The sequence below is a fragment of the Leptothoe sp. ISB3NOV94-8A genome (assembly GCF_043421595.1).
In the GTDB taxonomy this organism is placed as follows: Bacteria; Cyanobacteriota; Cyanobacteriia; order Phormidesmidales; family Phormidesmidaceae; genus Leptothoe; species Leptothoe turfae.
This window is the reverse complement of record NZ_JAXSQW010000001.1, coordinates 6,515,055-6,630,397: the sequence shown is the minus strand read 5'-3', so window position 1 is coordinate 6,630,397 and position 115,343 is coordinate 6,515,055. Positions and strand designations below refer to the sequence as shown.

Here is a 115,343-nt window from a genome sequence, read left to right as displayed (position 1 = left end):
ATTGGTTAATTATAGGAGCACAAAAGGGAGGAACCTCATCTCTTTTCTTTTATCTCCAGCAACATCCTGAGATTGGCTTTGCCCCAGAAATCACAAAAGAAGTTCACTATTTCGATTGGCATCACCAACATTACTTAGATTGGTATCGGGCTCATTTCCCACTAAAAATCTCCTATAAGCTCTCTAATATACGTTCGACAGGCGAAGCTACACCTGAGTATCTTTTTCACCCTTTAGCCCCCAATAGGATATCGAAGTCCCTGCCAGATGCAAAATTTCTCATTATTTTGAGAAATCCAATTAATCGGGCCTACTCCCATTGGAAAATGAGTATTCGCCATGGTCATGAAACGCTAAACTTCCTTGATGCTATCGAGGCTGAGGAAGATAGACTGGGGCAAGAGAGAGAACATCTTAAAACCCAAGGAGATGAATACTCTTGGCATAGCCCATTAGCTTGGTTCTCATATTTAAGTCGAGGTAGATATACAGAACAGATAGAGCATTGGTTAAAGTTTTTTTCTAGGGAAAAACTTCTGATTCTTCGCAGTGAAGATATGTTTTCCAATCCCCATGAGGTGTTATCAAAAACAACCCATTTTCTAGAACTGAAGGAATTTAAAAGGATTGACTTAGAGCCAATGAATACTGGAGGTTATCAAAAGAAGATGCCACCTGAAACATATAAAAAACTAGCCGCTTATTTTGCCCCTCACAACCAGAATCTTCTTAAATATGTTGATTGGGATCCTAAATGGTAAATAGCATGATCTAACAACAACACAAGTAAAATAATCCGGAAATTTGCACACGCATTTTTTCTTCAACCGCTCGCGATTTAATGATGGCAAGCGGTTTTTTGCTATCTCAAACCAGAGCTAGCCCTGATCACGACTGCTAATAGCAGAAGCTCATAAACTATTAAGTCGATTTTCTTATATTTATAATCGAGGCTTGTATTACCAATTGCTACAGAGTTGGCTTGATGGCAACGATGCTAATCAGCAGTGGATACATTTATGCTTCTATAACCCCAAACAATGGAGCCAGTCTTAGTCATCTTAAGATCAAGAGACAGCAATGGAATACGGTGAATCTGAAAATTCTCTTGAGTATGTAGATATTTTCCAGATGCACTACGGTTAAACCCTAATATAGAAATAGAGGAAGATACAAAACTTACTCTGTGAGTTTGCTATTTGTTGTTTGGGTGTGTCTAAGTTTGCTGTATCAAATTGTGATTGACATATCCAAATATTTGGTGAGTGTGGGGCGGCATGACTGCAAAAGACTTATTGAATCAAGGAGTTGACTTGGCAAGGCGACAAGACTGTTTGGGCGCGATCACAATTTTTAATACTGTGATTGAGTCTCTGCCCAACTATGCTAAGGCCTATTTCAACCGGGGATGTGCCCATTATGCTATGGGTGACTATGCCGTAGCCATCGAAGACTTTAGTTGGGCAATCCATCTGGCACCTGACTACGCGTCAGCTTATCTCAATCGGGGCAATGCCCAGCGCAAACTGGGACATACAGACGCCGCGTTAGAAGACTTTGAGCATGGGATTCAGCTAACACCTCTATCTACACGAGGATATTGCAATCGCGGTTTGCTCAGGCTGGATGTGGGCAATTATACAGGCGCTGTGCGGGATTTTGATTATGCCCTCAGGCTACAGCCTCATTTCCCCCGTGGGTATCTATGGCGGGGAGTGGCCTGGCTACGCTGCGGTGACTTTAAACGGGCTATTAATGATTTGAATCGAGCTCTAGCCCTAAATCCACACTGTGCGAAAACCTACAACCAACGTGGTTTAGCCTACTTTTACCAGGTTGATTATAGGCAGGCTCTAGCCGATTTTAATCAAGCCGTTGACCTCGATAAAGACTTGGCTGATGCCTATAACAATCGAGCAACCCTGCGTACAGAAATGGGGGATTATGCAGGCGCAATGGCAGACTATTGTGAAGCTCTACACCTCAACCCTGCCTTACCTGAAGCCTATCCTCAAACATTAAAGCAGTTACACAATGCGCTCCACGATAGTCCGGCTCCAGGGAAGTTATCGCTATTGAACAATCGTGGCAACACCCGCGCTACCCTGGGTGACAGTGGTGGAGCATTAAATGACTATGCCGAGGCACTGCGTCTTGACCCTAACCATGCCTATGTTTATAACAATCGGGGATTAGTCAGGCTTTATCTCCACAATTATGAGATGGCCGCTACCGATTTTAGTGAGGCCATTAAACTTAACCCCCAATTTGCAGAGGCGTTTAGTAATCGAGGCGGAATTCGACAACACCTTGGAAACTTGGAAGGTGCACTCCAGGATATCAATCAGGCGCTTGACCTGAACCCATCTTTAGCCAATGCCTATGTCCATCGAGGCAGGATCCATGTGGACCTCAAAAACTACATGAAAGCCATGGCAGATTTTAATAAAGCTCTGGCTCTCCAGCCTGACGCTGCCCATACGCTGAATGAACGAAGCGTACTGCGGTTTCGTCTTAATGATACGGAAGGTGCACTAGCTGATGTCAACCGAGCCTTAGAGCTACAGCCTCAGTTTTCAGATGCCTACATTAACCGGAGCTTGATCCGATTTGATCGAGGGGATCGCTCCGGCGCATTTAGTGACCTTGACTCAGTTATGAGTCTTCATCATCAGCGAACGCCCAGACCAGATGACCGCGCCATTGCTTAATTAATCATCGTCTTCCCACACTTCAAATGTGTCTAGATCGATAGCAGGACGATCTGCTTGAGTATTCGAATCACTGAGTTTATCGAGGGCGTTCTCAACCGTGTTTTCCAGCGCTCTGTTCAAAGGGGCAATTCGTTTTTTAGCTTTGGAAACCTGCTGATTAAACTGCGATCGCAACCCCTGAGTCCTATCTTGCAGTTGTTGACCCGTGGAGCGTAATTGTTCATTTACATCGTCAGATAACCAACGCTCCTGGGCATAGTCTGACCATCCCTGGGCTCGCTGTTGCACTTGGTCTGCCAGGGATTGAGCCGTCGTTTGAGCCGTTGTTTGCCACCCCTGTTCAGCCATGGGCACAGTTTCATCAGCCAAGTACTCAGCCTGCTCTGCCGCCTGAGCCGACACCATTATTCGCTTACGACCAGCACTGATAATCGCTTCAGGTGCTAACCCATATAGCCCCGACTGCCCTGGCTGGGCAAATAGATACTGCAATACCTCACCACTACGCTCAAACCGATGGTCCACAATCTGGCCAATACAGTTACCCATATCCGTCCAAACCTCCAGACCGACCATGGCTTGAGCCGCCGATTGAGCCATGTCAGCCCCACGGCCATGAATCACAATACTATCGGCACCGATATTGACAATCTGTTCCCAGCTATAGGTTGGACGCTGGCGCTGCCACACGGGTCCTTGACACACCAGAGCAACCACCTTGCCCTGGTTCAAATCCACGAGTAAGCTATCCACAATTCCTAGCTCGTCCGTAGTGTCATAATCCAATATTAAGCGGCCAAGCAACGACCCCTGTCTTAGGCAAGCCCCATCAGCCATGGCAGTAACTATATAAAACGCCTGTACTTGAGTTATAGCACTCTAGCCGAATAGAAAAACAACGCAGGGTCAAGCATGGTGGTAGAACCCACACCGCTGATTGGCTGTTCTTTAAGGCTTATGTTAATTCTGTGGGGTTTTCCACCTGGTGAACCCCCACTCTCTTTATAAAATGTAGTAGAAGCAACGGATGGGTATAGGGACTTATGGATATCGCAATCAAGCGTCCTATTCTGATTGGTGGTTTAGGTCTCAGCGCCAGTTTATGGTTATTGGATGTCGTGCATCACATGCCCATGGACGGGTCATTAGTACTGGGTGCGATCGCACTTGGTTCAGGAGTATGGTGGTTCAGCCAGCAACGTCAGCGTAGTGTGGTTCCAGCTATTCCCAAACAGGTCACCGTTCAGCGGGATGCTATCGACCAGGCACTAGACCGCACCGATCAACTCATTGAGCTACTGTTAACTGAAAATAGCCAAGCCGCTGCCCAAGCAGAACTCTATCGCACCGACTATGATCTGCTGCTGGATAGTCTAGAGCGTATTGATTTAAAGGTTGCGATTACTGGCAATAAAGCCACAGGCAAGACCACTCTACTCACCTGTCTACAGACCGCTGAAACAGCAGCATTAACCTTTACTGAACCGTCCGATGACAGCAGCGATGCTGATCTAGTGCTTTTGGTGATTGCAGGCGATATGACTGCTTCAGAGCTAAATCGCCTAGAAACGCTGGTTTCTGGAGGGTATCAAGTGCTAGTGGTGCTGAATAAGCAAGACCAGTATACCCCCATGGATCAGGCAGTGGTGCTGGATCGGATTAAGGGGCGGGTGGCAGAACGCAATGTGGAAGCGGTTGCGATCGCAGCTAATCCCAATCCAATCAAAGTTCGCCGCCATGCCGAGTCAGGCAAAATTCTTGAATTTTTTGAGCAGTCTGCTGCCGATCTAGAGGCCCTTACCCAAAAACTCGATAGCTTTGCCGCTGAACCATCCTCTTTAGTGATGGCCACCACCCTGCGTCAGACAAAAGCACTGCAACAGCGCATTACCGCATCCCTAAACGAGTATCGTCGCCAAAAAGCAATGCCCGTCATTGAGAAAATGCAGTGGATTGCAGCCGGTACTGCCTTTGCCAACCCAATAGTCACCGTGGACCTGCTGGCGACAGCTGCCATCAATGGCCAGCTCGTATTAGACATCGGCACTATCTATGGTCAAAAATTCTCCATGGATCAGGCTAAGGCCGCTGCAGGTACCATCGCTGAATTAACCGTCAAGTTGGGGCTGGTCGAACTAGCCTCTCAAGCCCTTGGAACAGTCCTCAAAAGTCATGTAACTACCTACCTGGCTGGTGGAGCAGTGCAGGGTATCAGTGCCGCGTATCTCACCCGTCTAGCTGGCCTGACTCTGATTGACTACTTCGAAGAACAAAGCTTGTTAGACACTACCGAGCTTAACTGTGAAGGACTGGGTAGCCGTCTACAAACATTATTCCAGCAAGCTCGCCAGAGTTTAGCCCTTAAGGATTTTGTGACCCAGGCCCTACCTCACCTACCAAAAGCAAGCACAGTCGCTAGCTAGAAAGTTTGAACAAGACGGGTAGTGGGCAATGGGATAAAGCTAAAAATCCTGTTGCCCAAATATCACTTTTCGCCTGAGCAATCAGCTCTAAGCACACCTAAACCATGACCGATCCCGCCTTGATTCAGGAAACATTTACTAATGTCAGCACTGCGTCCCAGAGGATTGCAGAGACTACAGTCCAGCCCCTTGTCGAGAGGGCCCGCGACAGTTTGCGACAAACAATTGATCGCTATATTCCACAGCTAGAGCTAACTCGCTCCGATGCCGACGAACTCAAACGTCAGGCTGCCGTTAAGGCCGGTATTGCTCAGCTGACAACCCTATTAAACAAGCTAGATAGCACCCTACTTCGGGTCGCCGTATTTGGTCTAGTCAGTCGCGGTAAGTCAGCTGTACTCAATGCTTTGATCGGCGAAAAAATCCTTGAAACAGGGCCTCTAAATGGTGTTACCCAATGGCCTCGGTCTCTCTATTGGACACCGTCCACATCTGAGGGAGAAACAACTCTCAAAATCGAACTTATTGATACGCCCGGCCTAGATGAAATAGAAGGAGCTGAACGGGGACAAGTCGCGCAAGATGTGGCCCAACAAGCTGATTTAATCTTATTTGTAGTGGCAGGTGATATTACACGCACTGAGTACACAGCTCTACAAACGCTGCACGAAACCCGTAAACCATTGCTGTTAGTTTTTAATAAAACGGATCTCTATCCAGACATAGACCGTCAGGCTGTTTACGACAATCTCCAGCACCTTAAATGTCAACTAGCGTCTGATGAAGACACTAGAGACGAGACCAATGACACAACAACCATTAAATCATCGGACGTTCCCATCGTAGACGACGTTATCCTGGTGGCTGCAGACCCTGCCCCTCTGAAGGTGCGTGTAGAGTGGCCAGATGGTCATGTCACTGAAGAATGGGAAACCTCTGCACCAGAAATTGAGCCTCTCACAACAGCGCTGATCGATCTTCTTCAAGCGGAAGGTCAGACATTAGTCGCCCTCAATACTTTGCATCAAGCAAATCAAGTCAACACCAACTTAGCCAAAGCAACCGCAGAGTTAAACCAGACTGCAGCCGATAACATCATCTTGCAATTTGCAAAATACAAGTCTGCTGCGGTGGCTTTGAACCCTGTCGCCGTGCTGGATCTCCTAGGCGGTGTGGCCTCTGACCTGGTTATGATCCGTAACTTGGCCAAACTTTACGGCTTTCCCATGACTAGTTTTGAAGCTAGCAAACTATGGCAAGCAATTGTCCGCAGTTCTGGCACACTACTTTTAAGTGAACTAGGCAGCGGATTGCTCCTAGGTCTTGGCAAAAGTGGAGCTGCCCTATGGAGCATGATCGATGGCTCTGCTGGATTAACCGCCTATGCTGGCGCAATGGGAGCCCAAGCGGCAGCGGCAGGCTATGGCACTTACGCTGTTGGCCAGGCTGCCCGTGTTTATCTAGAACAAGGTTGTTCTTGGGGACCTCAAGGCATTAAGACCCTGATGCACATTATTGTAGAAAATGCCAATACAGATTCTGTCCTTGAGCGGCTGCAACAAGAAGTCCGACTATCAATAGAAGAAGACATTAAGCAACGGGCTCAATAGTCACATTTTAAGTTTAATGTCTAGCTTTCTAACAAAGTCTGTATCAATCACATGACAAGGGATAAGAATGCCTCCTATTAAAGGCTAGACCAAAGTAGATAAACGAGCAAAACCATGGCTTCTCAAGGACACAATCACGATAATGATTAAAGTTGAGAGATTTGTCGGGCAAGCTGAAAGTCCAAGTCTGTTAAACCCTGAGCATCATGGGTCGTTAGCTCCAGTGAAACTCGGTTGTAGCTGATACTAATATCAGGATGGTGATTAAGTTGTTCAGCAGGCTCAACTAAATTGTTGACAAACGTGATTGCCGCAACAAAATCTTCAAATGTTCGAGTATAGAATAATGTGTTGCCATCTGTTGTCCAGTTTGGTAAATTTCCTATGCGGAGTTTGACCTCCAATGGACTTAGACGGGTCAGGTTATTTTTAGTGCTCACAACAGAATGCTCACTGCCCTCAACTAGCTTGGGAAAGATCGCAAGTATCTCTTGGGCACCAACATTCGCAATTATCAAAGCATTAAGAATACAATTCATTGAACTCAACCGCATTAGCATTGGTATAGTGATTGACTCAACAGCAGGGGACGATGCTCCCCCTGCAAAGGGTACAAAGACCTTCCACAAAATGCGACAATGGAAATTGTCAATTCTTTTTACATTAATTAACTGGTATTCCCAATGCTAAAGCGACTAGCTGCTCTGATGATTGTGTTTGCCACGATGTTTGGCCTCCAGGCCTGTAGCGGTTCGGCTCCTGTGAGTTTGCTGAACTACGTTAATAGCTATCAGGGCTATCAGTTCAGCTATCCAACTGGCTGGGTAGAAGTTAAGGTATCCGGTGGACCAGATGTTGTATTTCACGACATCATTAACGTAACTGAGAACGTTAGCGTCGTTGTGAGCCCAGTGGCAGAGGGCAAAACCCTGGAAGAATTGGGTGGCCCCACTGAAGTTGGCTACAAGTTATCTAAAAGCATCACAGAGATGGCTGGTGATAGTCGCAATGTGGAACTTATTAATGCTCAAAATATAGAGACTGACGAGGGTAAAATCTATTACATTCTGGAGTATTTAGCGACCACATCCGAAGGGCAACGCCATAATCTAGCTAGTGCCATCGTACGTCGTGGTCAGCTATTTACATTTAATGCATCTGTTCCCGAAGCTCGCTGGAAGCGCCTTAAGAATTCAATCACTCAGTCGGTAGCGTCATTCTCGGTTTACTAGACAATGTCTGCTCCTCAGTTTGTCCTAGCGTCAGCCTCCTCAGCACGACGTCAGCTTCTTTTAAATGCCGGGGTTCAGCCTTTTGTATCCCCCAGCAAGTTTGATGAGGATCAAATTACCCTAAGTGAGCCAGGTGCATTGGTAAAGGCTCTATCCTTGGGCAAGGCAGAAGCTGTCGCGCCTTTGTTTCCAAATGCAGTGGTGTTAGGATGCGATTCAGTCCTAGCATTTGATGGGGCCATTTACGGTAAGCCTGAAACACCAGAAGATGCTGTCAAACGCTGGTGGAAGATGCGCGGTAAAGTGGGCGAGTTATTTACTGGCCACACACTAATATCTCCGCAGGCAGCGAAAACGTTAACTCGATGTCAGGTGACTCGGGTTTATTTTGCCTGGGTTAGCGATCGCGAAATTGAGGACTATGTGGCCACAGGCGAACCAATGCATTGTGCCGGTGCTTTTACCATCGATGGCAAAGGTGGCTTTTTTGTGGAAAAGCTAGAGGGTTGCCATACCAATGTCATCGGTCTGAGTATGCCGATGCTACGTGACATGCTGGGATCCTTAGGGTATCGGGTGACGGATTTTTGGTAAGGCCAAAAAATTGCGGTTTGAGTTCGATATTAAACACTCTCCCTTAACTGCCAGCGCAACAGCAGAGAATTAAGCACTACGCTAATCGAACTAAACGCCATGAAACCACCTGCATAGCCAGGGCTCAAGGCAATTTCAAAGTTCGGCAACAAAATGCCCGCCGCCAGGGGAATACAAATCAGGTTATAGCCAAAGGCCCAGGCTAAGTTCTGACGAATTTTATTAAAGGTGCTGCGACTGAGTTCCAGGGCAGCTGACACATCGTTTAGGTCATCACGCATCAGCACAACATCAGCGGTTTCCATAGCAATGTCAGTGCCTGAGTGCATGGCGATACCGACGTCAGCCTGGGCCAGGGCAGGCGCATCATTGATGCCATCACCCACAAAGCCAACACAGTGCCCCGCTTGCTGTAGCTTTTCAATGGCATTGACTTTGTCGGCTGGTGTCATGCTGCCTTCTGACACAGCAATCCCTACATCCATGGCTAATCGATGGGCAACGGCTGGTCGATCACCACTCAGGAGCTGGAGCTGAAGGTTTTTGCGGTGGAGTTGTTCAATCACTGATTTGGCTTCCTCACGGGAGCGATCAGCCGCGGCCAGTAGGCCCACCAATTGATGATCAACAGCGATATAAACCAAAGTTTTACCCTCAACACTCAAGGTATTGGCAACATCACTAGCCATATCAGTGGCGATATTAGCTTGAGCTAACCAGGCGGCATTGCCGAGGTGGAGCGTTTGATTGCCTAACTGTGCAACAACTCCACGTCCCGGAGTTGTTGCGCTATCTGTCACGTTAGTTAAAGGAAGCTGTCGCTGAGCAGCCTCGTTGAGAATGGCTTCGGCTAAAGGATGGCGGGTTCCTTGCTCAACACTAGCTGCTAGACGAATCACATCATCCTCAGTCAAGCTGGCGTCATAGCTAATGCAGTCAGTCACCCAGGGCTGCCCTGTTGTCAGGGTGCCGGTCTTGTCAAAAATGATGGTATCTAAATGATGGGCCGTTTCTAGAACATCACCACCACGCACCAATAACCCCCTCTGGGCTCCAATGCCAGACCCCACTAGAATCGCCATGGGAGTAGCCAATCCTAATGCACAGGGACAGGCGATCACGACAACGGCAATGGCTAATTTCAGACTTACCAACAGCCTTGAAGTTTCTATCACAAGGTGACTGTGATGGACATGGTGCGGATTGAGAGCCGCTTGGATCGCATCAGGCCAGATGGTAAATCCAACGCCGTACCAAAAGCAAAATGTCAGTAGAGCGAGGATTAAAATCCCATAGGTGAAGTAACCGGATAAGGTATCTGCTAAGCCCTGTATGGGGGCTTTACGCGTTTGAGCAGATTCAACCAGACTGACCATCTGGGCCAGGGTACTATCTGAGCCAGTGCGGCTGACTCTAATAGAAATCGCACTCGACTGGTTTAAGGTACCGCCGATTACGGGATCACCAATCTGCTTCATGACAGGCAATGCTTCTCCAGTGACCATTGCCTCATTAATGGTGGTTTGCCCCGCCTCAATCTCCCCATCTACTGGGATTTTATCGCCAGGCAAAACTTGGATGATGTCATCGACCTGCACTTGATTAATGGGAATCTCGACATTGTCGCCTGGTGAATCACCTATCACCAGGCGAGCGCCCTGGGGTTGCAGTGCAATCAAACTACGAAGAGCCTCAGTGGCTCGAAAGCGAGCACGTTCTTCTAACGTACGCCCTAACAAAATAAAGCTGAGCAACATGACGGGCTCATCAAAAAAGCACTCCCAGCCTAATTTTGGAAAGACTAAGGCCACAACGCTAGCGGTATAGGCACTCAGAGCACCAATACTCACTAGAGTATTCATGTTAGGACGGGCACGACGTGCTCCCTGCCAGCCATCTTGTAGAATTGCTCGCGCAGGCCCCACTAAGGTGAGGGTGGCTAATGCAAAGTGAAAGCTCAGGCTGCTGAGAATAGGTCCTGAAAAACTGCTATCTGGATCGCCCACATGTTCTATGTGACCAAGGATTGAAAGGGCTAAGAGAGTAAGTGCGATCGCAACCCGCCATACCTGTCCTTGCTGCTCGGCCTCTTGCTGCTCAGCCCAATTGCCAGGGTCTTCGCCTTGCCGTACCTGGCTGGGGAAACCGGCATCTGTGAGTACAGTTGCCAGCCGTTCAGGTTTAACAATCTCTGCCTGATATTGGATGGCTGCTGCCTTGGTGACCAAATTCACGGTCGCTGTCGCCACACCGTCACATTGACGCAGGTGGGTTTCCACTGCCCGCACACACCCAGCACACATCATGCCGTCTACATTTAGGACAGTAACCGCTGGGGGCAGTAGTTCAGACGCCGATGTTGCAAGAGAAGGCGGTGAAACCGTTGAAGACATAACTAGATAGAAAGCAGACCATTTGAGCCTAACGTCGATCACCGAGATTTGGCGTAGGACTCATAAACTCTCAAGAAAAATTTTCAACCACCGCAATCATGTAGGGATATCCCATGGCACACCCCTACATGATTTCTCTAATGAGCTTGACCTAAATTCTATGGAGTCTGAACCTGTTCTAATTGGGAGGGAACCAGACGATCCAGCCAGTTCAGTAGAAACTCCCGATTGGCAGCAATATCTTCAGGTGCCGTTGCATCAGCTCCTTTGGGTAATAGCCCAATCAAAGCTGCATTGGTCACACAGAACATAGAACGCTGAAAACTAGCGCAAATTTTGACCCGCACGTCTCCCAAACCGCGTTCGGTCTTGAGGTAATGCTCTTCCAAATAGTCCGGCAGATGACGGAACATATCTTGCATCAATAATGTGGGAGGAATACCGCTACCCCCAACGGGTACCGGATCAGCATACAGTGCACCATAGGCAAAGCGGCTCTTATCCGGAGAAATTTGCTGAGCTTGGGCGTTATAGGAAACCGTCCCCAAGAAAGGCAGTCCCCGGAAGAAAATAGATTCTACATAGGGAATGGCCGTGTCAGGCAAGAAAGTTAGACCAGCAGAGGCAGGCAAAATATCATAGGTTTTGCCACCAATTTCAACACTGTAGGTAATGGGTCGGCCCGCATCAGCCACCAGGCCATCCTTGATATAGTCGACGATCTGGGGAATATGCTTAATTTCTCCCCGACGATAACGAGCTGCTAACGACGTGAAAATATCGCTCATCACTCGCCAGAATTGTCCCAACCCACTGTAGTAGGAAAGCTGACGAATTTGTTCAATCAGAAACTCAGGAAATACTTTATGGAAAAGCTGTAGCACCGGGTTGTATTTGATTTTGGCTGCGATCGCAGTCTGACAATTTTCCCGAAACTCATCCGTATCCAAATAGGCATCTAACCCGCCACCACCGTGCCACATCATGGCTCTCATGATGTATTCGGCATACTCATAGTTAATGCGATCATGGCAAAAATGTCGCCACATTCTTGCAGGGTTAATCTCTCCATCAAAGTATTTGAACACTGGAAATAGGTTCAAAAACTGATGATCGGCAATGTGAATCAGGTTAATGGAATAGTAATCCAACACAATGCCATAACTATCGAGGGCACCCATCACATGAACTACATTATCCGGAGTATCCGGCAACAAGGTACCACCTGACAGCAGGCGGTCAGCATAGTGGGCAAATGGATGAATATCTTTCAATTGAGAAGGCATAGTTTGGATCATAAGGCACAGTCCTCATCCGAACAGCTAGCTAAATCTGTAGAAGGATTTTCAAGCGGCATTATCGCCAGATGAGCCGACGACAGCTCTAACTTAATTGGCATCGCCTCATACATGGACGTTGTTGTCGGCTCAATCCAACGAGTCATCCAGCTGGGGCTCAAACCAAACATAAACAACAAACCCACTAAAACCAAAGCAGGCATTCGGTCTTGCCAAGTGACCACAGGTAAAACAGGATCTTGTTCTAAAGCTTGGTTTTTAGTTGTCGCTAAACGCCCAAAGAACGCACGATTTACCAACAGCAAAAAATACACTGCCGTGAGACCAGACCCCAGTAAACATAAAAGAGTTTGAGGGGCAAAACTCGCAAAGCTGCCACGATAGACAATAAATTCAGAGATAAAGCCCACCATACCAGGGATACCAGCACTAGCCATCACTGCCAGCACCATAACGCTACCAATTATGGGCAAACCTCGTTCTGGATTTAACAGACCTCGCAGTACAGTCAAATCACGCGTTCCCGTTTTCTTGTAAACCACGCCAACTGCTAAAAAAAGCAATGCTGAAATAAAGCCATGGCTCACCATCTGAAAAACAGTACCGACAAAGCTGAGAGGATTAGACGCCGAAGCCGCTAACAACACATAGCCCATATGACCTACTGAACTATAGGCCACCATTTTCTTCATGTCAGTTTGGGCAATAGCTGCCAGTGAGCCATAGAGAACACTCACAACAGCCCACCAGGCAAGGTAGGGAGCTAGATCCACCCAAACCTCGGAAAAGGTAACCACACCAAATCGAAAAAGACCGTAGGTACCTAACTTAAGCAACACACCAGCCAACAGCACAGAGATGGGTGTGGACGCCTGCACGTGGGCATCGGGTAACCACGTGTGAAGTGGAAAGAGAGGAATTTTAATACCAAAACCAATGAGCAGCGCCGCTAACAAAACTGCCTGTTGAATCCAGGGCAACCCATGGCCCATGGTCGCACTGTAATCAAAGCTAGAAGACCCACTGAGCCAAACTAGACCCAGAAATGAAGCCAAAATCAAAATTCCAGAGATAGCCGTATAAATCAGAAATTTTGTAGCAGCATAGCCCCGTTGAGGTCCTCCCCAAATCGCAATCAAGAGATAGAGGGGAATCAGCTCTAGCTCATAAAAGATAAAGAAGAGCAAGAGATTTTGAGCAACAAACGCACCGGCTACGGCAAAGGTAATCATCAGCAAAAGGCAATAGTAAAGCCTGGGCCGTCGAGTGTCATCGTCGCTGGCATAGACCGAAACTAGCGACAGAAGACTATTAATAATCACTAGCGGCAACGATAAGCCATCCAGACCTAACTCATATCCCAGCCCCAACGTCTCGAGCCAAGGAAGCGACTCTTGAAACTGTAGTCCGGTAATTGTCAAATCAAACTGCGTTAGCAGATACAAGCTGACCGCAAGATTAACTAACAAGCAGCCAACGCTGACATTTTTAGCTAACTTGCTGGTTAACTTACCTGGCCAGCAGCCAACAAGAATGGCTCCCAGTAATGGAATCAATAACAGTGCACTTAGCATCAGTTTCCCCTCACCACATCGCCCATGTCATCAACAATCCCAACAGACTCACCCCCAACACGATGGTGAAAATATAACCCTGGGATTGGCCAGATATGCTGTATTTCAGACCCTCTCCACTCATCAAGGAAACCATGCCTACCAAATTAACGGCTCCATCGACCACATAGCGATCAAACCAGCTAACAACTCGGGAGAACTGACTCACTAGAAACACTACAGTGACTCGATACAGTTGTTCGGTGTAAAAATCGTTAGCCAGAAGGTCTTGCATCAGCCGCATCGGTAGCTGAGTAGAACGAGCTAAAGAACGACTTAATTGCACCGTGCAACCAAGGGCTAAACCCATGAGTCCAGATACAATCAACGAGCCGAAGACTAAAGGATGCCAATACTGCAAAGGTGGCAGCAATGACATTCGCATCAAAGCCAAGGGCAACAAAATAATAAAAATACTTAGACCGATCATGGGAGTCCCCATCAACCAGTTAACCGATGGAGAACGACGGGTTTTAGGCGTGATGTCCCCTAAGAACACCAGTCGAAATATTCGCACCAGATTAAAGACTGTTAGGGCGTTAACCAACAAGAAGACAGCGGCTAAGACAGGATGCTCGCGACGCAAAAAGTCGACACCAAGCTGTAGCGCCCAAAAACCACCAAGCGGTAACACACCAACCATGCCAGCACTACCGACAACAAACGCAATCGTGGTGGCTGGCATCCGAGACCACACTCCGCCTAGCTCTGTAATGTTCTGGCAGCTGGTGTTATTAATAATTGCCCCCGTGCTCATAAACAGCAAGGCTTTTGCCACAGCATGGGTAAATAACAAACCAATGGCAACACCAGGCCACTCAGCCCCCACGGCGATGAAAACCAAACCAATATAAGCACTGGTGGAGTAAGAAAGGGCACGCTTGAGATCGACTTGTGCGATCGCAACTAGCGAAGCTCCAATGGCCGTTGTCGTGCCAATCACGATCAAAGCCGTCAGCGCCACAGGCGACAAAATCACAATGGGCTGTAGCTTAATCAGTACATAGGCTCCGCAGGTTACCACCACCGAATTTCGAAGAATTGATGCCGGACTGGGTCCCTCCATCGCCTCATCCAACCAAAGATGAAGCGGAAACTGGGCACATTTTCCTGTAGGCCCCGCAATCAAGGCTAAGCCCAGCAATGTCGCCGCCAACGGAGTCAAATCCGCAACCTTAACCCATTCGTACAGCTCATTGTAATGGAGATCCCCAGCCCAACTAGCCAGCCCCAGAACTGCCATCAACAACAGAATGTCTCCGACCCGCTTGGTGAGGAATGCATCTCTAGCTGCCTTGACCACCAGAGGCTGAGCATACCAAAAACCTACGATCAGATACGTAGATAGCGTCAGCATCTCCAGCAGGAAATAGGCCAGGAAGAAAGAACCGCTGAGTAAAACACCATTGACAGCCCCTTCGAAAAATCCCAAGAGAGAAAAGAAACGAGCTAGGGCCCAATCCTTTTCCATATATCCCAAACCATAGATTTGAGCCAACAACGCCAACCCCGTCGACAGCTCCATCGCCCCCAGGTTGAGCACCGACAGATCTAGATCAAAACTCAGCGAGAGATCAGCAACCTGCAACCACGGAAAATGCAGCTCAACTGAGCCCACATTCCAAATGCCCATAAAAATACAAGTGCCATGGGCAAATGCGAGGGCGGTCATAAACATATTGATGTAAACCGCTGGCCTGGGCCCCGTCCGCTGCACTAGGCCCATAGACCAAGGCAACGCCAAAATCACCCCCAAAAACCCATAAATCGGGATCAGCCAACCTAATTCAATCAGAGACTGCATCATTGCCATCAAAGAGCCCACCGGCAAACCATAAAACACCCTAAGCATCGAGCCAATCTACCAACACTCTCAGCGTCAGCTCCTCGGACTTTAACAACCCAAGAATTTTCGACACAGCTTTGCCCGGAATCATCCTCACTTACTAATGTGTGGATAGTCACAATACCAGGCATGTGAAAGACTCAAAAATTGGATTCAATTGCAACCCTTAGCCCAGATAAAAATCTATGACTAGTTTTAAGATTACTTATATTTCTTAATGGTACCTGATGAGTTACCCCAATAAGAGCCTTTCTGGATTCATGAATAATCTTCAATGATTGGCTAAGAACCATTGAAATATGTCAGCGTTAATTCATCCAAGAAACCCTACAGCCGATACCATAAGCACAAATACCCAGCACGCTGCATCACTTATATTTCAACAGGAAGCAACTATTTAGTTACGTTCCGTAGCAAATGGTTATCAGTTTTTATAATGCTTAACATTAGAAACAATCATTGAGACTTATATTGTCAAACTGCTAGCCCCCTCGTATTCTGAATTGTAGTCATGGAGTTATTGCAGACTAACGGTTTGCAAGGTACATCTCGCTGTGTGAAGTAATTCGAAAAGAATTCTTAATTTCATCTGGCCGAGATATAAATGCTTGAACTAAAGCTGTTTTTCTAGGAGATTTACGACAATGCCGATTGCCGTAGGAATGATTGAGACTCGCGGTTTTCCCGCTGTTGTAGAAGCTGCTGACGCGATGGTTAAGGCCGCGCGTGTAACCCTAGTTGGCTACGAAAAAATTGGTAGCGGTCGCGTGACCGTTATCGTTCGTGGCGACGTATCTGAGGTTCAGGCGTCAGTTGCTGCCGGTATCGAGTCTGCTAAGCGTGTAAATGGTGGTGAGGTTCTATCAACTCACATCATCGCTCGCCCCCACGAGAACCTGGAGTTTGTACTGCCCATTCGCTACACCGAAGCAGTCGAACAGTTTAGAACCTAGGCTTCTTGATTTCGATTACCCAAGTCCAGATAGATAGCATACCAAGGTAAAAATCGATGGCAATCGCAGTAGGAATGGTTGAGACCCTGGGTTTCCCAGCGGTAGTTGAGGCAGCCGACGCCATGGTGAAGGCAGCCCGTGTAACCCTAGTTGGCTACGAAAAAATTGGTAGTGGTCGTGTGACTGTTATCGTTCGAGGCGATGTTTCTGAAGTCCAGGCTTCTGTTGCTGCTGGCGTTGAGAACGTCAAGCGGGTTAATGGTGGCCAGACTTTGTCAACTCACATTATTGCCCGTCCTCACGAGAACCTAGAGTTCGTACTACCTATCCGCTATACCGAAGCTGTTGAGCAGTTTCGCGAGAGCGTAAGTGGTATTCGCCCCTATGGTAGATAAGGCATGCGCCTAGGGAAGGTTCGCGGCACAGTTGTTAGTACTTGCAAAGAGCCGAGCTTAACGGGCGTAAAGTTTTTACTAATTCAGTTTATTAGTGAAGACGGTGCGTTACTTCCTGACTACGAAGTTGCAGCCGATGTTGTGGGTGCCGGGCCTGGAGAATGGGTCTTGGTTACCCGCGGCAGTGCTGCTCGCCAACATGTTGGCTATAACGAGAGGCCTGTGGATGCAACTGTCGTTGCCATTGTTGACACCGTTAGTTTGGATTCTGGCTCGCTTTACAACAAACGTGAGGATTTTAGTTAATATTTTTTCTGGGAGGATATGGGCCAATGGTTAAGTCAGCCATGGCAGCATCCCCAGCCCAATATCAATCATCGGCTAAGCCGGTCATTGAACCTACTGCTTTCGTTCATTCTTTTTCTCAGGTCGTAGGTGGTGTTTATATTGGGGCCGAAGTGTCGATTGCCCCTGGCACCTCAATCCGGGCAGATGAGGGGTTGCCCTTTTACATCAGTAGTCACTGTGATATCCAAGACGGTGTTGTTATTCACGGTCTTAGTAAGGGTTGCGTACTAGGAGATAATGGCGATTCATATGCTGTTTGGCTATCGCCAAATGTCACACTCACTCATAAAGCGTTGATCCATGGTCCTGCCTATTTAGGTGAAGCCAGCTTTGTTGGTTTTAGATCAACAATTTTTAACGCTCGATTGGGTGATGGTGTCATTGTCATGATGCACGCCCTTGTTCAGGATGTTGAGGTGCCCCCAGGACGATGCGTTCCATCTGGTTCGGTAATTACAACCCAGGCTCAGGCAGATGCATTGCCCCGGGTGACTGAGGCGGATTTGGCACTCGTTCGAGACATTGTTGAGCCCCACATTGGTGAGCGTGCCCAAGAGCAAACAGCTCAATCAGGTAGCGCTTCAAAAGCGTTTAGGTATCCCGATGGTGCAGCAAATGCTGTTTCCATTCACTCTGCACGCCATTCGGCGAGTAGCTCACACACCCCATACACCATCGATAACGTTGGTATAGATACTATGCAAGCACTAGCACCCGAAATTGTTCAACAGGTTCGTCAGTTTTTAGCGCAGGGCTACAAAGTTGGCTCAGAGTATGCCGACAAGCGCCGCTACCGCAGTGGTGTTTGGCAGAGCTGCCCAATCGTGCAATCTAGCCGTGAAGGTGAAATTCTTTCATCTCTAGAGCGCTGCATGGCTGAGCATCAGGGCAGCTATGTGCGTATCTTTGGTATCGACCCGGTCGGGAAGCGCCGTGTGGGCATGATCACTGTGCAACGTCCTGACGGCCAGCCTGTCGCTGCTAGTAAGCGTTCTATGGGGACTGCCCCTACTGCTACCCCAGCCAGTAACGGTGCGCCTGTGGGTGGAGATATTGCTAGTCAAGTGAGCGCCTGGCTGCGTCAGGGCTACAAGATTGGTACTGAGCATGCCGATCGACGCCGTTACCGCAGTGGTGTTTGGCAGACTTGCAGTCCTATCCAAACTACTCATGCATCTGAAGCCATTGCGGCTTTAGAAGCTTGTATGACCGAACATGCTGGTGAGTATGTACGCATGTTTGGCATTGACCCCATTGCTAAGTGTCGAGTATCTCCTGTTACGATTCAACGAGGCGATGGCAAGCCTGTCGCCCTCAGCACCGGTAGCAATGGCGCTGCAACCCCTACAGCGAGCCAGAATGGTGCATCTGTCCCGGTCACTAGCGGTGATTTAGTCCCCCAAATCCGCTCCATTTTGGCTCAGGGACAAAAAATTGGGATTGAGTTTGCCGATAAGCGCCGCTATCGCAGTGGTATCTGGCAAACGGCACCTGCTGTTTCTGCATCTAGCGAATCGGCGGCGGTAGCTGCCGTGCAGCAGGTGTTGGCAGCCCATACCAATGACTATGTGCGCATCTTTGCCATTGATCCACGAGTCAAGCAGCGTGGTCGCGCCGTTACTATTCAAAAGCCTGGACAGACACCGGTGACTTCCAACGCTACTAGCGCTCAACCCACGTCCTATGGCAGCAGCCGATCAGCGGCTAGCGCCAATGGCAACGGTAGCAGTGCTTCTGTCAGTGCGGATCTAGCCCAGCAAGTAACTCAGCTAGTCAATCAGGGCTATCGCGTTAGCACGGAATATGCCGATAAGCGTCGCTACAGCAGCGGTGCATGGCAAACCGGTGCTCCCATCAGTGGGAATCGTCCATCGGAAGTAATTTCTGCTCTGAAAGCTCAGTTGGCTGAACACTCGGGTCACTATGTGCGCCTGGTAGGTGTTGATCCCCGTGCCAAGTGTCGCGTTCTAGAAACCACCATTCAGCGTCCGTAGTTACACTTCGTATCTGAGTCCGTCGCGATGGAACCCTCGCCTCTGCATTTTGTGAGTCATACCCATTACTATCGCGGCGGCGACGTTGTTATTGATGCATCGGCAGCAATCGCACCAGGTGTAGTCTTCAGAGCTGCATCTAATGCGGCGATTCGCATTGGCCCTGGTGTTTGTGTTGGTGCTGGTGTGGTGATCCAGGCAAAGCAGGGTTGTGTATATGTTGAGGCTGGGGCAAGTTTGGGGACAGGGGTGTTGATTGTCGGCCACGGTTATGTGGGTAAAGGCGCTTGTGTGGGACCGTCTAGCACACTAATTAATCCTGCGATCGCACCCAACACCATTATTCCTTCTTGCTCTTTAGTAGAAGCGCAGGCATCTCAGGCATCTCAACCAACAACTGCGGCTCCTGACAATGGTGAGTCTACCCCTTCTAGCTTTCAGCCGCCTAACTTTCAGGCTGAAAACAACCCTGTACCCTCGATGCCAATGCCGCCGAGGACTACGTCAACGGTTCAGCCTCAATCTGTGTCACCTAAGGCTGTCAATGTGCCTAATGTCGAGCCCCCAGTCGCCCCATCAAATGCATCTAGCGGGAACGATACATCAACCATGGCGGCTGCTGCCCCTAACGCTCATGTCTATGGCCGTGATCATCTAAATAGCTTACTATCAGCGCTTTTTCCCCATAGACAACCGCTCGATAATGGCGATTCTAGTGGTCAATCTGAAAAAGGCTCTTAAAATAGAGGATAATAAATAGCTGTTTTCTATACAAGTCAGACAAAATATTTCTCTCACAAAAGTTTTTAAGATCCCATCAAAAGATTAGTAAGTGACATCGTTTTTAGCAGACCCTATTTAAACTTTCACCTTAGAGTGTTGATATAACCTCAACTACCACAAGCACCCAAGGGCTCTCCAACGCTACTTGAGACTCACAATGCCAGTAGACTTTTCCGCTCTCGCTAGTTCCAATGATAAAGCTATGTCGTTACTGCGGCGGGTAAAGGACTCAGCTTTAGGTGTGGTTTCAACAACGAGTTTTCCAGCCATCATCGGTGTTGCTGATGCCATGATCAAGTCGTCTGATGTGTATTTAGTGGGCTACGAAAAGACGGGTGGTGGCCAGTGTAGCGCTATTGTGAGGGGTGGGGTAGCAGATGTGCGCATGGCGGTGCATGCGGGTGTGGAAACGGCTAAGCGATTTGGACAATTGGTATCGTCATCGCTGATTCCTAGACCAATGGCGGATATGGAGAAGGTGCTACCCATTTTGCCCCGCCTGAGTGAGTTGGACGGTGTCGGTGAAACCCAGATGAGTAGTGGTGCCATTGGGTTATTAGAAACCCGTGGTTTTCCAGCCATGGTAGGGGCAGCCGATGCCATGACGAAATCGGCTGAAATTGAGCTAATTTCCCACGAAACCATTGGTGAAGGTCTGTGTACAATTTTGATTCGTGGGTCTCTGTCTAATGTAGCTATCGCCGTCGAAGCGGGCATGCATGAGGCTGAGCGCATTGGTGAGCTGAGTGCCGTCATGGTGATTCCGCGACCGTTGAATGATTTGGAGCGTAGCCTACCGAAGGTTAAGCAAGCGAAGAAACCTCAGAAGGTCAAGCTACCGCTGAAACTAGAAGAGCGTCAGAAGGAATTGATGCCTGCTCAAGCACCTGCTGTAGAAGTGCAAAAGCAAAAGCAGTTAGATTTACCAGAGCCGGAATTGGTGCAAGCGCAGCCACCTACGATAGATGTACAAATCCAAAAGCCATTAGATTTACCAGAGTTTGAATAGTCTGGCGAAGGAGTCCAATTATGACTCACACGATATCAATCAATCGGTTTCGACTCCGCTCAACCAGCTAATTTAGAGAAATGAGGGCGGAGCGGAGTCGTTCGCAAAGCGTCTCCCACGGAGATAGTCCGGATTGATGGATAGTTTTGTCTATTCACTTATTAGTGCAGACCTATGCCAAAAATTTTCATATCGGATTAAGCCTTAAATATCAGCGTAGCCAAAGGTAACGTTGAATTCTGCGCACCAGATGGCAACTGAACCGTATTCAGCAAGATTAATATCAGCGGGTAGAACATAGCCTTGGGAGCCTTCAAAACTCTTGAGATCACCAATGACCACGTAATCAGCTTCATCTATGCTCACAGGAACAGAATCGCCTCTGTAGAGCACTACTTGTACGTCAGGACCACGGGCTGTGTCAAACGCACCATCAAATTCGAGAATACGCTGGCCATCTTTTTCAACAATACGGGCCGTGCCAGTGGTGTCTTTGGCCTGGTCAACGGTGACAAATTGCCCCGAAGTTAGCAACGTTTTAGCCGCTCGCGTAATGCTAGGTTGAGCAGCAAAGGCATCAGCGATATTGATAGTTTGCGCAACAGGAGCGATGACGGCAGCGAGCATCAAAGCAGATAGACCTGTGGAAAGTAGATTTTTCATGGTTTACGTTCTCCTAGTGATTAAAAGCGCGATGCGCTGTGCTTCGATTACTACTATCCAGGGCATGCCTGAGTCTGAGTTGATGGGTTTCTAAGGGTTAGGTAAGGGTTTTCTGAGCCCACCTGAGCTAAGTATGTGATCGAGATCGCCAGGAACCGTGAGGAATTATATGTGAATTGTCTGAAGTAATTCCTATAGCGCGGATCCCATTGATTAGGATAGGAGCATGCTCTAATTGGCCCATGCTCAGATGGGATAACTTGATTGAATCATTGACTTAGGGCAACCGCTGTATCTGTACTATTTCCGCTGTAACGACACATGAAAAAGGCCGTTTATTGGTTGATGGGGGAGCGTGGAGGTAAGGCAACCCTGGCTGTATGGAACTGGCTATGGGGAATTTCTGAAGAAGCTCCAGGGCCAGACAGTCATGCGGATTTGGATGATGACGCGATCGCAACCGCCGAAGCTGCCATCAAACAAATGCAACAGTCAGTCAGCCAACTTGCTACAGCCACCAACCAACAATACGCCACGTTCCAACGGGAAAAAAAAATTTACTTATATAAAGTGGGCGCACTCAAGCGGGCTGAAGAATCAGCACTGAATGCCGAAAAAGAAGGACGGCATGATGACGCCGAGGCCGCTATCGCTTCAGCTATTCATCTGGAGCAGCTTTTACCTAAAGTTGAAGCCCAGGTTGAACAAGCCGAAACATTAGTCAACACATCCCTAGCCAAATTACGCCAGGAGCGAGCGCGGCTAGAACGCTACAAGAGCGATCTACAAGCCCTGAAAAATTTAACTGAGGTGAATGAAGCACTCGCGGCAATTGCAGAAACCCATAACGAACAAGATATGGCTTCTGCCCGTGCTCAGTTTGAGGCCGCCAAAAATTCCGTCCACACCCGTTACTTAGAAAAACGTGCCTTTGTAGAACTGTCGGTCAACCCAACAGAGCAAGCGATGGCAGACATTGATCCAGTTGCTCAACAGCAAGAAATTCAGAGACGTCTGCAGCAGCTCAAACAACGTCAACAAACACCTAGAGAAAACACCTAGGAAACAAAAGTACCAGATTCCAATCTTGGAAGGGAGAGACGTTGCCTTCCACGTCTCTCCGTCATCACTTTCATATTTTGTGAAGAACGAGCTGCTCAATTGAAAAATCAGAAATCATAACCGGCGTTATGGTCACCCTAACGTTAGGGTTAAATAACATAAGACCATACAGGAATTTAAGTACCATGCTGACCAAAAGTGACATGGGTTGTAGGTACTTTAGGAGAAATTACTGGAGGTAGTCTTAGTGTCAAATCGTGCAGGTGGACCCCCACCAATTGTCTATATTTTGGGTATTATTGCGATTTCTTTAGGCTTTTGGAGTCTAAAAGACACGCTATTTTCATTTGCAAACAAACCTTTGTCAGTGATCAGTAGTGACCCAGACGAACTGCTCATTCTAGGAGACACCTTCAGTGGCTACAGCACGTTTCGATCTCCGGAGTTTAATGAAGAGCTGGAAAAATCAGGTATATCTATACGCTTCGAAAATGAATTTGACCAGGGTGAACGAGCAACTCGTCTAGAAAAAGACAGTGCCGATCTCATTGTCACCACCTTGGATCAATACCTGAAGCATCAGCCAGAAGGAAAGATTGTTGGTCTGATTGATCGGACTGTGGGTGCCGATGCAGTCGTGCTAAATACACCAAAGTATTCACAATTAAAATCCCTCAATGATCTCAGTCAGCTAATCGCCCAGGGTCAGCCTCTGAGTTTGGCTTACGCAGCGGATACCCCTAGCGAGTTTTTGGCGCAAGTGCTCGACATTCGGTTTGACGGATTTAATCTGTCGGACTTCAATCAGCTGAAAGTGGCAGAAGCCTCTGAAGCCTGGCAAGAACTCCAAGATCCCAATCAAAATATTGCTGTTGCTGTCCTCTGGGAACCCTTTGTGAGCCAGGCCCGTGAGCAAGGTCACACAATTGTGCTCTCCAGTGAAGATGCGCCCAATGCCATTTTGGATGTGATTGTGGCTTCGGATGATCTCATCCAGGAAGACGAAGAAAAGCTCACAGATTTTCTATCTACCTACTATCGATGGATGGATCAGTCAGCCCGAGATAACAGTCAATTAAAAACTCTGATTCAAACCGATGGTAATTTATCAGCATCCCAGGCTGATTTAGTGATTGACGGTATTGATTTCTTTACCTCAGTGGAAGCTGGACGCTGGATGGAGGATGGCATTCTGTCAAAGCGGATTGAGGCAACAGCCGCCATTCTGGTGCTATCGGGTCAGCTGCCCCAGGTCCCTTTAGCGAATGAACTCTATAGCGATCGCTTTATTGCTGAGGCCGTAGCCAATACCCAGTCGTTGATCGAACTGGTCAAAGCTGACGATCCGGAATTAGCCACATTCCTCACTGGGGAAACCAATACCCAGCAGCCCCAGGCGCAGCAGTTGACACCTGAGACCATTCAAAGCTCTCAACCCATTGGTGATTTGGAAGTGAGGGGTGAGGTCAAGTTTGGAGTAGGGTCGGCTGCGATCGCAACCGAAGGCCAGCAAACCCTAGCCCAACTAGCCGTTGAAATCAACGAATTTAATACCGAAACGGTTGCCATTCGAGTCATTGGCCACACATCACAAACCGGCAGTGCCACACTCAACCAGCGCCTCAGCCAGCAGCGAGCCGAAGCTGTCGTGCAGTACTTAAAGAATCAAGCCGTAAATCACAATATTTTGGCCGAAGGGAAAGGCTTTAGCGAGCCGCTGTCAGGAGTCCCAGCCAACGACTCACGTAACCAGCGCACAGAAATTCGGTTAGTCCGTATTAATCAATAGCAATTTTGATTCTTTAAAAAATCAGGAGTCGGTAGTCAGCACCGTCTACCGTTAAACCCATGCACCTCGAACCACTGGTCGAAACCCATCAAGCATTATTAACAGAAGCACTAGAGATTGCCCGCTGTTTACGAAAACGTGGAGATTTCTCCAACGACACCTTTCACCAACGACAACAACAGCGACTCAAGAGTTTACATAACGAATTAGCCATCCTGCGTCGACATACCGTTCAGCACCAGGTACAAGCCATTGAGACTATTCCCACAGCTGTACGGCAGTCATTTGTCCGAGCAGCTTTGTTGAGCAAACGCTATTGCCAACTCGCTGGGCACCAATGGCAAGGGACATTATCTTCCCCCACGTTGAGCAAGCAAACTCCAGATAAGATTCCTCCTGCTCTAGAATCAGAGGCAGCTACCCTTGGCCTATGCCAACACTTTCAATTATCTGAACAAGAGCAACAAGAACTAAAAGACACATTAAAGCAGATCGATCAGCGCATTAAAGACCAAGCTGCCACTATTCAAACCGTATTACACAGTGTGGGTCTCGCCAGCATCAATGGTGCAGCCTCAATTCAGCTCAGTCGTATCCAAGCTACAGTGCTTTTCAAGCATCTCTTTGGCATTACACTGCCAGCCAACATTGTTGACATCATCTACACACCCCTGCAGATTTACTTTTGTCTGCCCACCGATCAGGCTGAAGTCTGGGCTGAAATCCCTACAGCAGAGCAACAACGCCTTTCTGAGCTATTTGAGAGAATGCAAAGCTTCAGCTTTGATCAATTTCGGCGCTTTCCCACGTTTGGCCCCTGTCAGCCTCAAAACATAGATATTGCCTGGGCTACCCCCATTGCCCAACAGTTAGGAGAATCTATAGACCACGTCATCGAAGCGTTATCCAGCTCGGTCAGTGTTCTACCCACCGCAAAAGCCGAAGCCTTTCTTATCCATGACATTTGGGGCCATTACTGGCAGCTAATGATGACTCAGTTTGAAGCAGACTATGCCAGTTTGGCCTATTGTGATGAACCTTTACGAGCCGGAGAAACAGCCTATACAGACAGTGGCCCAGTCACTTGCCGAGAGCTATTCTCCCCAGTGGCAGATGAAGTCACCTTAAATGAGAACAAGGCCCATGCCTTTTTCCATGGTGAGGTACGCCAACGATTAGGTCTGGTGTTCACCCATTTGATTGGGGAAATGATGGCGGATGTAGCTGAGTTTAAATTTATCTGGTGCAATCCCCATGCAAGCGATGAACTGCCTAGCTCATCGGCATTTAAGACAACTCCTGTCAAATTAGATCTGAGCCTAATCGATCTCGATTTCTTATTCATCAGAGTGATCAACCCTTTGATGAAAATCAACATTTCTGCACTGGAAACATCCTCCTTAGAACAGGATATTCTCTCTAACTGGAAGCATCAGGGCATCAAATCTTTTTCTTTAGAGTTACGCACCCATCTAAAACAAAAACTAAGTCGTCTCCATGAGATCTTTTTAGACAACTATCGTCAGCACTATTTATCCTCTCTCAAATCAAGCGAAGGGATCTTTTGCCAGGCTGCCACAAACCTGGTGTACCTACAAAACACAATCAACCATCTATGTGTCGACGCCTGTCGCGATGTCACCACATCCCTAGCCGATGAGTCTGCTGAGCAACCACTCTATCACGATCTGTTAATGATTTTTATTGGCTGCCATTGTTCCGGCGACGGCTATAGTCATTTCTGGCAGATGGATGCGGTATTGGCTCAGCATTTTCTGCCTTGCTGGCATTTATTGCAGGAGTGGATTGCAGGAGATGGGCAAGTAGTGAGTGATGAGTAAAGGGAGTAATAGTAAAGGGGGTAAAGAGTAGGTGTAACTGTCCCACATCTCCCGCTAGCTGAGCGAAGTCGAAGCTAAAACCCAGCCGATACATCCTTTTGACTCCACTCAAGGAACGCCTACAGAACTGATAAAGAGGCACTCTTCACCCTTCACTCTTCATCAAACCACCGGTCAAAGCTGAAGTCTGATAAGCTACTCAATCCGGATACCTTTACCCTCGAAGCTAAAAAATGCCCGTTGATACCTGGTTTCCCCTCGCTGTTTACTATGAAGATCTACCAGACGCCACAGCCCATAAAAAGCAGCTGATGGATGCAGCATTACAGTTGGAAAAAGATGGCTACGAACGGCGGGCATTTCCTGAGATGGCCTGGACGGGGGACCTGCATGGAGCAGAACAAATCCATACTGACCCCCGATTTATTTGGATTGTGGGTCAGGTAGAAGTGCATGTGCAGAGATATCTGAAAGCGCTGGGTGTGGATCTAAATCAAATTGATCTCTATATTCAGCGGGCCTGGCCTGTGGTTTCTCGCCAACAACAAGAAGTGGGTTCCCATTGTCATAATACATCCCACATTAGTGCTGTGTATTATGTATCGGTGCCGAATTCAGGTAGTGATGAGGCGGGCAGCCTGGTGTTTTTTGATGATATGCGGCCCAATGAGGTGAGCCCTGGGTTAGGTAGTGAGAACACAAACATCATTGTAGATTGGAATGATTTAAACCGGGATCAGGCGATGTATGTGCCTGTGGAAGGGCGGTTGATTTTGTTTCCTTCAAAGCAGCGTCATGGGGTGACGATGAATCATACGGAGGGAGAGCGGATTTCGTTGTCGTTTGATATTGTGCTAGCGGCAAAACCGGGAAGTGCAGCTGGATCATATGAGTTTTTATTGCCGCCGCCGGGGCAATGGAAGAGATTTGGAAAGAAGTAGCGTTCCTATGGGTAAACGTTCCCTGAGCGGAGTCGAAGGGGATGTTGGCTTCGACTCCGCTCAGCCAACGGCATCTGCACGAGCCCTGTTCGATCGTTTCAGCTATTATCCGATATCAACCCAATCGATTAATTATCCAGAGAACCTTTAATGGCAGCGACTACAGATTTACAATCAAATGTGCGGTGGCTTCGGTGATTTTCAGCATTCACAGTTAGTGAATGCTACGTCTACAATGGATGTAGGCCAATGACGACAGTCAGAATGGAGGGAACCCTACATGAAAACGATTCGTTTGAGATCCCATGTTAATGAATCCGGTTTGTTACAGGTTCAACTACCAGATCATCATAATGAAGAGGTTGAGATTCTGATTGTTTATCAACCGGTTCAGGCCACGCAAAAGCGTCAGTGGTCGCAAAAGTTTCTGGATCTGTTTGGTGCGTGGCAAGGAGAGCCTTTAGTGAGGGCACCACAAGGTAATCAGCCAGAGCGTGAGCCTCTGCTTTGAAGCGATAGAAATGATGCTCTACCTTTTGGATACCAACACCTGTATTGCGTATCTTAATCGCAGCAGTCAATTAGTTTATGAAAATTTGTTTGCGCAATCTCCTGATGATGTATGCATCTGTGATGTGGTTAAGTTTGAACTATATTACGGTGCTTACAGGAGTAAGCGTAAAACTAAGAACCTGGCAAACTTAAGAATACTATTTGCTGAGTTTGCAAGTTTACCCTTTGATGGCAAGGCAGCTGCAATCTGTGGTGCTGTTCGTGCTGACTTACAGGATAAAGGAACTCCTATAGGGGCCTATGATTTGCAAATTGCTGCAATTGCATTAGCAAACGAATTGACTTTAGTGACTCACAATACCAGAGAGTTTGTAAGGGTACCAAATCTTAAACTTGTTGATTGGCAGTAGTTTGTCAGGTATGTAACACGCGCTGTTTGATCGTTTCAGTTGGTAGAGCTACATCACACACCGCCCATTAAAAATATTAGGGATACCTGGCAGCCCAGGGCTACGCCGAGTATCTTGGTAACGATACCGCCCCAAAGCCCCCTATGTCGTCAAAACCGCGCAGTTTTCTGGCCAGCCCTGAAGGCTTACAAAAGCTAGAAGCTGCTAAAGCTGAACTGAATCTGAGCTTTGCAGCCATTGCTAAGCAGGCGGGTGTGAGTGCAGATACGGTAAGTCGGTTATTTCACCCGGAGCGCGGTAAACGAGTAAGTGAAGCAAGCCTGACAGTCATTGCTCAGGTATTGGCAGTAGTACCAGAAGATATTGTTGCTGCTGAAAAAATGTCACAGAAAGACGGGTTAGCTGAGGCCCAAAGACTTATTCAAGAAGCGATTGCAAATGAAGCAACAGAACTGACCCTATCAGATTTGAGACTCACCTCGGTCCCCACAGAACTCACACAGCTCAATAAGCTTACATCTCTTAGCATCTCTAAGAACCAACTTACTTCTGTACCCAAAGAACTCGCACAGCTCAACAATCTAAAGTACCTTAACCTCTCCCAGAATCAACTCACCTCTATATCCAAAGAACTTGGACAACTCAAAAATCTTACGAACCTTTTCCTCTTTGACAATCAACTTACCTCTGTATCCAAAGAACTTGGACAACTCAAAAATCTTACACACCTCTCCTTCTCCCAAAATCAACTCACCTCTGTACCCAAAGAACTCACACAGCTCAACAACCTAAAGTACCTTAACCTCTCCCAAAATCAACTCACCTCTGTACCCAAAGAACTCGGGCAGCTCAATAACCTCACAGACCTTCGCCTCTCCCAGAATCAACTGACCTCCATCCCCAAAGAACTCGGACGACTCAAAAACTTCACGTCCTTTAACCTCTCCCAGAATCAACTGACCTCCATCCCCAAAGAACTCGGACAGCTCAATAACCTCACATCCCTTAACCTCTCTCAAAATCAACTCACCTCCATCCCCAAAGAACTCGGACAGCTCAATAACCTCACGTCCTTTAACCTCTCTCAAAATCAACTCACCTCCATCCCCAAAGAACTCGGACAGCTCAATAACCTCACATCCCTTAACCTCTCTCAAAATCAACTCACCTCCATCCCCAAAGAACTCGGACAACTCAATAACCTCCAAGACCTTCACCTCTCTCAAAATCAACTCACCTCCATCCCCAAAGAACTCGGACAACTCAACAAGTTTACATCTCTGAACCTCTCTCAAAATCAACTCACCTTTGTACCTAAAGAACTCGCACAGCTGAATAACCTCACATCTCTTAATCTCTCTCGAAATCAACTCATCTTTGTACCCAAAGAACTCGCACAGCTGAATAACCTCACATCCCTTAATCTCTCCCAGAATCAACTCACCTCTGTTCCCAAAGAACTCACACAGCTCAAAAACCTCACATCCCTTAACCTCTCTCAAAATCAACTCACTTCCATCCCTAAAAAACTCAAGCGGAGAAAAAACCTGACTCAGCTTTTTTTACATGAAAATGAGCAATTAGGAATTGCTGTGGAAATTCTTGGCCCCACTTGGCAAAAAGTTGCCTCTGGTGCTACACCTGCCAAGCCAGCAAATATTCTTAATTATTATTTCCGCATCCAGACTGATCGCCACCCCTTAAACGAAGCGAAGCTCATTCTTGTAGGTTTTGGCGCTGTGGGTAAAACTTCCCTGGTAAACCGACTGATTCATGGAACGTTTGACAAAGACTCAAAGAAAACCGAGGGCATTAACATTACCCAATGGCCACTGCGACTAAACCAAAGCGAAGACATTACCCTCCACGTGTGGGACTTTGGTGGCCAAGAAATCATGCACTCCACCCACCAATTCTTTCTCACCGAGCGCAGCCTTTATTTACTAGTGCTCAACGGTCGTCAAGGTCATGAAGATGCCGATGCCGAATACTGGCTAGAACTCATCGAAAGTTTCGGAGGTGACTCACCTGTTCTTGTTGTGCTCAATAAAGTTGCAGAACACCCCTTTGATGTCAATCGTCGCGCCCTACAGCAAAAGTTTCCTAACGTTCGAGAGTTTATTCAAACCGACTGCGACACCGAAATTGGCATTGATACCCTACAAGCAGCTATCGAAAGAGAAACAGACCGACTAGAACATCTGCGAGCCCCATTCCCTGGCAGTTGGTTTGAGATCAAAAAACGCCTGTCAGATATGGCTGCAAACTACATCTCTTTCGAAAAGTACCGAGAAATTTGTCAAACAGATGGAGAACCTGATCCAAGTGCTCAGAATTCGCTAGCAGTCCATCTCCATAGCCTCGGCATTGCCCTTAACTACAGACAAGATAGCCGTCTCCGTGACACCCATGTCCTTAACCCCCACTGGGTTACGAACGGTATTTACAAACTCCTCAATGACCATGAACTTACCGAAGCCAACGGTGAACTGGAAATTAACTATCTCAGCAGGCTATTAGAGCCCAAAGACTATCCATTAGAACGCCACGACTTCCTTTTAGGTCTAATGCGTAAGTTCAAGCTATGCTTTCCCTTCCAGGAGGATGACAAGCGCTATCTCATCCCAGACCTGCTGGACAAACAACAACCCGAAGCAGCATCAAAGTTTGAACTGCCTGAATGTTTGAATTTTCGCTACGAGTACCCGATTTTGCCAGAGGGCTTGCTCCCCCGCTTTATCGTCCGCACCCATGTACTAAGCGACCATCAACTCCGCTGGCGCACAGGCGTTATCCTCAACTTCGAAGGTAATCAAGCCTTAGTTAAAGCAGACCCCCAAGCCAAATCCGTCAGCATCAGCGTCAACGGTCCCCTATCCAGTCGTCGTCGCCTCCTAGCCATTATCCGGTCTGACTTTGACCGCATCCACAGCAACTTTAAGTTCACCCCCAAAGAACTGGTGCCTGTCCCTGGCTATCCCAACATTACCGTTAGTTACAAAGACCTGCTGATACGAGAAAGTAAGGGTAGACAATCTTTTGAGGAAGTAGTTGGTGACGAACTCATTGACCTCAATGTTCAAGACTTACTCAACGGCGTAGATATCGAAGGCAGCCGCCAGAGAACCTCAGATATCGAACGCCGCGACCAGACTCTCAAACCGTTTTACAGCTATTCTCACAAAGACGAAACCCTACGCAATCAACTGGAAACTCACCTCAAAATCCTCCAGCGTCAAAAACTCATTCAACCCTGGCACGATCGCTGCATTGTTGCCGGTACAGATTGGGCCAAAGAAATTGACGACAATCTAAAACGAGCAGACATTATCCTGTTATTGATTAGCGCTGACTTTATCGCCTCAGACTACTGCTACGAAATTGAACTCAAGCAAGCCATGGAGCATCACCAGGCTGGCAAAGCTAGGGTAATTCCGATCATTCTGAGACCTGCCGACTGGAAAAATACACCCTTTAGCGACCTCCAAGCATTCCCTACCAATGCAAAACCCATTACCTCATGGTCTGATCGCGACGAAGCCTGGCTTCGACTCCGCTCAGCCAACACGATATTGACAACCCGATGTCACAGGAATGTCACATCAACTATTTATGCTGTGGACAACTGAATCAAACGTGTCCCAACCATGTCTCATTCGCATCCTCATACACCTAACCCGTCCCGCTCCTGGCAAGTCCTCAGCAGTCTCGTGATGGGAGCTGGCATAGCAACTGCCGGTAGCTTCTTGGCCTGGTCACCAGAGTCACCGCTGCGGCAAGAAAATCAAGTTGCCGTTGCCCAGACAGCTCCTGCAACGCCAGCCATTGCCCCAACGGCAAACCCTAACTTTATTACCGATGTTGTCACTGACGTCGGCCCTGCCGTCGTGCGTATCGATGCATCACGCACCGTCAGTCAACGGATTCCAGATGTTTTTAATGATCCTACATTTCGTCAATTCTTTGGGGGACGTTTGCCTCAGGGAAGTCAAGAACGCACCGAACGCGGTCTGGGATCAGGCTTTATCATCAGCGATGACGGCAAAATTATTACCAATGCCCATGTGGTCGATGGCGCTGATACAGTGACCGTCACCCTGAAAGATGGTCGCATTTTGGATGGTCGAGTGCTGGGTAGTGACCCTGTAACTGACATTGCAGTGATTAAGGTCGATGAACGCAATCTGCCTACTGTCCCCCTGGGTAACTCAGACCAGCTGCAACCAGGGGAATGGTCCATTGCTATTGGCAACCCCCTGGGCCTGGATAACACGGTCACAGTGGGCATTGTCAGCGCTGTCGGTCGTTCTAGCAATCAGGTGGGTGTACCGGATAAACGGGTGGAGTTTATCCAGACCGACACAGCGATTAATCCAGGAAATTCTGGTGGTCCTTTGCTAAACCAACAAGGCGAAGTCATCGGTGTGAATACAGCTATCATCAACGGTGCCCAGGGATTAGGGTTTGCCATCCCCATCAACATGGTGGAACGGATTGCGACGGAACTCGCTGACACTGGCGAGGTCCAGCATCCATTTTTGGGCATTCAGATGATTACCCTGAGTCCAGATGTGAAAGAGGATATTAATGCTAATCCCAATAGTGGCCTAACCGTAGAAGAAGACACCGGTATCTTGATTGCTCGGGTACTGTCAGATTCCCCCGCAGCCAGCAGTGGTTTAAGGGCTGGAGATGTGATTACGGCGATTGACGGGCAGGCTGTAGACGAATCGGCAGAGGTACAACGGATCGTCAGCAATGGCAAGGTAGGTCAGCAACTCACCCTTGAAGTGAAAAGGAATGGCGCGGTTAGAACAATTAATGTCAAGCCCGAGAACCTACCTCAATAAGATAAATGCAGGATGAGAGGGCTCTATCGGATGCTGTGTAACGAGAGAGAATCTGCTGCCAGGAGGTACCAGCACTAAGTTTTACTGTAGGGGTAGTATGGCAAACGGCTGCATGTATGCATGCAGCCGTTTGTTGCGTACATAGCTGTTGCCATTTAAGCTTTCAGCAACAACTGATGTTTTGAATTATGTGCGCCAAGCTATATTTTATTTTTGGCAGTTGCGATCGCTCTTATCTACCAGGGTACTGAGCTACCAACCTACGCCTCTAATCTTACCCAGTAAGCTCTCAACCACTTGCAATTGCATGCTCCCCTAGCTGGACTAGCATGCACATCACTACGTAAACTAACTGGGGTAGCACAAGATAATAACCCCAGAATTAACGCTTCATAATGTCAGGGGATCAGTACGCCACATCAAAGTTTTTTGTATCTGTAACTTGCAATACGTTTTAACACGTTGTACAACTTTAGATGTTAAGCAAAACGCACTAATTAATATCCAGTTATCCAGATTGACCAGTTAGAACCAAGGTACAAAGTGACGATTTAGCCTTGGCAGGTTAGGAAACGCCTCAGTTCTTGAAGTTACAGCCCTCATTATTACTAACATTTTCAATTCACAGTCTGACTTCGAAGAGAGACTTTAGTTTGGTCTGCCACCATCCGTCCTAGCCTACAGCTAGTATTTTTGATCATGTCTATCTTGTTTGATGCTTCCTTAGTTGCATTACATAGTCAGCACTCCATTCAAAGCCAAGACTTATGGGAAATTTGTGCTTGCGCCCATGATGAAGGCGTAGACGATAATTTCTCAACTTATAGTTTTGACGACTTCCTCGGACTCACCGTCCATCTCTTTATTACAACTCAAGCACAGCAAGTTCGCCAACAACTTGCATTAAAGTTGCACAAGTTTGGTAGCGCCATTGTCTCGCCTCTCATTAAAACGTTGCATCAAATGCAAACACAGGAAGAAATTCAGCTCTTAGTTCAACAAAGTCTAGACAGATTAGCACCTCATGCTCTAATAATTGGCTTAAGCCAATTATTAGAGCATGAGATTGACAATACCTTCAGAACTACTGCAATGCAGAGACTCATGGACTTGATCCATGCTGGCGATCAGACTGTTCTTTTAGTCTTGCCCAAATTGGTGTCTACAAAAACATGGCGTTTAGTTAAGTTGCAGCAGCTCCAAGAAATACCCTATCCCATCTTCAACAAAGGATATCAAAACCAGGTTTTCTCTCCTCAAATTAGTGACCCCATCATTCAAAACCAACAGTCTTGTTCTACAGAAAAGAAAAACGATAGTGACAACAAGTTTAATTTATGTAGAGTAAAATAGTAGACTTTTGTTACTGCCAAGCCTGAAACGAGACGCAAAGAATTACTGTATCACTAGTTTTGTTTTAGGCTGCAAAGCTTAAGACTCAATAAAACTGTGTCTTAAACAACACATTTTCTGCGTGTTATTTGATCTGATTAAATTAGTAGCAACCCTAGAGAGCTTTCATTTTGGAAGCTTTGTGAATTCCTATGAGCGATTCTCTCAAAACTCAATCTGCCGAGATCACCACACCCCTTTCAGAAAATCGCACAGGTATCACAGTTGAAGTATTGAAAAAGGCTTTTCTGGACAGCCTCTTTTTTGTCCAGGGAAAACCCGTTGCCTTAGCAACTCAGCATGACTATTACATGGCTCTGGCACATCTCGTGCGCGATCGCATGCTCTATCGGTGGAATAGCACGGCAGAAAGCTATACCCAGGATCGGGCTCGTACGGTTTGCTATTTTTCGGCTGAGTTTTTGATGGGTCCCCACTTGGGCAATAACCTGATCAACATGGGGATTTACAATCAAGTTAAGCAAGCCATAGAGGAGCTGGGGTTAGATTTTGACGCATTATTGGCCCAAGAAGAGGAACCAGGCCTAGGTAACGGTGGCCTAGGACGACTGGCGGCCTGCTACTTGGATTCTCTAGCCTCTCTGGAAATACCTTCGTTAGGCTATGGCATTCGGTATGAGTTTGGCATTTTTCACCAAGAGATTCGTAATGGGTGGCAGGTAGAGCGCACTGACAAATGGTTACGCTACGGCAACCCTTGGGAAGTGGCTCGCCCAGAATGGGCCATGGAAGTGAAATTTGGAGGGCATACTGAAGCCCATGTGGATAACAAAGGCCAGTATCGGGTTCATTGGACGCCAGACCGCGAGGTTTTAGGAATTCCCTACGATACCCCCATTCTGGGTTACCAGGTAAATACCGCAAATACGCTACGGCTGTGGAAAGCGGAAGCAATTGAGTCCTTTGATTTCGCTGTATTCAACGAGGGTAATTATTACGGTGCCGTTGAAGCAAAAGTGTCTTCGGAAAATCTTACCAAGGTGCTCTACCCTAACGATGAAACCTTGGCTGGTAAACAGCTACGGTTAGAGCAGCAGTATTTCTTCGTCTCCTGCTCTTTACAGGATATGTTTCGTATTTTAAAGGGACAAAATATTCCTGTTGAGAAGTTTCCTGAGAAATTTGCGATTCAGCTGAACGATACACACCCTGCGATCGCATCTGTAGAACTCATGCGTCTACTGGTGGATGAGTACCACATGGATTGGAACTTAGCCTGGGAAACCACCCAAAAGACCCTGGCCTATACCAATCACACCTTAATGCCTGAGGCCCTAGAAAAATGGTCAGTCAGCCTCTTTGGCAAGCTGCTACCGCGTCACCTGGAAATTATCTATGAAATCAACGCCAGATTTCTAGAGCTTGTCCGCATACGATTTCCTAAAGATACAGCTCGCCAAGCTCGGATGTCCCTAATCGATGAAAGTGGCGAACGCTATATCCGCATGGCAAACTTAGCCTGTGTCAGTAGCCATACCATCAATGGTGTGGCAAAACTCCACAGCGAATTGTTAAAGCAGACCGTCCTCAAAGACTTCTACGACCTATTTCCAGAAAAGTTTTGCAACATGACCAATGGGGTTACCCCCCGTCGCTGGATTGCTCTGAGTAACACCCGTTTAACTCAGATGATTAACCAACATATTGGCGATAACTGGCTCAAAAACTTGGGTGAGCTACAGCAGTTGGAATCTTTAGCCCACGATGCTGCATTTCAAGAAGATTGGAGAAAGATTAAACAATCTGCCAAGCGAGATTTATCTAGTCGTATTCATGATCAATTTGGCATTCTGGTAGATCCCGCCTCCCTATTCGACGTCCAAGTGAAACGTATCCATGAGTATAAGCGTCAGCATTTGAATGTGTTGCACATTATTACTCTGTATAGTCAGCTCAAACAAAATCCCAACTTAGAAGTTACACCGCGCACATTTATCTTTGGGGGTAAAGCAGCTCCGGGATATCACATGGCTAAGCTGATCATTAAACTGATTAACTCAGTGGGGAATATGATCAACAAAGATCCTGATCTGCATAATCAATTACGGGTGGTTTTCTTACCCAATTACAATGTCACCAACAGCCAGAGAATTTATCCAGCCTCTGACTTATCAGAACAAATTTCCACCGCTGGATTTGAAGCGTCTGGCACTGGCAATATGAAGTTCGCCATGAACGGTGCTCTCACTATTGGGACATTGGACGGTGCTAATGTTGAAATTCGGCAAGCCGTAGGAGAAGACCATTTCTTTCTATTTGGTTTAACGGCTACTCAGGTCACTGAGCTGAAAGCTAAAGGCTACAATCCTCGGGATTATTATGAAGCTAATCCTTATTTACAGGATGCTATCGACCTGATTGCTTCGGGCCATTTTTCCCAGGGAGATACTGAACTGTTTAGACCCATCCTAGATAAATTGCTGACCGAAGATCCTTTCATGCTGATGGCTGACTATCAGTCTTATGTTGATTGGCAACAGGTTGTTGGTCAGACCTATCGTGACATAGAAGATTGGACCTATATGTCCATTGTAAATTCTATTCGCATGGGTAATTTCTCTTCAGATCGCTCTATCCAGGAGTATTGTCAAAATATCTGGAAGGTTGCTCCATCGCCTATTAATTTTGATAACTATACTAAGTCAGGGCATGGCGGCGGCGGAGAACTGGCTTGTAAGTTAAGGAGCGATCCAGCATAAGCAGACGGTGTTGAAGGCCCCCTTTTGATTAAAGAGTCAACCCTACAGAATTACGGGGGGTTGGGGGCCTGGATAACGGGTAACTTCTTTACCAGAAATGTCCCAAGAATCCTTTAAGGAGCTAACCGTTTAACCTGCCAGCTAGAGGGGTCTTCTGTAAGCGAGTATGCAAAGCGATCATGCAATCGATTGGGTCTGCCCTGCCAAAATTCAAATCGACTGGGAACAACACGGTAACCACCCCATGCTGAAGGTAGGGGAACCTCTTGGTTCTGAAACTTGCGTTTCATCTCATCCAGCTTTAGTTCTAGAACCTGACGAGACGAGATAACTGAACTTTGTTGTGAACACCAGGCACCTATTTGGCTACCCCGTGGGCGTGTGGCAAAGTATTTAAAGGATTCACCTGTGGAAACCTTGACAGCATGACCTGATATGCGCACCTGCCGTTCTAGGGCAATCCAGAAAAATAAGAGGGACACGTGAGGATTTTCATCTATGTGATGTGCTTTTTGACTTTCATAGTTAGTAAAAAACACAAACCCCTGGCGATCAAAATATTTGAGCAGCACCATCCGTTGTGACGGTTCACCAGCCGCCGATACTGTTGCAAGACTCATGGCATTAGGCTCTGGTACATCGCTCTCACAAGCTTGCTGAAACCACTTTTCAAATTGATTAAAGGGATCTAAGTTGAGGTTTTCTCGTCTGAGCCCTTCTCGAATATATTCTTGTCTTAATTCACTAACATCCATGCTGCTTTATGGTTTCTTCCCAAGTATCCAAATCATAAAAGGACTTGTCATGGATTGAAAGTCTCCATAGAAATAATCTCCATATAGCGCTAACACTTTAAACCCGGCATCGCTGAGCATGCTCTCAAATGTCTCCTTTTCAAGCACACTAAACTGAATATCTATAAATCTTTTAGACTGAAGAATACCATACTGATTATAGGTTTCAATAAACTGGAGACCATGGACAACTTTATTCTCAGGATCATAGGTCTCCATAGCCCAAAGCATTAGTGAGCCTGCTCCATTGGGCAGGGGTGGACGGGCTTTTAACTTCAATCTACCATCGACTGTCTTCAACCTAATTTTGGGGTTATGCAGTGAACAGATAAACTGCCCATTTGAGGATAGATGCTTATGGATGCAAGCAAGTGTTCGCTGTTGAGCAATTGGAGAAATGATCTCTGCAAACGATTGAAACGGCAACAAAATACGGTCAAATTGTTTACCTAGATCAAGGTCACAAACATCACCAGTGTGCAGCGTCGCAGAGAAGCCTCGTTGAACAAGCTTTTGCTCTAGAACGGCCAGCATTTCAGGGGACTTATCGACACAGGTAAGCCTCAGTCCTGCCTCAATCAGTGGCAGGGAAATCCGTCCTGTACCACACATGAGCTCCAAAACTTCTGACGATACACCTTTAACTTGGTCAAGCAAAAAAGGAATATCTAGGGTCGTTTGAACATAATTATCGTAAATATCTGCGACATCGGCATACTTAATGGGTTGAGTCATCGATCCAGTACTCCATTTGAACTCAGTGACGATTGCTAAGCCATCATAGTTTGCGTCTGCTGAAGATCGCAGCACACTCACATATCATCAGTGGAACACACGTCTAGACGAATAGAAAAGGTTGCTTATACCACCTCTTTGAACGCACGGCTAAATAAATATAGCTGTCTGCCCGTCTTATTACCTGCGGTTAGCACCAGGGATTCGTTACACTCGTTAACATGGTGTTAGCCAACACACGGATAAAAAGAGTAGGCAGCTGAGTTACCACACACGCATGCTATTTAACTTTGTCTTTACAGTAGTGGCTGCAAAATTTTATGTGTCTGTTTTTGTTAACAAAAGTTAAAATATCGATGTATCCTAGCAAAACAAATCTGATGTGTCGGGCTGCGTTTTGGGATACGAAGCCATTGTTTAAACCTGCCTAGACCGAGATTTGGGAACCTAAGGAATAGCCCATGATCATTTGGCATACAAGACTTCAGCACAGTGTTAAATTGACTGCCGGGTTCGGGTTGGCTATGTTGCTATCCAGCTGTGGTTTCTTTGCCCCCAGCGAAGCCCAGGCAGGTCGTCCAGGTGGCCCTGGTGAAGAAGATAGGCTCGTAGCCGTAGAAACCGCCCGCGCCCAAAGCAGCACCCTCATAGAAGCACTGGAATATACGGGCACTACTCAACCACAGCAACAGATTGCTCTAAGAGCCCAAACCGCAGGTGAGGTGATTGCACTTACTGTAGACGTGGGTGATCTGGTACTGTCAGGCGAGGTTTTAGGGGAAATAGATGGTGGGCTCCTCACCGCTCGGGTGAATGAAGCCCAAGCAGAACTTTCAGTCAGACAGTCAGAAATTGCCCAAGACCAGGTATCCATCGCTGATGCTGAGGCAATTGTTGTCCAGGCCAAAGCGACCAGGGACCAGGCAAAAATTGATGCCGATCGGCTGCGACAGTTGGCCAACCAAGGGGCCGTTTCCCAACAGGCGGCTGAGGCGGCTGAGCTAGCCTTGATTAATGCAGAGCAGGCTGTTAACTCCGCTGAGGCTCAGGTGCAGACCAGACAGAATGCGATCGCAGCTGCCGCCGGTCGGGTCGATGCCCAGCAAGCCGTCGTTGCCGAAGCCAAAGAGCAACTTAGATGGGTAGAGTTAACAGCTCAAACCCCTGCCACTGTTCTCACTCGACTGGTAGACCCCGGTGACTATGTGCAACCCGGAACAACACTCTTAGAACTCGGCGACCTCAGCACCTTAAAAGTTACCATCCAAGTTTCTGAATTAGACCTCGGGCAACTCACCATTGGACAACCTACCCAGATTCGTCTTGATGCCTTTCCAAATCTAGACACTATCATCGGGCGCATTTCCCGCATTTCCCCAGTGGCTGATGCCACATCCCGCCTGGTGACAGTAGAAGTGACCATGCCAAACCCAGATAGTCGTATTGGGAGCGGTCTATTGGCACGGGTGAAATTTACACCACCGGATGGAACGCGAATTGTTGTGCCTGTGAGTGCTTTAGAGAGTGGAACAGAAGAAAATACAATCTTTGTGATTGAAAAAGACAATGAACAGACTACGGTGGTTGCCCGGTCAGTGGAAGTGGGCCAGACCGAACAAGGGCGAGTAGAAATTCTCTCTGGGCTGGAGGCAAGTGAGCCGTTTGTGGTGCAGAGTGATAAGCCTTTGAAAAATGGGCAGGCAGTCAGGTTAAGCATTTTGTCTGAGGGTGTGGGAGAGTAAATAATGAGCCTCAGCAAACTTGCCATTCGTCGTCACATTGCTACGTTGATGCTCTCCGTAGCCATCATCATCTTAGGTCTATTCTTCACCACTCAACTACCAGTAGACCTGCTACCGTCCATTACCTATCCACGCATCGGAGTGCGAGCTGATTCACCCGGAGTGTCTCCCGACGTAGCAGTGGATGAAATCACCCGACCTCTAGAGCAAGCACTCGCCGCTACGGAAGGTGTAGTGCAGATCGTTTCGAAGACACGAGAAGGACGGGTCAGTGTTGACCTATATTTTGAACCGGGTGGCGACATTGACCAGGCATTGAATGACGCTACGGCAACGCTGAACCGTGCTCGGAACCGTTTGCCAGATAACATTGATCAGCCACGGTTGTTTAAGTTTGACCCGTCTCAGTTGCCGGTCTATGAGATGGCCCTCACTTCAGAGAAATTGCAGGGCATGGATCTGCGGGTGTTTGCTGACGAGGAATTAGCGCGGGAGTTATCTACTGTACCGGGTGTGGCGAGTGTTGATGTGTCGGGCGGTGTGCAGGAAGAAGTTCAGGTCAATCTGGATCCATCTCGGATACAGGCACTGGGCTTAGGAATTAGCGATGTCCTGGATGTTCTTGAAGAGCGTAATCAGGATACATCTGGAGGGCGCATAAAAGGACCCAACAGCGAGCCTCTGACACGGGTTTCTGGTAAATTCCGTGATGCAGAAGAGATTCGGAATCTGCTGTTTGAGGTGGGTGATCAGCAGGTGTATCTGCGAGACTTTGCTGATGTGATAGATGGCACCGAAGAGCAGCGGCTTTTTGTGAACCTGAACGGTCAGCCAGCTGTGAAAGTGAGTGTTCAGAAACAGCCAACAGCAAACACAATTGCTGTAGTAGAGGGAGTTAAACAGCAGTTAGAGCAGTTTAAAGCCTCTGGTTTGGTGCCCAACGACCTGATCATCAACGTCACCCTGGATGAATCTGTCTTTATTCAAAACTCGATTCGAAACGTAGCAACGGCGGGTTTAACGGGTACTGTTCTGGCTGCCATCGCTGTCTTAATGTTTCTGGGCTCTTTGCGACAGACATTTATTATTGTATTAGCGATTCCCTTAGCCACCCTGGTGACGCTGTTGTTATCAGGACTATTTGGGCTATCACTCAATGTCTTTAGCTTGGGAGGATTAGCCCTGGGCGTTGGCATTGTTGTAGACAACGCCATTGTAATGTTAGAAAACATTGCTAAGGGTGTAGCTCGTAGTCCGCGCCTTGCCATTCGTCAGTCAGAAACCAGCAGTCAAGAATTAGAATCAGCACTGGTGGCTTCGACCACAACAAATCTGGTAGCAGTGTTACCATTTTTGCTCATGGGTGGATTTATCTCACTGTTGTTTAGCGAGCTAGTCGTTACCATCAGCCTAGCGGTAGCGGCTTCGCTGTTAGTGGCGTTAACGGTGGTACCTGCCCTGGCCGCACGGTTGCTAACAATCAAAGCTTCCAGCAAAGTCGGTACTTTCTGGCCCATACGCTGGTTTGGTCGGCGTCTGCAAGGCTTGACATTGAGCTATGCCAGAACCTTGAGCTGGGTACTACAGCAGAGAATAGCCGTAATAGCTGCAATTATTCTTCTTTTTGGTGGTGGCAGCTGGTTTATGATGCGCCAGATTCCCCAGGAGATTTTGCCCAGCATTAGTAATGGTCAAGTCAGGGTGTGGGTGCAGCTGCCACCTGGAACCACCCTAGAGGAAAACCGTCAGGTGATGGCGGCTCTGGACGACATTCTCATAGAACAGCCGGAATCTGACTATGTGTTTAGTACGTCCGGTGGTTTTCTGTTTGGTAGCACGAGTATCGACAATGCTCTGCGGGGTTCAAGTACGCTCACGCTAAAGCCTGGAACCAATGTGGAAGCGTTTACTGACCGCATGAACCAGGAGTTAGGTCAGTTAAATTTAGTGAAAACGCGTTTACGGGTTTCACCTGGTTCTGTGCGGGGCTTGATTTTAAGTAACTCTCCTGTTCGCAGCGATGTGGACATTGTTTTGCAGAGTAGTGATACAGAACTGTTGGAACAAGCAGGACAGCAAGTGCTTGATGCGCTGGGTGAGCAAGCTACACTGGCTAGTTATTTACCCGATGCTGATCCGCCTCAGCCAGAAATCCAGATTAGACCTGACTGGGAGCGGGCGGCTGATGTAGGTCTCTCGGCTGAGGAGATTGGTCGTACTGTTGAGACGATTCTCTCGGGAGTGGTGCCCACACAACTGCAGCGCGGTGATCGACTGATTGATGTACGGGTACAAACACCGGATAGTCTGGTACAGAATCTGGCTCAGCTCAGTCAGCTGCCGCTGTTGAGTAGTAATCAGCAAGTACGCCTGAGTGATGTGGCCAGTATTGAAAAGGGTCAGTCGCTGGGTGAAATTCAGCGGATTAACCAGCGACAGGTGTTTATTATCGAAGGTCGTTTAGCAGAAGAGGCTAGCCTGGGTGAGGCCCTAGATGAGGTGGACCGGGTAATGGAAACAGTAACGCTACCGCAGGGAGTCACTCGTCTACCTAGCTTTAGTGCCCAGAGTAATGAGGCCATTCAAAATGGGCTAGGGCTGCTGGGGGGTCTGGCAGTCTTCTTGGTGTTTACTGTGATGGCAGTGCAGTACAATTCACTGATTGATCCGTTAGTGATCATGTTGACGGTGCCCTTGGCCTTAGCGGGCGGAATTCTGGGGCTGTATATGACTGAGACAGCCATTGGCGCAACGGTGGTTGTGGGGGCGGTGCTACTGGTGGGCATTGTGGTGAACAATGCAATTATTTTAGTGGAGCTGGCGAATCAGATTTATGTGACAGAGGAATGTAGTCGCATGGTGGCTATGCTTAAAGCGGCTCCGCAGCGGTTGCGACCGATTTTGATGACGACGGTGACGACGGCGTTGGGTATGTTACCGTTGGCATTGGGCCTAGGTGAGGGGTCGGAGTTTTTGCAACCGTTAGGTGTGGTAATTTTTTGGGGATTGTCGTTGGCAACGGTGTTGACGTTATTTGTAATTCCTTGTTTTTATACGTTGTTGCATGGGTCTGGCTTCGGCTCTGCTCACCCAGCACAAGCTACTGCCCAGCCTCTGGCTGAGCACACTCCACCCAGGCTACGCCTGTAGGAGATATTTGTAGAGGCAGAAGGTCTTGTACCTATCCTGGGTAACCAACGCTACCCACTCGATCTCGCACAGCAAGAATTCTGGTTAATGGCCTTAGATGTTGCGGGGTGGGCACAAGGCACCACCCCTACGAGATTATCTCACTGCATAAGGGAGAATCTAGCTAACCGATTTTTGCTTCAACGAAGATAACACCAGCAGCTAAAGGTTTAGGCTCACAGGTTAGATCATCACGTTTTTCTTGAATATTTTTAAGCTTAACTTCCAGCTCTCGCTTAACCTTTTTAAGTTGTCCCTCTGTTGCTGGAATAATTTGGGTTTTACCCGCCTGACGAAAACGTTCTAAACGAGATTCTAATTCACGCTGTTTACGTTCAGCAAAGGCACGCGCACTCTTTTCTTGAATATTACAGCGATTCTCGTTATCAATATAGAAATCTTCAAGTGCCTGGTTAAATGCTTGGTCAATATGTTCATTACAGGTCGATAGATGGGCAAGCACATCGTCAATATCCTCAATGAAATTTTGTGCATTGGGCTTTATCTGCCCTTGTTTCATTAGCGTAGAAAGTATGGCCTCAGAATCTTGATCAGATAGGACATGGCCATCGTCTATACGAATAATTTTGTAAGCGATTTGACTTTCTGTTTTAATGCCTGAAAATGTCCAGCGATGCACCGAATAGGCATAAAGCCCTGATAATAGATCGATCTCGTTTGCTTGTGTTTTGATAGCAGACACTGGATGTAGAGTTTGCTCCGACGTAGTATATCGCTCGCGAATCCATAGAATCAGAGGATGGGTGGGGTCTAAAAGCTCATTGCGCTTACCCATACTGCCTGAAATTTTAGGGTCAAAAAAGCAGCTCACGGGTCTACCTGACTTATGTAGCTGTGTCGGCGTAGCGCAGCGATTTTTACCTATAAAAAATTGTAGATCAATCTTGGCCTGCTCGGATAATGTAATGTTATAAAGCTTAGGTTCATTGGGTTTTGGCTCAATGACCGTGCCAGGGTAGTAACGAGAAAAACAATCTTCTACAAAGGCTAGCAGTTCGTCGGGTTGAAGCCATCGTCCCTGATCTCGACTCTGATTGATAGAGTCCAAAATGTGATCTGCAAAAGCTAACATATTGACAGCTTCGGTCTCTAACTCATTTTGAAAAAATCGATTTTTAATGAGCGCATCACCTGTTATGATTGCCTGTTCTTCTTTCTCTTCAGGAGACAAGTCTGCGGAAAAAAGATCGACTAACAACTTTTCAGTAGCCTGGCCTAAAATGCTTTCAATATCACCAATACTCTCTTTGAATATCTGAATGCGATCGTAAAGTCGTTCGAGGATTCTTTCCTCAATAGTATCGACCAGGCTAAAATTAATAATTGAAATGCGTTCTGCTGGTTGCCCTAATCGATCTAAACGACCAATACGCTGCTCGACTCGCATTGGATTCCAGGGCAGATCGTAGTTGATCAGAAAACGGCAATGCTGAAGATCAATGCCCTCGCTGCCCACCTCAGAAGATAACAGAACCGAAGGGCCATTATCTTGGCGAAACTGTTCGACGGCTGTCCACTTATCATCTCCCATGTCTCCCATAATCAGACAGTTAGAGATATTAGCGGCTTCTAAACGACGTTGTAAGTACTTTAATGTCCCTCGAAAGTAGGCAAAAATAACAAATTTTTCACCAGGCTTTTCCTTGAGCTGTTCTTTAAGAAAGCCCTGTAGCTTCAAATATTTGCTGTCACAGACCTCTAACTCTCGAATGTTGACTTTTTTCAGGGCTGAAGGTGTGGCAACAGATAATGGACTAGTACTCCTTTGCTCCGGTATTTTGCCAAAATCTTCCCACAGGGCTTCGTCAACCAGAGCACTCAGAGAAGCATCATTCTGCCAAGCTTCCAGCGCAGCTACCATGCAACTGGCCATTTGACGCTGCTTTGAGATTAGCTGAAAGAGTGGTGCCCCTTTTTTGCCCTTACTCTGTTCACGAATATATTCACTAACGCGATCATAGACCTCTTGTTCTAAGGATGAAAACCTGACCTCAAGTGTCTGTGGATCACGCTTAACCCGATTGCTTAAGACATCGCGTTTACGGCTACGGGTAATATACTGTCCTAGTAAAGAAACTTTTTCAAGTTTGTAGCCAAGTTCAATCCGTTCGCTTTCATCAACTTGTTTCAGACTTGATAAACTCTGCTGGATTTGCTCAAGTAAAGGATTATCCGCAAAGTAACCAGAGGTGGAGGCCCGCTGTAAAGCTTCGCGAGCTTTGGCAGGCTCTGGCGGGCTAGCCCACAAATGGCGCAATGCATGAACAACGGGTTCGTTTGCCTCCAGCATATTGTTAAAAATATCAGCATTAAAAAAATCGTCAGGGCTGATGATGCGCAGTATCTGATACAGATTAGAGCTATCGGTTTGAATCGGTGTGGCCGTAAGCAGAATGAGGTGTTTGGTGGCATCACGAATCAGCTGCCCTACTTGATTACTCGCCGTTGTTGCATTACGCAGGTAGTGGGCTTCATCAATGATGGCAAGATCAAACAGGCTCAGGGACTCACTGCTGGGGTTAGCATCTAACAGACGCGCTAGCTCATCACGGGCATTGGCAGCCTTAATACCTTCCCAGTTGCGCCCTGGACGTAATCCTTCAAGACTTGCGATACAGACAAACGCTTGCGGTTTCTGGTGCTCAAGACATAGCCTCACTCGACGCAACAACTCTTTTGCATCAACAATATCCGCGAAAATATTAAACCGCTGTCGCAGGTCATCTTGCCATTTTTGGCGTAACATCGCCGGGCACACAATCAACAAGCGCCTGGCATCTTCTCGGGTCTGGAGTTCTTTCCAGATGTACATGGCTTCAATGGTTTTACCAAGGCCCACTTCATCTGCAATCAAAAGACGCCCTACCGGAGAGTTAAGGAACTTAAGAACGGGCTTAAACTGATGGGGATAGAAATCTGTCTGGCTAGCCTCCATACTGTAAAACACGTTTGTCAGCTGACCTTTCACTTTCTCAAAGGTGAGAATCCGTCGCAGATCATCTGGCCCGCCAAATCGCCCCTGCCGCATTAAGCCTTCAATGCTTTCATCATCACAGCAGAGTTCAAGGAGGTTTTTTGGGCGGTATATCTTTTCGGCAGGGCCAAATTCGACTTCTACCAGGATACGATTGCCCAATCGTCTGATACGCCCAGTTGTTTGCCCCCGTTTACCAGGATTGGATTTTAGTCGGACGTCTTGTCCTGGGACTTCCGGATTCCAGTTATTCGTTGATGACATGGACTTTTTTATCAGCGTTTACATCAAATCTCGCGTATCTTCATAACGTTCTGTATGAGTATATTCTGGTCTTATCGGTGCTTCATCTTTTTCCACCTGACTGGGTAAGCGCATAAAGTCAGGATCTTCGTAAGCAAGCATACATAAGCCATAGGCGACAGTAAATCGGCCAAATTCTTTCGGCGCAAGACCATTGGTAACTAGGTTCTCGGGTGCAGGAATCTCTTTTAGTTGATAGGACGGAATCTCACTATTTTTATGGTTGAAATCACCGTGAGTAGACTCGATTGTTTTCTGGAAAAATGGAATATTACTCCCACCGCCACCAACTAAAACTCTCAATTTAGTTCCAATTTCGTCCTTGGCAAGGGCACGTCGTAAGATGTGATGTTTTTTGTTTCCATCGAACACAACACTAGCAACAAGTTCCTGCACTCTCTTCCTGCTTTTGCTATCTTGGATTTTCTGCTGAAATTCTAGATCATTAGGTCTTGATAGACTTTGGCGAACATATTCAAATGATCTGTCAAGTTCGTCTGCGGCTTGTTTAGTCAGCGCACTTACTCCAAGGGGTTTAACCTCCGTTTCGTAAATATCTAGACGCCGCATTCCTTCATCGCGCCAAAATCGGAATGCAGACCCATCAAGCGTCCCATCACCAATATCAAACAGAGTGTAAAAACCATCCTGAGCAGCCTGTGAGCTAAGGAAAGACCATGCTGCTGCTGTAATCTCTGGAGTAGTGATGCAAGCTAACGCCTCTTGAGCAACATTAGCATTCATCCACCCCTTGAAATGGGTTATCAGCTGTTGAAGTTTTTGTAGTGTAAGTCTTCTAGATCCTAAAGGACTATAAGTCAAGAGCCAAGCTAAGGAAAGAACTTTATGAAAGCGCTCAAGGGTTGGTGAGTCGCAATATGCTGCTGGGACACCAATATTTACACTCCAGTGAATCGTTTGATTTTTGAAAAGATCGGGGCGATTTACTTGAATCCAAGCTTGTGCTCTGGTGATAACCTGACTGAGATAATATGCACAGATGCTTTCAACCACAACAGGTTCATGTAACTCAGGGACTTGCTCAAGACGCCAAGAATCAGTTGCAGGCATATCTAGGTCTGCCAGACGCATTTTGATAAAGTTTACTGAGCGCTTAATCGAATGAGTGTTATTTTCCCATTCGGCTATGTTGAGCCCTGTAAGCAAAGTATCATCACTCAAAATAGCCAGATTAGTAGGAATTAAGGCTTGCTCCAGAGTCACCTCTTCTTCTGTAGGTGAGGCAAATGTAACGATTTCAGCCTGATCACTGCCAACATCCCAAAAGCAGACTTTGGTAAAGCCTGTACCAAAATCAATACCTAAAACAATTTCGCGATCGCACTCATCCTCAGTAGGTAGATTTGGAACAATATTGTGTGGAAAATCTGGTTGAGTAGCAGAGAGACTAGCTTCAAGCCGAGATCTAAACTCATCGACATCTAGCTTGAGCCTATTGAGTTCATCCTGTAACTGAGTAATATTGTTGCTTAGGCTCTGAGTTGTTGCCTCCAGATTAGCCTGCTGCTCACGGATAACTTGCTCGCGGGTCTCGGCTAGGGTACTCGCAACTTGGTCAAGCACTCTCTCAGAACGAACTGTGAGGTCAGTGACTGATACTTGTAATTGCCGAAAACGCTCAGTAACTTGATCGAGGCTAGTTTGGCTACTGGTCCCTTGGTAAACGAGTTGCTCCCGCAATGAGTTGATCTCGCTGGAAAGTGATTGACTCTGCTGGGTAGCTTGCTCAGATAGAGACTGACGCTCGCTCTGTGTCGATGCAATTGTTTCTGTGACCAATACTTGTAGTTGCCGTAACTCTTCAGCAACTTGGCCGATACTTGTTTGGCTGATATCACTCTGTTGAGCTAGGTGCTTCCGTAGCGATTGGGTATCGTTAGACAGGTCTTGAATTCGCTCAGCCAAGCGCTCAACTTGCGACTGGCTATCGTGTTGAGCTGAGGAGATGGCCTCTGGAACCGATAGCTGTAGCTGCCGCAACTCCTCTACGACTTGGTCAACGCTAGTTTGACTGGTGGTGCTTTGTTGAGCGAGGTGCTCTTGCAATGAGCTAATCTCGCTGGAGAGCGATTGAATCTGTTGGGTAGCTTGCTCAGATAGGGCTTGACTATCGGTCTGAACAGAGGAAGTTACATCGACAATTGAGAGATCTAATTTTTTTAGTCGTCGCTGAATTTGCTGTAGTTGCTGATCAGTCTCTTTTTGGGTTTGGCTGAAGCGTTGCTCTAAACGTTTTTCTTGCTGGCGACGGCTGATTAAATTCAGGCTAACGCTAAAGGCTAGAGGAACCGCTGTATAGGCGACTTGCTGAGTTGATATGGTTGCGATCGCACCAACGACAGTAGCAGCAACACTAGCATATTCAGTTAGACGTAGAAATTTATAGCTATTCACAGGCATTATGCTCTAGCTGAAAAATTAGTTGTATTCGTTCACTTTGATATAGGAATGTTCAGAGGCTGAAAGCTTGCCATAGGAGTTCCTGACGAATATTGAATACTACGTACATTACCAACGTTTAATGCAGGGGCAAGAAGTCAACTCAGAGAATCAACTACGCAATTTAATATTATTCATGATTGCAAACAAACCTACGTCCCCGACCCCTACAAATCCATTGTTCTTGCCAGAACCGCCCCAGACAACAAGTTCCCGATCACACACCTCAAATTTTGACCTCAATAGCCACATTGTTCTGGCCCCCAGCCCAATAATCAACTACACGGCACATTGATCTTTGGTGCAGAAAACAATCCCCTCACAGGGTTCACCACCAAAGAGGACATTATGATGACCTCCCTAACGGGGCACTCACTTGCGGGGATGTCTAGATTAACAATTCACTATTAGCCCTGCACTTTTCCATCAGGCATAGTTGTCCCACTGAGTTTAGCGCCAGCTAAGTTCGCACTACTTAGTTCAGCCTTAAACAAAATCGCGTCAGTCAGATTCGCCTCACCTAAATTAGTGCGTCCCAAATAAGCATTAGTCAAGTCAGCCTGGGTCAGGTCAGCACCACTTAGATTAGCTCGACTCAGGTCAGAACGCAGCAACCGGGCATCAACCATAACAATCTGGAAAAGTTGAGCACCACAAAGCTTAGTATCAGTAAGATTCACGCCCTTTAGATCAGCACCAGTAAAATCGCAGCCAGATAGATTTGCCCGCTGGGCACGGGTGCGGGTCAAATTAGCATAGCGCAAATTAGCACCTTCTAACTGAGCATCTGCCAATGATGCACCCTTAAGGTTGGCACCGTTCAAGTTGGCATTGCGCAGATCAGCATCTTTGAGAAACGCCTCACTCAGGTTGGCACCACTCAGATCGACATTGGCCAGATCCGCCCCTTTCAGGTTGGCCCCGCGCAGATCCACCTGACGCAAATGGGCCCCTCGCAAAATTGTTTGCTCACTGCGCAGTTCTTGCCGCAGATTCGCCCCCCGTAAACAAGCCCCAGTTAAGTTAGCGCCGCTCAGGTCAGCATTACGGAGATCAGCGTCGGCTAAATTCACATCAAATAGATCGGCCAGGGTGAGATCAGCCCCCCGCAGGTCGGCCCCCTGTAAACTCGCGCCATGCAAATTAGCATCACTCAGGTTGGTATAAATCAGATTCGCCTGATTCAGATTGACGCCGCTCAGGTTGGCATGGCTAAGGTTCGCCTGCTGCATATTCACCCGGCTCAAATAGGCAAACATCAGATCCGTACGTTCTAGATCAGCTTTCGAAAAGTTCGCGCCGATCAGATCCACTTTTGGCATCTGTAAATTCGCTAGGCACAGACCACTAAAGTCCTTTTGGCCACTGTTATAACAGGCTAATAGTTCAGCAGCATTATCCATAGGATGCAGGCCTCATTGAGGTAACAGCAGACACAGCAGCTCTAGCACTATCGACAGGGATTACCACTTCGTCTGGTTCAGCGTAATAGGGTTTAATAGCATTCAAAATAGCAGTGACAACGGGCTCATTGTCATCGGTGTCTTCTAAACAGTGAACAATAATAGATAATTTACTTTCCAAGTCTTGGAATGAAGAACAATAGTTGAAAACTTCTCGTAAAAAGTCTTCTAAGGTTTTACTACGTAGCAATGACCACTCTTGTGAACTTCCGGTAAAGGGACTGTAAAGGGTGGAATGCAGCAAGATTTTAGCCCGTAGCGGGTTGCAATATTTGATGATATCGAGCCTGAGCTCAAACAAATCGGCCCGGTCTTTCACCTGGGCCACCTCCATAGAAGGTCCTTCTAAAGACTTCGCTGAATAGGCGACGGTATTTTCAGGATGAATACCAACCGGCAGATCCCCAAAACAGGTTTCTGGACTATCGGTGTCGTTGGCGGTGGGGAACCCCGGTGTTGACATCGGGATCAGCTCAGTTTGAGCACTATAAAGGGGATGAAAGGCCTTAAAAATAATATTTACAATTTTGGTGTATTTAGTTTTGCGATTTAGATGGTGCAATAAATGACGTAACCGATATTTAAGATCGTTGGGTGTTGGTGTCAGCTGATACAGCTGCTGTATCAAAATCGCCGTATCCGCTTGCTCAATTTTACGGATATCCGTTTCCCAAACTTTATGGCACAGACAATATAAAACTTTTTTTATCCGGATAATCTGGGAATCTCGCTCTAGCTCATCCGCCACCTGTTGATAGCGATCCTTAGATTCCTCTACACTTTCTTCTGCCGCATCCTCAGCTTCTTCTGGCTCCCCACCAGGAAGTAAACTGGCCGCCCGTTCTATATATAACGGCGTAATGGCCTGCAAAATTACCTCAGCCACATCAGAGTAGACCTCTTTATGGTTGAGGGTAGCCACAATGCGGTAAAGACTCGCACGGCAATGCTCCACTGACGGATTGCGCTGCACCAATGCGTCAATCAGATGCTGCAATGAAAACTGATCCAGAACGGTAGTGTCGTTTTCCCATAGGTTTTGACAGGTACCAAAAATCAGTTTTTTGATCCGCAGATGATCGGGATGGTCACCTAGACTTTGTAAAGCCTGATCAATTGGGCTCTCAAAGGCATAACCTTCAAACCCTTCAGCAAAAAATGGTCGGGTCATCTCCGCATCAGACACCTCCAGCTCAATGACTGGCCGTAGCTGATAAGCAGGGACTGATTCTTGAATATTTTTAAGATTTAGCGGGCCAAGAAATGTCGCATCTAAATCTAGGCGACTTTTGACGACATCATAGACCACCTGAGAAACACAGATTTCACCAGGAGCGGCAAAGCTTTCTAAACGAGCCGCAATGTTGACGCCATTCCCCATAACGTCGGAATTGTTTATGTACACATCGCCTAGATGAATGCCAATGCGATGGTCAAAGCTATCCCGCTTGCTATCCCCGCGCAGTTTTTTTTGAATATTCAGTGCACAAGCCACGGCCTGAGCTGCGCTAAAAAAGCACATCAATAGACCATCGCCAGTTGATTTAAGCACCTGACCCTTAAACACATTGCACAGTCCGGCAATCTGCTTAAGATCTCGATTAATAATCGCCAGTGCCCGTTCTTCATCAGAGGACATCTGGGCACTAAACCCAACAGCGTCTGTTACCACAATTGCGGCAAGGACACGCTGCTGGGTTTGAAGCGATGGCTGCGCTCCTTCCATAGAAAACCTGACTGACAAGACTACCTGATATTAAGATTACCCTGGTCCTATAGGGACTTCCGCACATCATGAAGTAATGAATACGGAATTTGCGGAAGAATTTATCGGGCCTTTTTATATCGTCGTATTAAAATACGTAATTACCGATAGACCCTCACCCTACCTAATCTCATAGCAAGATAAACTTTATTCCCCACCATTGATGGGACAATCTTGCGACCGGATCCTAGATGCCATACTTCATTCTCTCCTATGATAGCGATTCTGTCATGTGATGGTGGTTACGAAATGACCAAACCACTCATTATTGCAAGTCATACAGGGGGCAAAACCCTATGTAATTTTCGATACTTTCTAAAATGAGAACAATAGCACTGAAGAAGATCGTTTTGATTGTTCCCATTTTAGTTTCTGAATTTGAATTCTTTTGATTGCTTTAGACCAAAGAGAGTTCTTTGATACGTTTAAGAAATTACCGGGATAAAAAAGACGAGATATCTGCTTGAGTATTCTAAAATCTGCGAAATATGAATGGTTATTAAAGATTAATGACTATTGGGAGAAATTAATGGTCCAATGCTGGTGAGTCTAGTGCCCAAAAGGTAATTATGCCCAAACTCAACCATTTGGCAATGCATTTACTAGCTGGCGCAGCTACCGTCTGGTGCACTGCAGCCATTACACCAGTTGCAACCTATGGAATAGAACTGCCTCAACCCACATTTGCTGACTTGTGCGAAGCATTTCAAGGGGGGGCAGGCGAGTGGAGTAGTGCCCTATACAGCCGCCCTTATTCCTGGCAAACGGTGGAAGCTTTGATGTCGGCATTGGGCATTAGCAACTGTAATGTAGCCGCACAGCAGCTGGCTGCGATGGAGGTTTTACGGGGGGCACAGATACAGAGGAACTACGTACCAGACAACGGTTTGATGGTAGATTTTCCGACGGGTGTGGATTTGCATATAATTGCGATCGCAACCCCCAATCTCACTGCTCTCAACCTGAGCGGGCACGTCATTGGCGACTTAGCCCCCATTGCTCAGCTCACTCAGCTGCAAACCCTACGTCTTGCCAACACTCAGCTACAGGACATTACTGCCCTCACCGCCCTAGGGCAACTCACTACCCTAGATATTAGCTACAACCAAATCGACAATATCGCACCTGTGGCTGAGATCCCCACCATTCGCTCCCTCAATGTTGGTTACAACCCCTTTACAGATATTAGTCCCATCGGTGCAATTCTCACCCCCGCCGTAGAAGGAGAATGGCAGCTGCTCGACCTCAGCGGCATTGATATTGACGATCACACCTGTCCCGACAATCTGGGTGACATCTGTGGATGAAGCGAGGCAAAAGAAACTCGCTGTTTTGTTATTAATCTGTTTAGATAATAGCAAAACAGGAAACAAAAGAGAGAGAAAATTGCCCATCACAACGAATATTTTGTAAGGGCTAGCACAAGGCACAGTCCCTACTACACAGCTAAATTGTCTTGCACAGCTGTGCGTAACTGTTCTGTGAGCCGAGTCACGGTTCCTGCCTTATCAGCTCGAAACTCCTTGACGTAATCTTTTAGATTAATCGGTTCACCGACTCGGAAAACAGCCTGGCGATGAGCCTTAGGCTGAATATGTTCAACCTGATACACCTCTCGTTCTAAACGCATCAATGTGTCTAGAAACCTCTCCGGAGTAGGCTTAGCCGCAACATAACCATCATAAATGGCATCAAAATTCAGCAATCTTACCGTCGTCCAATAGAGGGCATCCCCTTCAGCAACCGTTTTCGGTTCTTCTGCCTCTAATAATGCCTGGATCCGATAAACTCGTTCTCGAATCGGTGCTCCATTGGATTCTAGATCCAGCTGCTGTTCACACTGACTGATGACATGATTCCGCAAACGGCTGATCCGTTGATTCCAGTCTTGATCCGGTTCCCTAGTTAAGCCAAATTCTGTTTCTATACGTGTGATGATCAAGGATGCGATCGCAAGTAACCGCTGATAAAAATCCTGGGGATCTTCAGATACTAAACCGAGTTCGTCCTCCAGACCCTGTAATGTCTCCTGGATAACTGACGTCATCGGCTGAGTATAGCGATACTTCAGCGAAATCGGCACAACATACAAATCCGCATCAGGGGTCTTCTTCATCAGCTGCGCGATTACCTGCATCGGCATTTGGATTGCCCCCGACCGAAACGGCATCACCGTATCATTTTGATAAGAGCAGCCACCTTCTGGAAAAATCACCACCTGCGCCCCAGGTTCCCTTAACAGACTCAGCGTCTGAGCAATGCTAGCCCTATCCCCCAATCCCCGACGAATAGAGTAACAGCCCATCCATTGTAAAAATGGTCCCTGCAGCCCTTTGAACGACTCCCGAGCCACAATATAGTGCCACAGTTGGCCTACCCGTGCCGCCAGGCTAAATAGCACCATACCGTCTTCCATAGTGGGATGATTACACACATAAACCACCCGTGCGCCATCCAATGCCCGCAGTTTAGCTACATCGTCATCGGACACCACTAATCCGCATCGGTACAACCGCTGTAGCACCAGATATGACACACTCTGCACCAACCGAATCAGTAACGGTTTAGGTTTAGGTGGAAAGAATAACGCAGTCTCAGCAACCATAAAGCAAACGGTGAATAGACCCAACAGTCATATATGGTTATGCCTTGCCTCAGGGTTAAATGGCAACAGTTGCCGTTTAAACACAGCGGCCTCAAACTGAAAATTTCGGATGAGACAACTGAGTACTGAATAGTGAACTAGTCATGAGTAGTTCACCTGATATGACTACCAGAAAACTCACTTCTGACAAACTATCCATATACACCCTTATCAATAGTTAAATCTTGACGCCGTATCTAACCGCCTAAGTACAACACCTTAGCCTTACAAAATTTTGCCAAAGATTTAAAGCAGGCAAAAAGCATCTCCCCATAACTCATTCAGGGTGTTAGCGATAACGTTACATACTGTAGCTTGGAACAAATTATGTTGGACCATTAGTCATCAAGGTTTATTACAGTGTCCTTCTAGATCAAACAAATTTATACCGCAAACGGCCCTATGAAAATGGTCAAGGTTAGCTCACTGCTGCTGTATTTGGGGATCCCTCTTGTAGGTGCTTCAGTAGCGCTCAATTTTTTCCTATACGGACAACTCACAAAATACTACGTTGAACTCAATCAAGTTCGTTTAGATCCGCTGGGCCTTAGCTACTATAAACCAAACTCTAACTTGAATGACAAGGGAGACAATAAACGAGTCATTATTTTCGGAGACTCTAGAGCTGCTGATTGGCCTACCCCTCAAATTAAGGGATATGAATTTGTCAACCGTGGTGTTGGCGGCCAAACCTCTGCACAAACAAGTCAACGATTCGATTTTCATTTAGGAGATTTAGAACCAGACATTGTTGTCATTCAAGTAGGCATAAATGATCTCAAAGCCATTCCACTGATGCCCGATGAACGCAATGTCATCATCGATCTTTGCCGCGCTAATATTCGACAAATAACAGAAGATGCTAAGGCATTGGGAGCCACGGTCATCATATCCACTATTCTTCCAGTGGGAGAAGTGCCGCTTGTACGCAAACCCGTTTGGTCAGATGACATAGCCCAGGCCATTTATGAGGTCAACGGATATATTGACTCCTTGCAAAGTGATAAAGTACTGGTGTTTGATGGGTTTTCAGCCATTGCCGATGAAAAAGGCATGATTCCCAAAGATTTCGGCAAAGATGAGTTACACCTCAATGCCCAGGGATATACTGTCTTAAATGAGGCATTTTCTGAGTTTTTTGACACTGCAACATTTCCCAATAACACAGAGATTGCGGAAGCAGACAACATTTAAGAATATCCTTGGTGTTGGTAACAGCCCCGCCGTGGCAGGGCTGTTTTGTTGAGATGGGGAGCTACCCTGATGTCATAACCTTGCTTTAAAATCTTCAGCCTAGGAGATTTTAGTTAAAAGCTATATCCAACACCAGCGATGAAGTCAACATCATCGTCACCATCCTGGAATGGAGACCACACAACAGAGCCATTAACCAACCATTTGTCATTAACACGATAGTCTGCTCCACCGGTCACAGCAGCTTCAATGGAGCTATCATCACCTAGCTCACCATTGATACCAGCACCTAGGAAGGGATTAAGGCGACCAGCGGGATCAAGAGAATTGAAATCATAGGTGATGGGCAGTACATAGGCCACATCTTCGCCATCATCAAAGTCAAAGTCAGTGCTGACAGCGGGACGGACAGAAAGATTATCAGAAAGAGAGAGTTTACCGTTAACAACAAATCCTTCGTCACCGCCACCAATCCCGACATAGTTATAGTCAGGTGCTTCTTGAGCAAATGCGGTGAGGGGAGCTGCAGCAAGAACAGCAGCCGTTAGCCCCAGCGTGCAAAGAATACGATTGAACATCATGGTTGAATTCCTCGAAACGTTTTATGGCAGACGGGCTAGTTTTCCATGGGTATTTAGTACCAGAGATTACTGAACCTCGCTTGCATGGTCTTGTTGTATCGTTTAGTCCCTAGGAACGCGTAAAAACAGAGGACACTTTTTCTGGGTGGACTATAATTTTAACGCTATAACCACTGAAAAATCATTCATTAGAACTGTGACAGTTAGGGATATGACCGTGGTGGCAACGCAACGGCTTACCATAGATAATGTTTGTGATAATGTTTGTTTCCGAGTGTGTTATTCATGGTGATTTGTCTTCGGTATAGCCTTGCCCTTGCCGCCCTATGGCTGACTATGCTAGTCGGCCCATTTGTACATCCAGTTTATGCAGCAGACCTCTCCCCTGCACCCGAATCTGCCGCCGCTTATATTATTTCTCCCAGCAATGGTGATACGGTCGCAGCACCCTTCACCGTGCGGTTTGGCCTGTCGGGCATGGGAATTGCCCCTGCCGGGATAGATCGTCCCAATACAGGTCATCATCATTTACTCGTCGATGTCGATGAGCTACCTCCTCTAACAGAGCCATTGCAAGGTTCTGAACAAGTTCTCCATTATGGTGCCGGTCAAACCGAAACTCAGCTGACCCTGGAACCGGGCAAACACACTTTACAGTTGGTACTGGGCAACTATAGTCATATTCCCCACGAAAAACCCGTTATCTCAGAGAAAATCACAGTCACTGTTGAATAACTAGTGCTTAGCCCATAGCGTCAGCGGTTCCCCCCCCAATCCAAACACCTATGCAATCCTTACCCACGGACCAGCTACTCACCATTGACCGCCAACATGTGTGGCATCCCTACGCCGCCATGCCCAATCCGTTACCCATTTTTCCGGTCAAGTCGGCACAGGGCGTTTACATTGAGCTAGAGGGGGGACGTACCCTGGTGGATGGCATGTCCTCCTGGTGGACCTGCATTCATGGGTATAACCATCCCCGGCTTAACCAGGCCGCTCGCGATCAAATTGATTGCATGTCCCACGTGATGTTTGGCGGTCTTACCCACCAACCGGCGGTGCAACTGGCTCAGCGATTAGTGGAACTCACGCCAGAACCACTCCAGCAGGTGTTCTTCTGCGACTCTGGTTCAGTGTCTGTGGAAGTGGCCATGAAGATGGCGATTCAGTATTGGTATAACCTGGGCAAGCCTGAGAAGCATCGCTTTCTAACGGTGCGCGGCGGTTACCATGGCGATACCTTTGATGCCATGTCGGTGTGTGACCCCGTCAACGGCATGCACCATCTATTTAGCAAGGTTCTTCGACAACAGTATTTTGCCGATATTCCCCAGATTCCGTTCTGGGGACTGTGGGATGACAGCGATATTGTTAGTTTTGAACAACTTTTGGCGGAAAACCATGGACAGATCGCCGCAGCCATCTTTGAACCTGTGGTGCAGGGGGCTGGGGGCATGCGGTTTTACAGTCCCGACTATGTGCGTCGTGCCAGAGAGCTCTGTGACCAGTATGGTGTGCTGTTAATTCTGGATGAAATCGCCACAGGCTTTGGGCGTACGGGGCAGCTCTTTGCCTGCGAACATGCAAAGATTTTCCCTGACATTTTGTGTATCGGCAAGGCCATGTCCGGTGGGTTTATGTCGCTGGCGGCAACGCTCACCACACCCCACATTAGTCAGGTGTTTAGCCAGGGCGAAGCAGGGGTGTTTATGCATGGTCCTACGTTTATGGCCAATCCTTTGGCCTGTGCCGTCGCCTTAGAGAATCTTGCCATTTTAGACAGCTACGATTGGCAAGCCAAAATCCAGACAATCGAGGCACAGCTGAAGCAAGAGCTAGCCCCCTGCCGGGCATCATCCTTAGTCAAAGACGTGCGGGTGTTAGGAGCCATTGGCGTTGTCGAATTGCATGAACCGGTGGATATGGCTGTAATTCAGCCACAGGTAGTAGAGCACGGTGTATGGCTACGCCCCTTTGGTAAACTTATATACACGATGCCGCCTTATATCATTGAGCCTGCCGAGTTGAGTTGCATCACCCAGGCAATAGTTGAACTGACTCGTTAATGTTGTGGTGAGCAGTCGCATTTACTACGGCTAAAATTCATCGTCACAATTCCTATCCAGGATAGGCTTGTCATCATGATGCGCTTTACTTCAATCAGTCTGCTGACTGTTAGTTTGCTCAGCCTGCTTATAGGATGTAGCCCTCGGGAAACGATTAGATCAGGTGCGATCGCACCTGAAGCATCCACACCTCAAACCATCTCAGAGTCCATCTCGAAGACGTTTGAGCTAGATCCAGGTCGCTATTGCTACTTATTAAACAACGGCATGCTCGCGACGTATTTGCGTCTAACCCTCGACAACCATCAGATTAGCGGCGATGTGCGCTCATCGGTTCAAACCGAAGCAGCAAGCGGTTCAACAACCTATGCCCAAGTGTTTTCAGGTTCACTAATCGCAGACACATCCATAGTCGACGTTACCACCTGGATTGACAAGGACGTCAAAGACACCCGTGATACCTGGATATTAACCAGCAATACACTGCAAACCAAAGACAACGTCCTCAATCTAACGGACTGTGAACTGGTTGATCCGGCCTTCCAAGATCACAATGGTCTTGAAGCCAAGGACCTGCTGGCCGGAGCGAATAATGCCAGAACCGAACGGATTGAGTTCGACCCTGGCCAACGCTATGTCATTGCTAGCAATAGGGTAGTGCGAGGGGACCGGGATATTTATCTGTTCAACGCTAACGGTGGTCAGCAGATGAGTATCAGCCTCCAGGCCACAGGAAATAACGCTGCTTTTGATATCATTTCCCCCAGCGGTTACATCCTGGCATTTAGCGCCAATAATGAGACGGTTTTCTTACCTCACACCGGCGATTACCAAGTAGTTGTCGGCGGCATCTCTAGCGATGCTTCCTATAATCTGACCCTCAGTCTTCAGTAGATGTTATGAACTATGTGCACCAAGCTATATAAAGCAGAAACGGCTTTTAATTAAGTTTTGCAACAACCTGGTCGTAAAGTCTAACTAACCACCGATAGGTCATTGCGGTTGCTTGCGGGCACCGAATTGACCTTGTTTGTTTGGAAATCTGCCCATGGGTGGTCTGTTACGGAACCTGGCATGCGCCACAATCATTGTCCCCAATTGTCTGATGGCAGATGCCGTTGCCCAACCACTGATTATAAGAATGGATTGGCCATGTCAGGAACTTTCAGTAGAGCGTTCGTTTCAGCCAGCTCCCCCCGGTGTGCCCCAAAGACGACTCAGCGGTGGGACACGATAGTAGCCGTTGGCGAAGAAGACTATCCCGGCGAATTGCGAAGCAGCACCGCATGCAGACTATGACAATGGTAATACGCCAGAAATTTGTCCCGCACTAATGGATATCAGCACGCAGGCCATCTGTTCTAATTCGATTCTTTCAAGGGTGCGCATAAAGTCGGTGGGGCACTTTTGGAATAAGTAGCCAACTGCGATCAGACGACAGTTAAAAGTCATCTGAGGATTAACTAGCAGAGCTTTAGCAGTATCGGTAGCCTTACTGATTAAAACCAGCAGTTTTTGACAGTAGGCATGCCAAAATGCGACCCGAAATGCAGGTTGTTGTCGGTACTTGTTGACCTGTCTAGGATCAATCATCAGAGCATCGCTTACTTCTGTGAGGGTCATACCAAACAGCAACAGATGAATAATCTCGCTCTGTAAAACAGGTACATGAGGGGGCCCTTGGTAGTCAACAGTTGCGAAAAAACAGCCTAACCACCATTTTATAAGCCATAGACGATACTTTGAAGAGATCTGAGCATCAGTAGTCAGATTTTGCAATATGGTTAGCAATCTCCCGACAAAATCCAGCATTTTCTTGAGAAAGGCTCGCCAAAAGGCTGTGCGAAAGGTTGACTGCCGTTGGTAAAGGTTGACCTGACCCCGATCAAGCTGCATCACTTTGGTAATTCTCGATGGAGACATACCAGATAACAACATTTCAATAATTTTGGCTTGAACAGGTTCCACGTTCTTGAAAGCCTTTAGCTTACAAGTCCTTGTTTTCAGAGCCTTTTTCCTGAGGGCATCTATGATATGAGCCGGATGTTTGTCATAACCGTTAAGTTCTATGTTTTGCCCCGTCGTGGTCAAACTATTCAACAAGGACGTATTGTCTATCCGATATTTGGGCCCCTGCTGACTATTGGCCATCGTGGTCAACACGCCCATTAGGGTGGCTTTATCCCGACGCTCCATGTTGATACTATGACGGGCCATGCTAAAAGGATATCCTTGCGATCGCAATCGCCGCTTATACTGTGCATCCAGTGTATGCATTTCAACCATGTACTGCTCTTTTGCCCGACTTTCAATCACAGCAGCATCGGTATCAGGAGCCATGGCTAAACGAACAACAAAAGCACCACCTTGCTTTTTTTCAATCGATTGGATACAGAGATTAGCATCAACATATTCTTGGCAAAGCGTTTGGAAAGCCTGGGAAAACGCTTGCCAGTCAATACGCCCCTGAAAAACAAGATCAATCACACGTGTAGTTTGCTGAAAGCCCCTAGCAAACTCACCAGGCTTGAAATTTCTTGTCTTGGGATGTCGCTCTTTTGGCACATCTTTGAGATAGATATGATCACAAATAACCCCTTCCAAGATCGTCGCACCATTGGAAGTCCAGTCTTGTATACAGGCACCGGTAAGCATTGCCTTGGCAAATACAGTACCCAACACTTGCGTCTGCATCAAAGCAGCACCACTCAAATTGGCACTGCTCAAATTGGCACTGCTCAAGTTAGCCCTACATAGATTCGCACCACTCAGATTCGCACCACTTAGACTCGCACCACTTAGATCCACGTCAGGTAAATGCGCCTTGGTTAGATTGGCCCCTCGCAGATCGGTTCTGGCTAGGTTAACACCCCGTAACCTGGCTTTACGTAGTTTTGCACCGCTTAAGTCAGCCTCCGATAGATGAGCCTGAGTCAGATCAGCTTTATACAAATTAGCACCGCTTAACTCCGCTTTATCTAGCTGCACTCTATGGAGCTTGGCACCGCTGAAATTCACTCCACTCAATTGAGCCGCCAATAAGGTTGCACCACTTAGATCAGGCACTATTCCAGGATTATTTAATCTCCACTGATTCCATCGCTGTACACCCTGATGTAGCCGTTCTAAATGCTGTAGATTAGCCACAACGACACCCTCAATCAATCACCTAATGCTACCCAAGCTGTGATTCAGCATTATCTAGGAGTTATTGAAAGTATAGCGAGCCCCAAGGACAAGAGATCTACGACCCATAGCCAATCATCATGCCTTGCAATCAAGGATGTCATTCATACAGATGTCGATTTTTACAGACATCTCTGGCCGTAACACAGCGCTAAAGTCAAATTCTAAGGAGAACTATTCAAGACCTAACAACCTTCTCTCTGCCACAAATATAGGTCCTGAATAGTTGATCGAGTCAGTCTTCTCTCAAACGTTCCAGATACGAGAATGATAGCTATTTCAGCACCGTATCTAAGATCTCTCTAGCTGGCTGAGCTTTTTCCAGGGCAGTTTGGTAGTCACTGTAGATGCGCACCAATTTAGAAAGGCCACTGACACCTGTCTTTAACTGATCTAATTCATCTCCCGACAGCAATTCTCCATCCAGCATCCGCACAATTAAAGGTTTGATATCGCCCACTTCTTGGCGCGACTTCTGTAGCTTATCCACTGTGGTCATTAACGTTTTGAGGGCGCTGAAGATCGTGTCCAAGTTTCCAGTATCTACAGCGGGTGCAGCTTCAGGAGCTGCTGCTTTAGCAGGATCTGCTGCTTTAGCAGAATCTGCTGCTTTAGCGGGAGTTGCTGCTTTGGTTGGGGCAGTATCCACGGCTTCAGAAGCAGCAGTGGACGTTTTACTCGCATCGCGTGGTGCCATGGGTCTCTCAGGTAAGAACAGCACCTAGTTTAGGTGCTTTCCGCCGATATGGATACGGATGTTATGAGATACGATCACTAAAACTTACTTAAGGTTCCATTGACAAGGCTAAATTGGCCGTCCTAGGTACATAGACGAGCCTTATCAGCCGATACATTGGCCTGTTTAATCTGCCGATAGCCTAAGCTGTCGTTAGCGCAGTTTTGCTCAAATTCATAAAAGAGAGCGGGTATTTTTTGAAGATAGTTGCGATCGCTAAACGACCCAATTAAATCCGCCATCCGACCTAAATCTGCCAAACCTGAAATATCCGAGATCGAGCATGCTTGCATAAAAAGACTTTCCAAACAAGCAACAACGTGACGTATATATAATCCTTCAAACGTCCGATGTTTAAACTAGGCACAGGGATTCAGCACGCTCAGAAAGCATCATTTTCATGCGTTCCAAGGATACGTTGGGGGATATCAATGAAATATCATCAATGCCCCCAACGTACTAACCATGAGTTAAGACCGTTGTGCACTGAGAATGAACTAATTATGAGAGATCTGTCATTTATCCCCCCAGGAGACCCCAGTCTGACTCACCTAAACCTCTGCATGGGGAGCATAGTCACGAATCAGCTCTATCGAGCGCTCTAGGGCAATAATGCGCTCGGTAACCTGATGGGTTGGAGGCAGCTTCTGCAAAATTTCTAACCGTTCAAGCCTGTGGGCAACTTGGCCATGGGCACCTACCAAAAATACCTCTCGCCGTTTAGCCAAGGAATCTTTAATCATGGTTTCAATCGCCAGCAAAGCCGTTACTCCTAATCTAGGGACAGTGCTCAAATCTAGAATCAGGATTTCATAATTTTCTACGATAGCCATGCGCCGAGCGATGGATTTGGCCGCGCCAAAACTCATGGGACCGCTGAGATGGAACATGAGTACTCGTCCCTTAGCAGCTTCTAGCAGGGAGCGTTCTTCAGGGGTGAGCCAGTTTTCATTATCCCCATGGGTCACTGCCCGCATATCCTGTACCTGAATATCGGTAATTGCTTGAATGGTCAGCAGATTGGCTAAAAATACCCCAACGGCCACAGCCGTAATCAGGTCCACAAAAACCGTGAGTCCCATGACCAGATACATCAAGCTTGCCCCCTTTGTAGACAGGCGATGGGCTCGCTTCAAAAAGCCCCAGTCAATGATGTCAATCCCGACTTTGATCAAAATTCCTGCCAATACAGCATGGGGAATTGGTTCAGTCAAAGAACCAGCCTTAAGCACGATTGCCGCTAGCACAAGGGCATGAATCATGCCCGAAAGATTAGTTTTACCCCCCGTCTGCACATTGATCACGGTACGCATAGTAGCTCCAGCTCCGGGTAAACCACCGAACAAGCCAGCCACACAATTACCAATACCTTGACCAATTAGCTCACGGTCAGAATCATGTTGGGTGCGTGTAATACTATCGGCTACCAAGGAGGTGAGCAGTGAATCTAACGCTCCCAGTACAGCCAGCATAATGCTGTACCCCAGCATGTCCTTCATAGCCCCCCAAGAGAAGTAGGGCATATGCAGGCTAGGCAAGCCCGAAGGAATATCACCAATGCGAGGAATACCGCTATTGGGGAAGAATCTCACTGATAGATAGGTGCAAAGAACCAGGGCAATCAGAGGCGCTGGCAAGATGCGATTCAGCTTTGGCGGGGCAGCAAACACAATCGCTAGAGTCAGCAACCCCAGCCCGGCAGCAACAGGATTGATAGTACTAAAAACAGTTGGATACAGCAGAATTGAATCAACAACACCACCTTGCCCGACAGCCCCAAACAGAGGACCAATTTGAATCAGGATAATAATCACCCCCACCCCTGACATAAACCCAGAGATAACGGTGTAGGGCATGAAAGTAATGTATTTTCCTAATCTCAAAAGCCCCATCAAAATTTGAAACAGACCACCCAACATAACCACCGTAAAGGCCATGGCGAGACCGGCCTCTGGGTACTTAGCCGTCAGTGCCGCAAAGGTAGATGCCATGACTACCGTCATTGGGCCTGTAGGCCCCGAGACCTGGGAAGGAGTACCCCCAAACAGAGCAGCTAAAAAGCCAACAAACATGGCTCCATATAGCCCAGCAATGGGTCCTGCTCCAGAAGCAACACCAAAGGCCAGAGCTAAAGGTAAGGCAACAACCGCTGCCGTGACACCACCAAATAAGTCTCCCCGCAGATTCTTGAAATTGAGACTTGGCAGTAGAACAGATGGAGACAATGCCATGATCGATATCTAACTCCAAACGTTTTGAATTAAATGAAAGTAAATAGAAATGCCGGTATTGAAGGGGAAAAATCACTGGCAACTAGCTTCACTAACAAACTACCCACCAACAAAAAGGCCAAACCATTCGGGCAGGACTCCTGAAACATTCTCCCCAATCAAGTGTGTCTTGCAAACTCTTATCCTTGAGTCGATTGACAAACACTCTCACCGATAAAAGACCCATAATCATTGCTGGTGATGACATCAACGCTAAAGTAGCTACCAGATAATTGCCAACGCCAACATTTACTGGAGAGAGAAACGAACTAGCGGTTACAAACGTTACCGCACAGAGAAAGTTATCGATTGCTGCAATCACTGAAGCATTGTAGAGATCAAGCTTTAGCCGTAAAATAAAGAAAGAATAAACAGAGACGACAGCAACCACCACCACAGTTGACCTTAAGGCTATAACCACCTCAGAACTCAAACCGCTTTCGTAGAATCCGTCCCCCCCATTAAAGCTGATGGCAAATAATAAATACACAAAGAACAGCGTGGAGATCGACTGAGGGATCTCTAAGTCTGACTTGAGAAACACAGCTGTCAGGCCAATAACGAAAAACAAGACAGGTGAGTTTAAAACATTCGAAAGAATCAAGCTAGAGTCCATAGCTCACTTTAGTAAAGTGCGGCGACCGATAGCAGCTGTGTGTCAAGTAAATTCAAACCTATCATCGAATGTGAAGCAGAGTATTGAAGAATACTTTTAGGTAATTATTTACGAATATTTATTGAGTTATACGTAGCCAATGGGGTTTAAATACTCCATGATCACTTCCACAAGTTGTTGTGCCGCCAAGCTTATTCAGCCTGCGTATTCCATAGCTCTGTAGTTTGTCGTAGACTTACAAAGTCTCCATTTCCTAAAATTAGGTGATCTAACAGAGGAATCCCTAAAATATTTGCTCCTTCCAGCAACTGGCGGGTCAACGCTAAGTCAGCATCACTGGGCTCAAGAATACCGGAGGGATGATTATGGGCGACAATCACACGGGTAGCCCCTTGTTTAATGACTTCACGAAAAATCTCTCTTGGGTGGGCTAGGGTTTCAGTGGCAGTACCGAGAGAAATAATTTTGGTGCCCAGGAGTCGATGTTTAACATCGAGCAGTGCGATCGCAAATCTCTCTTGCGATTGCCACATTAAATCTTGACTGAGGGCAGCAGCAGCTACGGCGGGATCATCCACTATTGTGCGATCAGCAGGACGATTTTGCAAAACTCGCTTTCCCAGTTCTAATGCGGCTAAGATGGCAGCAGCTTTCGCCTCTCCGACACCGGATATGGTCATCAGCTCCTGCGGTGTAACAGTTCGTAAAGCATCCAGGGCTGTGGCACTATCCTGGGCAAGTTGATTGAGAATACATTGACCGAGATTCACAGCTGATAGCTTATGACCACGGCTAACCCCTGTGCCCAGCAAAATCGCCAGCAGTTCAGCCAACGTTAAATTTTTAGCACCATAGGCCATCAATCGCTCGCGGGGACGTTGCTCCGTCGGCATATCTTTAACCCGCAGATTGTAGCGTTTGTGAATCTGTTCTTGGCTGCGATCGCAGGTAAGTGTCATAGATAGAGGTGCAATGGCATAATAATCACCGCACTGTTTTCTAAGGCAGCGCGGCATCATGATTTAGTGAGCCCATCAGCCCGCCTAAGAGCGACCTTATCACCACGAAATCATAGCGAAGCCTACATTTACTCAGACGCTATGCTAAACCTCACCCCGTCACCCACCAACCTTAAAAAAGTCCGCCAGCAGTTAGCGCAATTTAGCTGTTTGGCAGTTCCCCCCCAGCTGTCTAAAGCGCAGAAGCGTGATCTCATTAATGCTCTGCTATGGTTTAGCGATTTAGCTGACTACGAAACCCTGGGTGTATGTACCGATACCCTGGCCGAAGGCAAAGCAGCAACCGAAGCCTATGTCGGTCGCCTCAGCCGTCCCATCAATTTAGACTTGCCTGAACGAGACGGTGCTATTTACCTGAAGTTCAATACCCTCAAAGGCGCTTGGTATCTAGATGACTATGGGGGGCCAAATCGCGGCGTTTTGGTCTCCTTCCACGCTAGTGAGCCCGAGTATGACCTGGTTAATGGCACCTATGGACCTTTTCCATTGGACTTATTTGATGAATGATCGTTAGTCGATGCACAAGGGAGCGGTTAACAATCAACCAGCCTCCAGTGGGGGCGTACCGACGTACGCCCTTCAAGATGTCAGCACATATCCACCATGCACTCGATTGGATGCACAGCAGCAGTGCATCCTTACAAAGCGAGACCTACGTAGTTACCAACCCATGCTCTAGGGCAAATCGGACTAGCTCTGTACGGCTATTAGTACCGGTCTTACCAAATAAACGACTGACGTACTTTTCGACGTTGCGGACTGTGGTGCCCAGACGACTCGCAATCTCCTTATTCATGAGGCCTTCTGCCACCAGGTTTAATACATCCTGTTCGCGGGGCGTCAGATCAATACGAATCGGCGATGTTTTTTGAGGGATCGTTCCTCGCTGTGTGAGCAGAGCCTTAATTTCCTCAATTTGGCGGGCCATAGCAGCGATATCAGGCACGGTTCCAGCTTCTGGCGTACGTGCGGCCTGGCGTTCGATCAGATTACTGACCATGGCCACCAGCTCTTCTGGATCAAACGGTTTGGATAGGTAGGCATCACAGCCAGCGTTGTAGCCCTGGATGCGATCGCTAGTCATCCCACGGGCTGTCAGAAAAATTACCGGTAGCGATTTGTAGCGAGGATCTTCACGCACCTGCTTAAGAAATGCATAGCCATCCACCTCAGGCATCATAATGTCTGAGATCAGCACATCCGGGGGTTCCTGCTGCAATAGCTCTAGTCCTTCAGTGGCATTGCTGGCCGTGCGCACCTGAAAGTCACTGTCTTCTAAATAGGCTTGAACCGCCTCACGCAAGCCGGGCTCATCATCTACCAACAGGACTCGTTTAGCTGCCTCTGCCATGGCTTTTCCTTTGATGCTACAGTTCCTAAGCTTAATCGGAATTGGGCACTCTCATCATATGTAGTCCCCAACTCTGGGAAATACTATCTTCCCACTTCACTATTGACCATCGTTTGTGCAAAGTTCGTCAAAATTCCATTCGTTTGGCTCAGGGTCACGACACCTGGACAGCCCCACAAAACCAGGATGCGATCGCTGTCATTTAAGAAGAACTGATATCAAGTCCTGACATTTATCAGTAAATTACCAATGGCAACATTGGGGCATAAGACTCCTTGTAGACCTATATTCAGAACTCACACAGCAGTCTGTGCAAGGTTAAAAAATATACATATTTGCCCGTAGACAACTGCTGCAATTGATACCATTTGGGTCCTTTCACGATAGGATGATTAAGAATCATCTAAACTCCGACCGGAATACCGGGGTTTATGAGATTCTTAGCGCAACTAGCCTAATCACATGGCTTTAATGCAAGCGTTGTTGATGTAAGGAAATATCAGGAAATTCGGTTATGGCTCTTCAACTAGGGGATCAGGTCCCAGATTTTACCCAGAAATCTTCCGCTGGGGATATCAATTTCTATGAATGGGCTGGCGACAGCTGGGTCGTTCTTTTCTCTCACCCTGCTGACTACACTCCCGTTTGCACCACTGAACTAGGTACTGTAGCCAAGTATCGAGCTGAGTTTGACAAGCGCAACGTTAAAACTATCGCCCTCAGCGTTGACGGTGTAGAATCTCACCAGGGTTGGATTGGTGACATCAACGCAACCCAGAGCACTAGCGTTGACTATCCCATCTTGGCTGACGAAGACAAGAAAGTGTCTGAGCTATATGGGATGATTCACCCCAACTCCAGCACTGGTAACACCTTGACTGTACGCTCCGTATTTGTCATTGATCCCAACAAGAAGCTACGTCTCACCATTACTTACCCAGCTAGCACTGGCCGTAACTTTGATGAGATTCTACGGGTCATTGACTCCCTACAGTTGACTGACTACCACAAGGTTGCCACCCCTGCTAACTGGCAAGATGGTGGCGACTGTGTCGTTGTACCTTCAATCTCTACTGAAGATGCGAAGCAGCAGTTTCCCAAGGGGGTTACAGAACTCAAGCCTTATTTGCGTATGACTCCCCAGCCTAACAAGTAGGCAATAACATCCACTCTGCTGGAACCATCAAGGATGCTCCACTGGGGCATCCTTTTTTCGTGCCATAGTACAGGAACATTGCTTCACGGGAATTGCAATTGTAAATGTTGTCCCTGTGGCATCGCTGGACTCACAGGTTAACTGGCCATGGTGCCGTTCATGAATGATCTGATAACTAATGGACAGCCCCATACCCGTCCCCTTGCCCACCGGCTTAGTCGTGAAAAAAGGATCAAACAGCCGTGCCTGAATATGAGGTGGAATGCCTGGTCCACCGTTATGAATAGCAACAATTGCCTGCTGCTGCTCTAACCGAGTCGAAATCTTAATTTCCAGGGGTGTAGCATTGTGGTCAATGGTCTCCTCTAACGCATCAATAGCATTGGTCAAGAGATTCATAAAAACTTGATTGAGCTGTCCTGCGTAACATTCAATGGCAGGTAGATCACCATACTGTTTTTGAACAACGATGCCAGAACGTTGGTTATTAGCCTTAAATCGATGCTCTAAAATCATCAACGTGCTGTTAATGCCATCATGGAGATTAACAGTTTTCATTTCCGCCTCGTCCATGCGCGAAAATGTGCGTAGTGACGATACAATTGCTCGAATGCGCTCAGCCCCCACTTGCATAGAGGCTAATACTTTAGGTAGATCAGCAGAGAGAAAATCAAAATCGATCTCATCTAGCATAGCTTGCACACTAGCCGTAGGCTGGGTATGCCCAGACCGATAGGCATCAATCAGATCCATGAGTTCCTCTGTGTAGGATTGGGCATGGCGAATATTGCCATAGATGAAATTAACGGGGTTATTAATTTCATGGGCAACTCCAGCCATTAGTTGCCCTAAGCTGGACATTTTTTCATTCTGCACCAGCTGTAGCTGGGTTTGCTGTAATTCTTGTAAGGCATCTGCCAAAGCCTCAGGACCAACGGCGGCAGACTGCTCATAACATTGGGTCACATCCTGGCATTCGGTCAAAATTAACCGATTGCCTGGCAGCAATGAAATCAAAGATTTGCGAACGAAAATTGTGCTGGCGCGCCGTGAGTATCGCGTTGTGAATTCAATACAGTCTCCGTGGCGAATGACCTGGGCATCTGCCTGGGCAAAGTCTGCGATTTGGGCCAGGGGCAAGAGCTCTCGATCGGTCTGAGGAAGCTGGGTCCTCACCTCTCTGATCGGATCGTGCTCCCACAGGCGATAGCTGGCATCATTGGCATAGAGCCATTTTCCCTTAAGGGTTTTAAGGTGAATCGCTGTGCTCAAATGGTTGAATAGCGTTGTCCATAACTGATGGCTATTCGCCAGGGTTTCAAAGGTTGCGCTGCCTTGAACCATCAACTTTTCCTACTTCATACCCACGGGTTTAGATTGCCCGGATTGTCGATGACCAAAACTCAAAATTGGGCAATGCCCCCTTTGTTTTAGATGTGGTTGAGGGTAAATGTCTTTACGATGTAAAGCGGCCAGGTAATTGTTATGGAGAGAGATAGGAGTGCTATCGCGTCGCCTTTTTTTGCAAGCTGGGCTCGGACTAATTCCCTGGCGCAGGACACAGCCATTGACCATGCAGCTCGACTGGCGACTCAATGCTCAATTTGCTGGACTCTGTGTAGCAGAAGCCCATGGAGAGTATCGCCGCCAGGGACTGGCCGTCACCCTAAAGCCGGCACCGCCTAATCTGGATGTGGTGAAAACAGTGGCTTCACAGCCCCATACCCTTGGCTGTGCTGAGGAGTCGCTGATTTTAGCAGCCCAGGCTCAGGGAGTGGATGTGGTTGCGATCGCAACCATGCTCCAAGCATCTCCGTTAGCCCTCATGAGTCTGCCCCAAAAAGGCCTCAGCCAGCTCCAACAGCTACCCGGCAAACGCGTTGGCGTCCATAGCGACGGGCGCAAAGCCTTAGAACAGGTTCTATCCCAAAATCATATCCCTTCAGACCCAATCGATATTGTCACCATTCCCTATCGCAATAAGCATCAGCGTCTAATCAATGGCGAATTCGATGCTGTCCAATGCTATGCCCTGGATGAACCCCTAGATTTTGCCCGTCGTCTGGGCCAATCACCAACAGTGTTGACCTTCCATGACTACGGGTTCGATGCTTACAGCCAAGTAATTTTTGCCCCTACCCAGTTAGTCGCCAAGCACCCCCAAACCATAAAACGCTTTTTGACCGCCACGTTTGCAGGCTGGCACTGGGCCATCAATCATCCCGAACAAACCGCCCGTCTGTTGGTAGAGCAATACGTTGAACCAAACTACCAAGATCTTGATTATCAAACCCAATCCCTCAAGATTATTGCCAACTATATACAAAACAGTAACCAGACTATCGGCACCCTCAATGCAACACGGTGGCAGCACTCTGCTCAGCAACTTGCCCAGGCCGGTTTAATTGATACACTGCCACCGTTAACCACCTCCATTGACCTTAGCCTTTGGCCATAAGGCGTTACGTTTCTTTTTATTCTTTTCCACCGTTAACCACGTCCCATTCCCCATTAGGATAAAAAGACTGATTATTACCAACGTTTACTGCACGAAGGCTCCTATGGATATCAAGCAAGGTTTTGTTGGCACCGTTGGCAACACCCCGCTGATTCGGCTCAATAGCTTCTCCGACGAAACTGGCTGTGAAATCTTAGGTAAAGCTGAATTTCTTAACCCCGGTGGCTCGGTGAAAGATCGAGCGGCTCTCTTCATTATTGAAGACGCCGAAAAGAAAGGATTACTCAAACCCGGTGGCACCGTTGTTGAAGGAACGGCTGGCAATACCGGTATTGGCCTAACACACATCTGTAATGCCAAGGGCTACAGGTGCGTTATCATCATTCCCGAAACACAATCTAAAGAGAAAATTGATCTGCTCCGCACCTTAGGTGCAGAAGTACGCACGGTTCCAGCTGTTCCGTATCGCGACCCCAACAACTACGTTAAAGTATCGGGCCGTCTAGCCGAAGAAATGGACAATGCTATTTGGGCAAATCAGTTTGAAAATTTGGCCAACCGACAGGCTCATTATGAAACCACTGGCCCCGAAATCTGGCAGCAGACCGATGGCACAATTAACGCCTGGGTTGCGGCAACCGGTACCGGCGGTACCTATGCCGGTACCGCGATGTTTCTTAAAGAAAAAAATCCTGACATTAAGTGTGTAGTAGCCGACCCCATGGGCAGCGGTCTATACAGCTACGTCAAAACAGGTGAAATCCAGGCTGAAGGCAACTCTATTACCGAAGGCATCGGCAACGGTCGCGTTACCGGCAACATGGCTGGAGCCCCTGCCGATGATGCCATTCAAATTGATGACCCTGAAGCGTTGCGCGTGGTTTATCAGCTTCTGTATAAAGATGGTCTCTACATGGGTGGATCCGTAGGTATCAATGTAGGCGCAGCAGTTGCCCTGGCTAAGCAAATAGGCCCCGGACACACCATCGTCACCGTACTGTGTGATAGTGGCTCTCGCTATCAGTCAAAAATATTTAACCGAGCATGGCTAGAGACTAAAGGCCTTTGGTCCGATCAGTTACTGCCACCCTATTAGGGCAGGCTCCAATAGGGTGTGAACTATGAGCACAAAGATTATGGGCACAAAGATATAAATGGCTGGCTCAGCTAGTCAGAGTAACAACCTAATGGGGGCGACACCACGATGGTGTCACCCCCATTTATGTAACTGTGTGGACTAATACCTAACGGAAATTGTCAGGATTGAAACTGCGACCTGCCTGATTGAGATACTCACCAGTACCACCATCTGTAGGGTCTAGATAAGGCTTCAGATAAATACCGTGATGCTGCGTGGAGGAACGACCTCCCAAAATCTCATCCACCGCTCCCAAAATCTCACTATCCAAAGCCCCGACTCCGAACAAATCAGTCTCGGGCAATCTTGCACCACCTACAAAGGTATTGACTGCGTTAGTACCTGTTCCGGCATCCGCTAGGGTAATGTTAGAAAAGACAGCATCCCGTGTTGCTACTGGGTCTTGACCGGGGGGTACAGTAAAGACGATGCGGCAAGATTCTAATGATTCTTCAGTAGTCGCACACACCGTGTTGTAACCATTTTCAACATCTGTACGTAGCTCGACAAGACCGTCAGGACGATACTCCTCTAGTCGGGCACTAATAGTCTCACAACGACGTTCAGGAGTCCAGCCACCACCCATCTCTGCGGGCACAGCCCAAGGATATGCTTGACCAGGCTCACTCTTGGGACGATACATGACTGTGTACTCACCATCTTGAATCTCACAGGTAAACCGAGAGCTAACAGGTTCAGGAGCCTCTTCACCGTCATTGGCTAAAACCAAACCACCCCCCAGAGTAGGCCCCAATGTCACACTTAAGGCAAGTACGCTGACCTTAGTGATCGATAGGATATGGGAGAAGGGGAGAATTTTCAAACCTGAAATCTGAGGCATTGTCATCCAGCCCATGATTCGCTCCTTATTACCGTAAACTTAGCCGATGTCTCCTCACTGAGACTAACGTAGCGTAATGAGGAGGGTATCGAGTGAGGGCCAGTGCGTAAATTGGCTACGTAGTTTGTAGTAAACAGGTTGAGGTTAATAGTTCTTAGTTTTGAATGATGAATTATGAGAGTTGGCGTCCTTTATTTGGCCCTAACTTGCCGTAAAGCAAGTGACTTAGGAAGCAAAAATTAATTAATTTCCAAATTTTGGATGTACAGACGTTCCATGGAACGTCTCTTCAGCATTTACTTTTGGAATTTATTTATGGCTTGCTCCTTAGAACTCAAAACCCATACTTCACAATCTATTTACCGTGGCAATGTTTAAACTTCTTACCGCTCCCACACCAACAGGGTTGATTACGTTTTGGTAGTATCGGCGGCAGCATCTCACCATCTAGATAAAACCAGCGACCCTTTTCTTTGGTAAACCTGGAACGTTCATGCAGTTGGCCCCACTCTGGCTGGCTGTGAACCGCCATAAATTCCACTTGGCCAACGGTGTCATTAGCACGGCCTTTGCGGGTGCTGACCACGGTCAGGGATTGCCAAACCGTAGTCTTAATACTTTTAAGCAGGTTAATGCGATCGTCAAACGTCCGCTTGGTTGGATGATGGGTAGCGAGTAGATAATCTACATTACCCTCGCAATAGGCTGTATATCGCGATCGCATTAAAGCCTCTGCCGTAGGTGCTACATCGCCCCCTGTCAAATAGGGTTCACAGCACCTGGCATAGGCAGATCCACTTCCACAAGGGCAAAGATTTAAAGGCATTGACGGCAAGATTGAAGCATATAGCCGCCAGACTACCAGACATAGGGTTGAACAAGGCTAACCCCATACACAAACAGGTGTAGTCCTACCAAGAATTTTTGCCACAAAACCGCTACTCTAGTCTATTTCCAAGCTATCGACACTTAATGGCACTAATTCATGATCCGTTGTAAACGCCATCCACATCTCCTCTTCAGGCTCAATGGTGACTCCAGTTAGGGCACAGCGCTCACGACGTTGCGCTTCGGCAGCCATAATGGCACGAATTTGCTGACGCTGTATCTGAAAGCCAGGATCATCAGAATGTTGACGCACATAATCCCACAGCACCTCGCGTACCAGTGACTGATACCCACGACTGCCTGCCAGGGTTTTGAGCTTATCAATCAGCTCCCGCTCGAAACGGATGCTAGTGACTTGCATATCAGTAGTGGGCAGCTTGGTATTCAGGCTCATTAATCGTTTTTAGGAATTATATAGAATGGACACTTACATACTACAGTTGTAGTACAAAAAGTTCGAAACCGTAAGTCTGAGTTTACATCCCCTATGGAATTTTTTTCTGTACTGGTTTAAGGCAAACGCCATAAGATCCCAATGTACTTCTACTACAGTAGCGTTCAGCTCCATGCCTCTAGCCAGTACTAGGACAGGTTACAAACTGGTTGTTCGATTGCTTTAATCTTAAAGAACATTTGCAGAATTGACTCATTTTAATAGGCCATTTCACGTATCGCTCTCGAATTTTGACAGATGTGACAAATCGTACATATCAAGAGTTTTTTCTCTGGGTAAAGGCCAATCAAAAAGATTGTTCTCAATAACCATCAAAGCTAATTAAATCAAAGCAAACCGTTCTTAAAAAGATCAGCTAGAATTGCGAAATCAGCAACATACTGCCTGTGTATAATATGTGTCACATATCTAGGCAATCTTTAGGAAATTGCCCATGAATATTTGCAACGGTGCAAGCATCAATAACCACAGGTAATTTAGGTCCCCCCAACCTAATCCGCCCAAAATTCTAAAGACATTTGACATTTTGCTGCCTGAAAGCATTAGCCAGGTGAGCAGATGCCCCCCCATAGCTTATTTCCACAATGTGCAGAAATACTTACTGTCACGCCTAAGCCAACTGAGTAAGCTAGATATACAGGATGATCGTCCTAAGCTCATAGTTAAGATACCCCTAAATCCATGTTTAGCGATGTAATTCAAATAAGAAACCAAACCTTTAATAAGGGGATCTAATAAAGTTCAATCGTTATCGATCTATAACCATAACGAAACAGTAGCATTTTGATAGCTGCATTTTGAACGCGTTGGTCAACCTCAACGTAACTATTGATTAATTTAATTTGTTCATTAGCTGACAGGGATCGCCATGACTACTAATCGGCAAGGACCTTACCTCGTTGGGGATAATAAAAAGCAGTCCTATTCTGGGCGTTTACATCAGCGTCTAGATGAGGCGATGCAAGAAGGCACTGAAGTTCAGGTTCGCCTTCCTTGGGGGGGGTTAAGTGGTGTTCCTGTATACCTGGACGATACCTGTGTTGAAATCGTTTATGTTCATGTATACGAGCCTGATGAAGACGATGAGCCCGACGACGAAGTCTCTCGCCGAACCGTTTGGCTAGTGCGTCTGGAAGAGATCAGTGCCGTCTCATTTGTCAGTGAAAGCTGGTCGAAAGAACGTTTGGAAAAGTTATTCATTCCAGACAAGAAGGAAGATGCCTCCTCAGCTCAAGATGTAAGTACTGAAGAATCAACCGACTCAATCGACTAAATTATTACCATTGCTTATCCTCGGGAGGATTTGATCTGCAAGATATGAGGGCTAAGGTAATTTTGCTAGATCAACTCATCCCTAAATCAGCAATGATATTTAATTCTTGTCACATGAAAACAATTAGTGGGTAAGCCAGTGACTGATCACTCACTAATTGTTTTTTATTCAGAACACAAATTTCTTGATAACCCAATCCTTTGCGCGTCTAATTGCTTTACTTCGGCTATAGGCCTTGGGTACAGCTACCGCACTGCCTGTAGCATAGTCAACCCAGGCTGTATAAATCGTTGCTCCCAGATAGGTGCCACGGGTAATTTGGATCGTCACACCGCGATAGGGAAAGGAAAAAACAGGATTGATATAGTCGGGGTCAGCAATATGCATAATATGGCAAAGTGACCGTGGCACTCGTTTTTTATAACCCAATTCAGCCCTCTCTATGGCCATCGAAATTGTCCGTTGCGAACTTTCGGCCTACGATTCTGCCATTCGTACCATCCGCGAAACCGTATTTGTAGCTGAGCAAGGTGTACCTGTAGAACTTGAGATGGATGACCGTGACCCCATTGCCAAGCATGTACTGGCCTTGGTTGACGGCTGCCCTGCAGGCACAGCCCGCCTAGACATCCGTCATGATGGAAAAATTGGTCGCCTAGCCGTATTACCTAGCTTTCGACGTCGAGGACTGGGACGGCGAATCATGGAAGAAATCGAATCTATTGGTCGCGACCATCAGCTATCCCAACTATGGTGCCATGCACAGAAAATGGCAGTCCCGTTTTATCAATCCCTGGGCTATGACATTACGAGTCCTGAGTTTTTAGAAGCTGGCATTGTTCATTGCAAAATGAGCAAAACTTTCCCCACCTAGGCATAAAGGTCAGCTACATAGTCACCATAGCCGTTGTAAATCAACGTATCCTGCTTTTCCCAATCCCATGCTTCGCCTGCACCCACCAAGCGTTCTCGTTTCTGTGACCAGCGGGGATGAGGGACGTCAGGCTCAACATTAGCCTCAAATTTGTATTCGTTGGGAGAAATTGTATTCCAATAGGTGGCTGGTTGCTCTGCTAGGAACTCGATTTTGACAATGGATTTAGCGCCTTTAAAGCCATACTTCCAGGGCACCACCATACGAATCGGAGCACCGTGCTGTTTGGGCATGGTGCGACCGTAGATACCCACAGCAAAAAAGGCTAGGTCATTGGCCATTTCCTCAATGCGTAACCCCTCGTGATAAGGCCAAGGTAAGTTTGAGAACGATATTGAGGGACCTTCGGTAATGTTCTCGTCATAGAACGATTCAAAGCGCACAAATTTGGCATCTGATGTCGGTTCTACATCTTCTAAAACTTTACGCATGGGAAACCCTAACCAGGGAACCACCATGGCCCACGCTTCAACACAGCGAAATCGATAGATGCGTTCTTCTAGAGGAAACCTATTATAGAGATCGTCTAGATCATAGGTTTTAGGGTTTTTGACTAACCCTGAAACCTCCAGTTTCCAGGGATCTGTGGGCAGTCTTTGGGCATTCGACCAGATATTCTTAGTAAGGCCAAATTCATAAAAGTTGTTGTAACGACTGGCAAATAATTGGTTAGTCACCGAACGCCCAGCATCTGCAAATACCGAATTCGTTGTGAAATTACTGAGGGGGTCACCAAACGTGCTGGCTAGTTCCTCGGTCCCTTGTGCAGTTAAGGGGCGACCGGTACAGCTCGTAGCCGCAATCCCCAGCCCCACACCAGCCAAGTTCTTTAGAAAGCGACGACGGTTTAGGTAAGCAGCTTTTGACGTTGCGAATTTTTCAGGCAATTGCCAGTTGGGACGAATGTGGATAAAGCTCATGACTTCGGCGAACAGAGAACGTGACAAATGCAGCTGCTGATAGATTAACGTATGCACCTGAGGCCTAAATGAGCAGAAACTGAATGACAGCAGTAGGCGAACCGCACTGTGGCACAATAAAACCTAGTCGTTAAATAACCCTGCATTTAAGAAGCCCTGTGAGTACTGCTACCTCTACCCGGCGCGCCGTTTTTCCCTTTACTGCGGTAATCGGCCAAGAAGATATGAAACTGGCCCTGATCTTGAATGTCATTGACCCTAAGATCGGCGGGGTGATGATCATGGGTGATCGCGGTACTGGCAAGTCCACGACAATCCGTGCCTTGGCAGACCTGCTGCCTGAGATCAGTGTGGTAGAGAACGATCCGTTTAACCGTGAGCCTCAAGATCCTGAGGTTAAGCGTGAGTACGAAGGTCAGTCTATTCCAGAAGGAACCATGAAAGTACCCATGGTGGACCTTCCCCTGGGTGCAACTGAAGACCGTGTATGCGGCACTATTGACATTGAAAAAGCACTATCTGAGGGTGTTAAAGCTTTTGAACCTGGTCTGCTGGCTAAAGCTAATCGCGGCTTACTATATGTAGATGAGGTCAATTTATTAGATGACCACCTGGTAGACGTACTGCTAGACTCTGCTGCATCAGGACGTAACACCGTAGAACGTGAGGGTATTTCCATTCGTCACCCCGCCCAGTTTGTATTGATTGGCTCGGGTAATCCTGAGGAAGGTGAACTTCGCCCTCAGCTGCTGGACCGATTTGGCATGCACGCTGAAATTCGTACCGTGAAGGACCCCGTCCAGCGCGTTCAGATTGTGGAACAGCGCTCTGAATTCGACCAAGACCCCGACGCATTTTTGGCTAAGTACGATGCTGAGCAGAAGGCTTTGCAGGACAAAATCGTTAGTGCACAACAACGACTCAAGGATGTCACCATTGACAAAGAGTATAAATTGCAAGTGTCTCAAGTATGCTCTGAGCTAGATGTGGATGGCCTGCGAGGCGATATTGTATCTAACCGGGCAGCGAAGGCGCTTGCCGCTTACGAAGGCCGCACTGAAGTAACCCTTGACGATATCCAAACAGTGATTGCCCTTTGCCTGCGCCATCGTCTGCGCAAAGATCCGCTGGAGTCCATCGACTCGGGATACAAGGTGGAGAAAACCTTTGGTAATGTCTTTGGCGTTACTATCCCTGATCCGTCTACCAATGGTCGTACTCCCGTAGGTGCTCGATAAATGCGCAAACGAATCCTAGGACTGGACCCTGGTTTAGCCATTTTAGGATTCGGCATTCTTGAATATGATCCAGCAACCACCCGAGATCTGAAACCAGATCTCGCAGTGGTCGATTTTGGTATTATCGAAACCCCAGCAGGGACCGAGGTCGGTTCACGGTTGTGTACGATTTACGAAGATCTCAACAGTTTGATTGAGACTTATCATCCCGATTCTGTTTCCATTGAAAAATTGTTTTTTTATCGCATGGGCAACACAATTTTGGTAGCCCAGGCGAGAGGTGTTGTCATGTTGGTGTTAGCCCAGCATAAATTACCTTTTGTGGAGTTTACCCCAGCCCAAATTAAGCAGTCTCTTACAGGTTATGGCAACGCTGATAAACAAGATGTACAGGAAGCTGTCAAGCGAGAATTAAAACTTGAGAAGATTCCCCGTCCAGATGATGCTGCTGATGCATTGGCCGTTGCAATGACGGGTTGGTTTAATTTAGGTTGAAGCAACAATATTCCAAAATATTGGGGATGTTAAATATTAGGGGATATTTAAGACAGTGGGGCATCCACCAAGGAATGCCCCGGCAAAATTTGGGTATTATGAGGATGAGCGTATTTTCTCTGACCAAATACGGGTGGGTAGACCCCAAACGTAGATAAAGCCTTCGGCGGCTTTGTGATCAAACTGGTCATCTGCGCCGTAGGTGGCTAGTTCCTCAGTGTAGAGAGCGTTAGTGGATTTACGTCCCACGATGGTGGCATTGCCTTTGAAGAGTTTTAGACGAACGGTGCCAGAAACTTGCTCTTGGGTTTTGTCGATAAAGGCATCAAGAGCTGCCTTAAGGGGACTGAACCAGAGACCATTGTAGACAAGCTCGCTGTAGGTTTGTTCAATGCCACGCTTATATTGAGTGACATCGGCCAGCAGGGTGAGACTTTCAAGATCGCGGTGGGCAGCAAGTAGGGTAATCAGAGCCGGGGTTTCGTAGATTTCGCGAGATTTGATACCCACCAGCCGGTTTTCGAGCAGATCAAGACGACCAATGCCGTGATTGCCTGCAATATCGTTGAGCTGGCTAATCAGATCCACCGGGCTCAGGCTGTTGTCGTTGATGCCGACAGGAATCCCTTTTTCAAAGTTAATTTCAATGTACTCGGGTTCGGCGGGGGTATCGGCAATGGCCTTAGTCAGGGTATACACTTCTTCCGGGGGTTCGGCCCACGGATCTTCGAGGATACCGGCTTCAATGCTGCGGCCTAGCAGGTTGCGATCAATGCTGTAAGGGGAAGACTTTTTGACTGGGAAGGTGAGGCCAAACTTCTCTCCGTAGGCGATGGCTTCTTCACGACTCATGCCCCATTCGCGGGCAGGAGCCAGAACTTTGAGGTTGGGATTGAGGGCCGCGATCGCAACGTCAAACCGTACCTGGTCATTACCTTTACCTGTGCACCCATGGGCCACTGCATCCGCCCCATATTTTTCCGCAGCAGCTACCAGTTCCTTGGCAATGAGTGGTCGGGCCAGGGACGTTGACAGCGGATAGCGATCCTCATAGAGGGCATTGGCCTTAATTGCCGGAAAGGCATAGTCCGTCACAAATGTTTCGGTCACATTGGCCACTAGCGACTCCTTCACGCCCGCATCCTGTGCCTTTTTCTGAATTGGGCCGAGTTCTTCACCCTGACCTAGATCCGCCGCCAGAGTAATGACCTCTTTGACGCCAAATTCATTTTTCAAGTAGGGAATGCACACAGTCGTGTCCACACCGCCAGAATAGGCTAGTACAACCCGTTCAGCCCGACCCATAGTTTTAACCCAAAAATAAAATCACAGCCACTTATTATTGCAGTTTAAGAAGGCTCAAGGTATCTAGATTCTTGATGTTTGCGATTAAATCGTGACACGCCAATTATTACGGACAGGAGCGAGAAGGCCGACACACTTGCCTGAGATAGTCTAACCAGACCGTTATCATAGAGGGCAATGCCCCTAATCATGTATCCATGTATTTCAGTGTTGTTATTCCCACATACAACCGCAGACCCATCCTAGAAAAATGCCTGCGGGCCATGGAACACCAGATAGTTCGCCCCAATACACAAATCAAAGGGTATGAAATCGTGGTGGTGGATGATGGCTCCACTGATGGCACCGTTGAGTGGTTACGGTCTGAACAATTTCCCCATGTCACACTCTACGAGCAAAACCACAGGGGCGCTGCCGTTGCCCGTAACCTGGGAGTGGAGAAGGCCATCGGCGACACCATCATTTTTATCGACAGTGATTTAGTGGTGCTCGATGGCTTTTTACAGCACCATGCCGATGCCCTAACCAAGCATTACACCAGCCAGGGCAATGACCGCGTATTTACCTATGGGCGAGTGGTGAATACCTGCAATTTTGACGAACCTACGTCAGAACCCTTTAAGGTGACGGACTATTCCCAAGCCTTTTTTGCAACAGGGAATGTTGCGATCGCAAAACATTGGCTCACTGAAGCAGGATTATTTGATACCCAGTTCACCCAATATGGCTGGGAAGACTTAGAACTAGGCGTACGCCTCAAAAACTTAGGGCTAAAGCTAGTCAAATGCCCGGAAGCCGTAGGGTATCACTGGCATCCACCCTTCAGCCTGGACGATTTACCCCGACTCATTGATGTAGAAATCCAGCGGGCACGCATGGGCGTCGTGTTTTATCAAAAACACCCCACCCTGGACGTGCGTATGATGATTCAAATGACCTGGTTACATCGGTTGCTATGGGGCCTGCTTTCCCTGGGTGGTCTGCTGAACGAACGCACACTCAAACCTTTATTGCAGTGGCTGATTGACCAAGGACGTCCTCAGCTTTCCCTAGAAGTCGCCCGCATTTTTCTGAACTGGTATAACGTCAACGCTGTCTATGCGGCCTATCGAGAGCAGCCATAGCGCGCAGGCGTACCCCTATGGGTGAGGCTTTACTAACTTAAATTTATCTATTATTTAGATAGGCATCGTATATAAAGCCTACTTAAGCTTAACCTAGGTTCCGTAGACGCACGGTGAAACTGACACAAGCTACGTATTCATACGCTACCAGGAAAGCTATACACGTCGTACACTTTGACAACTCAATTTTTTGGCTTGATTTTATAATCCTTTTGAGGATTCTGTACCCACAGATACACCAGTCTTCATCCGTAGTAGCTAGGTTGATATGAAAATCAAAATATTAAAAAACGTATAGCGACCATCTCTAACTGCTCTTATTATGAATTCTGACAACGTTCAACTATTTCGTATGCTAATTGAAGCCGGGGCCCAACCGGGGGAGGATTTCTCCTATGACCTCAGTCAAGGAACTTGTCACATTAACGAGCGCGGCTTTATTTTGCTGCAAACTGCATTTCCCGATATTAACTGGCATGAAATCTCTAACGTCATTGAACGGGATTTAGATAGTCCTGTGCAAAGACTGAATCAACATCTCGGCGTTGATTTTCTAGCGACCCTCCTACAAAAACTGCAAAAGCGGCTAGAACAACTCCCCACGAACGAAGCCGCTTGGTATATGCATCAAGTTCTCGGTGGAATAGAACAGCGCACCGGAATTGCCCTCTACCAAATCATCCAACGGGATCTTCCACCAGCAATATGTCAGCAGTTGGATCAGCTACTCAAGCTTACCCCCCTCACTCCCTGCAATCTGTGGATAGAAGATCTGGTCATTGCTGCAGGGGGTGCCGCCCAAGACATTGATTATGAGGGAGGCGACGTTTTACTAAGTGAGGCTGGTGTTGAGCTGCTTACACAAGTATGGACAGGGGAATTAGAAGTTCAAGATGATCTGGCTGCTTAGTAGCAGACTTGATGGATATTTCCAACGACTGCTCTCAAACCTTCTGAAAAAACTATGTCCATTGCGGGTAGTCGGCATCCACTATAACCATTGCGCCCGTAATATCTACAGAAGCATCACATGCCAGATATAGAGTTGCTCGGGCGATGGCTCGGGCAGCATCTTTATCGCGTTTAGCCATGTGAAATACCCTATGGGCAAGGGCAGTCTGATAACTCGATAGGGTCGCTCCACTGACGGCCACATGGGGCCAAATTAAATTAACTCGCACTCCTGACTGAGTAGTGCCGTCGGCAATGTCACGGGTCATTGCCATCATCCAACCCCGGCTTATGCCCTCTACAACATGCATTCCTTTATGGGGATAGGGCACAATGTTGATAATCGAACCCGTGGCCGAACGCTGCAAAAATGGCAAAGCATACTGGCTGAACAGAAAGGCTCCTTGCAAACTTAGGCCAACGATATGCTCCCATGATTCTGTAGTGAGATCTAGAACAGAGGCTTCATTCCCTAAGAGGCTAAAACTAGCGTTATTACACAAAATATCAATACGACCAAATGTAGCGATCGCATCTTTAATGACGGTTTCCACATCATTGGACACAGCCACATCCACTAGACAAAATCTCGCCTTAGCGCCTTGTTGTTCTAAACGATGAACCAGTTTGTCACCATGGGCTTTATTGATGCCACAAAGAACTAATCTAGCCCCATGACGTGCCAACAAGCTGGCCATTCGACGCCCTACTCGACAGTCTCCTGATGTAATGAGAGCAACGCGGTTTTTCAGCAACATTATTAACCCCGTGTCCTGGCCAGTTAAAAAGATTCTATGCTTTGAAATCTTAAGGCATTATAGGGTGGTTAATTTGTAAGAAAAGAGAACTTAAAATGTAACAAAGAGATTCTTTGTAAAAAAGAAAAAAGAGATTTTCTAGCAACAGTTCCTATGTCAGTACATGAGGCTGTCAGTACATGAGGCCTGAAACAATTGAGGTTGCTCAATATGGCCGATAGTTATCCCACTAGGGGGACTACCCAGCAATAAAGTCCCAGGCTAGGGCTGTGGATGGGAAATGGGTGGTTACTTAGCTGCAAGCGCCTAAGCAACGCTGGGCCTCTAAAAAGCGCAGCCTTTTGGTAGAGGTTCAACAGTCTCTAAGCTGGGTAAAGAATCCTCAACGGGTTGAAAGCCAGACTCCACGCTACCGCCCAGCGCCTGACCACCATAATGACTCTGTAGCCCCCCCATATGCCCTCGAATGACTACCTTTTGATCGGGCTCAATGGCAACAGGTCCACCACTGCGGGTAAACGGCTGCTCATTGACATGACTGTGGGCCAAAATACGTCGATAAATGAGATCGCCTGATTGAGCATCCACCACTTCCCACCAATCAGAATACTGCTCACACCCGGTATCAGCACTGCTAATGGTTACGGCAAATGTGTAGTTGCCTGCTTCACCAGTAACGGCGACTGCGTCTATATCAGCCACAGGGAGACCGCTAGCATCGGTAGGGTTTGTCGAAAGAGGTTCAACCACAGGTTCAGCCACTGTCTCAGGTACAGGAGTCGGTGCAGAGTCTAGCCTACTGGGATCTGGAGATCCCGTACAGGCCAACATCGGCAAAAGTAAAAGTAAATATAAAACTCTATGCATGGGCTTGAGCGTATGAATTGAGGCAGTAACTGTACTTAAACCGCTGCTGCCACAGGTAACTGGGTCAAGATGTCTACCCCTTCTTTAGTCACCACAACTGTGTGTTCAAACTGAGCGGTTAGAGCTCGATCTTTGGTAATGGCAGTCCAGCCATCAGCCAATAATTCAACGTCATAGGTACCCACATTAATCATGGGTTCAATGGTAAATACCATACCGGTTGCCAACTTTTTCCCTTTGCCAGCTGTACCGTAGTGAGGGATTTGAGGTTCTGTATGAAAAATGCGGTGGACGCCGTGCCCGACAAAGTCACGCACCACAGAAAACCCTTCTGCTTCCGCGTAGGTCTGAATGGCAGCCCCGATATCACCAATGCGGGCACCGGGTTTAACGGCTTTGATCCCACGGTACATACTTTCTTGGGTGACCTCCACTAATCGGCGCGCTTGGGGTGAGACATCGCCCACTAAGAAGGTACGGGAGGTATCGCCATGGTAACCGTTCAAAATGGGGGTGACGTCAATGTTGATAATGTCACCGTCTTGCAAAATTTGCTTGGCATTAGGAATACCATGACAAACGACTTCGTTGACGCTGGTACAGATAGACTTGGGAAATGGCTCAACGCCCTCGCCACCAGGGTATCCCAGGGGAGCACTCTTGGCATTATGAGCCTGGGTCCAACGCTCAGCCTCGTCATTAAGTTCCAGGGTGCTAACACCGGGTTTAACCATTGGCTCAAGGTGATCCAATAGACGCGCAGCTAGCTGGCAAGCCTTACGCATCTGTTCAATTTCCCGTTTTGATAGCCGAATGATTCCTTTGAAAGCAGCGTCCACAATAGTTTCGTTCAATGGTTGTCTATCGAATGGGCGTCACCCCACTTACCTCACTCTAGCGCTATTGCCATCCTCTAGCCGCTAGATAATGAAAAATTGATTAAAAATTAGGAGTCATACCTATAGAGAATCAAGGGTTGGGAATTCAGATTTATATTTCAAGGGATGTGATACAAAGGGACGACGTTAAAGCATTGGTAAAGAAGAATGCACTTCTGGGCAATCTGCATTGTCTGTTTATACGTAGGGATCGAACTGTTTAACTGGGTAACCGGGCTACATTGGCTGGCGGATTTTTCACTGCCGATGTCGGTGTTAGCAGGGATAGGGCTTGCGATCGCAAGCAACACCGCCCCCAAACTTATCCAATCGGCTTCAACGACGCTCGCTGCTGACACCAGCAACTCAACGCCACTCGATGCCGCAGAAGCCGAACAGCCCACCACAGCAAAGGCCCCTCCAGCTCAACCCCGTACCCAAGCCGCTCCATCCATCTCGTTTACGATCAATAAAAATATCCGCCCCTAAGAATTACGATCTATACGCTTTCCTTAGGCTCTTGTAACCGCCCAATGGTGTCAGTCACTGCCTGACGGGGCATCAGACGATTGGTAAACACCAATAGACGGTTGAAAATACCATGAACAGCCACCACCTGGTTACGCCCTAAGGCATCATAGCCAAACTGAGCCACATCTGTAGCATTGGGTAGCTTTAGCTGCTTAAAGAACTCTATATCGCCCAGATTGGCCCGAGCTTGAAAGTCAGTACCACGGGTCGGGCCAGGACACAGCACCATGGCCGTCACCCCTGTCCCCTTGACTTCATGGGCTAAGGCCTCAGTAAACGACATGACATAGGACTTACTGGCGTAGTAGGCGGCCATATAGGGACCAGGCTGAAATGCAGCCGTTGATGCCACATTGAGAATTTTGCCGTAGCCCCGCTCCAACATCGGCGGCAAAAACAGCCGTGTCAAATGGGTCAAGGTGACCATATTAAGCTGCAATAGGGCACTGTGTTTAGCCCAATTACAGTCAGCAAAGGGACCATAATCGGCAAAGCCTGCGTTGTTGATTAGAACATCTACTGTCAGACCTTGCTGCTGGACTTGCTCAAATAGCTTCGGTGGGGATTCGGGTTGGCTCAGATCAAAACTGATCACATGGGCCTGCACATTATTGGACTGCGTAAGCTCAGCTTGAATTTGCTGTAGTTTATCGGTGCTGCGAGCCACCAAAATCAGATCGTAGTCGTTCGTGGCAAAAACCTTAGCCAGTTCGTATCCAATTCCACCAGATGCGCCCGTAATTAATGCTGTTTTTGCCATAGGTTTTAGCTCTATTTCTTCTCCACCATAGCCCTAAGATACGGCCAACCGATCCAACTATTAGGGTTCTCTTCACCCCATTCTATTTGGGCAGCAATATCTCTTCGGCAAGCCCTAATTTCGGGTAGGGTTCTCTCCCCTGGGTACAGTCAAAGCATTACGGCATCATAGTGACTGTAAGGCAAGCGAAGAGGTTCAACAGACAGACAACAGTCTCTCTTCTGCTACGACACAACACAATCGAGAACTGAGGAAACAACACATGATCGTACGCTACTGGCAACCTTTTCAAGAAATCGAAACCATCAAACAACAGCTCGATAACATTTTTGAGGATCTCACCCCCACAACAACAGATTGGATTCCCGCCGTTGATCTCGTTGATGCTGGTGATGATTATGTCCTAGAGGTGGTTCTACCGGGCATCAAGGCTGACGATATTAATATCGAAGCCAGCCGCAAGCACATTGCTATTTCAGGTGAGCGTACGGCTACTGAGGTTGGCGATGATCAGCAGATCCTCCGTCGCGAGCGTCGCTATGGTAGCTTCCAGCGTGTAGTCAATCTACCTGTAGCAGTTGATCATGAGCAGGTGAAAGCTGACTACAGCAATGGCATTTTGACAATACATGTCCCTAAAGCTGCCGAAGTTCGTAACCAGGTAGTTAAGGTAAATGTTGCTGACACAGCTGCTGAATAACGTCTTCTAGTTGTATACAGGCGTGTTTAGTTGGGAATACCTAATCACGCCTGACCCATTCTCTATGACTCTTCTCTAACTCTCCTAGTTTGGCTATGCGGCAGGTAATACCTGCCGCTTTTTTTATTGCGATGTTGGTTGCTGGGCAAACATTTTGGCAGGGCACCCACCAGGGGAGCCCCTACGGGGTTATAGATTGGGAACTAAAGGTTACGCGTTAAGGGCTGTTGGCGTTTAAGCTGAGTATTGCGTATTAGTAAATCCTTTGAGCAAAATCGACGGCTATGAGCAGTCCAGATCTGACCAATAGCTATACGGCTTCTGACACCGCTATTCCTAAACTTGGCCTATTCACGATGCTACGGCTGGGCATTTTCAATATGGGGCTTGGCATTATGTCATTGCTCACACTGGGGGTGCTGAATCGCGTCATGATTACTGAGCTGAGTATGCCTCCCTTGATTGCGGCGGGTGCGATCGCAGTCCATCAATTTATGGCCCCAGCCCGTGTATGGATCGGTCAGATGTCCGACTCTAAGCCACTTTTTGGCTACCATCGCAGCGGTTACATATGGTTGGGCATTGTTTCCATGGCGGTGATGGCCTTTGGCGCTGTCCAAATTGTTTGGCAAATTGGTAGTCGCATTGAAACTGCAGGCTGGACTATTGATGTCTATCCTTGGGTTGGCCTACTAGCCTTGATCTTTGCCCTTTATGGTTTGGCCTTAGCCTCTACGTCTACCCCCTTCACAGCGTTATTGGTGGATGTGTCGGATGAGGAAACCCAGTCTAAGCTAGTGGGAATCGGCTGGGGTATGTTGATGGTGGGCATCGTCTCAGGCGTAATCATCACCACCATTGTCCTCGACTCTTTAGGTGAGACCCCCACACTTGATGAACTACGGCGCTCGATTAATCGGTTGTTTGTTATTGCGCCTGCCATTGTCTGTGGGATTGCGATTATTAGTACCTTTGGCATTGAGAAAAAATATTCACGCCTGAAAGAACGCACACGTCAGCGAGACGATCAGATTACGTTTGGAGCGGCTTTAAAGGTTTTAACCGCCAGCCGTCAGACTGGGTTGTTCTTTGTATTTTTGCTCGTACTCAGTCTCAGCCTGTTTATGCAGGATGCCGTCTTGGAGCCCTACGGCGGGCAGATTTTTGGTATGTCAATTGCCGAAACTACCCAGCTCAATGCTTACTTTGGCATGGGTACTCTGTTTGGCATTGTCGCAACTGGCTTTTGGTTGGCTCCTCGACTGGGTAAAAAGCGCACCATTAAATTTGGCTGTTGGTGGGCTGCCTTTTGCTTAATTCTGTTAATTGTCTTTGGTACCACGGGGAATCCTCAACAGCTGATGTTAGGTGTGGGTTTATTTGGCTTGGCTTCTGGGGTTTTAACGACAGGTTCAATCTTGCTGATGTTGGACTTAACCGTAACAGAAGTAGCTGGTACCTTTATTGGTGCTTGGGGGTTAGCCCAGGCCATTGCCCGAGGCACGGCTACAGTGCTAGGTGGCAGCTTACTTTCCTTAGGCAAACGTATTGTTGAAACCATTGCGGGTGGCCCAGTGCCTGAATCGCAGCTGCTGCCTGCCTATGGTTTGGTTTTTGGTACGCAGGCAGTTGGTATGTTAGTTGCGGTAGCCATTGTCAGTCGTGTGAACATTCGCGAGTTTCAGACCACTGCAAAGAGTGCGATCGCAACCGCCCTAGAAAGTGATATGGACTAACCCCATGACCCCAGACTGGCAGCACATTCTCACCATCGCTGAAACTGCAACCACCGTTGTCGGTGCGCAGTTACTCAAAGATTTTGGTAAGGCTACAGCAGAAGAAAAAACCGACGGCAGTCTGGTAACCCAATCAGACAAGTGGGCTGATGGTGAACTGCGGCGACGGTTACAAAAAGAGTTACCAGAGCATGGTGTACTGAGCGAAGAGGGCACCCATATTTTTCCTGAACAGGACTTTTGCTGGATTATTGACCCCATCGATGGCACCACAAACTTCACCCGTGGTGTGCCTCTGTGGGGAATTTCCTTAGGCCTGTTATACAAAGGCACACCAGTTTTTGGCCATGTGTACATTCCAACGCTGGATCAGCAGTTCCATGGGTTCTTTATGGGCACCTCCGGTCTGGAGGGACCCAGTGGTGCGTTTCTCGATGGCGAACCTATCCATACCTCGTCAGACGATGTTGCAGGCAGTCAATTTTTTAGTCTCTGTGCCCGCAGTCTTAAAGTATTGCAAAATCCCTTCCCCTGCAAAATTCGCATGCTGGGCGTAGCCACCTATAACTTACTGACCGTAGCCGCAGGCATTAGCTTAGGGGCAGTGGAAGCCACACCCAAAATTTGGGATATCGCTGCGGTTTGGGCAATTACTCAAGCGGCTGGTGCTATATGGACTCCACTAGAAGAGATGGATATTTTTCCCCTAAAAATAGGTGAAGACTACGGTAGTCGACCATTTCCCACATTACTCAGTGCACGTACTGAACTAGAACACCAGTTTCGTCCTCTAGTTGATGTCATTAGTAAATAGCTTTACTTATGTCATGGCTCCCAAAGAAAGCTTTTGCAAGTAGCTACATTACACACCATGGAAGATGCAAAAACGGTTGCCCCTAAAACTCGGTCTATTGTCTCTAGCCTAAAAAAAGAGTTGACAGATCTTTATCAAAATCGGCTTTTGCAGTTGACACTCTTTGGTTCCCAGGCTCGTGGTGAAGCAAAATCTGATTCAGATATTGATGTATTAGTTGTTCTAAAACCACCTGTCAATGCTGGAGTAGAAATTAAACACACTAGCAAGATGGTTGCTGATCTCTCGCTTCAGCATGATGTAGTGATTAGCTGTGTATTTATGGATGAAGATCGTTATAATACTCGCAACGGTCCTCTTCTACGTAATATTCGCAGAGAAGGCATTGTTATATGACTGATGAGCAACGCGAACTTCTCTTAAAAGCACAGCAAAGTTTAGAGGCTGCTCAACTCCTACTGAGCAAGAACTTTGCCGATTACGCTACATCTCGTGCTTACTACAGTATGTTCTACGTTGCCCAGGCATTTCTAGAAGGTAAAGGAATGGCTTTTTCGAAACATTCAGCTGTTATTGCTGCCTTTGGACGCGAATTTGCTAAAACTCAACAGGTGCCAGTCAAATTCCACCGTTACCTTATCGAAGCACAAGCTCTAAATTGAAACCACCGAACAGGGTGCACAACCCAATTCAGATACTTCCAACTTTCCAGCAAACCCCAATGCGGAGTTAGGCATCAAAATTGCTGAATTCAAGCTCAACAATCTGGCTGGGATGCAATTGCATTATGCAGGAACCGACAATGACAGGGAAGATTCCTGTAATGCTCTGTTTTACTACTATGATCATCAACCACTACGTGATAATCACATCATAATTTCTGCTCAAAACAGCCTCAACATATTTAGAGTTCACTGGTCTGCCCGAACACAAGATGTGAACTACTACGATGACAACAAACCTGAAGCGAGGATAGACATTGAGGCAAATTTTTACTATGACAATAACAGGGTTAAAGACTAGCGCACAATAACCTGCGCCGCTTTTATTCAATAGCACCTGTTTTTAGAGCAGTTTCCAGATTTCGGCGCAGTAGAGACAGCTGATCCTGAAGAGACTCCAGATTTTTCGGTGTCAGACCTGTGGCGTTAATAATGCAGCCAGGAATTTCCAGAACATCTTGCTTGAGTGCTTTTCCTACCTGGGTCAGATAAATGAGCACCTTGCGTTCATCCTTCGGATCCCGCTGTCGGGTGACGTAGCCCATTTTCTCCAACCGCTTTAGCAAAGGCGTTAGTGTATTCGATGCCAAAAACAGCCGTTCGCCCAACTCCTTAACGGTTTGCCCATCTTTTTCCCATAACAACACCATCACAATGTACTGAGGATAAGTAAGCCCAATCTTATCGAGCAATGGCTTATAGGCACGATTCATAGCGTGGTTGGCAGCATAGAGTGCAAAGCATAGGAAATCGTCAAACCGAAGAAATTCATTAGGGTGGGAAATCGAGTCAGCCATAGTTTCTTGTCATAAAGAGCATACAAAGGCTGCCGTACCAGGGGCATCAGCTCTCCCACAATTATAGCAATACACGATCTAATCGCACACGATTGACTTTCTGATGACACTTGCTACAATTAAATCGTGCACGATTTAATACTGTGCGACTTAACGCACACTAAAGTTGTACATTCTGAAAACCAGAGGCAATTACCATGGAAGAAATTACATTGGTTCCGAGTAATTCTTTGATTACTGATACGCCTGAGGAGGGACGGCAGTTAGCTGTTAAAATGGCGCGGCTCATTATTAAAATGACGCAGCCAGATGCAGCCGAGAGAGATAAATTGCGAAATGTCTATGCGTCGGATGCCATGATGCTAATCGCTGTGGGGCAGACCGTTGCGACTGAGTTTGCAACTGTTGCTGCGGCTAACAATTATTGGCAGAAGTCTTAGCAAATATAAATAGCCTGCTCTGAAGATGCCTATGTGTAGAGCAGGCTGTTTGTAAGTATTGAGGCTGGAAGCCTACTTTTGATTATGGTCTAGCAATTTATAGCCTGTTGTGTTGTGGGGATGTCCGCTAAGCGACACTGAGGGCCGATTGTAAGACAGATTCAAACAGGGCTAATCCATCGGTTCCACCGAGTCTAGTATCTGCCGCTCGCTCTGGATGGGGCATCATGCCAAGCACGTTACCGGTTTTGTTACAAATACCAGCAATGTTGTTGAGGGATCCGTTGGGGTTATTGTTGTTGTCAACAGTGCCATCTGAGCTACTGTAGCGGAAAACAACTTGTTGATTATCTTCTAGAGACTTTAGGGTATCTGTATCAGCATAATAACAACCTTCACCATGGGCGATGGGAATCGTCACGACCTGCCCCTGGGTGTAGTTGCTGGTCCAAGTCAGAGCAGTGCGCTCTACTTTTAGAGGAGTGCGATCGCAAATAAACCGCATATCTCGATTCCGCATTAGGGCACCGGGCAACAGTCCCACCTCAGTCAAAATCTGGAAGCCGTTACAAATGCCCAAAACCAAACCGCCTTTATTGGCAAAGTCCACAGCAGACCGCATCGCCGGAGAAAACTGGGCGACAGCACCACATCGCAGATAGTCACCATAGCTAAAGCCACCGGGGATCACCACCACATCTATATCACCTAAATCGCTATCTTCATGCCAGATGCGATGGGTGGGACGCTTAAGAATATCGCGGGTGACGTAAACAACGTCGCGATCACAATTAGAACCGGGAAATGTAATGACACCAAATTTCATGGGACCAAAAATAGGTGGGGAATGGGTTGGGGTATGGGCAGGGGGACTAAATGTTGAATGGTGGGCAGTGTTCACCCTACAGAGTATCGAATATTAGGCGGTCGCCATCGTCTGTAATTCAATCCGATAATTCTCAATCACCGGATTTGCCAAAAGCTGATCACACATGCGATCCAATTGCTCGTTCGCAGCCTCTTCACTATCCGCCGTCAGCGAAACCTCTATATATTTCCCAATGCGAACCTGCGTCACATTGTCATATCCCATGTGCTCTAATCCAGAGCGCACCGCCGTACCCGCCGGGTCCAGCACCGAAGGACGAAGAGTCACATACACTTGAGCCTGATAAGTCTGCGCCACAATGTCAATCCAGAAGTAGACAAATTCAATACTATCGCACCCCTGGTATCACGTCGCCAGCAGGTCTACCCTAAGCACGGTACTACGATCTAAGCTAATAGAATCCATTCCTTAAATCCCATGGCTATTCGTCGGACCCGTAACCAGGAGCGCATCCTGGAAGCACTACAAAATCAGGAGCAAGCCATATCTGCTCAGGATCTGCATGGTGTGATGCGACAAGATGGTAGCCGCATTGGTCTGGCCACCGTTTATCGAGCCCTCGAAGCATTGAAACTAGATGGCACGGTTCAAGTACGGACATTATCTAATGGGGAATCGCTCTACAGTCTGACCCATGAAGATCGTCACCACCTGACCTGCCTCCGCTGTGGTGCATCGCTACCCATCGAAGAGTGTCCAGTCCATGAGCTGGAGAAGCACCTCAACGATTCCCATCATTTCCGCATTTTTTACCACACATTAGAGTTCTTCGGACTCTGCGCTAAATGCCAAGCGGCCTCAGGTTAAGGGGTTCCAGCTAAACTTGGGATCACTAGCTTGCCCATATTGCCCATCTTTTTACTCCCGATCAGTTTGGGGCAGCCTCTAGGCTACTGCTGCTGTAAATCTCCCACAATGGATTTCATGCCTTCTAATGTGGCAGGAATCGCGCGGGGGTCCATAAACATGACTTTACTGCTATCGCTAGCGCCAATTTTGCTACCGACATCTAGATAGCCCTGGGCCAGCAAAAACTGTAGCGCTTCGCGGGCGGCGGGATCGCTTTTTAGTTTTTGAGTTAGCACTTGCACAGCTTCTGCCGTGGCCTGAGCCCGCAGAACACTTTCTTGCCGGTCGGCCTGAGCCTTAAGCACAATGCTCTTTTGCGCTGCTTCTGCTTCCAGAATTGCTGCTTTTTTGCGCGCTTCAGCGGCTAAAACTTCTGCTTCCGCTTGGCCTTGAGCTGCGTTCACCGCTGACTCACGCTCACCTTCCGATGTCAGTACAGCGGCACGTTTGCGGCGTTCGGCAGCCATCTGTAGTTCCATGGAATCTTGCACAGCCTTAGACGGCACAATATCTCGTAGTTCTACACGAGTTACCTTGACGCCCCAGGGATCAGTGGAAATATCCAGCTCCCGCAGCAAGGTCTCATTAATGTCGGCACGGGCAGTAAATGTTTCGTCTAGCTCTAGTTGGCCCATTTCTGCCCGAATTTGGGTAAGCACCAGGTTGACCATGGCCGCTTGTAGATTTTCAACTTTGTAGTAGGCCTTTTCTAAATCGACAATCCGCCAATAAACAACGGCATCTACGCTAATAGAAACGTTGTCGCGGGTAATGCATTGCTGAGGGGGGACATCGAGCACTTTTTCGCGAATGGTTTGCTTATAAACCATCTTGTCGATAAAGGGCACGGTGAAATTTAAGCCAGGCTGGAGCTTTTTGCCGTTATATCGGCCCAGGCTTTCTACTAGGGCTTCATCTCCTTGATTAACAATACGGACTGAGCCAGCGGCCATGGAACCGCCAAGAGCCAACATAATCAGAAGTGCAAATGGGTTCATGATGTGTGTCTTTCTAAAAAATATTTTGGGATATTTTTGTAGGGGCGTCGCAGGCAATGCCCCCTACAACCGTCTCTACAAGAGGGCGCTTTCGGGCATGACAATTAGCGTATTCCCCTGACGACCAACGACAATGACGGTTTGATTGGTCGCGATCGCAACATCTTGATCACTACAGCATGCAGGCCATGAATTCCCCTCATATATCACGCGTCCACTTTGACCTGCTGGGATCGATGTAATCGTTCTTGCTTCTGTTGAATCCATGAGCGCAGGGGGTTGTCGCCGTGGAGAAAACCGTCGCAGTGCCCAGAACAGCAGCATTGAAAGCACCATCCACAGTGCCACCTGCCAGCTAAATGCAATGGGCAGCAGCATCACTAGCACCCCCACGGCAATGGCACTCACCCCTAAAGCAGATTCTAAAAATGCCGTTGGAATCATTAATTCCATGACACAGAGTGCTACGCCAAGCAGAATCCAAAAAATCGCCAAGCTCATTGGTATTTCACGTTTTAGCTATCTCAAGGGTAATCCAGCCAGATCCAGATCGGCAGAGATGTTAAAGAACTCCTCATTGTTAAAGAATTCCTCATTTGAGCGCTTTGCGACTACCATTAACCTAATCTTTTTCCCTTTGTAGTTCTAAACCGCGTCCAGGTTGAAGCCTATGGTTTCTTTAGGTAAAACTTCCAATTCTGGACATGGCAAATGTTTATATCGGCAAAATCGCTGGCTGACATGACTCAAATGGACGTCTACCCATTTAAAAAATACGTTCTAGCCCTGGGACCTGGGCGTGATGTGCCACCTGGCCAAAGCGTAAATGAACGCTATTGGGTGCTTAGTCCAGGTATATGGCATGATACCCAAGCTCCAGAGCCTCCAGACCATCCAGAAACTGTTTCAGCGGCGGCTTTACCCTACCTGCGAGCCTATCCTCACCAGTTGCACTTACCAACGGTTTATGGAGAATGCAAGCTGATTGATGGCCCTGTATTACTGCTCGATAATGCCCCGATTGATCGTCATGGCAGGCTGATGCCCACCCTAGGTACAGCCTGGGCTGGAACCACACCATTTCGCCAAGTTTATTGGTGCTGGCAGCTATTTAATCTGTGGCCCCACTTATTTGGCATGAATATGGCGGCTAGCTTGACAGCCCCTGAAGCTATCCATGTTGATGGCTGGCGCATACGGTTAAGTAATTTGATTCCGGGGCAACCGCCTCTTCAAAATCTGGCGAATTTGATTGCAGCGCTGCTGTCTAAGTCAGTACCGGCAGTTGCCAATAATCTCCGACCCGTTTTAGAGCAGTGCGATGGGTCTCAGCCAAATTTTGATCGCATCCTTGAGCAACTTAATCGAGTTCTACTGAGCCAGGCAATGGATATGTCGCTGGCGACTCAGGTAGCGGGTAGCACCAGCAGTGGCCAACTGCCCCACAATGAAGATGCCTGCTACCCCAGCAAGGTGGAACTAGAGCGGTCTAGCCCTGCTGATCTGCCTAGCTTGCCTCGGATTGCCGTGGTCTGCGATGGAGTCGGTGGTCATGCTGGTGGCGAAATTGCTAGCCAAACCGTGGTGCGATCGCTCCAGCTACAGTTCAGGGGGCTGCTGACAGAAATTGCTGAACAAGAAGAACCTCTGCCTCCCTATGTGGTGATGGGCCAGATTGAAGCCGCCATTAGGGTTGCCAATAACTTGGTCGCTAGCCAAAACGATAGCCAAGGGCGAACCGAACGGCAGCGCATGGGCACCACCCTGGTAGCCGCCCTGATGATTCCCCAACGCATTCCCACACCGCAGGGCTACGAAGAAGTGAACGAGCTCTATATTGCCCACGTGGGTGATAGTCGCGCCTATTGGATCACCCCCGAAGCCTGTCATTTACTTACGGTAGATGACGATGTGGCAGGACGTGAAATCACATCCGGCAAAAGCTACCCCGCTGCTGCCTATGCCCACACTGATGCCGGTGCTCTCACCCAAGCTCTAGGCACCCGCGAGGCCGATAGCCTCAAACCCCATGTGGAACGTTTTATCTTGGATGAAACCGGTGTTTTGTTACTGTGCTCCGATGGCCTCAGCGACAATCATCGCGTAGAAACATCATGGGCTAACTATATCGGCCTGATTGTGAAAAATATTGTGCCGTTACCCACTGCCGTAGAGTCTTGGGTGGAATTAGCCAATCAAAAGAATGGGCATGACAATGTTGCCGTTGTGCTCATGAGTTGCACCATGACGGGTGATACGGTCATTATTGACGACCCGATCACACCTCCATCCATAACAACCCAACAGGACATAAGCTATTCCACAGAGCTGACTGCGGCGTCTAAAGCCCTACTGTATGGGGAGAGTGAGGAGCCCACAGAAATGGAGACACCGACTGAAGAGAAACCGCGAAGATCCTTACAAGCTCTGGTTTTGAGCATTTTGCTCTTGATTGCCGTCAGTGTGGCTGGTGTAGCCGGAGTTTTAGTTTGGCAAAATCTACGCCCTGCTGCCATCCCGGATGACCCCCAACAGGAACCCATCACGGCACCCGATTCTTAATCCGATGCTTAGCAACCTACCCAAGGATAGAGCTAAGACTACCCGACTTTAACAACTACTGAGTTGTTAAAGCTACATGGAGGGTGCTATCTTATGAGAAAATAATTCTCAACTTAATGAACAGTGTGGTTCGCAATGCGATCACACGTTTTTTCTTTTTTGGGATTATTGCATGTCTATGAAAGCTGGCGATCGCGTACGGGTTTCCACTCCTGTTGTTCTGTTTCACCATCCTCAACACCGAAATCAACCTCACAATGCTGAGGGCATGGAAGGAGTCATCAAAGAAGTCTTAACTGACTGGAAAGGACGCCCCATTAGCCCTAACTTTCCAGTCGTGGTTGAATTTGCCATTGAAGGTGCCAAAAGACCGTTCAAAGCTCACCTGTCATCAGCAGAATTAGAAGTACTCTAGCATCTCCCTCAACAGTTACCGCTTAGGCTAGCTGAGCCGTTGGCTAACACTTTAATGGTATGTCAGCATCCTACTCTCTAGCCAAACCATCCTCTCTTAACTCCAACAGTCTCCTCAGGTACGACTACGACAAAACCAACTAAAGAAAGGGATATCGTTTTTCATTGCAGCGAGCTCTGTACGATGTTTTTCAGCCGTGTCGTAGTACCACTGGCAATAGGCTTCAAAGTCATCACGGTATTTAACTTCCTGACGAAACTCGTAGGCAATTTGTTGTAGTTGAATCGATTCACCAACATTCGTTGCGGGAGGTTCTAAAGAACGTTTGAACATACTCGGGCTAGTCAGAAAGTTAAGGTGGAGGTCAACGTTTAACCTTGCATAGTCTGAAAATCATGTGGGGAAACAGGTGCTACTCACCTCACTATAACCAGCCCCTCAGACGATAGATCCCGAGTCCTATATATTCCTTAAGAGCTCTTGTAAAAAAGTGAAGGGCTTCGGTGTCGGGCAAGACATTGAGAAATGTTCCCGGGGAAATTCCTCGCATCTGATCCAGAGATTCCTGAGCAACCCAATAGTCAGTAGGAGCTGGCGTCACATCAAACCCCTGCTTCTCAAAAATTGCGACAGACCTGGGCATATGGATAGCTGAAGTCACTAGTAAAATGTTGGTGATCTTTTTCTGGCGCAGGATTTTCGCTGTTTCTACGGCATTTTGGTACGTATTTAAGGATACATTCTCTAGCACAATACTGCGTTCAGGCACGCCCATTGTTTTCGCGATCGCAGCCATATCCTGAGCTTCTGAACCACCCTCATTACCTTGCCAAGAGACACGACCACCGCTAAACAAAATCGAGGGAGCCACCCCCTCTTTATAGAGCTTGACACCATACAAAATACGGTCACCTGCTTCTAAAACTTCGACCCAAGGACGAGGTGGGGACTGAGCGCGGGTGCTCCCACCTAGAACTACAATCACTTCAGCGGCGGGTACAGGGTCTAAGGGCAAGTATTGCCATTCTAGGGTTTTGACAAAGGTGACCGCAATTAAAGGATTACTGCTGCAAAAAAGGATGAGTAAGGCGGTTGCGATCGCAAATAAAGACCGGCGAGGAAACTTCCACAGCGAAACTAGAGCTATCAATAGGAGCAAACAGCTCAATCCCAACGGATAAATCAGTAAAGGAAGGAACTTCGATAAAAAGAAAAACATAGTAGTAGTCCATCAAGGGTCAATTGTTGAGTAGATGGAATCACCGAATTAAAAAATGTAATAGCCATCATGCTACCCACCGTCTATCAACTTTTTTAAACTTGATGGATATTAGCGCTGCCGCCGCCGCAAATGACGCCGCTCACCGCGCCAGCGCAATTTAGGTAGCTGCAACATGGGAGACAAGGTCTGCCCATCTGCTTTAGGCATAGGCTCTCCTCCTGGCGCATACCACCAGGCAGACACTAAGCCACCTGCAAAACCACCCACAGCCCCGAACAAAATACTGACCGTTACTGGATACCCTAACAACACAAAGACCAATAGAAAGACCAGCCAAATCCGCAACGCAGCTGGCACAATCAAATCGGTCATGTCATTAATAATTTTTTTTCCTTGAGGCGTTTTCATATCCGTCGTAAAACAGGGCTGAATAGTTAACGCCTATACTATACTGGCTGCCATTAAAAAGCCCGGTTTCTTTAAAACCCCCGACTTCTTAGAGAAATCAGAGGTTTTAATAGCTATGCTAAAAATTAAGCTTATTGAGCCAAGAAACTAATGTGATAAATCTCACTTTTCCAAGGATGATTTTGCACTTCTTGCAAAACGACTTTGCCGTTCCAAGGCATATCAGTCACATTCAGGCTCAACTCCACTTTCTGCCCCTTAGCATTACGTATCAGCGCTTCAACTTCACGGGTATTTGCCTTGAGGGATACCGAGTTAGTGCCATCGTGGCCATAAAGTACAGCCGGCATCACACCTGCGCGACGTAAAGCCCCAGGTTTTTCATTATCTGCACGCTTACTACAGTCGAGAGTCAGTTCCATTATAATTATCCGATCGATGAAAAAAGAAATTGTTGTCCGTCCAACTTTTTAGGCAGCCAGTCAGCCTACAATCGAGTTTGCACTGGCCTCAAACCTTTGCGATACGGCATCTGCCCAGTAACACCGTAATTTAGAGCTTTATCATCCTAGCGTTTGGGGGCCAATGATCATAATCTAAGCCACCTTAAATGCGCCACCGTTCTCATAGAGCAGGGCACGCTTTGGACCATGGATTGGATCTTCCACAATAATTGTCTGATCGCGGCTAGCACCCAACGACACAATGGCAATGGGAACTTCCATCAGCTTGGCCAAAAACTCTAGATAATCAAGAGCCTGTGAAGGCAGGTCCTCTAGTTTACGACAGTTCGCTGTGGATTGTTTCCAACCTGGCATCACCTCATAAACCGGCTTACACCGAGCAAACTGACTAGCACTACCCGGCAAATCATGGCAGCGTTCACCATCTAACTCATAGGCAACGCAAACCTTAATTTCGTCCAGCTCATCTAAAACATCCAGCTTGGTAATGGCCAAACAGTCTAAGCCATTAATCCGGACAGCATAACGACCAATCACAGCGTCAAACCAGCCGCAGCGACGCTGTCGACCCGTCGTCGTACCAAACTCGGCCCCACGCATACAAAGAGCATTGCCCATTTCATCCAATAGCTCAGTGGGGAAGGGTCCTTCACCTACACGAGTTGTATACGCCTTGGCAACACCAATCACGCGATCAATAGCAGTTGGGCCAATACCGGAACCAATACATGCACCACCGGCAACTGGGTTGGATGATGTCACATAGGGATAAGTACCGTGGTCGAGATCTAGAAGAGTTCCCTGAGCCCCTTCAAACAGTACATTTTTACGCTTTGTCAATGCATCGTATATGTGCAAAGAGCTATCAACCACATGGGGGCGTAATCGCTCAGCGTAAACCTCATACTCCTGGAATACTTCCTCTGCATCGAGAGGTGGAAGATTATAGAGCTTTTCTAGAACAATATTTTTGTAGCTAATTGTCCAATCTAACTGATCGCGAAAAGCTGACAAATCCATTAGATCGCAAATGCGAATCCCTGTGCGCTCTGACTTGTCCGCGTAGGTGGGACCGATACCACGCTTTGTAGTGCCGATCTTCTTACTCCCTCGACGTTCCTCAGAAGCCTGATCAATCAGCCGATGATAAGGCATGGTCACATGGGCAGTTTCAGAAATAAAGAGATTTTTACTGGAAACTCCCAGGCCATCTAACTTATCAAGTTCAGCTATCAACTCCTTAGGGTCGATAACTGTACCACTACCGATCAAACACTCCGTATCACGGTACAAGATGCCCGATGGGATCAAGTGCAGCTTAAAGGTCTGATCTTTTACAACAACAGTGTGTCCTGCATTGACACCACCTTGATAACGGACAACCACATCTGCTGATTTACTAAGCAAATCAGTGATTTTTCCTTTACCTTCATCGCCCCACTGGGCACCAATTACAATAACGTTTGCCAAGGGAATCTCGCGCGTTAGAGTTCAAACAAATCACAATTATGATGAGGCAAGGTAGCTAGTGTCAACAAATGCAACATAAACCTTGGTCGTAGTAAAAAAATAAATTCCGCTAACTTGCGCGCTACTTTCTCAAACCCCAAAGGTTAACTAAAGTTTAAGCTCATCAGGGTTTTGAAGTTTTTTTTAGGCAAAAAATTAAATCCTGAGGTAAAACTTAATTTAATAGGCATTTCACACTTTTTTAATTTTTGTTTCAACGTTGTAATTTTTGATCCCCGCGTAATTTTGAAAGGGTCGTGGGGTTGTCGTTGCTCTCGCAACATTAAGCAATTAATTTTTTTCACCAATCCACCCAATACATTGAGACATCATGAGTCTTTATGCAGAACTCCATCGCCATCTGGGGGGCTCTGTCGTACCCAGAATCCTGTGGCGCTACTTTCAGAGAAACCGTCCTGATTTAGCTGAGCGGTTTCAAAATTATGCCGAGTTTGAGCAATTCTACATTCAACCCAAGGACTCTCTAGAAGAGTATTTGGAGCTACATACCCTCGTAGAAAGTGTTCAAACTCGCGAAGCACTGCCTTACTTTATCTATCGTCTAATTCGAGGAGCCTACATCTTCGAAAACCTGGCTTATCTTGAATTGCGCTATACGCCGTTTTATCGCACACCCCACAGCATGAGCGAGCGGGAGCGCATGGACATGATGGCGGAGATCGTTGAGATCGTTGGTCGTGCCAGTGAACAAACCGAGTATCCAGTCGTGACTCGGCAAATTCTATGTATGCACTCCCGTTTGCCCTACGAAATCAATCGAGCCACCGTTGATCTGGCAGCACAGTACCCAGACTATGTCTGTGCCATTGACATTGCGGGTGGAGATGCAGCCTATCGAGAAAAGCTGGATGAGATTGTGCAGCTATATCGCTATGCTCAATCGTTGGGGATCAAGACAACGGGACACCTCTATGAAACATCCAATGGCTGCTATCCAGAGCTGTTGCCCTATCTGATGAGGATTGGCCATGGTATTCAGATCCCGCTACATTATCCAGAACTGCTCAAGGATGTAGCTGCGCGGGGACAATGCTTAGAAGTCTGTCCGACGACCTACTGGCAAACGGGTACCCTCGATGAAATTAGTCAGCTGAAAGAGGTCTTTAGCCGCTGCTTTGACGCAGGTGTGGATATTGCAATTTGTACGGACAACGCTGGGTTGCACAATGTGCGACTGCCCTTTGAGTATGAAAACCTGCTAACTCAGGACGTCATTGGTTTTGATGGCCTGCGAGCATGTCAAGAAGCTGCGTTTCGTCATGCTTTTGCCTGGCCCCACCAAAAGCAGCCAGCGTCTATGCTGTCGGATATGATGCAGGGTCGTGCAGCCGTCCGATAGCGGTTTTACGGAAAGGGAGATTTGGCCTTGAAGTTTGAGTTTTAAGTATTGAATTTTGAGTTGATGTCCTGGGCTTGCCAGAAAAATCTCAAAAGGATCAAACTTAAAACTCAAAATTCAAAATTCAAAACTACCTAACAATCCTAGATAATAGGTAGGCTTTGTTGAAACCTACGAAAAATCACCCTCTTTCTATATCCATGCGTACCTTATACTGCGGTCAGCTGCGGGCCGAGCATATCGATAAGACTGTTACCCTGTATGGCTGGGTGGATCGCCGCCGTGACCATGGTGGTGTGATTTTTCTAGATTTGCGCGATCGCGATGGTGTTGTGCAAATTGTCAGCGATCCCGAACGTACCCCGGCCTCCTATCCAGCGGCTGATCAGGTACGTAATGAGTATGTCGTGAAAATTGAAGGCCGGGTTAGCCAGCGTCCACCCGAGTCATTGAACCCTAACTTGCCAACGGGGCAGGTAGAAATTTACGCCGATAGCATTGAACTCCTCAGCGCCGTGCGTAAGCAACTGCCGTTTCAAATTTCAACGGCGGAAGAGGAAAATGTGCGTGAGGAACTGCGGTTAAAGTACCGCTATTTAGATTTGCGACGAGAGCGCATGAGTCGTAATATCCGCTTGCGCCATGAGGTCATGAAAGCGATTCGTCGTTTTCTTGAAGACCAGGAAGGATTTGTTGAAGTTGAAACTCCAGTCCTCACCCGCTCTACGCCAGAAGGGGCACGGGACTATGTACTGCCCTCACGGGTTAATCCAGGCGAATGGTACGCGTTACCCCAGTCGCCTCAGCTATTTAAGCAGCTACTGATGGTAGCAGGCCTGGATCGCTACTACCAGATTGCTCGCTGTTTTCGCGATGAAGACCTGCGCGCCGACCGCCAGCCAGAATTTACTCAGCTGGATATGGAAATGAGCTTTATGGATCAAGAGGAGATCCTGGCGCTCAATGAAAATTTAGTGGCCCATATTTTCAAGGTCGTGAAGGGCATCGACCTGCCGCTGCCGTTCCCCCGCATGACCTATGCCGAGGCGATGGATCGCTACGGTAGCGATAAGCCGGACACTCGCTACGATCTGGAGCTGGTTTCAGTCTCTGACATTGTTAAAGACTCTGGATTTAAGGTGTTTTCCGGCGCTGTCAAGTCTGGCGGTCAGGTAAAAGTACTAGCGATTCCTGGTGGTAATGATGCCATTTCTAATGTGCGCATTAAGCCCGGCGGTGATGTGTTTAAGGTGGCCACTGATGCGGGTGCTAAAGGATTGGCCTACATTCGTGTTCGCGAAGGTGGGGAAATCGACACCATTGGAGCCATTAAGGACAACCTCAGTGATGAGCAAAAGCAAACGCTGCTAGAGCGTACCGGTGCTGAGGCTGGCCACCTGCTGCTATTTGGTGCCGGCCCCACAGCCACAGTTAATGCCGCCCTAGATAAAGTCCGTCAGGCCATTGCCGCCGAGCTAGATCTGATTGATCACGACAAGCTCAACTTCCTCTGGGTGACAGACTTCCCCATGTTTGAGTGGAACGCTGATGAAAATCGCTATGAGGCATTACACCACCCATTTACAGCGCCCAATCCTGAGGATATTGATGACCTAACAACGGCTAGAGCCGTGGCCTATGACCTGGTGCTCAACGGCTATGAGATTGGCGGTGGCAGTCTCCGTATCTATCAACCCGATGTACAGGCTAAAGTATTTTCCACCATTGGCCTCAGCGATGAAGAAGCCCGCGAAAAGTTTGGCTTCTTTATGGATGCCTTTGATTTTGGTGCACCGCCCCACGGTGGCATTGCCTACGGTTTAGACCGATTGGTGATGCTCATGGCAGAGGAAACGTCGATTCGCGATGCGATCGCATTCCCCAAAACCCAACAAGCCCGCTGTCTGTTGACCCAGGCACCATCCAAAGTAGATGAGCGTCAGCTCAAGGAATTGCAGGTGAAGTCAACCTATAAGCCAAAGGAAAAGGAAGAAAAATAGGGAAAATGAATGTTGGGTCGTGTTTATATCGTGTTTATCGTGACCCAACATTCACTCTCCTCCCTTCACCCCCTCTTCCACAAATCTACATCCGCCGCTCCAACAACCTGCGCTACGATCAGAGAAATTACCCTCAAATAATCGCTCTGTATGGTCGTAGTGGTATTTTTGATTCTGATAGGCCTACTGCCACCAGCTCTATCAGTTTGGGCAACGTATCGAGCCGAACGACGAGTCATTGAACGATTTGACTTTGCCATAGAATCAGCCCAATACCCCTCAGTTCACCCGTGGCGACGACGAGATCCAGATGAGCATTATATCGACGGCATTGGCTTGGTGATTGGTGATATCACCTGTCAGCTCAATGCCCGTTCTCCCCATATTCGCTGTGCCGTTAATCCCATGGGGCCATGTGAAGGTTGCCGCTCCTATGAAGGACGTACTTATGAACCCATGGCCCGATGAACCAACGGCCTAGGGACCGTTCATTGAACAGCTATCACCCAAGGCACTAAGCCACCGGATCGGCAATGGATTGGGTCCATGCTTCTGGTTCTGACATCGCTGGTGCAGGCGCGATCTCATCCATGGCAGAGGGATTGCCAGAGCGCTTTGCGGCGGCTTTGATCATGCCTAAGAAAAGTGGGTGAGGGGCATTGGGTCGGGATTGAAATTCGGGGTGGAACTGACTGGCAATAAAGAAAGGATGGTCGGGCAGTTCGACAATCTCCACTAAACGTCCGTCGGGGGAGGTGCCGCTAACCACATAGCCTGTTTCTAAAAACAGATTGCGGTAGGCATTATTAAACTCGTAACGGTGGCGATGACGTTCGTAAATGACTGGCTGGTCGTACAGCTGACTGGCGAGGGTACCTGGCTCTAAACGACAGGCATACAAACCTAAGCGCATAGTGCCCCCTAAGTCCACCACATCCTGTTGCTCCGGTAGGAGGTTAATGACTGGGTTTTCACTTTCAGGATCAATTTCAGCACTATTGGCTTCAGATAGCTTAGCTACATTGCGAGCCCATTCCACCACAACACATTGCATCCCCAGGCATAAACCTAAGAAGGGAATGCCCTGTTCTTTGATGTATTCAATGGTGCGAATTTTGCCATCGATGCCACGACTGCCAAAGCCCCCCGGTACCACAATGCCGTGAACACCTTCTAGATAGTCAGCCGGATCGTTCGCTTCAATGTCTTCTGAGCTGATCCAGCGGATACTCACTTCAGCATGGATTGCGATCGCAGCGTGCCTCAAAGCTTCTACCACCGACAGATAGGCATCGTTCAAGCTGACATACTTACCAACAATGGCAATATCCAAGGTTTGGGTAGGCGTGTATAGCCGCTCCACCAGGGTGGACCACTTGTCTAAGGCGGGGATGCGATCCTCTAAATTAAGCAAGCGAATAGCCTGTTCTGCCAAGCCTTCCTGCTCCATCAGCAGAGGCACTTCATAGATGCTGGGGGCATCATTTGCCGCAATCACACAGGCCTCGGGCACATCGCAAAAGTCCGACACCTTAGCCTTGATGTGCTCGGGAATCGGCTGGGCACAGCGACACACCAAAATATCTGGCTGCAAACCAATGGACCGTAGTTCTTTAACCGAGTGTTGGGTGGGCTTGGTTTTAATTTCTCCTGCCGCCGGGATATAAGGAATCAGCGTCACATGCATGTAGATAACATTTTCGCGCCCCACATCTTTACGGAATTGGCGAATGGCTTCTAAAAATGGTAGCCCCTCAATGTCGCCTACGGTGCCACCAATCTCCACGATCACTACATCGGGGTTGCGGTTTTGAGCAACCCGACGAATCCGCTCTTTGATTTCATTGGTAACGTGGGGGATCACCTGCACAGTGCGTCCATTGTATTCACCCCGCCGCTCTTTATTGATGACTGCTTGGTAAATCGAACCGGTGGTGACACTATTGAGACGCGACATAGAGGTATCGGTAAATCGCTCATAGTGACCCAGATCCAGATCCGTTTCGGCACCATCTTCCGTCACAAACACTTCTCCGTGCTGAAACGGACTCATGGTGCCAGGATCAACGTTAATGTAGGGATCCAACTTGAGGATAGACACCGAATAGTCGCGGGACTTGAGCAAACGGCCTAAACTAGCCGCGACAATGCCTTTACCAATACTGGAAACGACACCACCCGTGACAAACACAAACTTAGTCATAATGCGATCGCAAAGCGGAGATTGGATAATTATGCAAACCCAAAACAACCAGGTTTCAATTTAAAAACCAGGCCGTTAAAAGTTGGATGCAGTGGACCCCGTTAATTGTGCCATAGCCTCAGAGGGCCAGATTATTCCCTCGATGGGAGAGAAATACCTGGTTTTACCCCTGAGCAATCAGAATGAGTTTGACCCGTTAGTTGATTAAAACGTAACACTCTCTTTCTATTCGTCCTTACATCTAGTCGTAAAACCTATAGGGGGAGCAACAGCCGCTATAATTTCGCCCGTGGGTTGAATAGAGGGTAAATCACCATGGCAAATCGTTGGAAAACATTGGCGGGGGCATTAGTACCCGCATTAACATGCCAGCTTGCAATTGTTCACCCAGCCATGGCTGAATTATTTGTTGCCTATCCACCGTCCACTCACACTACCGTATCAGATCGAATTTTCTTTATTGGCACCGGTGCCCCTGACAGTGACGTTTTAATTAACGGTACCCCTATCACCGACCGCAGCTCAGCCGGACATTTTGCCCCCACAGTCCCCTTAGCCATCGGTCAGAACCAATTCACCATTACCCAAGGCAGTGAAAGCATCACGTTTAACATTACCCGTGATTCCTTAGAGCCTCCTCAGATCAATGGCATTGCCTTTGCAGAAAATACATTAGAGCCTAGCCGCAGTATTGCTCGTCAGCCAGGAGAATTGGTGTGTTTTGAAGCCGTTGCTCCACCTCAAGCCCAAGTCGCCGTTAATTTAGCCGGTCAGAGCATCGCTCTTAGGGTTCAGCCTGGCAGCTTTGAGCTACCTCCCAACTATGCTGTACTAACTGAACAAACTGAGCCCTATGCACTCAATGCTGCGCAGTATGGCGGCTGTGCCACCTTTAATCAACCGGGAAGCTTTGGCACCCCCGAATTTCAGCTCACCCTCAATGGGCAAACAATCACCCAGGCGGGTAGTGGCTCCATAGAGATTCTCTCTCCCACCTCTTTTCAAGTGGCAGAAGTTACCGTAGAGTCTGGCATTGCTCGCACTGGCCCTAGCACCGATTATTCTCGTCTAACACCACTTCCCCAAGGCACCAGCGCTACTGTTACCGGTCGTGAAGGGGATTGGGTGCGTCTAGATTACGGCGCTTGGATTCGGGCATCAGAAGTCTCGCTTTCTCCTAGTCCTGTCCCAGTCACAACAACCATTCGCGGCATCAGATCCCGTCAAGTAGCAGACTGGACTGAGGTCATCTTTCCGCTACAGGTGCCAGTGCCCATGACGGTGGAACAAGACACCAACAGTCTGACCCTGATTTTACACAACACGGTGCCCCAAACGGATACTATCTTTTTCTCTGATAACCCAGTGGTGGAACGGATGGACTGGCAGCCCATTTTGCCAGATAAGGCTTCCTATACATTCCATTTTAAGACCGATCAACAGTGGGGGTATAAACTGCGTTATGAAGGAACAAATCTGATTCTCTCGCTCAAACATCCGCCCGCCATTGATGCCACTGTCGCACCACTACAGGGCACAACAATATTGCTTGATCCTGGCCATGGCAGCAGTGAAGATCTGGGTGCCCGTGGCCCCAATGGGTATCCCGAGAAAGATGTTGCACTATTAATCTCTAAGTTAGTAAGAGATGAACTAGAGGTGTTGGGCGCTGAGGTTGTGATGGTGCGCGAAGGCGACGATGATTTGTTTCCGCGCGATCGAGTTGCTGTGATTGAGGCAACAGAGCCCACCATGGCGCTAAGCCTTCATTACAACGCACTGCCTGATAATGGTGATGCCCTGAATACAGCAGGCATTGGCGCATTTTGGTATCACCCCCAGGCCCATGATCTGGCATTATTTTTGCACAACTACTTAGTAGAGACGTTAGATCGCCCAGCCTACGGTGTCTATTGGAATAATTTAGCTCTCACAAGACCCAGTGTGACACCAAGTGTCTTATTAGAGCTGGGCTTTATGATTAATCCCTATGAGTTTGAGTGGATTGTTAATCCAGAATCACAACAGCAACTCGCTAAAGCGTTAGCGAATGGAGTCGCTGAGTGGGTAGTCAATCAATGAAGAGGATAAGGGTTATGGTGATGTTGATGATGCAGTACCTGAATTTTGATTTAAACATTATCCAAGGTTGTTTAGCTGCTGAAACTCTGACTGTGAGAGACTAATCGTTGCGCTGGCTAAGTTCTCTTTGAGATGGGCAATCGACGTTGTTCCTGGAATCAGCAAAATATTGGAGGCCCGATGCAACAGCCAAGCCAAGGCAATCTGTGTCGGGCTCATATTATGGGCGTTGGCGATTTCACGTAGAGTTCCCTCAGCATCTACTAAGGGAGAACCAGGTCTGAGTGGATGGGCGGCCAGGGGACCGTAGGCAATGAAGGCAATCTGATGGGCAGTGCAATAGTTGAGGATATCTTCGTGCGTGCGATCGAGCAGGCTATAGCGATTTTGTACTGAGGTAATAGGTGCGATCGCTTCAGCTTCCTTAAGCTGAGCCAGGGTGACATTTGAGACACCAATATGGCGAATTTTACCTTCCTGTTGTAGCTCGGCAAGCGTCTGAATCGATTCGGGAAAAGGCACTTTGGGGTCAGGGCGGTGCAGCTGATAAAGGTCAATACGCTCCAGATTGAGCCGTCGTAAACTGCCCTCAACACCTTGCCGCAAACTCTCTGGTCTACCATCTGCTTGAATATTGTCAGGTGCAGGCTTATTGATCCCTCCCTTGGTAGCAATGACTAAACCCGCAGGGTAGGGATAAAAGGCATCAGCGATAATTTCTTCGTTATGACCAGGGCCATAGGCCTCAGCCGTGTCGATCAAGTTAACTCCACGGTCTACAGCGTGGTGCAGCAATTGTTTACCGCCTTCCCAATCTGCATAGGGGCCAAAGTTACCGGGCTGTCCAGTCAGGCGCATGGCCCCATAACCTAAGCGGTTGATAGGGAGATCACCACCAAGTAAAAAGTTCAGAGGGTTAGAAGTGGAAAAGAAGGGAGACTCCATGGGTTTAAGACTAATAGCTTTAAAGTTTATGTTGACGAGGTTGCCTATCTTTTTAGAAATAGGTTGTTCTGTTCCTGTTTAGGGGATGATTTTGCGATCGCGAGGATCCTGAAATAGTTATAAAAACATCTCCTCACCATCTACAACAGAATGAAATCCAACTACATCATGTTGATAAATTCACTATGACAGGATCAACTGATATTGTGTAGACGATTAACAAAAATAGCTGTTATTCATTTTATGCATGAGCAAATCCCTTGATCGCCTGACTCTTCTGGATACCTTTGTACGCATTGCCGATGCAGGCAGCATCAGTGCGGCTGCCCGCGATTTGGGGCTGTCGCAGCCCTCTGTCAGTCGCCAGTTGGCAGAGTTAGAGACTCGTTTCAAAACTCAACTCATGCACCGGACGACCCATAGCCTGTCGTTAACTGTGGCCGGAACTGAACTGCTCGCCGATGCTCGTCAGTTGCTAGACAGCTGGGAAGCCCTTGAAGAAAGACATCTTGACGCCCAAACCACCCCCCGAGGCAAAATTAGCGTGGTTGCTCCCATCGCCCTGGGACAAAACCAACTACTGGATAGCATGCTGAGATTCCAGCAGCAACACCCCCAGATTTCTCTAGTTTGGCAATTGCAGGATAGTAATATTCGCTTTGCCGAGGTTGGCTGTGACTGTTGGATTAAAATCGGCCCTGTCCCTGACGACTCCCTAAAAGTTGAGGCCCTTGGGCAGGTAGAGCGTATGATTGTTGCTTCGCCTCAGCTACTGGCAAACTATGGCTCAATCAATAAACCGCAGGCATTGGAGCAGCTTCCCTTTGTTGTGCTGACGCCCTTTGAAGGCGATCGCATTCCTTTGTCGAATGCCAAAGGAATGCAGGTTTTAGTGACTCCTTTTGCCCAAATGACCACCAACAGCATCATCGCCCTGCACAAAGCTACTCTTGCGGGCATGGGTGCATCAGTCTTGCCTCGCTGGTTTATTGAAGAAGACTTGGCTGATCAGCGTTTGGTGGATATTCTGCCGCAATGGCGTGCACCAAGGCTCACCATTCACGTGGCCACCTTACCAGGGCGTTACCAACCTCAACGTTTGCGACGCTTCCTCGAATGTTTGAGGATAGAAATCGGCAAAATTCCTGGCATTCAGAAACCCGATCGCTAAGGGAGCACTGGTTGATTTTGTGTTTAGTACATAGGTAATTTGATTTAAGACCCATGTTTCTTTTTCAGCGTAACAATTAATGTACAATCATTGCGCTTGAGAAAAGATTGTAAGAGCCAACAACACTAATGCTCTTGCGTGGTGTAGATTGATAAATCCTAATCACAATGCTTATATTATTTTAATAGCCTTTGATAAGCTGACGCTGTGAAACAAGCCCCTTTTGGAACTAAGAAACAGTCCTCAAGCAGCGCGATAGCGATTGACTTCACTAGAGATAGCGAGATTTTACAGGTTTTTCCCTCTGGCTCGCTCCTTTCAAGCCAACCAAAACAATGGCATGGGGTTAACCTAAGCTACTATCAACATCGTCCCCATGAACTTCCTGAAACTGTCTCCAATCAGCATTTGGTTTTAGTTCACCTAGAGACTCCAACCTGGGCTGAACAGAGGTTAGATACCCAGTTTCAAGAAGATCACTTTCAGGTCGGCGACATTCTCATTATTCCAGCCCAGATGCCCCACTATGCTTGCTGGGATACAGAGCATCGCTATCTGATTCTTAGTCTTGAACCAACCGCATTTCTCAGTGCGGTGCAATTAACGGGAAGCTGGGATAGCGCTGAACTCGTGCCCCATTTCGCAACAGCTGACCCGTTAATTCATGGAATAGGATTAGCCCTAAAAGCCGAGCTTGAGTCAAGTGGCTTAGGGGGGCAGCTTTATGCAGACTCCCTCTGTACCGCGCTGCTTAATCACTTAATTCGCCATTACACTGCACAAAAACCAATACTCCCAGCTCAAGCAGGTGGACTGCCAAGCTATCGATTGCGGCAGGTGCTCGAATACATTGATGCCTATCTGGATCGCAAACTGTCTTTAGCTGATCTTGCGGCTGTCGCTCAAATGAGTCCAAGCTACTTCACTCAGCTCTTCAAAGCATCGACTGGATTCACACCGCATCAATATGTGATTCAGCATCGAGTTAAGCGGGCGAGGCAACTTCTCGTTGAAGGGAAGCTACCAATCGCAGAAGTTGCTCTCCAGGTCGGCTTCGCCCATCAAAGTCATCTCAACCGCCACTTTAAGCGATGGTTTGGAGTCACGCCAAAGACGTTTCTTAAACATCTTCTGTAAGAACGTGCTAAAAATCGGAGAAATTGGCAAGAAACCAAGAGTGAACCATATGCATACTGTAAATGCTCAGGCAATGGTGGGTTTGACAGATTAAGCTTAAATATTTGGTTCAGAAATGAATGGCTTACAGTTTGGAGGCTCACTTCCAGACGTGATGAAGTATTGGCTTTATGCAATTCATCCAGCCTGGATGTGGGTTGTGTTCGTCTTGACGATTTACGCACTTTACTTAGGATTGCAATCTCATCGTGCTCGCAAAGCGACTGGAGAAACAAAGAAAACCTTAGTTAAACAAAAGTTTCCTCAAAGACACTATCAAAGCGCAGCATTACTTTTAGCTCTTATGACAACAGGAAGTATCGGTGTTTTAGGAATTGAATATCTTAATAGTGGCAAATTATATGTCGTCCCTCATACCATCGTCGGGCTTGTCATGACAGTTTTGATGGCTAATGCCGCAGCCCTAGCTCCCTTTATGCAAAAAGGAAAAGAGTGGGCACGTCAAATTCATATGGCTTTTGCATTCTCAATTACAGGTCTGTTTGGCTGGCAGCTTATTACGGGATTTGAAGTCATTTTAGAGATTATTGGTGAGTATAAGCCATAGAGGTCAGATGGTTTCTCTGTCTAAAAGGAACTAAGTCGATTAATGACTTTCAAGGGTGAAAAAACTCAATCAACACTATATTCATCAGCCTTTACAGAAACCTATCTGTGCGATCGCTAACCCTTTCACCAATAGCGACTCGTCTCTCATTTTGCTTTGGCAAGCCACTTTGGATAACTACAAATGAATCAAGATAGTCGATTTTTTTTTAACGTCAACTCCTTATCCCAAATTAATCGTCGTTGGCTTTTGCGGGGTGTTGCTGCTTTAAGTGGTGCAGCTTTCACATCTCGTTTTATTCACACAAGAGAGCTATTACATGCAAAGGCCTCTAAAACAGAAATCAAGTCTACGAATTTGCTGAACGAATTAGATGCTACTCCTAATCCTAGTCAACCTTTGAAGGTAATAATTTTGGGGGCAGGAATGGCAGGACTTTGTGCAGCTTACGAGCTAGAAAAGCGGGGACATTCATGTGTCATTCTAGAGGCGGAATGCAGTCATATTGGAGGACGAGTTCGTACCCTGCGCTTTGGGAACGGCTTGTATGGCGAAGTTGGCGCATCGCAAATCGCTAAGAGTCATAATCTGACCCACCATTATGTGAATGAGTGTGAGTTACAACTCCGTCCATCGGTAACAGTCAATCCTGAGGCATACTACTATTTGCGTAACCAACGTATACGGGCGAAGAATTCAGAACAGTTGAGCAGTCTTTATAATCTGACTGGTTCGGAGAGAGGATTGACGCCGGATGATGTTTTAGGAACCGTCATTGGAAGTCGTCTTTCTCAATTGAACGAACAGGAGAAAGCTGAGATCTTTGCGCAGCAGATTCAAAATCCAGCCATTCGCGAGATGGATCAGCAGTCCATGCTTCAGTGGTGTAAAGCGTCTGGTTTTTCAGACAATGCCATTGAAATGATGGCGGCGGCAAATGGTTTTTTGGGCGGTTTGATGTATTGTTCAGCGCTTAGTTTTGTCCGGGTAGGCGCAAATTATGGCGAAATGGAAGAAATCGTGGGTGGTAGCGATCGCTTCCCAACTGCTTTGGCAGACAAACTCAAATCGAAACCGAGAATGGGTTGTGAAGTCATTAGCCTAGAGCGAGATGATTCAGCGTCCAAGGCGGCAGCTGTTTATGTAGAAGAAAATAGCATCAAGAGAGAAGTCGGAGACTTTGTTCTTTGTACGATTCCCTTCCCTGTTTTATCTAGGCTGGACAATCCCTTTTCTGCCGCTAAGCATCGGGCTATTCGGGAGTTTTCCTATGTTTCTGCTACGAAGGTATTCGCTGTAACGAATCGCCGTTTTTGGGAAATAGAGGATGGGATATACGGAGGGAGTACGTCGAGCGATTTACCCATCTCTACAGTCCAGTATCCTTCAGATAATGCACAGGCCAAAACTCCTACCATCTCAGCTGCTCCATCTGTTTTGCTAGCATCCTACACAACAGGTAATCTAGCCCGTCATTTAGCGCACTTACCTGAGCAGGAGCGCCATAGAATCGTTCAGCAGAATCTCGCAAAGATTCATCCTCAGGTTAATCAAAATCAAACAATCCAGAGTATGAAAAGTTGGAGTTGGGACAATCACCGTTGGAGCTTAGGAGCTTGGTCTTTGATCAGGCCCTATCAGCAATTGAGTCTGTACGAACATGGGATTGTTCCAGAAGGGCGCATTCATTTTGCGGGGGAACATACATCAACCAATCAAGGTTGGATGCAAAGTGCGCTGGAATCATCGCTAAGGGCTGTTCAGGAAATATTGGTAGAAGCTAACAAAGCGTAATAACATTCCACCCATTAGGCACTTTTGTTGCCCAACGGTAAAATTGAGCGGT

General features: G+C 47.6%; 104 protein-coding genes (1 of these 104 only partly in view). 59 read left to right on the top strand and 45 right to left on the bottom strand.

All coding sequences use genetic code 11. The annotated features are described in order from the left end of the window. Together SPB21_RS28500 and SPB21_RS28495 are read left to right on the top strand one after the other, a co-directional pair. On the top strand, window positions 1-761 hold the 3' portion of the coding sequence (locus tag SPB21_RS28500) for a sulfotransferase domain-containing protein (protein ID WP_163660686.1). Its footprint begins 304 nt before the window's first position; 761 of the gene's 1,065 nt are visible here — the last part of the coding sequence; the start codon falls outside the window, past its left edge; it ends in the stop codon at window positions 759-761. Window positions 762-1,277: 516 nt separating this feature from the next. After that, window positions 1,278-2,711: a tetratricopeptide repeat protein gene (locus SPB21_RS28495; RefSeq protein WP_499868388.1), complete on the top strand. Its 1,434-nt coding sequence runs from the start codon at window positions 1,278-1,280 to the stop codon at window positions 2,709-2,711. Here SPB21_RS28495 and SPB21_RS28490 read toward each other — a convergent pair whose 3' ends face one another. Then, window positions 2,712-3,551, bottom strand: coding sequence for a PRC-barrel domain-containing protein (locus tag SPB21_RS28490; RefSeq protein WP_499868387.1), 840 nt, complete (start codon window positions 3,549-3,551; stop codon window positions 2,712-2,714). Between the two features lie 206 nt (window positions 3,552-3,757). On the opposite strand from SPB21_RS28490, the gene SPB21_RS28485 reads away from it, so the two are divergent. Both SPB21_RS28485 and SPB21_RS28480 read left to right on the top strand, forming a co-directional pair. Further along, window positions 3,758-5,137, top strand: a complete 1,380-nt coding sequence (locus SPB21_RS28485) for a slr1306 family protein (RefSeq protein WP_499868385.1) — start codon at window positions 3,758-3,760, stop codon at window positions 5,135-5,137. 104 nt (window positions 5,138-5,241) lie between these two features. Further along, window positions 5,242-6,747 carry a DUF697 domain-containing protein gene (locus SPB21_RS28480; RefSeq protein ID WP_499868383.1) on the top strand — a complete coding sequence of 502 codons (1,506 nt, stop codon included), beginning with the start codon at window positions 5,242-5,244 and terminating at the stop codon, window positions 6,745-6,747. Window positions 6,748-6,893: 146 nt separating this feature from the next. Here SPB21_RS28480 and SPB21_RS28475 read toward each other — a convergent pair whose 3' ends face one another. Next, a complete protein-coding gene (locus SPB21_RS28475; protein WP_163660676.1) occupies window positions 6,894-7,286 on the bottom strand; it encodes a 4a-hydroxytetrahydrobiopterin dehydratase in 393 nt (130 codons plus the stop codon). Between the two features lie 144 nt (window positions 7,287-7,430). Between SPB21_RS28475 and psbP the strand changes: the two genes are divergently transcribed. Further along, the gene (gene psbP / locus SPB21_RS28470) at window positions 7,431-7,979 is read left to right on the top strand and encodes a photosystem II reaction center PsbP (RefSeq protein WP_163660674.1); all 549 of its coding nucleotides are present in this window, start codon (window positions 7,431-7,433) and stop codon (window positions 7,977-7,979) included. A 3-nt stretch (window positions 7,980-7,982) separates the two neighbouring features. Further along, on the top strand, window positions 7,983-8,573 hold the full coding sequence (locus SPB21_RS28465) for a Maf family protein (RefSeq protein ID WP_163660672.1): 591 nt from the start codon (window positions 7,983-7,985) through the stop codon (window positions 8,571-8,573). Window positions 8,574-8,602: 29 nt separating this feature from the next. On the opposite strand, the gene SPB21_RS28460 is transcribed toward SPB21_RS28465, so the two are convergent. The 4 genes from SPB21_RS28460 to SPB21_RS28445 form a co-directional block, all read right to left on the bottom strand. Beyond that, entirely contained in the window at window positions 8,603-10,966 is a 2,364-nt protein-coding gene (locus SPB21_RS28460) for a heavy metal translocating P-type ATPase (RefSeq protein WP_499868381.1), read from the bottom strand. A gap of 158 nt (window positions 10,967-11,124) precedes the next feature. Next, window positions 11,125-12,252, bottom strand: coding sequence for a CO2 hydration protein (locus tag SPB21_RS28455; RefSeq protein ID WP_163660670.1), 1,128 nt, complete (start codon window positions 12,250-12,252; stop codon window positions 11,125-11,127). Between the two features lie 8 nt (window positions 12,253-12,260). Then, window positions 12,261-13,838: an NADH-quinone oxidoreductase subunit M gene (locus SPB21_RS28450; RefSeq protein WP_499868379.1), complete on the bottom strand. Its 1,578-nt coding sequence runs from the start codon at window positions 13,836-13,838 to the stop codon at window positions 12,261-12,263. Between the two features lie 10 nt (window positions 13,839-13,848). Next, window positions 13,849-15,684, bottom strand: a complete 1,836-nt coding sequence (locus SPB21_RS28445; RefSeq protein WP_163661709.1) for an NAD(P)H-quinone oxidoreductase subunit F — start codon at window positions 15,682-15,684, stop codon at window positions 13,849-13,851. Window positions 15,685-16,367: 683 nt separating this feature from the next. On the opposite strand from SPB21_RS28445, the gene SPB21_RS28440 reads away from it, so the two are divergent. The 6 genes from SPB21_RS28440 to ccmO all read left to right on the top strand — a co-directional run bounded on the left by SPB21_RS28440 (window position 16,368) and on the right by ccmO (window position 21,205). Then, window positions 16,368-16,676, top strand: a complete 309-nt coding sequence (locus SPB21_RS28440; protein WP_006518194.1) for a carbon dioxide-concentrating mechanism protein CcmK — start codon at window positions 16,368-16,370, stop codon at window positions 16,674-16,676. 56 nt (window positions 16,677-16,732) lie between these two features. Then, window positions 16,733-17,071 (top strand): carbon dioxide-concentrating mechanism protein CcmK, encoded by a 339-nt coding sequence (locus tag SPB21_RS28435; protein ID WP_006518195.1) that lies wholly within the window; start codon window positions 16,733-16,735, stop codon window positions 17,069-17,071. A 3-nt stretch (window positions 17,072-17,074) separates the two neighbouring features. Next, window positions 17,075-17,377 (top strand): beta-carboxysome shell vertex protein CcmL, encoded by a 303-nt coding sequence (ccmL, locus tag SPB21_RS28430; RefSeq protein ID WP_499868376.1) that lies wholly within the window; start codon window positions 17,075-17,077, stop codon window positions 17,375-17,377. 26 nt (window positions 17,378-17,403) lie between these two features. Beyond that, window positions 17,404-19,413: a RuBisCO small subunit-like domain-containing protein gene (locus tag SPB21_RS28425; RefSeq protein ID WP_499868375.1), complete on the top strand. Its 2,010-nt coding sequence runs from the start codon at window positions 17,404-17,406 to the stop codon at window positions 19,411-19,413. Window positions 19,414-19,440: 27 nt separating this feature from the next. Next, window positions 19,441-20,154, top strand: coding sequence for a beta-carboxysome scaffolding protein CcmN (gene ccmN, locus SPB21_RS28420; RefSeq protein WP_163660664.1), 714 nt, complete (start codon window positions 19,441-19,443; stop codon window positions 20,152-20,154). A gap of 199 nt (window positions 20,155-20,353) precedes the next feature. After that, the gene (ccmO, locus tag SPB21_RS28415; RefSeq protein ID WP_163660662.1) at window positions 20,354-21,205 is read left to right on the top strand and encodes a beta-carboxysome assembly protein CcmO; all 852 of its coding nucleotides are present in this window, start codon (window positions 20,354-20,356) and stop codon (window positions 21,203-21,205) included. Window positions 21,206-21,409: 204 nt separating this feature from the next. Here the strand turns inward: ccmO and SPB21_RS28410 are convergent, their stop codons facing one another. Further along, complete coding sequence (locus tag SPB21_RS28410; RefSeq protein ID WP_163660660.1) at window positions 21,410-21,868, bottom strand: DM13 domain-containing protein; 459 nt, start codon at window positions 21,866-21,868, stop codon at window positions 21,410-21,412. Between the two features lie 321 nt (window positions 21,869-22,189). Between SPB21_RS28410 and SPB21_RS28405 the strand changes: the two genes are divergently transcribed. The 11 genes from SPB21_RS28405 to SPB21_RS28355 all read left to right on the top strand — a co-directional run bounded on the left by SPB21_RS28405 (window position 22,190) and on the right by SPB21_RS28355 (window position 37,386). Then, a complete protein-coding gene (locus SPB21_RS28405; RefSeq protein WP_163702521.1) occupies window positions 22,190-22,930 on the top strand; it encodes a PspA/IM30 family protein in 741 nt (246 codons plus the stop codon). A gap of 247 nt (window positions 22,931-23,177) precedes the next feature. Further along, on the top strand, window positions 23,178-24,719 hold the full coding sequence (locus SPB21_RS28400) for an OmpA family protein (protein WP_499057032.1): 1,542 nt from the start codon (window positions 23,178-23,180) through the stop codon (window positions 24,717-24,719). Window positions 24,720-24,778: 59 nt separating this feature from the next. Beyond that, window positions 24,779-26,560, top strand: coding sequence for a hypothetical protein (locus SPB21_RS28395; RefSeq protein WP_499868372.1), 1,782 nt, complete (start codon window positions 24,779-24,781; stop codon window positions 26,558-26,560). A 233-nt stretch (window positions 26,561-26,793) separates the two neighbouring features. Beyond that, complete coding sequence (locus SPB21_RS28390; protein WP_499868371.1) at window positions 26,794-27,501, top strand: TIGR02466 family protein; 708 nt, start codon at window positions 26,794-26,796, stop codon at window positions 27,499-27,501. A 7-nt stretch (window positions 27,502-27,508) separates the two neighbouring features. After that, entirely contained in the window at window positions 27,509-27,652 is a 144-nt protein-coding gene (locus tag SPB21_RS28385; RefSeq protein WP_499868370.1) for a hypothetical protein, read from the top strand. A gap of 129 nt (window positions 27,653-27,781) precedes the next feature. Next, window positions 27,782-28,012, top strand: coding sequence for a hypothetical protein (locus SPB21_RS28380; protein ID WP_163702517.1), 231 nt, complete (start codon window positions 27,782-27,784; stop codon window positions 28,010-28,012). Window positions 28,013-28,022: 10 nt separating this feature from the next. Further along, window positions 28,023-28,424, top strand: coding sequence for a type II toxin-antitoxin system VapC family toxin (locus SPB21_RS28375; RefSeq protein WP_499868368.1), 402 nt, complete (start codon window positions 28,023-28,025; stop codon window positions 28,422-28,424). A 143-nt stretch (window positions 28,425-28,567) separates the two neighbouring features. Further along, window positions 28,568-32,053 (top strand): leucine-rich repeat domain-containing protein, encoded by a 3,486-nt coding sequence (locus SPB21_RS28370; protein WP_499868366.1) that lies wholly within the window; start codon window positions 28,568-28,570, stop codon window positions 32,051-32,053. Between the two features lie 18 nt (window positions 32,054-32,071). Next, entirely contained in the window at window positions 32,072-33,274 is a 1,203-nt protein-coding gene (locus tag SPB21_RS28365; protein ID WP_163660640.1) for an HhoA/HhoB/HtrA family serine endopeptidase, read from the top strand. A gap of 699 nt (window positions 33,275-33,973) precedes the next feature. Further along, window positions 33,974-34,627: a hypothetical protein gene (locus SPB21_RS28360; RefSeq protein WP_163660638.1), complete on the top strand. Its 654-nt coding sequence runs from the start codon at window positions 33,974-33,976 to the stop codon at window positions 34,625-34,627. A gap of 191 nt (window positions 34,628-34,818) precedes the next feature. After that, window positions 34,819-37,386 (top strand): glycogen/starch/alpha-glucan phosphorylase, encoded by a 2,568-nt coding sequence (locus SPB21_RS28355; protein ID WP_163660636.1) that lies wholly within the window; start codon window positions 34,819-34,821, stop codon window positions 37,384-37,386. 113 nt (window positions 37,387-37,499) lie between these two features. Here SPB21_RS28355 and pdxH read toward each other — a convergent pair whose 3' ends face one another. Together pdxH and SPB21_RS28345 are read right to left on the bottom strand one after the other, a co-directional pair. After that, window positions 37,500-38,141: a pyridoxamine 5'-phosphate oxidase gene (pdxH, locus tag SPB21_RS28350; protein ID WP_163660634.1), complete on the bottom strand. Its 642-nt coding sequence runs from the start codon at window positions 38,139-38,141 to the stop codon at window positions 37,500-37,502. Between the two features lie 6 nt (window positions 38,142-38,147). After that, on the bottom strand, window positions 38,148-38,915 hold the full coding sequence (locus tag SPB21_RS28345; RefSeq protein ID WP_163660632.1) for a class I SAM-dependent methyltransferase: 768 nt from the start codon (window positions 38,913-38,915) through the stop codon (window positions 38,148-38,150). Window positions 38,916-39,376: 461 nt separating this feature from the next. On the opposite strand from SPB21_RS28345, the gene SPB21_RS28340 reads away from it, so the two are divergent. Then, a complete protein-coding gene (locus SPB21_RS28340; protein ID WP_163660630.1) occupies window positions 39,377-40,657 on the top strand; it encodes an efflux RND transporter periplasmic adaptor subunit in 1,281 nt (426 codons plus the stop codon). Window positions 40,658-40,660: 3 nt separating this feature from the next. Then, on the top strand, window positions 40,661-43,807 hold the full coding sequence (locus SPB21_RS28335) for an efflux RND transporter permease subunit (protein WP_499868365.1): 3,147 nt from the start codon (window positions 40,661-40,663) through the stop codon (window positions 43,805-43,807). A gap of 163 nt (window positions 43,808-43,970) precedes the next feature. Here SPB21_RS28335 and SPB21_RS28330 read toward each other — a convergent pair whose 3' ends face one another. From SPB21_RS28330 to SPB21_RS28315, 4 genes are all read right to left on the bottom strand, one after another. Beyond that, a complete protein-coding gene (locus SPB21_RS28330; RefSeq protein ID WP_499868363.1) occupies window positions 43,971-47,105 on the bottom strand; it encodes an SNF2-related protein in 3,135 nt (1,044 codons plus the stop codon). An 18-nt stretch (window positions 47,106-47,123) separates the two neighbouring features. After that, window positions 47,124-49,559, bottom strand: a complete 2,436-nt coding sequence (locus SPB21_RS28325) for a hypothetical protein (RefSeq protein WP_499868361.1) — start codon at window positions 49,557-49,559, stop codon at window positions 47,124-47,126. A gap of 452 nt (window positions 49,560-50,011) precedes the next feature. Continuing rightward, complete coding sequence (locus tag SPB21_RS28320) at window positions 50,012-51,007, bottom strand: pentapeptide repeat-containing protein (protein WP_006518223.1); 996 nt, start codon at window positions 51,005-51,007, stop codon at window positions 50,012-50,014. Then, a complete protein-coding gene (locus tag SPB21_RS28315; protein ID WP_499868359.1) occupies window positions 51,000-52,793 on the bottom strand; it encodes an adenylate/guanylate cyclase domain-containing protein in 1,794 nt (597 codons plus the stop codon). Before SPB21_RS28315 ends, SPB21_RS28320 begins: the two co-directional genes overlap by 8 nt. Before the next feature lie 608 nt (window positions 52,794-53,401). Here SPB21_RS28315 and SPB21_RS28310 point away from each other — a divergent pair. Further along, window positions 53,402-54,139 carry a leucine-rich repeat domain-containing protein gene (locus tag SPB21_RS28310; protein ID WP_499868357.1) on the top strand — a complete coding sequence of 246 codons (738 nt, stop codon included), beginning with the start codon at window positions 53,402-53,404 and terminating at the stop codon, window positions 54,137-54,139. Between the two features lie 131 nt (window positions 54,140-54,270). On the opposite strand, the gene SPB21_RS28305 is transcribed toward SPB21_RS28310, so the two are convergent. Continuing rightward, complete coding sequence (locus SPB21_RS28305; protein ID WP_499868355.1) at window positions 54,271-55,437, bottom strand: 1-acyl-sn-glycerol-3-phosphate acyltransferase; 1,167 nt, start codon at window positions 55,435-55,437, stop codon at window positions 54,271-54,273. A 441-nt stretch (window positions 55,438-55,878) separates the two neighbouring features. Between SPB21_RS28305 and SPB21_RS28300 the strand changes: the two genes are divergently transcribed. Continuing rightward, a complete protein-coding gene (locus tag SPB21_RS28300) occupies window positions 55,879-56,670 on the top strand; it encodes an SGNH/GDSL hydrolase family protein (protein WP_163660614.1) in 792 nt (263 codons plus the stop codon). Window positions 56,671-56,783: 113 nt separating this feature from the next. Here the strand turns inward: SPB21_RS28300 and SPB21_RS28295 are convergent, their stop codons facing one another. Continuing rightward, window positions 56,784-57,251 (bottom strand): porin family protein, encoded by a 468-nt coding sequence (locus tag SPB21_RS28295; protein ID WP_163660612.1) that lies wholly within the window; start codon window positions 57,249-57,251, stop codon window positions 56,784-56,786. 336 nt (window positions 57,252-57,587) lie between these two features. Between SPB21_RS28295 and SPB21_RS28290 the strand changes: the two genes are divergently transcribed. From SPB21_RS28290 to SPB21_RS28275, 4 genes are all read left to right on the top strand, one after another. Further along, a complete protein-coding gene (locus tag SPB21_RS28290) occupies window positions 57,588-57,986 on the top strand; it encodes a DUF4399 domain-containing protein (RefSeq protein WP_250564805.1) in 399 nt (132 codons plus the stop codon). A 50-nt stretch (window positions 57,987-58,036) separates the two neighbouring features. After that, window positions 58,037-59,320 (top strand): adenosylmethionine--8-amino-7-oxononanoate transaminase, encoded by a 1,284-nt coding sequence (bioA, locus tag SPB21_RS28285; protein ID WP_499868354.1) that lies wholly within the window; start codon window positions 58,037-58,039, stop codon window positions 59,318-59,320. Between the two features lie 75 nt (window positions 59,321-59,395). Then, on the top strand, window positions 59,396-60,214 hold the full coding sequence (locus SPB21_RS28280; protein ID WP_499868352.1) for a TolB-like translocation protein: 819 nt from the start codon (window positions 59,396-59,398) through the stop codon (window positions 60,212-60,214). A gap of 154 nt (window positions 60,215-60,368) precedes the next feature. Continuing rightward, entirely contained in the window at window positions 60,369-60,557 is a 189-nt protein-coding gene (locus SPB21_RS28275; protein ID WP_499062090.1) for a hypothetical protein, read from the top strand. A 56-nt stretch (window positions 60,558-60,613) separates the two neighbouring features. Here SPB21_RS28275 and SPB21_RS28270 read toward each other — a convergent pair whose 3' ends face one another. The 6 genes from SPB21_RS28270 to radC all read right to left on the bottom strand — a co-directional run bounded on the left by SPB21_RS28270 (window position 60,614) and on the right by radC (window position 67,087). Next, window positions 60,614-62,467 (bottom strand): pentapeptide repeat-containing protein, encoded by a 1,854-nt coding sequence (locus SPB21_RS28270; RefSeq protein WP_499868351.1) that lies wholly within the window; start codon window positions 62,465-62,467, stop codon window positions 60,614-60,616. A gap of 313 nt (window positions 62,468-62,780) precedes the next feature. Further along, the gene (locus tag SPB21_RS28265; protein ID WP_499868350.1) at window positions 62,781-63,203 is read right to left on the bottom strand and encodes a hypothetical protein; all 423 of its coding nucleotides are present in this window, start codon (window positions 63,201-63,203) and stop codon (window positions 62,781-62,783) included. A 122-nt stretch (window positions 63,204-63,325) separates the two neighbouring features. After that, window positions 63,326-63,535 (bottom strand): hypothetical protein, encoded by a 210-nt coding sequence (locus tag SPB21_RS28260; protein WP_348917889.1) that lies wholly within the window; start codon window positions 63,533-63,535, stop codon window positions 63,326-63,328. A gap of 258 nt (window positions 63,536-63,793) precedes the next feature. After that, window positions 63,794-65,473: a SulP family inorganic anion transporter gene (locus SPB21_RS28255; protein WP_490794385.1), complete on the bottom strand. Its 1,680-nt coding sequence runs from the start codon at window positions 65,471-65,473 to the stop codon at window positions 63,794-63,796. Window positions 65,474-65,564: 91 nt separating this feature from the next. Then, window positions 65,565-66,128 (bottom strand): sodium-dependent bicarbonate transport family permease, encoded by a 564-nt coding sequence (locus tag SPB21_RS28250; protein WP_499868348.1) that lies wholly within the window; start codon window positions 66,126-66,128, stop codon window positions 65,565-65,567. Window positions 66,129-66,319: 191 nt separating this feature from the next. Continuing rightward, complete coding sequence (gene radC, locus SPB21_RS28245) at window positions 66,320-67,087, bottom strand: RadC family protein (protein ID WP_163660594.1); 768 nt, start codon at window positions 67,085-67,087, stop codon at window positions 66,320-66,322. A gap of 141 nt (window positions 67,088-67,228) precedes the next feature. Between radC and SPB21_RS28240 the strand changes: the two genes are divergently transcribed. Beyond that, window positions 67,229-67,654, top strand: a complete 426-nt coding sequence (locus tag SPB21_RS28240) for a DUF1824 family protein (RefSeq protein ID WP_163660592.1) — start codon at window positions 67,229-67,231, stop codon at window positions 67,652-67,654. Window positions 67,655-67,799: 145 nt separating this feature from the next. Here SPB21_RS28240 and SPB21_RS28235 read toward each other — a convergent pair whose 3' ends face one another. Next, window positions 67,800-68,498: a response regulator transcription factor gene (locus SPB21_RS28235; RefSeq protein ID WP_163660590.1), complete on the bottom strand. Its 699-nt coding sequence runs from the start codon at window positions 68,496-68,498 to the stop codon at window positions 67,800-67,802. A gap of 514 nt (window positions 68,499-69,012) precedes the next feature. On the opposite strand from SPB21_RS28235, the gene SPB21_RS28230 reads away from it, so the two are divergent. Continuing rightward, the gene (locus SPB21_RS28230) at window positions 69,013-69,654 is read left to right on the top strand and encodes a peroxiredoxin (protein WP_006518239.1); all 642 of its coding nucleotides are present in this window, start codon (window positions 69,013-69,015) and stop codon (window positions 69,652-69,654) included. Window positions 69,655-69,681: 27 nt separating this feature from the next. Here the strand turns inward: SPB21_RS28230 and SPB21_RS28225 are convergent, their stop codons facing one another. Then, window positions 69,682-70,998: an ATP-binding protein gene (locus tag SPB21_RS28225; RefSeq protein ID WP_499868346.1), complete on the bottom strand. Its 1,317-nt coding sequence runs from the start codon at window positions 70,996-70,998 to the stop codon at window positions 69,682-69,684. A gap of 157 nt (window positions 70,999-71,155) precedes the next feature. On the opposite strand from SPB21_RS28225, the gene SPB21_RS28220 reads away from it, so the two are divergent. Together SPB21_RS28220 and SPB21_RS28215 are read left to right on the top strand one after the other, a co-directional pair. Continuing rightward, window positions 71,156-72,112 carry an ABC transporter substrate-binding protein gene (locus SPB21_RS28220; protein WP_499868344.1) on the top strand — a complete coding sequence of 319 codons (957 nt, stop codon included), beginning with the start codon at window positions 71,156-71,158 and terminating at the stop codon, window positions 72,110-72,112. Between the two features lie 103 nt (window positions 72,113-72,215). Further along, window positions 72,216-73,208: a cysteine synthase A gene (locus SPB21_RS28215; RefSeq protein ID WP_163660582.1), complete on the top strand. Its 993-nt coding sequence runs from the start codon at window positions 72,216-72,218 to the stop codon at window positions 73,206-73,208. A 148-nt stretch (window positions 73,209-73,356) separates the two neighbouring features. Here SPB21_RS28215 and SPB21_RS28210 read toward each other — a convergent pair whose 3' ends face one another. The 3 genes from SPB21_RS28210 to SPB21_RS28200 form a co-directional block, all read right to left on the bottom strand. After that, window positions 73,357-74,106, bottom strand: a complete 750-nt coding sequence (locus tag SPB21_RS28210) for a COP23 domain-containing protein (protein ID WP_499868342.1) — start codon at window positions 74,104-74,106, stop codon at window positions 73,357-73,359. A gap of 340 nt (window positions 74,107-74,446) precedes the next feature. After that, window positions 74,447-74,917: a YchJ family protein gene (locus tag SPB21_RS28205; protein WP_006518244.1), complete on the bottom strand. Its 471-nt coding sequence runs from the start codon at window positions 74,915-74,917 to the stop codon at window positions 74,447-74,449. Window positions 74,918-75,034: 117 nt separating this feature from the next. Beyond that, window positions 75,035-75,373 (bottom strand): hypothetical protein, encoded by a 339-nt coding sequence (locus tag SPB21_RS28200; RefSeq protein WP_006518245.1) that lies wholly within the window; start codon window positions 75,371-75,373, stop codon window positions 75,035-75,037. A 928-nt stretch (window positions 75,374-76,301) separates the two neighbouring features. On the opposite strand from SPB21_RS28200, the gene SPB21_RS28195 reads away from it, so the two are divergent. Then, entirely contained in the window at window positions 76,302-76,706 is a 405-nt protein-coding gene (locus tag SPB21_RS28195; RefSeq protein WP_163660576.1) for a hypothetical protein, read from the top strand. A 168-nt stretch (window positions 76,707-76,874) separates the two neighbouring features. On the opposite strand, the gene SPB21_RS28190 is transcribed toward SPB21_RS28195, so the two are convergent. Beyond that, window positions 76,875-77,156, bottom strand: a complete 282-nt coding sequence (locus tag SPB21_RS28190) for a hypothetical protein (RefSeq protein WP_499868340.1) — start codon at window positions 77,154-77,156, stop codon at window positions 76,875-76,877. Here SPB21_RS28190 and SPB21_RS28185 point away from each other — a divergent pair. After that, window positions 77,149-77,580, top strand: a complete 432-nt coding sequence (locus tag SPB21_RS28185) for a GNAT family N-acetyltransferase (protein WP_163703030.1) — start codon at window positions 77,149-77,151, stop codon at window positions 77,578-77,580. The two genes, SPB21_RS28190 and SPB21_RS28185, sit on opposite strands and share 8 nt — an antisense overlap. On the opposite strand, the gene msrP is transcribed toward SPB21_RS28185, so the two are convergent. After that, a complete protein-coding gene (gene msrP, locus SPB21_RS28180) occupies window positions 77,577-78,560 on the bottom strand; it encodes a protein-methionine-sulfoxide reductase catalytic subunit MsrP (RefSeq protein WP_163703709.1) in 984 nt (327 codons plus the stop codon). The two genes, SPB21_RS28185 and msrP, sit on opposite strands and share 4 nt — an antisense overlap. Before the next feature lie 158 nt (window positions 78,561-78,718). Here msrP and bchI point away from each other — a divergent pair, with 158 nt between their 5' ends. Next, window positions 78,719-79,798, top strand: coding sequence for a magnesium chelatase ATPase subunit I (bchI, locus tag SPB21_RS28175; RefSeq protein WP_348917922.1), 1,080 nt, complete (start codon window positions 78,719-78,721; stop codon window positions 79,796-79,798). Continuing rightward, window positions 79,799-80,293 carry a crossover junction endodeoxyribonuclease RuvC gene (gene ruvC, locus SPB21_RS28170; RefSeq protein WP_163663357.1) on the top strand — a complete coding sequence of 165 codons (495 nt, stop codon included), beginning with the start codon at window positions 79,799-79,801 and terminating at the stop codon, window positions 80,291-80,293. It abuts the gene before it with no gap. Between the two features lie 96 nt (window positions 80,294-80,389). Here the strand turns inward: ruvC and SPB21_RS28165 are convergent, their stop codons facing one another. After that, window positions 80,390-81,598 (bottom strand): argininosuccinate synthase, encoded by a 1,209-nt coding sequence (locus SPB21_RS28165; RefSeq protein ID WP_499868338.1) that lies wholly within the window; start codon window positions 81,596-81,598, stop codon window positions 80,390-80,392. Between the two features lie 197 nt (window positions 81,599-81,795). Between SPB21_RS28165 and SPB21_RS28160 the strand changes: the two genes are divergently transcribed. Beyond that, window positions 81,796-82,722, top strand: coding sequence for a glycosyltransferase family 2 protein (locus SPB21_RS28160; protein WP_499868337.1), 927 nt, complete (start codon window positions 81,796-81,798; stop codon window positions 82,720-82,722). A 322-nt stretch (window positions 82,723-83,044) separates the two neighbouring features. Next, entirely contained in the window at window positions 83,045-83,632 is a 588-nt protein-coding gene (locus SPB21_RS28155) for a protein kinase family protein (protein ID WP_163663363.1), read from the top strand. Between the two features lie 52 nt (window positions 83,633-83,684). Here the strand turns inward: SPB21_RS28155 and SPB21_RS28150 are convergent, their stop codons facing one another. The 3 genes from SPB21_RS28150 to map form a co-directional block, all read right to left on the bottom strand. Next, window positions 83,685-84,431 (bottom strand): SDR family NAD(P)-dependent oxidoreductase, encoded by a 747-nt coding sequence (locus tag SPB21_RS28150; RefSeq protein WP_163663365.1) that lies wholly within the window; start codon window positions 84,429-84,431, stop codon window positions 83,685-83,687. A gap of 324 nt (window positions 84,432-84,755) precedes the next feature. Next, window positions 84,756-85,298 carry a hypothetical protein gene (locus tag SPB21_RS28145; RefSeq protein WP_250564900.1) on the bottom strand — a complete coding sequence of 181 codons (543 nt, stop codon included), beginning with the start codon at window positions 85,296-85,298 and terminating at the stop codon, window positions 84,756-84,758. A 35-nt stretch (window positions 85,299-85,333) separates the two neighbouring features. Continuing rightward, window positions 85,334-86,152 (bottom strand): type I methionyl aminopeptidase, encoded by an 819-nt coding sequence (gene map, locus SPB21_RS28140; RefSeq protein WP_284681703.1) that lies wholly within the window; start codon window positions 86,150-86,152, stop codon window positions 85,334-85,336. 192 nt (window positions 86,153-86,344) lie between these two features. Here map and SPB21_RS28135 point away from each other — a divergent pair, with 192 nt between their 5' ends. Next, the gene (locus SPB21_RS28135) at window positions 86,345-86,665 is read left to right on the top strand and encodes a hypothetical protein (protein ID WP_499868336.1); all 321 of its coding nucleotides are present in this window, start codon (window positions 86,345-86,347) and stop codon (window positions 86,663-86,665) included. Between the two features lie 10 nt (window positions 86,666-86,675). Here SPB21_RS28135 and SPB21_RS28130 read toward each other — a convergent pair whose 3' ends face one another. Beyond that, window positions 86,676-87,467, bottom strand: a complete 792-nt coding sequence (locus tag SPB21_RS28130) for an SDR family NAD(P)-dependent oxidoreductase (RefSeq protein ID WP_163703025.1) — start codon at window positions 87,465-87,467, stop codon at window positions 86,676-86,678. Window positions 87,468-87,729: 262 nt separating this feature from the next. Between SPB21_RS28130 and SPB21_RS28125 the strand changes: the two genes are divergently transcribed. The 5 genes from SPB21_RS28125 (at window position 87,730) to SPB21_RS28105 (ending at window position 91,379) form a co-directional block, all read left to right on the top strand. Beyond that, window positions 87,730-88,167, top strand: a complete 438-nt coding sequence (locus SPB21_RS28125) for an Hsp20/alpha crystallin family protein (RefSeq protein WP_163703024.1) — start codon at window positions 87,730-87,732, stop codon at window positions 88,165-88,167. Between the two features lie 284 nt (window positions 88,168-88,451). Further along, complete coding sequence (locus tag SPB21_RS28120) at window positions 88,452-89,903, top strand: BCD family MFS transporter (RefSeq protein ID WP_499868334.1); 1,452 nt, start codon at window positions 88,452-88,454, stop codon at window positions 89,901-89,903. 4 nt (window positions 89,904-89,907) lie between these two features. Further along, on the top strand, window positions 89,908-90,717 hold the full coding sequence (locus SPB21_RS28115; RefSeq protein WP_499868332.1) for an inositol monophosphatase family protein: 810 nt from the start codon (window positions 89,908-89,910) through the stop codon (window positions 90,715-90,717). Window positions 90,718-90,774: 57 nt separating this feature from the next. Next, on the top strand, window positions 90,775-91,113 hold the full coding sequence (locus SPB21_RS28110; protein ID WP_163663377.1) for a nucleotidyltransferase family protein: 339 nt from the start codon (window positions 90,775-90,777) through the stop codon (window positions 91,111-91,113). Continuing rightward, window positions 91,110-91,379: a HEPN domain-containing protein gene (locus SPB21_RS28105; protein WP_499868331.1), complete on the top strand. Its 270-nt coding sequence runs from the start codon at window positions 91,110-91,112 to the stop codon at window positions 91,377-91,379. The genes SPB21_RS28110 and SPB21_RS28105 overlap by 4 nt, the downstream gene beginning before the upstream one ends. Before the next feature lie 383 nt (window positions 91,380-91,762). Here SPB21_RS28105 and SPB21_RS28100 read toward each other — a convergent pair whose 3' ends face one another. Then, window positions 91,763-92,236: a MarR family winged helix-turn-helix transcriptional regulator gene (locus SPB21_RS28100; protein WP_499868329.1), complete on the bottom strand. Its 474-nt coding sequence runs from the start codon at window positions 92,234-92,236 to the stop codon at window positions 91,763-91,765. Window positions 92,237-92,433: 197 nt separating this feature from the next. Here SPB21_RS28100 and SPB21_RS28095 point away from each other — a divergent pair, with 197 nt between their 5' ends. Beyond that, window positions 92,434-92,676 (top strand): hexameric tyrosine-coordinated heme protein, encoded by a 243-nt coding sequence (locus SPB21_RS28095; RefSeq protein ID WP_163663383.1) that lies wholly within the window; start codon window positions 92,434-92,436, stop codon window positions 92,674-92,676. Between the two features lie 127 nt (window positions 92,677-92,803). Here the strand turns inward: SPB21_RS28095 and purQ are convergent, their stop codons facing one another. Both purQ and purS read right to left on the bottom strand, forming a co-directional pair. After that, a complete protein-coding gene (purQ, locus tag SPB21_RS28090; protein ID WP_163663385.1) occupies window positions 92,804-93,502 on the bottom strand; it encodes a phosphoribosylformylglycinamidine synthase subunit PurQ in 699 nt (232 codons plus the stop codon). Window positions 93,503-93,595: 93 nt separating this feature from the next. Continuing rightward, window positions 93,596-93,862 carry a phosphoribosylformylglycinamidine synthase subunit PurS gene (purS, locus tag SPB21_RS28085; protein ID WP_006518270.1) on the bottom strand — a complete coding sequence of 89 codons (267 nt, stop codon included), beginning with the start codon at window positions 93,860-93,862 and terminating at the stop codon, window positions 93,596-93,598. Between the two features lie 120 nt (window positions 93,863-93,982). On the opposite strand from purS, the gene SPB21_RS28080 reads away from it, so the two are divergent. After that, window positions 93,983-94,372, top strand: coding sequence for a Fur family transcriptional regulator (locus SPB21_RS28080; RefSeq protein ID WP_163663387.1), 390 nt, complete (start codon window positions 93,983-93,985; stop codon window positions 94,370-94,372). 83 nt (window positions 94,373-94,455) lie between these two features. On the opposite strand, the gene SPB21_RS28075 is transcribed toward SPB21_RS28080, so the two are convergent. Both SPB21_RS28075 and SPB21_RS28070 read right to left on the bottom strand, forming a co-directional pair. Then, window positions 94,456-95,412, bottom strand: a complete 957-nt coding sequence (locus tag SPB21_RS28075) for an SPFH domain-containing protein (RefSeq protein ID WP_490794593.1) — start codon at window positions 95,410-95,412, stop codon at window positions 94,456-94,458. Between the two features lie 75 nt (window positions 95,413-95,487). After that, window positions 95,488-95,865: an NfeD family protein gene (locus tag SPB21_RS28070; RefSeq protein ID WP_250566025.1), complete on the bottom strand. Its 378-nt coding sequence runs from the start codon at window positions 95,863-95,865 to the stop codon at window positions 95,488-95,490. A 258-nt stretch (window positions 95,866-96,123) separates the two neighbouring features. On the opposite strand from SPB21_RS28070, the gene SPB21_RS28065 reads away from it, so the two are divergent. Both SPB21_RS28065 and SPB21_RS28060 read left to right on the top strand, forming a co-directional pair. Continuing rightward, complete coding sequence (locus SPB21_RS28065; RefSeq protein WP_499868326.1) at window positions 96,124-97,974, top strand: PP2C family protein-serine/threonine phosphatase; 1,851 nt, start codon at window positions 96,124-96,126, stop codon at window positions 97,972-97,974. A gap of 172 nt (window positions 97,975-98,146) precedes the next feature. Next, on the top strand, window positions 98,147-98,389 hold the full coding sequence (locus SPB21_RS28060) for a ferredoxin-thioredoxin reductase variable chain (protein WP_006518275.1): 243 nt from the start codon (window positions 98,147-98,149) through the stop codon (window positions 98,387-98,389). A 114-nt stretch (window positions 98,390-98,503) separates the two neighbouring features. On the opposite strand, the gene SPB21_RS28055 is transcribed toward SPB21_RS28060, so the two are convergent. From SPB21_RS28055 to SPB21_RS28035, 5 genes are all read right to left on the bottom strand, one after another. After that, window positions 98,504-98,722, bottom strand: a complete 219-nt coding sequence (locus SPB21_RS28055) for a hypothetical protein (RefSeq protein WP_499868324.1) — start codon at window positions 98,720-98,722, stop codon at window positions 98,504-98,506. A gap of 91 nt (window positions 98,723-98,813) precedes the next feature. Next, a complete protein-coding gene (locus SPB21_RS28050; protein ID WP_163663397.1) occupies window positions 98,814-99,608 on the bottom strand; it encodes a YdcF family protein in 795 nt (264 codons plus the stop codon). Between the two features lie 111 nt (window positions 99,609-99,719). Continuing rightward, complete coding sequence (locus SPB21_RS28045; RefSeq protein ID WP_163663399.1) at window positions 99,720-100,019, bottom strand: hypothetical protein; 300 nt, start codon at window positions 100,017-100,019, stop codon at window positions 99,720-99,722. 131 nt (window positions 100,020-100,150) lie between these two features. Next, window positions 100,151-100,441 (bottom strand): 50S ribosomal protein L25, encoded by a 291-nt coding sequence (gene rplY / locus SPB21_RS28040; RefSeq protein WP_163663401.1) that lies wholly within the window; start codon window positions 100,439-100,441, stop codon window positions 100,151-100,153. Window positions 100,442-100,615: 174 nt separating this feature from the next. Then, window positions 100,616-101,953 (bottom strand): adenylosuccinate synthase, encoded by a 1,338-nt coding sequence (locus SPB21_RS28035; protein ID WP_163663403.1) that lies wholly within the window; start codon window positions 101,951-101,953, stop codon window positions 100,616-100,618. Window positions 101,954-102,323: 370 nt separating this feature from the next. Between SPB21_RS28035 and SPB21_RS28030 the strand changes: the two genes are divergently transcribed. The 3 genes from SPB21_RS28030 (at window position 102,324) to SPB21_RS28020 (ending at window position 105,820) form a co-directional block, all read left to right on the top strand. Next, window positions 102,324-103,352: an adenosine deaminase gene (locus tag SPB21_RS28030; protein ID WP_006518281.1), complete on the top strand. Its 1,029-nt coding sequence runs from the start codon at window positions 102,324-102,326 to the stop codon at window positions 103,350-103,352. 200 nt (window positions 103,353-103,552) lie between these two features. Next, the gene (aspS, locus tag SPB21_RS28025) at window positions 103,553-105,352 is read left to right on the top strand and encodes an aspartate--tRNA ligase (protein WP_499868323.1); all 1,800 of its coding nucleotides are present in this window, start codon (window positions 103,553-103,555) and stop codon (window positions 105,350-105,352) included. Window positions 105,353-105,502: 150 nt separating this feature from the next. Then, the gene (locus tag SPB21_RS28020) at window positions 105,503-105,820 is read left to right on the top strand and encodes a DUF6464 family protein (protein ID WP_284681674.1); all 318 of its coding nucleotides are present in this window, start codon (window positions 105,503-105,505) and stop codon (window positions 105,818-105,820) included. Between the two features lie 46 nt (window positions 105,821-105,866). Here SPB21_RS28020 and pyrG read toward each other — a convergent pair whose 3' ends face one another. Continuing rightward, entirely contained in the window at window positions 105,867-107,555 is a 1,689-nt protein-coding gene (pyrG, locus tag SPB21_RS28015) for a CTP synthase (RefSeq protein WP_163698690.1), read from the bottom strand. A 315-nt stretch (window positions 107,556-107,870) separates the two neighbouring features. Between pyrG and SPB21_RS28010 the strand changes: the two genes are divergently transcribed. Further along, window positions 107,871-109,637 (top strand): N-acetylmuramoyl-L-alanine amidase family protein, encoded by a 1,767-nt coding sequence (locus SPB21_RS28010; RefSeq protein ID WP_499062104.1) that lies wholly within the window; start codon window positions 107,871-107,873, stop codon window positions 109,635-109,637. Window positions 109,638-109,694: 57 nt separating this feature from the next. Here the strand turns inward: SPB21_RS28010 and SPB21_RS28005 are convergent, their stop codons facing one another. Continuing rightward, entirely contained in the window at window positions 109,695-110,582 is an 888-nt protein-coding gene (locus tag SPB21_RS28005; protein ID WP_499868321.1) for an aldo/keto reductase, read from the bottom strand. Between the two features lie 247 nt (window positions 110,583-110,829). Between SPB21_RS28005 and SPB21_RS28000 the strand changes: the two genes are divergently transcribed. The 4 genes from SPB21_RS28000 (at window position 110,830) to SPB21_RS27985 (ending at window position 115,291) form a co-directional block, all read left to right on the top strand. Beyond that, a complete protein-coding gene (locus tag SPB21_RS28000; RefSeq protein WP_499868319.1) occupies window positions 110,830-111,753 on the top strand; it encodes a LysR family transcriptional regulator in 924 nt (307 codons plus the stop codon). A gap of 207 nt (window positions 111,754-111,960) precedes the next feature. Next, complete coding sequence (locus SPB21_RS27995; protein ID WP_163663416.1) at window positions 111,961-112,890, top strand: helix-turn-helix domain-containing protein; 930 nt, start codon at window positions 111,961-111,963, stop codon at window positions 112,888-112,890. A gap of 115 nt (window positions 112,891-113,005) precedes the next feature. Next, on the top strand, window positions 113,006-113,497 hold the full coding sequence (locus SPB21_RS27990) for a DUF4079 domain-containing protein (protein WP_499868317.1): 492 nt from the start codon (window positions 113,006-113,008) through the stop codon (window positions 113,495-113,497). Between the two features lie 183 nt (window positions 113,498-113,680). Then, window positions 113,681-115,291, top strand: a complete 1,611-nt coding sequence (locus SPB21_RS27985) for a flavin monoamine oxidase family protein (protein ID WP_163698698.1) — start codon at window positions 113,681-113,683, stop codon at window positions 115,289-115,291. The last annotated feature ends 52 nt before the right edge of the window (window positions 115,292-115,343 follow it).

Excerpts from the sequence above, each read along its gene's own strand:
- SPB21_RS28495 (WP_499868388.1), top strand. The coding sequence starts at position 1,278 with ATGACTGCAAAAGACTTATTGAATCAAGGAGTTGACTTGGCAAGGCGA.
- SPB21_RS28490 (WP_499868387.1), bottom strand. The coding sequence starts at position 3,551 with ATGGCTGATGGGGCTTGCCTAAGACAGGGGTCGTTGCTTGGCCGCTTA.
- SPB21_RS28485 (WP_499868385.1), top strand. The coding sequence starts at position 3,758 with ATGGATATCGCAATCAAGCGTCCTATTCTGATTGGTGGTTTAGGTCTC.
- SPB21_RS28480 (WP_499868383.1), top strand. The coding sequence starts at position 5,242 with ATGACCGATCCCGCCTTGATTCAGGAAACATTTACTAATGTCAGCACT.
- SPB21_RS28475 (WP_163660676.1), bottom strand. The coding sequence starts at position 7,286 with ATGAATTGTATTCTTAATGCTTTGATAATTGCGAATGTTGGTGCCCAA.
- psbP (WP_163660674.1), top strand. The coding sequence starts at position 7,431 with ATGCTAAAGCGACTAGCTGCTCTGATGATTGTGTTTGCCACGATGTTT.
- SPB21_RS28465 (WP_163660672.1), top strand. The coding sequence starts at position 7,983 with ATGTCTGCTCCTCAGTTTGTCCTAGCGTCAGCCTCCTCAGCACGACGT.
- SPB21_RS28460 (WP_499868381.1), bottom strand. The coding sequence starts at position 10,966 with ATGTCTTCAACGGTTTCACCGCCTTCTCTTGCAACATCGGCGTCTGAA.
- SPB21_RS28455 (WP_163660670.1), bottom strand. The coding sequence starts at position 12,252 with ATGCCTTCTCAATTGAAAGATATTCATCCATTTGCCCACTATGCTGAC.
- SPB21_RS28450 (WP_499868379.1), bottom strand. The coding sequence starts at position 13,838 with ATGCTAAGTGCACTGTTATTGATTCCATTACTGGGAGCCATTCTTGTT.
- SPB21_RS28445 (WP_163661709.1), bottom strand. The coding sequence starts at position 15,684 with ATGATGCAGTCTCTGATTGAATTAGGTTGGCTGATCCCGATTTATGGG.
- SPB21_RS28440 (WP_006518194.1), top strand. The coding sequence starts at position 16,368 with ATGCCGATTGCCGTAGGAATGATTGAGACTCGCGGTTTTCCCGCTGTT.
- SPB21_RS28435 (WP_006518195.1), top strand. The coding sequence starts at position 16,733 with ATGGCAATCGCAGTAGGAATGGTTGAGACCCTGGGTTTCCCAGCGGTA.
- ccmL (WP_499868376.1), top strand. The coding sequence starts at position 17,075 with ATGCGCCTAGGGAAGGTTCGCGGCACAGTTGTTAGTACTTGCAAAGAG.
- SPB21_RS28425 (WP_499868375.1), top strand. The coding sequence starts at position 17,404 with ATGGTTAAGTCAGCCATGGCAGCATCCCCAGCCCAATATCAATCATCG.
- ccmN (WP_163660664.1), top strand. The coding sequence starts at position 19,441 with ATGGAACCCTCGCCTCTGCATTTTGTGAGTCATACCCATTACTATCGC.
- ccmO (WP_163660662.1), top strand. The coding sequence starts at position 20,354 with ATGCCAGTAGACTTTTCCGCTCTCGCTAGTTCCAATGATAAAGCTATG.
- SPB21_RS28410 (WP_163660660.1), bottom strand. The coding sequence starts at position 21,868 with ATGAAAAATCTACTTTCCACAGGTCTATCTGCTTTGATGCTCGCTGCC.
- SPB21_RS28405 (WP_163702521.1), top strand. The coding sequence starts at position 22,190 with ATGAAAAAGGCCGTTTATTGGTTGATGGGGGAGCGTGGAGGTAAGGCA.
- SPB21_RS28395 (WP_499868372.1), top strand. The coding sequence starts at position 24,779 with ATGCACCTCGAACCACTGGTCGAAACCCATCAAGCATTATTAACAGAA.
- SPB21_RS28390 (WP_499868371.1), top strand. The coding sequence starts at position 26,794 with ATGCCCGTTGATACCTGGTTTCCCCTCGCTGTTTACTATGAAGATCTA.
- SPB21_RS28385 (WP_499868370.1), top strand. The coding sequence starts at position 27,509 with ATGGGTAAACGTTCCCTGAGCGGAGTCGAAGGGGATGTTGGCTTCGAC.
- SPB21_RS28380 (WP_163702517.1), top strand. The coding sequence starts at position 27,782 with ATGAAAACGATTCGTTTGAGATCCCATGTTAATGAATCCGGTTTGTTA.
- SPB21_RS28375 (WP_499868368.1), top strand. The coding sequence starts at position 28,023 with ATGATGCTCTACCTTTTGGATACCAACACCTGTATTGCGTATCTTAAT.
- SPB21_RS28370 (WP_499868366.1), top strand. The coding sequence starts at position 28,568 with ATGTCGTCAAAACCGCGCAGTTTTCTGGCCAGCCCTGAAGGCTTACAA.
- SPB21_RS28365 (WP_163660640.1), top strand. The coding sequence starts at position 32,072 with ATGTCTCATTCGCATCCTCATACACCTAACCCGTCCCGCTCCTGGCAA.
- SPB21_RS28360 (WP_163660638.1), top strand. The coding sequence starts at position 33,974 with ATGTCTATCTTGTTTGATGCTTCCTTAGTTGCATTACATAGTCAGCAC.
- SPB21_RS28355 (WP_163660636.1), top strand. The coding sequence starts at position 34,819 with ATGAGCGATTCTCTCAAAACTCAATCTGCCGAGATCACCACACCCCTT.
- pdxH (WP_163660634.1), bottom strand. The coding sequence starts at position 38,141 with ATGGATGTTAGTGAATTAAGACAAGAATATATTCGAGAAGGGCTCAGA.
- SPB21_RS28345 (WP_163660632.1), bottom strand. The coding sequence starts at position 38,915 with ATGACTCAACCCATTAAGTATGCCGATGTCGCAGATATTTACGATAAT.
- SPB21_RS28340 (WP_163660630.1), top strand. The coding sequence starts at position 39,377 with ATGATCATTTGGCATACAAGACTTCAGCACAGTGTTAAATTGACTGCC.
- SPB21_RS28335 (WP_499868365.1), top strand. The coding sequence starts at position 40,661 with ATGAGCCTCAGCAAACTTGCCATTCGTCGTCACATTGCTACGTTGATG.
- SPB21_RS28330 (WP_499868363.1), bottom strand. The coding sequence starts at position 47,105 with ATGTCATCAACGAATAACTGGAATCCGGAAGTCCCAGGACAAGACGTC.
- SPB21_RS28320 (WP_006518223.1), bottom strand. The coding sequence starts at position 51,007 with ATGGATAATGCTGCTGAACTATTAGCCTGTTATAACAGTGGCCAAAAG.
- SPB21_RS28315 (WP_499868359.1), bottom strand. The coding sequence starts at position 52,793 with ATGGAAGGAGCGCAGCCATCGCTTCAAACCCAGCAGCGTGTCCTTGCC.
- SPB21_RS28310 (WP_499868357.1), top strand. The coding sequence starts at position 53,402 with ATGCCCAAACTCAACCATTTGGCAATGCATTTACTAGCTGGCGCAGCT.
- SPB21_RS28305 (WP_499868355.1), bottom strand. The coding sequence starts at position 55,437 with ATGGTTGCTGAGACTGCGTTATTCTTTCCACCTAAACCTAAACCGTTA.
- SPB21_RS28300 (WP_163660614.1), top strand. The coding sequence starts at position 55,879 with ATGAAAATGGTCAAGGTTAGCTCACTGCTGCTGTATTTGGGGATCCCT.
- SPB21_RS28295 (WP_163660612.1), bottom strand. The coding sequence starts at position 57,251 with ATGATGTTCAATCGTATTCTTTGCACGCTGGGGCTAACGGCTGCTGTT.
- SPB21_RS28290 (WP_250564805.1), top strand. The coding sequence starts at position 57,588 with ATGCTAGTCGGCCCATTTGTACATCCAGTTTATGCAGCAGACCTCTCC.
- bioA (WP_499868354.1), top strand. The coding sequence starts at position 58,037 with ATGCAATCCTTACCCACGGACCAGCTACTCACCATTGACCGCCAACAT.
- SPB21_RS28280 (WP_499868352.1), top strand. The coding sequence starts at position 59,396 with ATGATGCGCTTTACTTCAATCAGTCTGCTGACTGTTAGTTTGCTCAGC.
- SPB21_RS28275 (WP_499062090.1), top strand. The coding sequence starts at position 60,369 with ATGGGTGGTCTGTTACGGAACCTGGCATGCGCCACAATCATTGTCCCC.
- SPB21_RS28265 (WP_499868350.1), bottom strand. The coding sequence starts at position 63,203 with ATGGCACCACGCGATGCGAGTAAAACGTCCACTGCTGCTTCTGAAGCC.
- SPB21_RS28260 (WP_348917889.1), bottom strand. The coding sequence starts at position 63,535 with ATGCAAGCATGCTCGATCTCGGATATTTCAGGTTTGGCAGATTTAGGT.
- SPB21_RS28255 (WP_490794385.1), bottom strand. The coding sequence starts at position 65,473 with ATGGCATTGTCTCCATCTGTTCTACTGCCAAGTCTCAATTTCAAGAAT.
- SPB21_RS28250 (WP_499868348.1), bottom strand. The coding sequence starts at position 66,128 with ATGGACTCTAGCTTGATTCTTTCGAATGTTTTAAACTCACCTGTCTTG.
- radC (WP_163660594.1), bottom strand. The coding sequence starts at position 67,087 with ATGACACTTACCTGCGATCGCAGCCAAGAACAGATTCACAAACGCTAC.
- SPB21_RS28240 (WP_163660592.1), top strand. The coding sequence starts at position 67,229 with ATGCTAAACCTCACCCCGTCACCCACCAACCTTAAAAAAGTCCGCCAG.
- SPB21_RS28235 (WP_163660590.1), bottom strand. The coding sequence starts at position 68,498 with ATGGCAGAGGCAGCTAAACGAGTCCTGTTGGTAGATGATGAGCCCGGC.
- SPB21_RS28230 (WP_006518239.1), top strand. The coding sequence starts at position 69,013 with ATGGCTCTTCAACTAGGGGATCAGGTCCCAGATTTTACCCAGAAATCT.
- SPB21_RS28225 (WP_499868346.1), bottom strand. The coding sequence starts at position 70,998 with ATGGTTCAAGGCAGCGCAACCTTTGAAACCCTGGCGAATAGCCATCAG.
- SPB21_RS28215 (WP_163660582.1), top strand. The coding sequence starts at position 72,216 with ATGGATATCAAGCAAGGTTTTGTTGGCACCGTTGGCAACACCCCGCTG.
- SPB21_RS28210 (WP_499868342.1), bottom strand. The coding sequence starts at position 74,106 with ATGGGCTGGATGACAATGCCTCAGATTTCAGGTTTGAAAATTCTCCCC.
- SPB21_RS28205 (WP_006518244.1), bottom strand. The coding sequence starts at position 74,917 with ATGCCTTTAAATCTTTGCCCTTGTGGAAGTGGATCTGCCTATGCCAGG.
- SPB21_RS28200 (WP_006518245.1), bottom strand. The coding sequence starts at position 75,373 with ATGAGCCTGAATACCAAGCTGCCCACTACTGATATGCAAGTCACTAGC.
- SPB21_RS28195 (WP_163660576.1), top strand. The coding sequence starts at position 76,302 with ATGACTACTAATCGGCAAGGACCTTACCTCGTTGGGGATAATAAAAAG.
- SPB21_RS28185 (WP_163703030.1), top strand. The coding sequence starts at position 77,149 with ATGGCCATCGAAATTGTCCGTTGCGAACTTTCGGCCTACGATTCTGCC.
- SPB21_RS28190 (WP_499868340.1), bottom strand. The coding sequence starts at position 77,156 with ATGGCCATAGAGAGGGCTGAATTGGGTTATAAAAAACGAGTGCCACGG.
- msrP (WP_163703709.1), bottom strand. The coding sequence starts at position 78,560 with ATGAGCTTTATCCACATTCGTCCCAACTGGCAATTGCCTGAAAAATTC.
- ruvC (WP_163663357.1), top strand. The coding sequence starts at position 79,799 with ATGCGCAAACGAATCCTAGGACTGGACCCTGGTTTAGCCATTTTAGGA.
- SPB21_RS28165 (WP_499868338.1), bottom strand. The coding sequence starts at position 81,598 with ATGGGTCGGGCTGAACGGGTTGTACTAGCCTATTCTGGCGGTGTGGAC.
- SPB21_RS28160 (WP_499868337.1), top strand. The coding sequence starts at position 81,796 with ATGTATTTCAGTGTTGTTATTCCCACATACAACCGCAGACCCATCCTA.
- SPB21_RS28155 (WP_163663363.1), top strand. The coding sequence starts at position 83,045 with ATGAATTCTGACAACGTTCAACTATTTCGTATGCTAATTGAAGCCGGG.
- SPB21_RS28150 (WP_163663365.1), bottom strand. The coding sequence starts at position 84,431 with ATGTTGCTGAAAAACCGCGTTGCTCTCATTACATCAGGAGACTGTCGA.
- SPB21_RS28145 (WP_250564900.1), bottom strand. The coding sequence starts at position 85,298 with ATGCATAGAGTTTTATATTTACTTTTACTTTTGCCGATGTTGGCCTGT.
- SPB21_RS28135 (WP_499868336.1), top strand. The coding sequence starts at position 86,345 with ATGCACTTCTGGGCAATCTGCATTGTCTGTTTATACGTAGGGATCGAA.
- SPB21_RS28130 (WP_163703025.1), bottom strand. The coding sequence starts at position 87,467 with ATGGCAAAAACAGCATTAATTACGGGCGCATCTGGTGGAATTGGATAC.
- SPB21_RS28125 (WP_163703024.1), top strand. The coding sequence starts at position 87,730 with ATGATCGTACGCTACTGGCAACCTTTTCAAGAAATCGAAACCATCAAA.
- SPB21_RS28120 (WP_499868334.1), top strand. The coding sequence starts at position 88,452 with ATGAGCAGTCCAGATCTGACCAATAGCTATACGGCTTCTGACACCGCT.
- SPB21_RS28115 (WP_499868332.1), top strand. The coding sequence starts at position 89,908 with ATGACCCCAGACTGGCAGCACATTCTCACCATCGCTGAAACTGCAACC.
- SPB21_RS28110 (WP_163663377.1), top strand. The coding sequence starts at position 90,775 with ATGGAAGATGCAAAAACGGTTGCCCCTAAAACTCGGTCTATTGTCTCT.
- SPB21_RS28105 (WP_499868331.1), top strand. The coding sequence starts at position 91,110 with ATGACTGATGAGCAACGCGAACTTCTCTTAAAAGCACAGCAAAGTTTA.
- SPB21_RS28100 (WP_499868329.1), bottom strand. The coding sequence starts at position 92,236 with ATGGCTGACTCGATTTCCCACCCTAATGAATTTCTTCGGTTTGACGAT.
- SPB21_RS28095 (WP_163663383.1), top strand. The coding sequence starts at position 92,434 with ATGGAAGAAATTACATTGGTTCCGAGTAATTCTTTGATTACTGATACG.
- purQ (WP_163663385.1), bottom strand. The coding sequence starts at position 93,502 with ATGAAATTTGGTGTCATTACATTTCCCGGTTCTAATTGTGATCGCGAC.
- SPB21_RS28080 (WP_163663387.1), top strand. The coding sequence starts at position 93,983 with ATGGCTATTCGTCGGACCCGTAACCAGGAGCGCATCCTGGAAGCACTA.
- SPB21_RS28075 (WP_490794593.1), bottom strand. The coding sequence starts at position 95,412 with ATGAACCCATTTGCACTTCTGATTATGTTGGCTCTTGGCGGTTCCATG.
- SPB21_RS28070 (WP_250566025.1), bottom strand. The coding sequence starts at position 95,865 with ATGGAATTAATGATTCCAACGGCATTTTTAGAATCTGCTTTAGGGGTG.
- SPB21_RS28065 (WP_499868326.1), top strand. The coding sequence starts at position 96,124 with ATGTTTATATCGGCAAAATCGCTGGCTGACATGACTCAAATGGACGTC.
- SPB21_RS28060 (WP_006518275.1), top strand. The coding sequence starts at position 98,147 with ATGTCTATGAAAGCTGGCGATCGCGTACGGGTTTCCACTCCTGTTGTT.
- SPB21_RS28055 (WP_499868324.1), bottom strand. The coding sequence starts at position 98,722 with ATGTTCAAACGTTCTTTAGAACCTCCCGCAACGAATGTTGGTGAATCG.
- SPB21_RS28050 (WP_163663397.1), bottom strand. The coding sequence starts at position 99,608 with ATGTTTTTCTTTTTATCGAAGTTCCTTCCTTTACTGATTTATCCGTTG.
- SPB21_RS28045 (WP_163663399.1), bottom strand. The coding sequence starts at position 100,019 with ATGAAAACGCCTCAAGGAAAAAAAATTATTAATGACATGACCGATTTG.
- rplY (WP_163663401.1), bottom strand. The coding sequence starts at position 100,441 with ATGGAACTGACTCTCGACTGTAGTAAGCGTGCAGATAATGAAAAACCT.
- SPB21_RS28030 (WP_006518281.1), top strand. The coding sequence starts at position 102,324 with ATGAGTCTTTATGCAGAACTCCATCGCCATCTGGGGGGCTCTGTCGTA.
- aspS (WP_499868323.1), top strand. The coding sequence starts at position 103,553 with ATGCGTACCTTATACTGCGGTCAGCTGCGGGCCGAGCATATCGATAAG.
- SPB21_RS28020 (WP_284681674.1), top strand. The coding sequence starts at position 105,503 with ATGGTCGTAGTGGTATTTTTGATTCTGATAGGCCTACTGCCACCAGCT.
- pyrG (WP_163698690.1), bottom strand. The coding sequence starts at position 107,555 with ATGACTAAGTTTGTGTTTGTCACGGGTGGTGTCGTTTCCAGTATTGGT.
- SPB21_RS28010 (WP_499062104.1), top strand. The coding sequence starts at position 107,871 with ATGGCAAATCGTTGGAAAACATTGGCGGGGGCATTAGTACCCGCATTA.
- SPB21_RS28005 (WP_499868321.1), bottom strand. The coding sequence starts at position 110,582 with ATGGAGTCTCCCTTCTTTTCCACTTCTAACCCTCTGAACTTTTTACTT.
- SPB21_RS28000 (WP_499868319.1), top strand. The coding sequence starts at position 110,830 with ATGAGCAAATCCCTTGATCGCCTGACTCTTCTGGATACCTTTGTACGC.
- SPB21_RS27990 (WP_499868317.1), top strand. The coding sequence starts at position 113,006 with ATGAATGGCTTACAGTTTGGAGGCTCACTTCCAGACGTGATGAAGTAT.
- SPB21_RS27985 (WP_163698698.1), top strand. The coding sequence starts at position 113,681 with ATGAATCAAGATAGTCGATTTTTTTTTAACGTCAACTCCTTATCCCAA.